Raw genomic sequence first — 113,536 nt, forward strand, 5'->3', positions numbered from 1 at the left:
CCGGGCCGACAGATCAAACACAAGGCACAAGCAGCCAGCCAGAGTACGAGTCAGGCGCGGCCGGAGCGACACGACCATCATCACAGCCGGAGTAGAACGGCCGGTCCGCGGCGATGCGGTCGATGGGTAGCAGGGTGCCGTCCAGGATCAGGTACGCCTTGGCCGAAGCGGTCCGCACCACGTCGGTCAGGACCGGGGCGAGAGCGGCCAGGAGCTCGACCGCCTCGGTGACGTAGCGGTAGGCCGTCGTGGTGCCGATGTCGAATCCGGCGGCGAGCTGGGCGTAGGTGTGGCCCATCCGCAGGTGGGCGAGGGTGAGCAGGGCCTGGCGGCCGGCGCTGAGGCGCCGCCACCGGGAGCCGATCGTGCGGCGGTGGCGTCGCAGTTGCTGTGCGAGGAAGCGGAGGGCGGAGCTGGACACGTCGACGCCCGACGGGTAGACAAGCACGTGAAGCCTCTGGTGGAGCTGGTTTTCTTGGTCGAAAACCCATCTACCAGGGGCTTCACCATGTTGTCAGCCCAACAGCCGCACTTCAGAACCAGGTTGGAAAAGGCTCATTGGCTGCGTTTCCCGGTGCAGTCGGCAAACGATTGAGCCGCGGCCCTCCGGGAGGGGCGCGGCTCAATCGTGGAGGTGTGGGGTGACTACACGGTCTCGGGAAGCTCTTCCAGTCCCTCGGCCACCAGCTTCGCGAGGCGGTCGAGCGCGACCTCGGCGCCTTCGGCGTCGGAGGCGAGCACGATCTCCTCGCCGCCCTGTGCCCCGAGGCCGAGCACGGCCAGCATGGACCCGGCGTTGACCGGGGTGCCGGCGGCCTTGGCGATGGTCACCGGGATTCCGGAAGCCGTGGCGGCACGGACAAAGATCGAGGCGGGACGAGCGTGCAGGCCCTCGGCCCAGCCTACGTTGACGCGGCGCTCTGCCATGGTGATGCCCTTCAGGTTCTTACCGGTTGTCTAGACCAGTCTCCCATATGCTGCGGAATGCTCGGACCGGCCTCCGGTTGCCGTCCACCCGCCGCTCGACCGTGTCCAGCTTGCACCGGTATATGGCTCGTTGCCTATCCCGCCTCGCGGGCGTGCCCCGTACTCTTGGCCCATGCGGAGCGCGTCGGACATCTCGTACCCGGCCCACTGGGAAGCGGACATCGTGCTGCGTGACGGCGGCACTGCCCGGATCAGGCCGATCACCACCGAAGACGCCGGCCGGTTGGTCAGCTTCTACGAACAGGTCTCGGACGAATCGAAGTACTACCGCTTCTTCGCCCCCTATCCCCGACTCTCCGACCGTGACGTCCGACGCTTCACCCACCACGACTACGTGGACCGAGTGGGGTTGGCCGCGACCATCGCAGGGGACTTCATCGCCACCGTCCGCTTCGACCGCACCGGACCCGATGGTCGCCCTGCTTCCCTGCCGGCCGATGTCGCCGAGGTCGCCTTCCTCGTGCAGGACTCTCACCAGGGGAGGGGTGTGGCCTCCGCACTTCTCGAACACATCGGGGCTGTCGCCCGCGAGCGCGGCATCCGCCGGTTCACCGCGGAAGTGCTCCCGGCCAACACCAAGATGATCAAGGTGTTCACGGATGCGGGCTACACCCAGGAGCGCTCCTTCGAGGACGGGTCGGTCCACCTCACCCTCGACCTCGAACCCACGGCCAGGTCCCTGGCCGTCCAGCGGGCCCGCGAACAACGTGCCGAAGCCCGTTCCGTCCAACGGCTGCTCTCTCCCCGCTCGGTCGCCGTCATCGGGGTCAGCCGCTCCGGTGGCGGGGTGGGCGCCGCCGTGCTGCGCAACCTCGCTGGCTCCGGCTTCACCGGCCACACCTACGCGATCAACCACAAGCTGCCCCCAGGACCCGACCAGATCCGACTGGAGGGCGTCCCCGCCCATCGCTCGCTGTCCGACCTCGGCGAGGCCACCGGAGAAACCGTCGACCTCGCCGTACTGGCCGTGCCGGCCGACCGGGTACCCGAAGCGGTCGCCGACTGCGGCGAGCACGGAGCGCAGGGACTGGTGGTCCTGTCCGCCGGCTACGCCGAAAGCGGCCCTGCCGGCGCCGAGCGCCAGCGTGAACTCGTACGCCAAGCCCGCAGCTACGGCATGCGGATCATCGGACCCAACGCCTTCGGGGTCATCAACACCGCCGCCGACGTCCGGCTCAACGCCTCCTTGGCGCCCGCGCCCCCCACCCCCGGCCGGATCGGGCTGTTCACCCAGTCCGGGGCGATCGGCATCGCCCTGCTGTCCGGACTGCTGCACCGCGGGGCGGGACTCTCCTCGTTCATCTCCTCCGGCAACCGGGCGGACGTCTCGGGCAATGACTTCCTCCAGTACTGGTACGAGGACCCGGCAACCGACGTCGCCCTCCTCTACCTCGAAACCCTCGGCAACCCGAGGAAGTTCACCCGCCTCGCCCGTCGCACGGCCGCGGTCAAGCCGGTCGTGGTCGTCAAAGGAGGCCGGCACAGCGGTGCCACCCCGGCCGGGCACACCGTGCCCGCCACCCGCATCCCCGACGCCACCGTTTCGGCGCTGCTGCGCGAGGCCGGCGTGATCAGGGTCGACACGGTCACCGAACTCGTCGATGCCGGCCTGCTGCTGGCCGGACAGCCGCTGCCCGAAGGCCCCCGCATCGCGATCCTGGGCAACTCCGAATCCCTGGGGCTGCTCACCTACGACGCTTGCCTGACCGAAGGACTGCGCCCGCTGCCCCCGCTGGACCTGACCACCGCGGCCACCCCTGCGGACTTCCGTAGCGCGCTCACCCGAGCCCTGGCCGACGAGCGCAGCGACGCCGTGGTGGTCACCGCCATCCCCTGGGTCGGGGAGAGCGGCATCGAGGGGAGCGAGGGGACGGACGTCCTGGCCGCCGCACTGCGCGAGGCAACCGCGGCCGGCCCCGTCAAACCGGTCGCCGTGGTCCACGTGGAGATGGACGGGCTCGCGGCGGCCCTCTTCGGCGCCGCACCCGCCACCGAGCCGCTACCGCCAGCGCCCGCAAACCGCCGGATCCCCGCCTACCCCGCCGCGGAACGCGCGGCACGGGCCCTCGCCGAAGCCGTGCGCTACGGCGCATGGCGCCGCTCGGCCGCCGAGCCGGGGCGGGTGCCCCAGTACCAGGACCTGGACGAGGCCGGGGCCGCCGCTCAACTGGAGCGGCTGACCAAAACGCTCACCGGGACGCAGAGTGCGGCTCTCACCGATGACGACGCGCGGGAACTGCTCGCCCGCTACGGGATCTCGGTCTACCCCACCTTGCCCGCCTCCACCCCCGCCGCAGCGGCCGAAGCCGCCCGCCGGCTCGGATATCCCGTGGCGCTGAAAACCACCGCCCCCCACCTGCGCCACCGCGCCGACCTCGGCGGCGTCCGCCTCGACCTCACGACCGAGGCCGAACTGCTCCGCTCCTACGAGGAGCTCACCGAGACTCTGGGCGCGCCCGGCGAACTGCTTCCCGTGGTTCAGGCGATGGCCCGCCGGGGTGTGGACACCGTGGTGCGCGCCACCGTCGACCCCGCCGTCGGCGCTGTGCTCTCCTTTGGCCTGGCCGGGGTCGCCTCGGAGCTCCTCGGCGACACCGGACACCGTCTCGTCCCGGTCACCGACCGGGATGCCGCCGAGCTGGTCCGCTCGATCAGGGCGGCACCGCTCCTCTTCGGCTGGCGCGGCAGCGACCCCGTGGACACCGCCGCCTTGGAGGACCTGCTGCTCCGGGTCTCGCGGATGGTGGACGAGCATGCCGAGATCACCGGGGTGTCCCTGGAACCGGTGGTGGTCGCAGCCGGGGGCCTGTCCGTGTTGAGCGCCACCGTCAGGGTCGCCCGTCCGCCGGCCCGCACCGACCTTGGGCCGAGAACCCTGCCGAGCTACTGACGCCAGCTCCCAGGCGGGGCTACCGCCCCCGTCCGGGCCTTAGGATGGACCTCATGGCGAAATCCGGTACGACGACCCAGGGGCTGCGCGCGGCGATCGAGCGCAGCGGCTACTACCCGGCCCTCGTGGCCGACGCGGTGGAGGCCGCTGTGGGCGGCGAGCCGGTCTCGTCGTACCTCGTGCACCAGGAGACCACCTTCGACTCCAACGAGGTGCGCCGCCATGTCACCGTGCTCGTCCTGACCGGCAACCGGTTCATCGTCAGCCACACCGACGAGCAGGCCCCGGACGCAGGCTCCACCACCCCTTACGCCACCACCTCCACGGAATCCGTGAAGATCGGTGCGATCTCCTCCGTGGTGGTCAGTCGGGTGGTCTCCAATCCCGAGTCGTACACCCCCGGCACCCTGCCCCGAGAAGTCGTCCTCACCATCGGCTGGGGCGCCGTGTCCCGTCTGGACCTGGAGCCCGCCGCCTGCGGCGACCCCAATTGCGACGCCGATCACGGCTACACCGGCAACTCCACGGCCGACGACCTGAGCCTCAGGGTCAGCGAGGCCGGCGACGGTCCCGACACCGTCCGGCAGACCCTGGTCTTCGCCCAGGCGCTGTCCGAGGCCACCGCCGCGTCCGCAGTGCCCGGCCGCTGAGGCCGACCCGATGACGCACTCCGCCTGGCCCGAGCCCGAACCGGCCCTCCTCGATCTCGGGACCGCACCCGTGCCTGCCTATGGCACCGGCTCGCTCGCCGACCTGCTGCCCACCCTCGCGGCCGGGCAGGGCGTTCCTGACCTCACGGCCTCCCTGCCCGAACTCACTCCGGCCGACCGCAACTGCGTGTTCTTGGTGGACGGGCTCGGTTGGGAGCAGCTCAAGGACCACCCCGCGGAAGCCCCCTTCCTCACCTCGCTGCTGGCCAGCTCCCGCGGCGACACCGGCCGTCCACTCACCGCGGGCTTTCCGGCCACCACCGCCACATCCCTGGCCTCGGTGGGAACCGGTCTGGCGCCGGCCCGCCACGGTCTGCCCGGCTACACCGTGCGGGACCCGGAAACCGGGGCGTTGATGAACCAGCTCCGGTGGCGGCCGTGGACCGACCCGCACGCCTGGCAGCCGTATCCGACCGTCTTCCAGCTGGCTGACGCGGCAGGCATCGCCACCTCCCAGGTGTCCTCCCCGGACTTCCAGCACACGCCGCTCACCAAGATCGCCCTGAGCGGCGGGACCTTCCACGGACGGTTGACCGGAGAGGACCGGATGGACCTCGCCGCGGCGCAACTGGCCTGCGCTGACCGGGCCTTGGTGTACACCTACTACAGCGAGCTGGACGGCGCCGGTCACCGTTTCGGGGTCCGTTCCGACGACTGGCGCGGACAGCTGATGAGGGTGGACCGGCTCGCACAGCGGCTGGCCGAACAGCTCCCCGCCCGCACCGCCCTGTACATCACCGCTGACCACGGCATGGTGGACATCGCCTTCGACGAGGAGTCTCGGATCGACTTCGACGAGGACTGGGAGCTGCGCGCCGGAGTCGCCCTTCTGGGCGGGGAGGGACGGGCCCGCCACGTGTACGCGGTTCCCGGCGCCGAGGCCGACGTGCTCGCCTGCTGGCGCGAGGTGCTCGGGGACCGCTTCTGGGTCGCCAGCCGTGAGGAAGCTCTCGCGGCGGGCTGGTTCGGGGCGCCGGGCGAGTGTGATGAGCGGGTGACCGGGCGGATCGGGGACGTGCTCGCCGCCGCGCACGCGGACGTGGCGATCACGGCGTCGATCCGGGAGCCCAACGAATCGGCCATGACCGGCATGCACGGTTCGATGGTTCCCGCCGAGCAGCTCGTGCCGCTGCTCCAGGTACGCTCCTGACCCTCCTCCTTCACCCGCCCCTTTCCCCTGGCCCGAAAGCTTCTCGACTCCCCATGCCCGAGCTGGTGTTCTTCTGCGCGGAGAAGGACAGTGTGCGGATGTGTGCCCGCCGGGGCGCGGGCCCATCCCAAGGCGCCTGGCGCCGGCGGGGCCCGTTCCACCCGACCCGAAAGGTCTCCTTCCACTGATGTCCGAATTGGTATTTTTCTCCGGCACCATGGATTGCGGGAAGAGTACTTTGGCTCTCCAGATCGGGCACAACCGTTCGGCCCGGGGGCTTCAGGGTGTGATCTTCACGCGGGATGACCGGGCTGGTGAGGGGAAGCTGTCCTCGCGTCTCGGCCTGGTCACGGAGGCGGTGGAGGCTGCGGAGGGCATGGACCTGTACGGGTACCTCGTGCGGCAGCTCTCACAGGGCGGCAAGGTCGACTACGTGATCGTGGACGAGGCCCAGTTTCTCGCGCCGGAGCAGATCGACCAATTGGCCCGGGTCGTGGACGAGTTGGGTTTGGACGTTTTCGCCTTCGGTATCACCACGGACTTCCGTACCAAGCTCTTCCCCGGTTCACAGCGGTTGATCGAGTTGGCCGATCGGATCGAGCAACTTCAGGTCGAGGCCCTGTGCTGGTGTGGTGCCCGTGCCACGCACAACGCCCGGACGGTGGGTGGGGAGATGGTGGTCGAGGGCGCTCAGGTGGTGGTCGGTGATGTGAACCGCGCGGCGGGCGAGGTCGGATACGAGGTGCTGTGCCGACGCCATCACCGCCGCCGCGTGACGAGCGCCGCGGCCCACGCCGGGGCCCTTTCCCCGGACGTCCTGCCTGTCAACCACGCCTGATCGGGCACCCATCGGGCCGCCCTGGGCCCTGCGGGGAAGAGCCCAGTCGAGGTTCAGCGTGCCGAACGCAGGATCGTGAACACCGCGCCTTCCGGGTCCGCGACGACGGCCATCCGGCCGGCCGGCCCCTCCTGGGGGGCCTGGAGCACCCGGCCGCCCAGGGTGGTGATCTGCTGGGCTGCCGCGTCGGGGTCCGCCACCTCGAAGTACGTCATCCAGTGAGCCCCCCGGTCCCGCGGCAGGGCCCTGCCGACCCCGTGGGCGGAGGCGACCGGCCGACCGGCCAGACGTAGCGTCAGGTAGTCGAGGTCCGCTGAGACCTCCTGCTCCACCTCATGGCCGAAGACGGATGCGTAGAACTTTCCGACCGTCGAAGTCTCCTGCGTGAGCAGCTCGTTCCAGACCGGCGTGCCGGCGGCGCCGGACAGCTGGGTCCCGGTGTGGCCGGCGGCCTGCCAGATTCCGAAGATCGCGCCCCCGGGATCGGAGCAGATCGCCACCCGTGCGGCGTCCCCGGCCTCCAGGGGGCCGACGGCCACGGTCCCGCCGCAACTACGGATCGCCTCGGCCGTCCGTCCGGCGTCGTCGGTGGCCAAGTACGTGGTCCAGGCGGTCGGCAGGTACCGGTCGCGCGGGAGCTCACCGATGCCGGCCACCTCCTTGCCGTCGAGGACGGCCCGGACGTAGGGCCCGAGTTGCTGCGGGCCGGGTACGTACTCCCAGCCGAACAGCGCCGCGTAGAACTGTTCGGTGGCGGCGAGGCCGTGCACCATCAGGCTCACCCAGCAGGGAGTGCCGGGCGTACGCCGAGTCAAAGGCTCGGTCATTGTCATAGTCTCCTCGGACCGTCGGGCGGCCGTGCAGGGAAGGGACGCCCCGCGGTCCGTTCGGTGCGCGGGGCATCCGTCGCAGATGCTTCCACCACCTGGCCGTCTGCGCGCCCTGACCGGGCCGTTTTCTGGACACCGGCGGGTGAGGTTGGCTGATTCCACCTGGTCGTTCTCGTCCTGGACGGTTAGTCACCGGTACGGGGTTGCGCGAGGATGGGGCCATGAACCCGATCATCTCCGTATCCGAGCTGGCCGCTGCCGTGGCCAGTCCCAGGCCGCCGGTGCTCCTGGACATCCGATACCAGCTGGGCGTGAAGGGCCTGCACGCCGAGTACGAGGCCGGCCACGTCCCCGGAGCCGTGTTCGTAGACCTGGACCGGGAGCTCGCCGGCCCGCCGGGCGTCGGTGGACGCCATCCGCTGCCCGAGGTCGAAGCCTTCGGTGCCGCGATGCGCCGGGCAGGCGTCACGGCCCAAGCGCCGGTCGTCGTCTACGACGGCTGGGTGGGGTGGGGTGCGGCTCGGGCCTGGTGGCTGCTGCGTTGGGCGGGACACCCGGACGTGCGGGTGCTGGACGGTGGGCTTGGCGCCTGGAAGGCTGCCGGCCACCCGCTGTCCGCGGAGGAACCCAGGCCGGCGCCCGGGGACTTCAAACCGGTACCGGGTGGAGCCCGGTTGCTGGATGCGGACGGCGCCGCATCGATGGCCCGATCGGGGCTGTTGATGGATGCCAGGGCGGGGGAGCGGTACCGCGGGGAGACCGAGCCGATCGATCCGGTAGCCGGCCACATCCCCGGCGCGGTGAGCGCCCCCACCACCGAGAACCTGGACGCGGAGGGACGTTTCCTGCCGGCGGAGGTCCTCAAGGCACGCTTCGCCGGGCTCGGGGTGACCGAGGACCTTCAGGTGGGTGTCTACTGCGGCTCGGGGGTGTCCGCTGCCCAGCAGGTGATCGCCCTGGAGCTGGCCGGGGTCCGGGCGGCGCTTTACGCGGGTAGTTGGTCTGACTGGTGCGCCGACGGCACGCGTCCCGTGGCCACCGGGGCCGACGCCTCCTGACAGCGCCGGTGCCGGCCGTGTCGCGGGGCGTGGGTGCTGGTGGTGCCGTTCCCGGCACCACCAGTGGACCACTACTCCTGCTTCTTGCGGCGGGTGCCGAAGACGATCTCGTCCCAGCTGGGCACCGCGGCGCGCCTGCCGGGGCGCACCCCGTCGGCTTCCGCCTGCCGGTCGGTGGTGCCGGTCAGCCTGTCCCGGTGTCCTGCTACGGCGCGGGGCATCAGGACGTCGGCGTAGGCCGCGCCGGCGCCCGCCGAGGCGGCTGGAGCGGGCGGCTCCTCGGCCTCGGCTTCGGACTCCTCCGGGTCGGGTAGGGCCGCCGGACGCTCCGGCACCACGAGGTCGCCGCGGAAGCTGGGTACCGCCTCCAGGAGGCTGGTGAGGGAGTCGCGTTCCTCCTCGGCTTCCGGGGCGGCGGAGGGCGCGCGCTCCAACTGGCGGTCGAGGGATCGGTCCAGAGGTCGGTCGCGGGGTAGCCGCGCGATCCTGGGCACGAACGGGAAGCTCGGTTCCGGGGCGCTCAGATCGTCGGTCTCGCCGATGAGGCTCCGGGCTTCGTCGTCGACTGCCTGCACGAGTCGCCGGGGCGGGTCGTACGTCCAGCTGGCCGCGTGTGGTTCAGCGGCAACCCGGTAGACCAGCAGTACTTCCCAGGTGCCGTCGTCCCTGCGCCAGGAGTCCCACTGCACCGAGTCCTTGTCGGCCCCGCGCATGAGGAGGCGCTCCTGCACGGCTTCGCCGAGCTGCGGTCCGGTGTTCTCACCGGGGCGGCGCACGGGGGTCTTACGGGCACGCTCGGCCATGAACGCGCGCTCCGCGAGTACCGGGCCCTCGAATCGACGGACCCTGTCCACCGGGATGCCGGCGAGTTGTGCGACCTCCTCGGCGGAGGCGCCGGCTCGTATCCGGGCTTGGATGTCGCGGGGGCGGAGGTGGCTCTCCACCTCGATCTCGATCTGACCCAGCCGGGCGCGGTCGTTGCGCACGGCGGCCCGGAGCCGCTCATCGATCGGAAGCGTGTACTCCGTGCTGTCGGCAGCCTTGAGCACCAGTCGTGTGCCGTCATTCGAGACGGCCACGACACGCAGTTCGGGCATGGGGACCTCCCGGGTGGTGCCTGCCGACGTCACCTGCGTCGCTGCTTCCGCTAGTCGAGTGTGGCCTGCCCGGGTGCAGCCTGCCACAACCTTGCCGAGTTCAACCGGCGTGTCGGGCATGCACCCATGATCGCCGCTGTGGCACGGTTGCTCTTTGCAACGCAAAGTGACGAACGGTCACTCTGCGCAGCGGCTTCCGTGCGGTTGCGGCGCCACCGCCGGTACGAGTGCCGTTTTCGGCCCCCTCCCGTAGCCGGGCATCCCGCAGGGAGTCCGGCCTCAGGGTTGGCCACAGTACTCCATTCGGGCCACCTGGGTGGACCGCCGCGCCGCCGAACTTGTCCCGCGGTAGGCGAGTTGACACGCGGAAGTGCGTACGGGAGCGGGCGCGTGGGTGGTGTGCTTCACAGAATCCACCCAACCGGAACCAAAGCTGCCGCCCGATAGTCACTCAGGAGTGAATGGGGCGGATGTCCGAAAAGAAGGCGTACCGCTGGACGGTAGGGCAGGGATGGCTGAGGGAACCGACAGGAGGCTGGACCTGAGCGTTGCTCAGGTGGCCGGTAGCGCGCTGGCAGCGGTCACCGCTGCGGTCCTCGCGTCCAGACTCGGTGTGTACGGGACGATCATCGGGGCGGGTGTGGTGAGTGTCGTGGCCACCGCCGGTGGCTCCGTCTTCCAACACTTCTTCACCCGTACCGGGCAGCAGTTGAAGGGCGCGGCCAGCCGCGCCGGCCGGTCGGGGGCCGGACGTGAGGAGAAGAGCCCCGGAGCGCCGATACCTGGTGGCGGCGGCGCCGCCGGTTCGTCCGTGACGGCCGCCTTGAGGGGGCCCGGTCCGTCGGAGTTCGGGCGGCCCTCGGTGCATGGCACCCGGATGCGCGGCTGGAAGCGCACGGCGCTCGCGGCGACTGTGGTGTTCGGCGTGGCCATGGGCGGGTTGACCGCCTACGAATGGGTGGCCGGCGGCGCCGTGGGGTCAAGCGGAGCCAGCACCACGGTCGGTGGGCTCGTCGGCTCCAAGAAGGGATCGGGAGAGGGGAGGCAGGAGTCTCCCTCGAAGGAGCCGACCCACCCACCCGGCCCGAGCAGTTCGCGGGGTGCCGGTGGGTCCGGGTCGGGCGGGAGCCAGAGCCCCGTCGAGCCCGCACCGACACCCACGGGGACCGGTGGTCAAGACGGGGGCCGGCAGTCCGCCACTCCTGCGCCCTCGGCCTCTTCGGAGTCCGCGGGCGCGGACTCCACGCCTTCTTCGCCCTCTACGTCCACTTCGTCCTCGCCGAGCGACCCCGTTCCTCGCGCGGAACAGCCCACCGAGCCCGACTCCGCGCCGACCGGATGAGCCGGCCGGCGCGGAGTCGCAGCGATCATTCGCCCAGCACGCGCCGCAGGTAGTCGTTGCCGAAGACCCGGTCGGGGTCGAGCCGGTCACGCAGCGCGGTGAACTCCTGGAAACGCGGGTAGACACCGGCGAGGTACTCGGCGTCGCGGGTGTGCACCTTGCCCCAGTGCGGCCGTCCGCCGTGGGCGGTGAAGATGCGTTCGGCGGCGGTGAAGTAGGCCTGGTACGGCGTACCCCGGTACTGGTGCACGGCGATGTAGGCGGTGTCACGTCCCGAGGCGGTGGACAGCGCGATGTCGTCGGCGGGGGCGGTGCGCACCTCCACCGGGAAGCTGATCCGCAGCCCGGTGCGCTCGATCATCGCCTTCAGTTCCCGCAGGGCCTCGACCGCCGCCGTTCTGGGCAGTGCGTACTCCATCTCCACGAAGCGCACCCGCCGGGGTGAGGTGAACACCTTGTAGGGGATGTCGGTGTAGGTACGCGCGGACAGCGCTCTGCTCGCCACCCGGGCGATGGTCGGGATGGTGGCCGGGAGGAACTGGCCCACGGTGCAGGCGGCCTGGAAGACGCCGTTCGAAAGCAGTTCGTCCTCGATCCAGCCACTGACCGCGCCGGGCGGGGCCGCCGGGCCGGCGCTGCGGTTGTTGCGCTTGGTGTTGCAGTTGCCGGTGTGCGGGAACCAGTAGAACTCGAAGTGCTCGTTCTCGGCGACGAACCGGTCGAACTCAGTGAGCACACGGTCGAAGGGCATGGGCTCTTCGCGGGCTGTCAACAGGAACACCGGCTCCACTGCCAGTGTGAGGGTGGTGAGGACGCCCAGTGCGCCCAGCCCCACCCTGGCCGCCGCGTACGCGGTGCGTTCTTCCTCGGTGCCTTGTTCCGAGCAGTGCAGCACCCTGCCGTCGGCAGTGACGAGGTCGAAGGCACGGACCTGCGCCGCGAGGGAGGCCGAATCCCGTCCCGTGCCGTGGGTGCCGGTGCTGATGGCGCCGGAGACGGTCTGCTCCATGATGTCGCCCATATTGGTGAGCGACAGCCCTTCCTGCGCCAGTGCCACGTTCAGCGCCTTCAACGTGGTGCCCGCGCCCACGGTCACCGTGCCGGCCCGCCGGTCGATCTCCAGTACGCCGCAAAGGCGTTGGGGGCGCAGCAGCACCCCGTCGGTGGCGGCTGCCGCGGTGAAGGAGTGGCCGGTCCCCACCGCCTTCACCCTGAGCCCTTCGGCGGCAGCCCGGCGGACTGCTTCGCGTACTTCCTCGACCGTTGTCGGGGAAGTGGTGCGGGCGGGTAGGGCGGTGACGTTCCCCGCCCAGTTACGCCACGTGCTGTGCTTCTTCAGTGTCGTCGTGCTCATCGGGCCCCTCCCGTCGCGCCGGCCTGGTCAGCCGGCGGTAACCCGCGAACGCCACCGCCGCCGCGGTCGCCCCGGCCGCCACCGACACGACGTACCCGCTCTTCGCCCCGGCGGCGTCGATGACCCAGCCGGCGGCCGAGGAGCCGAGCGCGACGCCGACCGCGAGCCCGGTGCTCGTCCAGGTCATGCCCTCGGTCAGCTGCTCGCGCGGTACGTGCGCTTCGATCAGGGCCATCGTGGTGATCATCGTGGGTGCGACGGCGAGGCCCGCGGCGAAGAGCGCCACGGCCAGAAACGGAAGGTTCCCGGCCAGTAGGAGGGGGATCATACTCATGGCCATCGCACATACGCCCAGTACCCAACGGCGCTCCGGTGCACCCTTCAGGTGCAGCAGGCCGAAGACCACGCCGGAGAGGCAGGAACCGAGCGCCCAGACGGCCAACACCAGGCTTGCCGCGGTCTTGTTGCCCTGCTCCTCCGCGAATGCCACGGTCACCACGTCGACCGAGCCGAAGACGGCGCCGGCGGCGGTGAACGTACCCACCAGTACCTGGAGTCCCCGGGAGCGGAGGGCGGAGCGTTTGGAAGCGCCCGCCCTGCGGGGGTGCGGCGCGGGTTCGGTTGCGCGTTGCGCGGTCAGCCACCACACGCCTACCAGGAGGAACAGCGCGGCGATCAGCGGTCCGGCCTCCGGGAACCAGATGGTGGACAGTCCGATCGCCGCGATCGGCCCGAAGATGAAGCAGATCTCGTCGACGACCGATTCGAAGGAGTAGGCGGTGTGCAGTTCCCTCGGTGCCTCGCGGTAGATGTTCGTCCAGCGTGCGCGGACCATCGAACCCACGCTCGGGACGCAGCCCGCGCAGGCCGAGAAGAGGAACAGCGTCCAGTCGGGGGCGCCTTGTTGGGCGCACATCAGCAAGCCGCCCACGGCGGCCACGGCGATGAGGGTGGCCGGCCGAAGTATCCGGCGCTGTCCGTGCTCGTCGACGAGGCGGGAGATCTGCGGGCCGAGGATCGCCGCGGACAGGGCCAGGGTGGCGGTCAGGGCGCCGGCCAGCCCGTAGCGTCCGGTGAGTTCGGAGATCATCGTGACGATGCCGATGCCCACCATGGACAGTGGCATGCGACCCAGGAGTCCGGCTGCGGTGAAACGTGCGGAACCGGGAGCGGCGAAGATCGCCCGGTAGGGACTGGCCAAGAGGGGCTCCGTAAGGAATGTAATAGGCCCACACAGATTACGGGCGGCGGGTGCCGATCTGCACGGGGTTTCCCATGTGCAACTTAGGTAAACCTTACTTGTTGGCTCGTGGCCGGGTCGCCCGCGGGCCGTCCGGCACGGGTGGCAGGATTTCAGGCATGTCAGACCTCCACACCCCCGACTCCGCAAGCCCCTACGACGCCCTGTTGCTGCTCTCCTTCGGCGGCCCCGAGGGCCCGGACGACGTTGTTCCGTTCTTGGAGAACGTGACGCGCGGCCGGGGGATCCCCCGAGAGCGGCTCCGCGAGGTCGGGCAGCACTACTTCCTGTTCGACGGGGTCAGCCCCATCAACGACCAGAACCGCATGCTCCTCGACGCCCTGCGCAAGGACTTCGCCGAGCACGGGCTAGACCTGCCCGTGTACTGGGGCAACCGGAACTGGGCTCCCTACCTGACCGACGTGCTCCGCGAGATGGTCACCGACGGCCACCGCCGCATCGCCGTCCTGACCACCAGCGCCTACGCCTCGTACTCCGGCTGCCGGCAGTACCGCGAGAACCTCGCCGACTCCCTGGCCGCACTCGCCGCCGAAGGCCTGGCGCTGCCCCGGGTGGACAAGCTCCGGCTGTACTTCAACCATCCCGGATTCATCGACCCCATGATCGACGGGGTGCTCGCGGCCCTTCAGTCGTTGCCCCGAGGGGTGCGGGACGGCGCCCAGCTGGCGTTCACCACCCATTCCATCCCCACGGCCGCCGCAGATGCCTCCGGCCCGCCGCAGGGGCACACCCGAGACGGCGAGGGCGGCGCCTACGTCCGCCAGCACCTGGACGTCGCCCGGGTGATCGCAGAAGCCGTGGCTGTCCGCACCCAGGTGGCCGAGCGGCCCTGGCGGCTCGTCTACCAGTCGCGCAGCGGCGCCCCGCACGTTCCGTGGCTGGAGCCGGACATCTGCGATCACCTGGAGGAGCGACACGAAGCCGGCGCCCCCGCCGTCGTGATGGTCCCGATCGGTTTCGTCTCGGACCACATGGAGGTCAAGTACGACCTCGACACCGAGGCCACCGCCAAGGCCGCTGAGCTCGGGCTGCCGCTCGCCCGGTCGGCCACCGTGGGTGCGGACCCCCGGTTCGCCGCCGCGGTGCGCGAGCTACTGCTGGAGCGGGCCGCGGCTGAACGCGGCCTGCGGCCCGAGCGCTGCGCCCTCGGCGCCCTCGGCCCAAGCCACGACCTGTGCGCGGTGGGCTGCTGCCCGGCTCGTGCACCCCGCCCGGCCGCCGCCGGGGCGGACAGCCCTTACGCGTGAGGAGAGCCGTGGACGCCAAGGAAGGTTCCGCAGGACCCGTGGACGAGCAGCTGACCGGGGAACTGCTCCGGCTGGCCCTGGAGGCCGCCCGTCGGGCGGGCGAACTGTTGCGTGACGGCCGGCCGGCGGATCTGGGCGTCGCCGCGGTCAAGTCCAGCCCGGTCGACGTCGTCACCGAGATGGACCTGGCCGCCGAGAAGCTGATCGCCGGATTCCTGTCCGAGCGCCGACCCGAGGACGCCCTGCTCGGCGAGGAGGGTGCCAGCAGCGAGGGGGCCAGTGGGGTCCGCTGGATCGTCGACCCGTTGGACGGCACGGTGAACTACCTCTACGGCCGGCCCGACTGGGCGGTATCCATCGGCGTGGAGTACCAGGGGCGGACGGTGGTCGGTGTGGTGGAGGCGCCGATGCGCGCCGAGACCTACAGCGCCGTCCTCGGGGGTGGGGCGCAGTCGAACGGCAAGCCGCTGCGCTGCCGGCCCGCGGCGCCGATGGACCAGGCGCTGATCGGCACCGGCTTCGGCTATCTCCAAGGCCGCCGCGCCCATCAGGCCGACGTGGTCCAGCAGATCATCCCGAGGGTGCGCGACATCCGGCGTTGTGGCTCCGCCGCCATCGACCTCTGTGATGTCGCCGCGGGACGGCTCGACGGGTACTACGAGCGCGGGCTCGCACCCTGGGACCTTACCGCCGGCGTCCTGATCGCCCGTGAGGCCGGCGCGCTGACCGGAGGTCGCCCTGGCCAACCCGCTTCGGGAGAACTGGTACTGGCGGCCACGGAAGCCGTCTTCGACCCGCTTCAGCAGCTCCTGGAGGCGCTCGGCGCCTGGCACGACTGACGTCCGCGGCGCCGACCCGGGTGGGCACAGGACTTGGGCCCCGCACCGACCGGTGCGGGGCCCAAGTCCCCCCGCGCCGCGCGATTCGGCGTGCGGGGGAAGGGGGTCGATGGGAGGAAGGGTTCGGTGGGCGGGCCGGACAGCTGGCTGCCGTCCGGGGCGGTCAGTGCCCGGGGTCCTTGGTCCGGATCGTGTCAGGCGGATCCGAACGGGGATCCCTAGACGCTGCTGACCTCCACGCCGTGCTCGGCTGCGAGGCGGTGCAGATCGTCCAGCTCTGCCTGCTCGACTTCGACCAGGAAGTCGTCGCCCGTCTCGCGTGCCCTGCGGAGGTCGGACTCCGTGGTGGTGATGCGCTGCAGAAGGCCTGCGGTGAATGCGTCCATGGTGCGCCCCCTCGTCGTGGGTCGTGGCACGGGTGTGCCGAGTGGTGATCACCCTGGCGAGGGCGTGGCGCGCCGCATACGAGGGGTGATCGAGATGTGCAGTCGTCCTCCCCTGCACCCGCGAGCCAGAAACCTCGTCGATGCCGGGAATCCTCGCCCGAGGATCGGACCGGAGGCGTCGGCTGTCCTCGACCGAGGCCGCCTTACAGCCGGTTTACAGCGAAACCGGGCAGGATGGAGGCGCAGATGCACGTGATCGCTGCTGCGTGTCCGTATGCGGACGCATTCGTAGAGTGACGAAGAACACCCGCCCGGGCGGGGTCAGAGGAGGGAATGCGCCGTGCGCGTACTCGTCGTCGAGGACGAGCAACTGCTCGCCGATGCGGTGGCCACTGGACTGCGCCGGGAGGCCATGGCCGTCGACGTCGTGTACGACGGCGCCGCGGCTCTGGAACGGGTCGGTGTCAACGACTACGACGTGGTCGTGCTCGACCGGGACCTGCCCCTGGTCCACGGGGACGACGTCTGTCGCAGGATCGTCGAGCTGGGCATGCCCACCCGGGTGCTGATGCTGACCGCCTCCGGGGACGTCAGCGATCGAGTGGAGGGGCTGGAGCTCGGGGCGGACGACTACCTTCCCAAGCCGTTCGCCTTCAGCGAGCTGACCGCCCGGGTGCGCGCCCTGGGGCGACGCACCACCGTCGCGCTACCCCCCGTGCTGGAGCGAGCCGGCATCAAGCTGGACCCCAACCGCCGCGAGGTGTTCAGGGACGGCCGGGAGGTGCAGCTCGCACCCAAGGAATTCGCCGTTCTGGAGGTCCTCATGCGCAGCGAGGGCACCGTGGTGTCGGCCGAGCAACTGCTGGAGAAGGCCTGGGACGAGAACACCGACCCCTTCACCAACGTGGTCCGGGTCACCGTGATGACCCTGCGCCGCAAGCTCGGCGAGCCACCGGTCATCGTCACCGTGCCCGGCTCCGGCTATCGGATCTGACGCCGCATGGCAGCCAATCCCACGCCCCCCGCGGCGCCTCCGAAACCGACCTGGCCCCCGGCGCCCGCCGAGGGTCCCTTCCCCTGGCTCAGGCCCACCATCCGGATACGCCTCACGCTGCTCTACGGCGGCATGTTCCTGATCGCCGGGATCCTGTTGCTGTCGATCATCTACCTGCTGGCCGCCCAGGCCCTGCACGTGGGCAATGCGGCTCCGTTCCAGATCGACGGCGGGGACAACGTCCGGGTATCCAGCAGCAGCTGTGCCGGAGTGACCGGCATCCTGGACGTCAACGAGTTCAACCAGGCCGTGGCGCAGTGCATCAACGAGCGGCGCAAGGAGGCCCTGGACGACCTCCTGAGCCGTTCCCTGATGGCCCTGCTCGGGCTCAGCGTGATCGCCTTCGCGTTCGGGTACGCCATAGCGGGACGGGTGCTGTCCCCGCTCGGTGAGATCACCAGGACGGCGCGGCAGGTGGCCGGGTCTGACCTGAGCCGCCGCATCCAGCTCGACGGCCCGGACGACGAGCTCAAGGAGCTGGCCGACACCTTCGACGAGATGCTGGACCGTCTGGAGCGGGCCTTCACGGCGCAGCAACGCTTCGTGGGGAACGCCTCACACGAACTGCGGACCCCGCTAGCGATCAACCGCACCCTGCTGGAGGTGCACTTCTCGGACCCCAACGCGCCCGTGGAGTTCCAGCAGCTCGGCAAGACGCTGTTGGCCACCAACGAGCGCAGCGAGCAGCTGGTGGAGGGCCTGCTGCTGCTGGCCCGCAGTGACAACCAGATCATCGAGCGCAAGCCCGTGGACCTTGCCGAGGTGGCCGCGCGCGCCATCGACCAGGCGCACGGCGAGGCGGACGCCAAGGGCGTGGAGATCCGCGGTGAGCGGGCACCGGTGGTGATCCAGGGCAACGGCGTGCTGCTGGAGCGGATCGCCCTGAACCTCGTCCAGAACGCCGTTCGGTACAACATCGCCGAAGGCGGCTGGGTCGAGGTCACCACGCAGACGCAGCACGGTCAGGCCGTGCTCACGGTCTCCAACACCGGGCCGGTGGTCCCCGCCTACGAGATCGACAACCTCTTCGAGCCCTTCCGGCGTCTACGGACCGAGCGTACGGGCAGCGACAAGGGAGTGGGTCTCGGGCTCTCCATCGCACGGTCGGTGGCGCGGGCCCACGGTGGCCGTATCATCGCCGAGCCCAGGGAGGGCGGTGGCCTGGTGATGCGGGTCACGCTCCCGCTCTGAGCCACCTTTCCGACTGTTGTTCGCTTTGGGCGGAATCTGCCTGGAATCGGCCGCGTGTGACTGGTTCGCCTCGGCCGAATTTCTGTGTGATCGATCACAGTGAAGTGTTATGGATCATGTACGGTCCGTGACCTCGGAAAGGGCAGGAAAACCGGGAAAAGTCCGGGTTTCCGGCCCCTATTCGGGCGGGAAGTACAGGGGGTGACACCTGAGCGGAGTGCCCCCGGGACCGTGTACGGTCCCGATCGCCATCCAAGCCGCAGGCCTCTTCGGGGGTCCGGCTGGGTGTCGATTGAGTAACAGACCTTGATGTGAGGCAAAATCTCCGCCTCAGGTCGGGCACAAGTCCGGCCTCTCGCGCGTTACGTGCGCTGAGACACCGCTAACACCCAGAGGGGGAGAGCGAATATGGCAACGGACTACGACACCCCACGCAAGACCGACGATGACGTCGATTCGGACAGCCTTGAGGAGCTGAAGGCCCGGCGCAACGACAAGTCGGCTTCCACCGTCGACGTAGACGACTTCGAGGCCGCCGAGGGCCTGGAACTTCCCGGCGCGGACCTTTCCAACGAGGAACTGTCCGTACGCGTCCTGCCTCGGCAGGCCGATGAGTTCACCTGCATGAGCTGCTTCCTCGTGCACCACCGGAGTCAGCTGGCCCGCGAGAAGAACGGCCAGCCGATCTGTCGCGACTGCGACTGAGGCCGGCCGGCCGTGGCAGGCTCGTCGCCGTTCCGCAAGCGCCGCTACCGGAAGCAGGGTTCACCGGAGGCGTACGAGGGCTTCCCAGGCCCCCCACAGGGCCTGGAAGCCCCCTTGGAGGGCACTGCGGGGCTCTCGTCGCTGCCGGAGGTCACGGGGACCGAACAGGAGCCCCGGCGGACGCCCGGGGCTCGACGGCAGCAGGCCGCACAGGCGGCCCACACCGTCAAGAACGGCGTCCGCAAGAGCGGTGAAGGCGCTCGGGTGGCCATCGCCTATCTGGCCGACCGCCTCATCGAGAACGCCCCACGCGTGCCCGTGCGTGACCTGGGGACACTGCGCAGGCAGTTCCCGGGCCTCGATCCCGATCAGCTAGCCGACAAGCTGATCGCGGGTGCGGTCATGGCCACGTCCACCGTTGGGGCCGGTGTGGGCGCGGCTGCCATGCTGCCGGTCCCGCCCGCGATGCCGGCGGAGCTGGCCGCCGAGATCACCGCCGTTGCTGCGATCGAGCTCAAGCTCATCGCCGAACTCCACGAGGTCTATGGTCAGCGCCCCCAGGGCAAGCTCATAGCGCGCAGCCACGCCTACCTCACCGCATGGACCGAGGAGCGCGGCATCGACGTGGCCAGACCCGCCACCGTCAACGCGGCGCTGGGCAGCCAGTTCAAGCGGGAGCTGCGCCAGCAGATCATGAAGCGGATGGTGCGCAACCTGCCGAACCTGACGCCCTTCATGATCGGAGCGGCCGTTGGCGCCGCACTCAACCGGCGCGACACCAAGAAGATCGCCGAGAAGGTGCGCGCAGACCTGCTCCGCGGCGCCGTTCCCTGGCACGCTCTGCCGCAGCTGCCCCCGCTGGAGCGTCCACGGGCGCCGTTGGACGCCCGTACCGTGGACCCCAGAGCCGTAGAGGGCCCCTGGCACCTCGGCTGAGGCTCCTTCGGCCGCGTTGTTCGTTCCGTGCCGCCGGTTCAGGCGTCGGGCCGGCCCGCCCGCAGCGCCTGGGACAGTTCCTGCGGCTTGCGCGTGGACAGATAGACGTACGGTGTCGGATCCGCCGGGTCGATGATCTCCACCCGCACCGCGGTCGGCACGTAGCTACGCATCAGCATGAAGGCGCGGGGGTCCGCCTTGTGGGTGCGCCAGGCCCGGGCCTCTTCCGCGTTCAGCACATGCGGCTCTCCCAGCGCGGCCAACGGGATCCGCGCGTCCCCGGCGGCGAGCGCCCCACCCACCACCCGCACCCTCGCCGCACCGTAGGAGCTCACCAGCAGCCCCGCGAACGCGCATCCGCCGACCAGGCCCACCAGCGTCGGCAGCAGTCCGAGCGGAAGGGCGATCAGGGCGCCGGCGACGCCGACGAGTACGACGATCGCCCACCATGAGCGGGGGGCGGTCAGGCGTTCGTCGTAGTGAGTGGCGGAGAGCTGCATGCCCCCAAGCTTGGCACGGCGCGACTCGCGGGTAGCTGCGCGGGTAAGGTCTGCGGCTGTGAGTGGACGAAACACAGCGTTGACACCCCCGGCCGACGCCGCCGCGCCGGTGCGGCATCCCGATGCCCCGGCGCCCGGCGAACTCCTCGGCGCGCACTACGAGCACTGTTTCGGCTGCGGCGGGGGGCAGCCGCACGGGCTGCACCTCGAAGCCCGTGCCGGGGACGGCGTGAGCGTCACCGCGGAGTTCACCGTCCGGACGGTCCACCAGGGCGCCCCCGGCCTCGCCCACGGAGGGGTGTTGGCCACCGCGCTGGACGAGACGCTGGGCTCGCTGAACTGGCTGCTGCGGGTCATCGCGGTGACTGGAAGGCTGGAGACGGACTTCCTACGCCCCGTCCCGGTCGACACGGTGCTCCACCTCCAGGCCGAGGTCACCGCCGTCGCCGGCCGGAAGATCTACTCCTCGGCGGTCGGCCGGATAGGCGGGCCGCAGGGCCCGGTCGCCGTGCGTGCCGACGCCCTGTTCATCGAGGTCAAGGTCGACCACTTCATCGACAACGGTCGGCCTGAGGAGATCCAGGCGGCCATGGCCGACCCCGACCAGGTCAGGCGTACCCGCGCTTTCGAGGTGAACCCGTGATGCGAGAAGCGCACCAACCAGTCGACGTCCTCATCAAGCTCGTGGACCCGCGGGTGCCGATTCCCGCGTACGGGCATCCCGGTGACGCCGGCTGCGATCTGGTGACCACCGAGGCCGCCGAGCTCGCCCCCGGCGAGCGGACGGTGTTGCCCACCGGTGTCTCGATCGCCCTGCCCGACGGCTACGCCGCCTTCGTGCACCCCCGCTCCGGGCTCGCGGCCCGATGCGGGCTTGCCCTGGTGAATGCCCCAGGGACGGTGGATGCCGGGTACCGTGGGGAGATCAAGGTGATCGTGGTCAACCTCGACCCGCGGGAGACCGTCCGGTTCGAGAGGTTCGACCGCATTGCCCAGCTGGTTGTCCAGCGTGTCGAGAAGGTGCGGTTCCACGAGGTCGCGGAACTTCCCGGCTCGGCAAGGGCTGAGGGGGGCTTCGGGTCCACCGGCGGGCACGCCGCTGTGGCCGGATCCGACGCTGGGCAGCAGGGTGGGAATGGCTACGCTTCGGTCGTATCCGACCGGGAAGGACAGTGACGTGTTCGGACGTCGCAAGAAGAGCAGTGCCGCCGAGAACGCTGTGGACGCGGCAGGCGAGGCCGAGCAGGTCGTCGACGGCGCCGAGGCTGACGAGGACGCCGCCGGTTTCGACACGAGCGCGCCGCGCCGGATGAACCTGCCGCCGGCCCCGCGACCGGACGGCCCCTGGGACCTCGAAGAGGTCACCTCCCCGGCCGAGGGCCGGGTCGACCTGGGCGGCGTCTTCGTGCCCGGAGTCGAGGGCATGGAGCTGCGGGTCGAGGTCGCCGGGGACGCGATCGTCGCCGCGACGGTGGTGCTGCGTGACAGCGCGGTCCAGCTCCAGGCATTCGCCGCGCCGAAGAAGGAAGGCATCTGGGGCGAGGTCCGTGAGGAGATCGCCTCGGGCATCACCCAGCAGGGCGGCATCGTCGACGAGGTCGAGGGTCCCTTGGGCTGGGAGCTCCGTGCCCAGGTTCCCGTGCAGCTGCCCGACGGAACCGGCGGTGTACAGCTGGTTCGATTCGTAGGCGTGGACGGTCCGCGCTGGTTCCTGCGCGGGGTGATCTCCGGGCAGGGCGCGGTCCAGCCCGAGGCCGCCGGCCTGCTGGAGCAGATCTTCCGTGACACCGTGGTGGTGCGCGGTGACGGCCCGATGGCCCCGCGGGACCCGATCGTCCTCAAGCTGCCGAACGACGCGCAGATGGTGCCGGACGGCGTGCAGACCGAGGACCAGGAGAGTTCCCGTTTCTCCGGCGGGATGGGGCAGCTCCAGCGCGGCCCCGAGATCACCGAGGTTCGCTGAACGGCGGGCTTTCGGCGCCCTAGGAGCGTGTAGAGGCTGACGACCGGTGGTCCGCACCCGTGGGGGTGCGGACCACCGGCGCTTTCTGCCGTGCTTGACGGAGCCCCTCCACGTGCAGCCGTGACCGACAATGTCTGCATGGGACGCGGCAAGCTTCGGATCTATCTCGGCGCGGCACCCGGCGTGGGCAAGACCTACGCGATGCTTGCCGAGGCGCAGCGTCGGATGGAGCGCGGCACCGATGTGGTGGCCGGCTTCGTCGAGGCCCACGGCCGTCCCAGGACCCAGGCCCAGTCGAGCGCCCTCGAACAGGTCCCGCGCCGACGGTACCCGGGCCCGAGGGGTGTCCAGGTCGAAATGGACGTGGACGCCGTCCTGGCGCGCCGCCCGGCGGTGGCCCTGGTGGACGAGCTCGCCCACACCAACGCCACCGGTTCGCGTAACGCCAAACGGTGGCAGGACGTCGAGGAGCTCCTCGACGCCGGCATCGAAGTGATCACCACCGTCAACATCCAGCACCTGGAGTCACTCGGCGATGTGGTGGAGTCGATCACCGGGGTTCGCCAGCAGGACACCGTCCCCGACGAGGTCGTGCGAAGGGCCGATCAGGTCGAGCTGGTGGACATGTCCCCGCAGGCCCTGCGGCGCAGGATGGCGCACGGAAACATCTACCGGCCCGAGGATGTCGACGCGGCCCTCTCCAACTACTTCCGTCCCGGCAATCTGACGGCCCTGCGGGAGCTGGCGTTGCTCTGGACCGCCGACCGGGTGGACGCCTACCTACGGGAGTACCGGGGCGAGCACGGGATCCGCTCGACCTGGCAGGCCCGGGAGCGGATCGTGGTCGGGCTGACCGGTGGGCCGGAGGGGCGCACCTTGATCCGCCGAGCTGCCCGCCTCGCCGAGAAGGGCGCCGGCGGGGAGGTGCTGGCCGTCCACATCGCGCGCAGCGACGTACTGGATGCGGCTTCGCCGAGGGAGCTCGCCGTCCAGCGCAGGCTGGTGGAGGACCTCGGCGGCACCTTCCACCACGTCATCGGTGACGCGGCACCGGCTGCGCTGCTGGAGTTCGCCCGCGGAGTCAACGCCACCCAGATCGTGCTGGGCTCCAGCCGCCGCCGGAGCTGGCAGTACGTCTTCGGCCCCGGGGTGGGCGCCACGGTCGCCCGTGACTCGGGGCCCGACCTCGACGTCCACATCGTCACCCACGAGGAAGCCGCCAAGGGCCGCGGGCTGCCGGTGGCCCGGGCCGGCGCCCGGCTGGGGCGATCCCGGACCATCTGGGCCTGGCTGGTCGGTGTGGCCGGGCCCGCACTGCTTGCTTGGGTCCTCACGCACGTGGACGGCGACCTGGGGCTCGCCAACCACATGCTGCTCTTCCTCGCCCTCACGGTCGGCTCGGCCCTGCTCGGCGGCCTGGCGCCCGCGCTGGCCTCCGCCGCCTTCGGTTCGCTGCTCCTGAACTACTACTTCTCCTCGCCCCTGCACCGGCTGACCATCGCTGACCCCAGGAACATCGTCGCCATCGCCGTGTTCTTCGCGGTGGCGGTGGCGGTGGCCTCGGTGGTCGACCTCGCCGCCCGGCGCACCCAACAGGCGGCCCGACTGCGCGCCGAGTCCGAGATCCTCTCGGTCCTCGCCGGAAGCGTGCTGCGCGGTGAGACCTCGCTGGACGCCCTCCTGGAGCGGGTGCGGGAGACGTTCGGGATGGACTCGGTCGCCCTCCTGGAGCGAGCCGGCGGCACCGAGCCCTGGACCCGGGCCGCACGTGTGGGGCCACGGCCCGCCGCGCGGCCGGAGGACGCCGATGTGGACATGCCGGTCGGCGATCACATGGCGCTGGCCCTGACCGGTCGTGTGCTGCCGGCCGAGGACCGCAGGGTCCTCGGGGCCTTCGCCGCGCAGGCCGTGGTCGTGCTCGACCGTCAGCGGCTGGTGGGCCAGGCCGAGGAAGCCAGGCGGCTGGCGGAGGGCAATCGGATCCGGACCGCGCTGCTCGCCGCCGTCAGTCACGACCTGCGCACCCCGCTGGCTGCCATCAAGGCAGCGGTCAGCTCCCTGCGCTCCACTGACATCGAGTGGTCCGAGCAGGACCGGGCCGCCCTGCTGGAGGGCATCGAGGACGGTGCCGACCGGCTGGCCGCGCTCATCGGGAACCTTCTGGACATGTCCCGGTTGCAGACCGGCACGGTCACCCCCCTGATCCGGGAGGTCGACCTGGACGAGGTGGTCCCGATGGCGCTGAGCGGGGTGCCGGAGGACAGCGTGGGACTGGACGTGCCGGAATCCCTTCCGATGGTGGCCGTGGATCCGGGTCTGCTGGAACGCGCGGTCGCCAATGTGGTGGAGAACGCCGTCAAGTACAGCCCCTCGGGTGCCCGGGTGCAGATCTCCGCCAGCGCCCTGGCGGACCGGGTGGAGGTCCGCGTCGTCGATCGCGGGCCCGGAGTTCCGGAGGAGGGTCGGGAGCGGATCTTCGCGCCCTTCCAGCGCTACGGGGACGCCCCCCGTGGTACGGGAGTGGGGCTCGGCCTCGCCGTCGCCCGTGGATTCACCGAGGCCATGGGCGGCACCCTCACCGCGGAGGACACCCCGGGCGGCGGCCTCACCATGGTGTTGACCCTGCGTGCAGCCGCAGCGGAGGACCGTGTACTAATACGACAGGTGTACCCCGGGGTGGAGCAGCAGCCGGGTGGCGGGAGCGTACGCCCCACCCGTGCCGACGGCGGTACCGGCACCCAGGGGCAATCGGATACGGAAGAGGGCAGGACCGGATGACCAGGGTCCTCGTGGTGGACGACGAGCCGCAGATCGTGAGGGCCCTCGTGATCAACCTGAAGGCCCGCGGCTACCAGGTGGACTCCGCGCAGGACGGCGCCACGGCCCTGGAGCTGGCCGGAGCGCACCGTCCGGACGTGGTCATCCTCGATCTCGGTCTCCCCGACGGCGACGGAGTAGAGGTGATCCGGGCGCTGCGCAGCTGGACCCGGGTGCCGGTCCTGGTCCTCTCCGCACGCCACAGCTCCGACGAGAAGGTCCAGGCCCTCGATGCGGGAGCGGACGACTACGTCACCAAACCCTTCGGCATGGACGAGCTGCTGGCCCGGCTGCGGGCCGCCGTCCGCCGGGCCGAACCCGTAGCCGGGACGGGGGAGGAGTCGATTGTGGAGGCCCCCGGATTCACCGTGGACCTAGGCGCCAAGAGGGTGCGGCGCAACGGCGCGGACGTGCGCCTGACCCCCACCGAATGGCACCTCCTGGAAGTCCTGGTCCGCCATGACGGCCGACTGGTCGGCCAGAAGCAGTTGCTCCAGGAGGTCTGGGGGCCCTCGTACGGCACCGAGACCAACTACCTGCGGGTGTACATGGCCCAGCTGCGCCGGAAACTGGAATCCGACCCCGCGCAGCCACGGCACTTCATCACCGAACCCGGCAGGGGGTACCGCTTCGAGCGCACCCCGACACGCCGGTAGGCTTCCTGTATGAGTGCTGTACCTCGTTCGGATAAGCCCGCGAGACCGGTCGGCCGGTTCCGACGGATGATCGAGCGGCTGTCGACGTCGCAGGAGGAGCTGCACTCCGCGGAGCTGCAGGAGGACGCAGAGGCCACGGGGTGCACCCGGATCTGTGACTGCACCGACCGCCAGATCGTTAAGGTGACTGGTACCTTGCGGACGGTCACCCTGCGACCGCGGGCCGGAGTACCGGCCCTGGAGGCGGAGCTCTTCGACGGCTCCGCCGCCCTGGACGTGGTCTGGCTCGGCCGGCGCTCCATCGTGGGCATCGAGCCGGGCCGCAAGCTCATCGCGTCCGGCCGGATCTCGATGAGCCACGGTCGTCGGGTGCTCTTCAATCCCAAGTACGAACTCCGACCGCTGGGACAGGAGTAGCCGGTGACGTCGTTCGACAAACCGCAGCCGCAGGCAGAACACAGCACCAAGGAGCCAGCAAGGCCCGAGGACGCAGGGCCCGTCGACTCCAAGGCGGTGACCCAGGCCGCGCTCTTCGACGCGTTTGGCGGCGTGCGGGGCACCTTGGAAACCATGTTGCCCGGACTGCTGTTCGTGGCGATCTACACGGCCACCAAGGACCTGCATGCCTCGGCCATCGCAGCCCTGGCGGTCGCCGTGGTCCTCGTGGTGGTGCGCCTGGTCCGACGGGACACCGTCAAGCATGCCTTCAGCGGGGTCTTCGGGGTGGCCTTCGGCGTCGCCTTCGCCATGTTCACGGGCAACGCGAAGGACTTCTACCTTCCGGGCATGATCTACGGCGCCTCGCTCGGCGCCGCGTTCACCCTCTCCGCGTTGCTCGGATTCCCACTGCTCGGCGTGATCCTCGGCCCGATCTTCCGGGAGAACCTCTCCTGGCGCACCCGCAATCCCGGGCGCAAGGCCGCCTACACCAAGGCCAGCTGGGCCTGGGGCCTGGTCTTCCTGGCCAAGTACGCCATCCTCTTCCCGCTGTACTGGTGGGGGAACACCGAGCAACTGGGGTGGGTGCTGATCGCCCTGAAGCTTCCCCCCATGGTGATCGCGGTGTACTTCACCTGGGTCTTCTTGGCCAAGGCGCCTCCGCCGATCGACGTCTTCGCCGAGATGGAGGCCGAGGAGAGGGCTGAGAAGGAGCGCAAGGCGGCTGCCGCAGCCGCCGCGGCTGCCCGGCGCAGCGAGGCCTGAGAGAGCAGACCGCGAGCATGGACGAGGGGCTCCTGGAACCGATGCGGTTCCAGGAGCCCCTCGCTCCGGGCCGGGTCTTCAGCCGGCGGTCTTCGCCGGTCGTGCGGAGAGCAACTCCTCCAGCTGTTCCTCGCGCGCCTGGGCGGCCACGAAGAGCAACTCGTCGCCTGCTTCGAGGGACTCCTCCGGGTTCGGCGTCAGGACGCGGTTGCCACGGATGATCGTGACCAGCGAGGTGTCCTGCGGCCAGTCGATGGAGCTGATCAGCACTCCGGCCATGGGGGATTCCGGCGGCAGCGTCAGCTCCACCAGGTTGGCGTCGCCGTGGCTGAAGCGCAGCAGCCGGACCAGGTCGCCGACGCTCACCGCCTCCTCGACCAGGGCCGACATCAGCCGCGGGGTGGAGACCGCGACGTCCACTCCCCAGGACTCGTTGAAGAGCCACTCGTTCTTCGGGTTGTTGACGCGCGCGACCACTCGCGGCACCCCGTACTCCGTCTTGGCCAACAGTGAGACCACCAGGTTGACCTTGTCGTCACCCGTTGCGGCGATCACCACGTTGCAGCGTTGCAGGGCCGCCTCGTCCAGTGAGGTGATCTCACAGGCATCCGCCAGCAGCCACTCGGCCTGCGGTACCCGCTCCACCGAAATGGCCGTCGGAGCCTTGTCGATGAGCAGCACCTCGTGCCCGTTCTCCAACAGCTCGCCCGCGATGGAGCGGCCCACCGCACCGGCCCCGGCGATAGCGACCCTCATGCCTGTGCCTCCTCGGGGCCTTCGGCGAAGGCCGCCTCGACCTTCTCGATCTCGTCGGTGCGCATCATGACGTGCACGAGGTCACCCTCCTGCAACACCGTCTGCGAGGTCGGGAGCATGGCCTCGCCCAGGCGGGTGAGGAAGGCCACCCGCACGCCGGTCTCCTCCTGAAGCTTGCTGATCTTGTGCCCGATCCAAGTGGCTGAGGTGTGCACCTCGGCCAGTTGCACCCCGCCGCTCGGATCGCGCCACAGTGGTTCGGCGCCCGAGGGCAGCAGCCTGCGCAGCATCTGGTCGGCGGTCCATCGGACCGTGGCGACGGTAGGGATGCCCAGCCTCTGGTAGACCTCCGCACGTCGGGGGTCGTAGATGCGGGCGGCGACGTTCTCCACGCCGAACATCTCGCGGGCCACCCGGGCGGCGATGATGTTGGAATTGTCGCCGCTGCTGACCGCGGCGAAGGCGCCCGCGTCCTCGATGCCGGCCTCACGCAGCGTGTCCTGGTCGAATCCGACCCCGGTGACCCGCCGACCACCGAACCCCGAGCCCAGCCGCCGGAAGGCGGTGGGGTCCTGGTCGATCACCGCGACGGTATGCCCCTGCTGCTCCAGGGTCTGCGCCAGAGCGGAACCCACTCTTCCGCAGCCCATAATGACGATGTGCACGGCCGTCCTTCCGGCTGTCCGTAGTTCCGACCCGAGTAGAGCCCAGGTGTAACAGGGTCGCAGACAGTGGCCCAAGCTACACACGCGCGGTCACCAGTGTGCCCCCGTCGGCGTCCTCAAACACGGGAATCGAGGGCAGCTGGGGGTGGCCGGTGGTCTTGGCTGTTTTCGAACGCTTACGATCCTCTCCGTGTCCAAACTGACCGACGTGCCCAAACGGATCCTGATCGGCCGGGCGCTGCGCAGCGACCGACTGGGGGAAACACTCCTCCCCAAACGGATCGCCCTTCCCGTCTTCGCGTCCGACCCGCTCTCCTCCGTGGCCTACGCGCCCGGAGAGGTCCTGCTGGTGCTCTCCATCGCGGGGGCCTCCGCGTACCGGTTCAGTCCCTGGATCGCAGCCGCCGTCGTCGTGCTGATGTTCACGGTCGTCGCCTCCTACCGTCAGAACGTCCACGCCTACCCCAGCGGCGGTGGCGACTACGAGGTGGCCAACACCAACCTGGGCCCGCGCGCTGGACTCACCGTCGCCAGCGCACTCCTCGTCGACTACGTCCTCACCGTCGCCGTGTCGATCACCTCCGGCGTCGAGAACCTGGGCTCCGCCGTCCACATCGTCATCGAGCACAAGGTGCTCAGCGCGATCATCATGATCCTGCTGCTGACCCTGATGAACCTGCGGGGCGTCAAGGAGTCCGGGAAGCTCTTCGCCATCCCCACGTACGTCTTCGTCGGCGCCGTCTTCATCATGATCGCCTGGGGCGCCTACCGGGGCCTGGTCCTCGACGACAGCATGCACGCCCCCACCGCCGACTTCGAGATCGAACCCGAACAGCAGGGTCTCGCCGGCTTCGCGCTGGTCTTCCTCCTCCTGCGCGCCTTCTCCTCCGGGTGCGCCGCACTCACCGGCGTCGAGGCGATCAGCAACGGAGTGCCGGCCTTCCGCAAGCCCAAGAGCCGCAACGCCGCCACCACGCTGCTCCTGATGGGCGCGCTCGCCGTCACCATGTTCTGCGGCATCATCGGTCTGGCCATGGCCTCCGGCGTCAAGATGGCCGAGAACCCGGCCGTGGACCTGCTCTCCAACGGCAGCCCGGTCGGTCCCGGCTACGTCCAGGACCCCGTGATCTCCCAGGTCGGCGCAGCCGTGTTCGGTGACGGGACGTTCTTCTTCTTCGTCCTGGCCGCCGCTACCGCCCTGGTGCTCTTCCTCGCCGCCAACACCGCCTACAACGGGTTCCCCCTCCTCGGCTCGATCCTCGCCCAGGACCGCTACCTGCCCCGCCAACTCCACACCCGCGGCGACCGCCTCGCCTTCTCCAACGGCATCGTGCTCCTCGCCGGCGCCGCCATACTTCTGGTCTGGGTGTACGGTGCCGACTCCACGAAGCTGATCCAGCTCTACATCGTCGGCGTGTTCGTCTCCTTCACCCTGAGCCAGATCGGCATGGTCCGTCACTGGAACCGCCACCTGCGCACCGAACGCAACAAGGCCGCACGTCGGCGGATGCTGCGCTCCCGCGCGATCAACACCTTCGGCGCCTTCTTCACCGGTCTGGTCCTCATCGTGGTCCTGGCCACCAAGTTCACCCACGGTGCCTGGGTCGCCCTGCTCGGCATGGTGATCTTCTACGGGGTGATGAGTGCCATCCGTAGGCACTACGACCGGGTCGCCGAGGAGATCGCCGCCGCCGAGGGCCCCTCGGAGGACAGCGTCCGGCCCTCCCGGGTGCACTCCATTGTGCTGGTCTCAAGGGTTCACAAGCCCACCCTGCGCGCCCTCGCCTTCGCCAAACTGACCCGCTCCGACACGCTCGAAGCGCTCAGCATCAGCGTGGACCAGGAGGAGACCAAGGCGCTTCGCGCCGAATGGGAACGGCGCGGCATCAACGTCCCTCTGAAGATCCTCGACTCCCCCTACCGCGAGATCACCAGGCCCGTCGTCGAGTACGTCAAGGGCCTGCGCAGCGAGAACCCGCGCGACGCCGTCAGCATCTACATCCCCGAGTACGTCGTGGGCCGCTGGTACGAACACCTGCTCCACAACCAGAGTGCCCTGCGCCTCAAGGGCCGCCTGCTCTTCACCCCCGGCGTGATGGTCACCTCCGTGCCGTACCAGCTCCAGTCCTCCGAACTCGCCAAGAAGCGGGCCAAGAAGCGCCAGGACTGGAACGCGCCCGGAGCCGTCCGCCGCGGCCCGGTGGACACCCGCTCGAAGGAACCCACCAACAAGGGCTGACCCGCAGGGACGCCAGCTGGCGTGCACACCGTCGCAACCCACGTAGACTGACCGGTCGCGCCCGGCCCTCCTGGTCGGCTCACCCTCAGATCCCATGGAGTGACCCCGTATGACCACACCCACCGAGAAGCAGTCACTGGTTGGGGAGGAGTACGAGGTAGAGGTCGGACCGGTCGCGCACGGTGGCCACTGCATCGCCCGTACCGCCGACGGCCGGGTGCTCTTCGTCCGGCACACGCTGCCCGGCGAGAAGATCATCGCCCGGGTCACCGAGGGCGAGGAGGACTCCCGCTACCTGCGCGCCGACGCGGTCCGGGTGATCGAAGCCTCAAAGGACCGGGTCGAGGCACCTTGTCGTTTCGCGGGCCCGGGCAAGTGCGGTGGTTGTGACTGGCAGCACGCCAAGCCCGGCGCCCAACGCCGGCTCAAGGGCGAGGTCATCGCCGAGCAACTGCAAAGGCTCGCCGGTCTCACCCCCGAAGAGGCAGGCTGGGACGGCACCGTGATGCCCGCCGAGGGCGACAAGCTTCCCGCCGGTCAGGTGCCGGCCTGGCGCACCCGCGTCCAGTACGCGATCGACGAGGAAGGACGCGTCGGGCTACGCAAGCACCGCTCCCACGACGTCGAGCCCGTCGACCACTGCATGATCGCCGCCCAGGGCGTCAGCGAACTCGGCATCGAGAAGCGTGAATGGCCACAGATGGCGAGCGTGGAAGCCATCGCCGCCACCGGCTCCAGTGACCGTCAGGTGGTCCTCACCCCCCGCCCCGGCGGACGGCTCCCGCTCGTCGAACTCGACAAGCCGGTCTCGGTGCTGCGGGTGGAGGAGAAGGACGGCGGGGTCCACCGCGTCCACGGGCGGGCCTTCGTTCGCGAACGCGCCGACGGCCGCACCTACCGCGTCGGCATGGGCGGTTTCTGGCAGGTCCACCCGCAGGCCGCCGACACCCTCATCAAGGCCGTCATGCAGGGGCTGATGCCACGCAAGGGCGAGATGGCCCTCGACCTGTACTGCGGGGTCGGCATCTTCGCCGGCGCCATCGCCGAGCGAGTGGGCGAGGACGGAGCGGTCCTCGGCATCGAGTCCAGCAAGCGGGCCGTCGAAGACGCCCGACACAACCTCCAGGACATGCCGCGGGTCCGCGTCGAGCAGGGCAAGGTCGAGCAGATCCTGCCCCGGACCCGGATCACCGAGTGCGACCTCATCGTCCTCGACCCACCCCGCGCGGGCGCAGGCAAGCAGACGGTCAAGCACCTGTCCTCCCTCGGCGCCCGCCGCATCGCCTACGTCGCCTGCGACCCGGCGGCCCTGGCCCGCGACCTCGGGTACTTCCGCGAGAACGGGTACAAGGTGCGTACCCTTAGGGCCTTCGACCTGTTCCCGATGACCCATCATGTGGAGTGCGTCGCGATCCTGGAGCCGGTGCGGGAAGAGGCCTGACCGGCGCACGCTGGAAGGCACGTCCGCACCGGATGCGCCGCAGCTCTCCGCGCGCCCTGACGCCCTCACCGAGCTGAGGGTGGGCGGGCAGGGTGCGCGGCCAGGCCGCCGGTGTCGACCATCAGCCGCATCACCGTTGGTCTGAAGCGAACCGTGTGGACTCGGCCAGCGTCCGGCGCGCCCCGTCGAAGTCGGCGAGCCTGGCGGCCAGTGCGGCCGTAGCCAGGCGGGTGGGCAACGCCGTGGAGAACTTGAGGCCGTGTACGGCCCGCTGGTCGACGTCCGGCAGGACCAGGGAGGAGGCACAGCGCGCAGCGTCTTTGGCGGCCCGCCACGCATGCGGTGTCAGGTCCTCCCGCAGGCGCACGTAGCAGTCGGTCGGTTGCTGGACCGGGTCGGTTGCGGCGGACAGTGTGGCGGCGAGAGTCGCGTTGGTGCGGTAGCCGGCCCAGGTCCACCAGCGGACGTCCTTCCCGCGCCGGTTGATCAGGGTCCCGCCCGGGTGGACGGTATGGGGTGCTTCCTCATCACGCCACTCCTGCAGGGCCACGGCAGCCCTGCGGGTCAGGGAGACGGGTGGGTCGGCGCCGAGCAGCACCTCCCGCATGGCACGGGTGAGCGCGTACGAGAGGCCGGTGGGCGTGCCGCTCGACCACTTGGCGAGGCCTCCGCCCTCCACGGGTTCGACGAACACGCGCCTGCGCCCCCAGTCGATGTACGTCACCTGCCAGCTGTGCCCAGCCAGGAGCAGTCGGCGGGGCCCGGGCCGTTCCTCGGTTAGTACGGCCGGATCCGCCTGGCCGATTTCAGTGCGCCCGGAAAGTACGGTGAACTGCGGGGGCGCCGTGAACGAGGCGGTCAGTTCGATGAAATGACGTCGCCCGAAGCGGTGTTCCGCTTCCGGACCGATGAACAGCAGGCCCCCGTCGGAGTCGAGGAACCCCTCGCTCACCAGATGGCGCAGGATGGGAGCCGCGGAAGCGTCGAAGGGCGCCAGTCCGTTCCACTCCTCCGCCCACAGCCGGTCCCCCAGCGTGTGCTTCTGGAGGGTGAGGGCGAGTAGCTGCTGAGCGACTAGGTGGCGGGGTTCGGGTGGCGGAACCACGGGTTCCACCCAGCCCCGGCTCCACAGCAACAACAGGCCGGCGGCCTGGAGCAGGGAGTCCTTGCGGGTGGTGAGGAAGAGGCAGTTGCGGCCCGATCCCGGCCGGCGTCCGGTACGTCCGATGCGCTGTAGGAACGAGGCGACGGCGGCAGGGGAGTCGATCTGGACGACCCGGTCCAGATCACCCACGTCGATGCCCAGCTCAAGGGTGGAGGTGGCCACGATCACACAGTCACGGGCCTCGGCGAACGCCTGCTCCGATCGCGCTCGTTCTTCGGCGGAGAGGGAGGCGTGGGAGAGGAACACGGAGACCTCACGCGCGCGCAGTGCGGCGCCGGCGGCCCCCAGACCAGGTGGACACCCTCGCCGAGGCAGGCCCGGTACGCGTCCGCCTGGGCGGGATGGAATCCCGGCGGGTCGACGGCGTGGGCCGAAGGGCCGCCGATCGTGCCGGCCGCGAGAGCAGTGGCGAGGGGATGCTCGCCCAGTCCCGCGATGCCGTCACGCAGAGCCTCGACCAGGAAGGTGGGCGGTTGCTTGAGCATCCACAGGTAGGGGTCGGCGATCTCGGTGAACTCCGGTACCCGCAACGTGAGAAGGGAGCCGTTCTGCGCGGTCTCGGAGACGGCGAAACCCTTGGTCTCGACGTCATCATCGTCCGGTCCGGCCAGCCTCAGGGAGTCCAGCTGTTCCGGTCCGATGTCGGAGCCCCGTAGGTCGACCACGTAACGACCGGGATCACCGCCGGGTGCCGCCCGCCCGACGCGCTGCCAGCGCGCCTGCCTTCCGGCGCCCCCCTCGACGGCGATCCACTCGCCGAGAGCCGAGGCGATCTCCTCGCGCCATCCCACCTACCGTCCCCCGATCCGCCCGGTCCGGTCGCGCCCCGTTGCTGCGCTGCACCCTACCCACCTGGTCGTTGTGACGTACAGTGAACGCCCCTTGACCAGCGAGCTCACCATGGTCGGCAGGCCGACCGACCGACGAGAACCAGCCAGGAGTCGCTGGGGGCGGCTGTGCACGATGCGTGAGGGCAACGTGCTGGGTGCCGCGGGAGCGGCCGTCGAACGGGCACCGGGCAGCTACGGCGGGGCGCTCAGGCGGCACCCTGCGCGCTGGCCGGCCAGTTCGGCGCCTTCGCCGACAAAACCCGCTCGCCGTAGGGCGATTGCTTGCATCCGCCCGTTGGGGCACCGGTAGCTGAGAGGCGCCGGCTCGGACGCTGCTGCCTGCCTGCGGTGGCGGGACAGGGCCGCGGCGAGTCCGCCGCGGCGGCAGCGGACCGGGTCTGGCGAAGGGGCTCAGACGCGTGTGCCAGCGAAGAGTTCGAGATGGGCGCAGTTGGGGCAGCGGAAGGCGTCGATCTGCCAGTGGGGTCTCCCCAGACGCTTGGCGCCCCCGAAGGGGCCGCGTTCGAGGGCGCCCTGTATCCATCGTGCGTAGCCGCGGGAGTGCTCCCCGCTGTCCTCGACGAATCCCGGTTCGAGGCCGACGGTGCCGCAGTGGGTGCAACGGAAGGTGTTGTTCACATGGGGAGTCTATGAACGGGCCCGCCACCGTCGGCAGCCGCCCTGCCCATCCCGCGCCGGGGTGGCGTGCTGCGGTCCGACCCGGCTCGACGTATGCGAGCAGGTCTCGGTGGTCCACCACAGCGTCAGCAGCCGAGGTCGGGGCGGGTGATGTGTGCCGTTCCGCGTCAAGCGGGAGGCCGGTTCGTGCGGAGCGGCACCAACCGACCTCCCCCGCCGGCCCGTTCAGATCAGGCGATCAGGACGGGGCCGGGCGGTGCTCACGCGCTGCTTGCTGTTCCGGCGCTGGAGAAGGTGCCTGAGGGGGTGGAGATGGAACTTCCGGTGCCGGCGGTGCCGGCGGTGCTGCCCGGTGCGTGCGCCGACGGCAGCACCTCCAGCTCCGGCAGTTCCTGGGCCAGGCTCAGGTCGAGTGCGAGGATCGGGGTCAGCCGACCGTCGTTGATGTTCTCGGACATGGTTACCTCCTGCTTGGTGTGATGTGAGGGGACTCCTGTCCCACCTGTGGACGTGTTCCGGGTCGGGCGGACCCACCGGGCCGTGGCCTCAGTGGCTGCCGGCGGTACCGACGCTGCTCATGGAACCCGCCGGGCAGGACGCGCAGCTGATGGAGCTGGCGCTGCCGAGCGTGCTGCCGGGCGCCTGGGCGGTCGGCAACGGCTCCAGTTCCGGGAGTTCCTGTTCGAGGATGAGTTCGAGATCGTGTACGTGCGACATGGGGCTCTCCTTGTGGCCGTGGGCGGTTGGGGGAGCGGGGCCCCTCACCCAGATCGGGGCCGCCGCTCTGCTCGTGGGTCTACTTCGAGCTCAGCGTGCTCGCGGTGCCCCAGGTCATGGCGGGGCAGGAGCCGGAGCCCACGGTGGCGGCGCAGGAGACGTTGCCCGCGGAGTACTCCTCGGGGAGCACTTCGAGTTCGGGCAGTTCCTGCTCCAGGCGCAGATCGAGATCGTTCATGACAGCTCTCCTGTTGTGTACTGGGCGACCGTGGTCGCGGTGGTCGGGGCCGGCATGTGCTGGCCGGATGTCAGGTGGTCCCGTGTGCGGTGCGGTTTGTCAGCCGGAGCTGCTGGCGGAACCGGCGCTGCCGATGGACCCTGCGGGGCAGGAGAAGGAGCCCGCGGTGCTCATGCAGCCCGCGCAAGACCCCGCGGAGTGGCTGTCCGGCAGGACTTCGATCTCGGGTGCTTCCTGCTCCAGGCGCAGGTCCAGGTCGTTCATGTGGTTCTTCCCTTCTTGGTTGACGGGTTCCGGTCGTGGCGGACCGGTTCGGCGCACTGGGTGTGCGTCGGTTCTGGGCCCGGGTGCTCACCGGCTCCTGTAGGTGGCGGCGGTGCGTTCCCGGGGGCTTGGAGGTGGGCTGCTGCGCTCCGGTCCGCTGCGTGGGCGGCCCGACCGAGTACTGCTTCCTCCAGGGGGAGGAATCCGAGTCGGTTGAGCGTCATGTGCATGTGCATCAGCAGCAGCCGTGAGGCCACCGCTTCGGGGTCCACGGCCAGTGCCCGGTGGACCCCCTCGACCACCTGGCCGGCCAGGCGGATGAGGGGTTCGGCCGGGCCGGTGGTACGTGAAGGCGAGGTGCGGGACAGGTGTGTGGCGCATTCCCGGGTCCGCTCCAACGCCTCGGGGTCTTCGCCCAGGGCGGCCGTCCAGTGCTGCCAGTGCAGCCGCCAGATGCGGTCGCGCTGGTGCGGGCCGAGGGAGCTGGTGCAGGCGCGGAGGAACCCAATCGCGTGCAGGGCCCTTGTGATGCGGTCCGCGCCGGTGGCCGCCACGGTGTCGAGCGCCACCTGACTGCTGGCCTGGAACACCTCCTCGGCGATCCGGGTGGCCGCGGGGGAACCGTAGTAGTGGTGTTCCCTGCTGTAGACGCCCAGGGAGAGGTGCCGGGAACCGCGTCGGGCGGTGAAGTCCTCGGCGAGGGGGTGGATCCGGTGAACCTCGCCCGGTGCGCCCCGCTCGTCGTCGGCCCGGCGCCACAGCTCCCGTCCGGCGCTCCAGCAGGCGTCCAGCGCGGCCGGGGGCCCGTAGAAGCGCAGGCGTAGGTGGGGGCCGGCCGTGTCGGCGTAGCGGATGAAGAACCAGCCTGTGGCGCCGAGCTGTTCGGCCGCCGCCACCCAGTCCGGGACGAGGGTGCCCGCGAGGATTTCCCCGTGCTGGTGGCTGGTGTGGTGTAGGCGCGCGTACAGCCATTCCGACGTGGTCATATCAGCCCCTCCCGGATTCGGCCGTGGTGGAGGGGTGGGTGATGTGCAGGCAGTGTTCCGCGACCCTGTCTCCTGAACCGGCGCGGCCCGTCGGGTCTTGTCGATCGGGCAGGCACTCGGTGAAGACCACCGGTACGTCTGGTCGCTCGGTCAGCCGGTGGAGGGACTCAAGGCCCACCGGGGAGGCGAAGGCGATCCAGAGCGGCTTGCGCAGCGCGTCGCGTCGGGGAAAACCGGGCTCGCAACGTACGTAGACCTCGGCGGGCATGCCGTGGGACCGGCGCCAGCCGTCCATGCGTTCGAGGAACTCGGGCCAGTCCTCGCCGGTGCCCCGCCGCGGAACCTGCGAACTCCCCAGCCGCCAGTGGGCTCGGCGCACCACCACGGGCCCGACGCTGCGTCGAGGGAAGGCCCCGAACCCCTGGCTGGTCGCACCGTCCGTACGGGTGCCGTCGGCATGCCCCGGTGGCAGCCACCAGGGGTCCGCCAGGGTCAGCAGCACCCGGGCGGCGCCGCCCACCAAATGACGCGGGACGGTGCCCAGATAGACGGGGGCGACCACCGAGGCTCCAGGGCGGCGCAGTTCCAGGGCGTGGCGTTCGGCGTCGTGGACGAGCTCAAGCTCCGTCACCGCGATGCCGGAACCGAAGGGCCGCGCCGTACCGGGCCATTGCAGCGCGGGCAGCAGACCGCTGCTGTCGGCTTGGAGCGGGTTGGCCTCCCGAGCGGGTACGAACTCAAGACATTCGGCCCGCGGGTACAAGGTGGTGATCCAGTCCCGTAGCCGGTCGGCGTACCCCGTGCGGTCGGGCCCGTCGAGTAGCCGGTGGAAACGAGCGGCCAGGGCTCCGCAGCCGGAGGAGATCTGGTTGACCACGATCAGGGGGCCGTCCTGCGCACCGCGGGCCGTCTGCCACAGGATCGACAGGGAGGGGAGGCAACTTGATCGACCGGCTTGGGCGCCCCGCACTCCTGCCGGCCCGGGCTGCCGTACTGCTGGCTCGGCGACCTCACAGCAGAAGCGGAAGACGTCCCGGCAGACACCGCCGGCGCCGAAGCGGGCGACGAAGGCGTCCGTCAGGGCCTGGTACTCCGGGGAGACCTGTAGGGACGCGCAGGCGGACTCGGCGTGGCGCAGCAAGGTCCCGCGGGCGTCGGCGTCGAGTTGGGGGACCGGGGTCGAGCCGGCGTGGTCCTCGTAGACCAGCGTGACGTCGTTCAAGGGCCACTCGTCCGGCGCGCCCAGCTCCCGCAGGGCGTCGGCGAGGGCGGCGCGCAGCGCACGCAGTGCGGCGGACCGTTGGTGGGGGGTGCCGTCGGTGATCCGCGCGAGGTGGGCGGTCGCCTCGGTCAGTCGGCCGGCGGCTGTCCTGCCGGGGTGGTCGGACGCGGTGCTCAGTACGCCTGCGAGCCAGGGCAGCAGGTCCTCCGTCGGGCAGGGGTCGTCGAGGTCGACCACACCGGCCGCCAGGTAACGCTCCAACCGGCGCGCGGGCAGTTGGGCGATCGCCGTGGAGCCGATGGGGCCACCGAAGAGATCCAGGAGGTCCGGCCGATGGCGGGCGTCCACCATCTCCTGGTGGGACCAGGCCCAGCCGTCGCTGACCGACAGCAGGGGCACGCTGATCCGGGCGTCCTCCTCCGATCCCCTCAAGGAGTCGTTGAGCCGCCAGATCAGCAGGTCCCTCACGTCTGCCCGCGGAGCCGCCGCGTGGAGCAGCATCCGGCCGGCCAGGGGGTGCAGGCTGACGCGCACCCGGTCGCCGTGGTGAAGACCGGGGACGACCACCTCGGTGAGTGAGGAGAGGGGGCTGGCCTTCAGCGCACTGCGCACGGCGTATCCGTATGCGGTGACCCGTTCGCCCCGGTCCAGCGCTCGGGTCTTGGTCGTCCTGGTGTAGAACACCGGGGAGACCACCGAGAGGGCGTGGGTCACCGCCGGTTCCGCCATGAGGGCGCGCAGGCAGCGTTCTTGCGCTGTGCGGGTGTGGGTCACGGCCTGTTCCAGGTCCGCACGGTGCTTGCGCAGCTGCTCGGCCCGGTCGACCCAACGGCTCAGTGCTGACAGTCGTGTTCGTTCCTCGTGGAGGGCGGTGGTCACCGTGGTGAGCAGGGCGGGGGGTACGGGTATCGCGGTGCCGGCGTGCGCGGCCCGGCGCCAGCGCAGGACGGCCCGACGGTCGGCCGCCGAGTCCATCAGGGGTACGGCCGTGTACAGCAGTTGGGAGACCTCGGGGCCAAGGGAGTGGAGGCCGGTGCGAGCAGCCGCCGTGCCGTCGAGGAGACGCGCCAGCGACTCGGCCGCCAGGGGCGAGACCGATCGGGCCGGTAGCCCTGCCACCCGTGCCAGGGCGGGGCCCTCGACCAGGGTGCGGCTGGCGGTGTCCACGGCGCTGTTCCTGAGCAGGGTCCACGTCATGTCAACCACCCCGCGAGCAGGACCAGCGATCGGAGGCAGAAGGCAGCGATGACCAGGCCGTAGACCAGGCAGACCAGTCCGAAGACCTGGTAGCGGACCCGCTGGGAGCGGCTACGGGCGGCCAGCCAACTCGGGGGTGTCTGGCGCAGGAAGCGGCAGCGCAGCGCTGTCAGGGCCCGCGAGCGGAGGTTGACCGCACCGAACCCGGCCTCCAATGCGTGGTAGCCGTCGGTGGGGAGTAGCGGGTTCAAGTTGGCCAGCAGCATGCCTAGTTGAAGCCAGACCACCACCACTGCCAGATGCGCGGCCCAGCCTTGCGCGGTCAGGGCGAGCAGGGACCAGCCGCCGAGCCACAGCACGTCCAGCGCCACGCCCGCCAGCGCGATGACCACGCGGGGGCCACGGGTGCGCAGCCGATAGGCGTCGGTGCGATCCACATAGGCCGCCGGCACCACGTAGAACAGCAGGCCGATGCCGATTTCCCGGACCCGTACGTCATAGAGCCGACAGGCCACCGCATGGCTCAGCTCGTGGAGCACCGTCTGCACCACCATGAGGCAGACGATCAGGGCCCATCCCCACCCCAGGGTGGACAGGCTCGGTCCGTCGGACGCCGCGGGTGAGGCGAGCACCGCCCCAGCGGCCGTCAGGCTGCCGATGGCCGCCGCGGCCCACAAGGCGCCGAACACGCGCGGTGCACGACGGAGCAACGTGACCACGGGATCGAGTGCGCTGTTCACGGCCGGACCCACCAAGGGCCGACGTGGCATGTGGCTGTTCCGGGCGAACTTGACGGACACCTCCTCCCGTCCGTGCGCCGGCGGAACGGTGAGGAGCCCCGCGGCCCTCAACTCCCCCAGGAAGTCCAGCACCACCTGTTCGGCGTTTCCGCCGGCACCGGGTCCGTCGGCTCGAACAGCGCGGAAGGCGAACTCCCTTCCCGTCATGCTGCCGTCGATCGCCTTGAGGATGGCTGCCCCGCTGCGGGAGAGCCGGGTGTAGTGGCCGTTGGCGGGGTCGTAGGCAAGGGGTTCGTCGTTGAGCCCTTCGGTGATCTCGATGTCGGCCCGGACCGCGAGCCGTTCGGTGTCGAGCCAGGAGCGCGATGGGGTTCCGGCAGCCTCGCCGGCCGTCTGCGTGGTCACCGCCGGTCGCCCTCACCGGGTGAGGTCGCCCGCCTGGGGTGGCCCAGGGCAAGGCCCAGGAGTTGGGCCCGGGCGGCACCGTCGAGGTCGAGATGGGTGCGACCGGCGGCGCTCAACACGCCCGCGAAGACCGAGCCGACGGCGTCACCGCACAGCGCGGCCAGCCAAATAGAGTGAGCGAAGGCGGCTCCACGGCACAGGAGTTGTCGATGCCCTGCCACCCCGTGTCGTGCCACGGCCGTGGCGAGGTCGCCGTGCACAACGATCACGACGGGAGCCTGCGCGAACTCCAGTTGCAGTACCAGGCTCTCCAGCGGCGGCAGTTCGCGGGGCTCCGGCTTCAGTTGCCGCTCCGCGGTGTCGTACTGGTAGACGCCTCTGGGGAGGTCATGGACGTCATGAGCGAGAACGGACGCGACCGGAGCGGGCAGCGCGGGATGGGCTGGCTGCCAAAGACGCCCGTCCTGCTCGCAGGCGTAGTCGAGGGCACGCGCCAGGGACGCCTCGTCCAAGGGCTCGCGGGACCAGGCACGTACCGCCCCCCTGCGGCGCAGGGCGCGCACGGGGCTGCCCGGGGTCCTGGCCGCCACCTGGGGCGAGAGCCCCGGCGCGGGGAGCGCCGTGGGCGTCGCGGGCGCGGTCAAGAGGTCCTCGGTGAGACGGCCGATGTCGATCAACGGCATGAGCTGCTCCCTTCCAGGTGAAGCCGCACTGCGGCGGTCAGAAGCGCGGGACCACTGGCACCGGTCACCAACTCCCGCTGGGATGACAGTCCGTGGGCGTCCAGCAGGCTGACCGCGAATCCGGCGATCGAGGAGACCAGGGCCAACTGGGCCAGGGCGCAACCGGTGTCGAGATTCCCGACCCGATAGGAGAAGGGCCCGTACTTGCGGGCCACCCGTGCGATGTCCGAAGAGAAGAGCAGGTACGCCTGGGGTTCCTCGTCGGCTTGAGGCGGTGGGGCTCCCAGCGTGGTCAGCAGGGTGCGGGCGTGGTCGGGGTGGGGGTGCATAGCGGTCAGCGCGTGCGCGGCGGCGTCGTAGTAGTGGATGCCGTCAGCCAGGCCCGGCACGCCTCGGAGCACGGTGTAGAGGTGGCAGGAGCCGAGGTTTCCGCCGCTGGGCGACCAGCGGTTGACCCGGCTGGGGTCGGTGGATTCGCCGGCGTCGACGGGCGCTCGTAGCCCGACGGTGAAGCGGAGCGCCGCTGCGAGCGCGGTGGGCCAGTCCACCGGCCGTTCGGCGGTGGCAAGGGCCTCCAGTTCGGCCAGGTTCACCTCGGGCAGTTGGTGCTGCGGATTACTCGGATACCGCAGGTGTTCGAACTGCAATCCGACGTTCTCGGGCCGGAAGTGGTGCTGGTGGGCCTTGGGGTTCACCAGGTGTCGCGGCGGGAAGCCGACGGCGTGTTCGTAGTGCAGCGGCGCCGCCGACGGGTGTTCGGTGCGCTCGCGGGAGGTGGGGTAGCAGGTCGGGCAGTCCGCTTCGGGCGTGAGCTTGTACGTCGTGGTCGTCGCGTCCACTATGTCCACCACCACCTGCCCGCCGAGGGACTGGGCCGGCTCGTTGCGTAGCAGCAGCGCCCTGATCTCCTCGGCGATCAGCCCGGCGCCGACCAGGGAGCCCGGCGTGGGAGTCGCTGACCAAAGCTCGGGGTCGCTCTGAGGGCTGACCGCGGCGCGGGCGTCGCGCGCGCAGGCCGTCGCTGTGGGGTCGACCAGGGGACCCACGAGGACGCGACCATCGCGTTCGTCCACCAGCAGCAGGCGCAGCCCGCGGGTCGCTGCGACTCCCACCAGCTGTTCGACCGTCTGGGTGGGAGCGGCGAGATCAACTACCAGCAGGGCGTCCTTCGCCAGGGTGTGCGCGGCGGTCGGCGTGGTGTGCGAGACGTCGGTGATGCCGAGGTCGGCGAGGGCGGTCTTCAACATCGAGCGCCAGGGCCGGCGGACCGCCAGCCTGACCTGAGCCGCCCTCGCGGCCTGCGCCATCAGGCTGGAGTGTGCGTGGACTCGGCTACAGTCCAGCGTTCGGGACATCCAGATCGCCGCGGACGCAGACGGACCGGCCCCCTCCGGCTGGGCGACCGCCTGTCCCGCGTCCTCCAAAACACCGCCGAAGTAGAGCGTGGCCACGGCCTGACCGACGGCTTGCGGGCTCCATCCGGTGGCCTCGGCCAGAGCCGCGTGGTCCCGGGTGCCGTCAAGCAGGGGGAACAGGGTCTGCCGCAGTACGGCAGCCGACCCTCCGCGCAGATGCTGACGTTCGGCGCCACCGTCGATGACCACCCCGTCGGGGGTGGACACGATGTGCAGGCCGCGGCAGAGCTGCGGGAGCTCGGGGACCCGGAACTGGGGGTCGCCCTGTACCGCGGCGGCCAGGACGGCGGCGGGGGTGCCGCGCCTGGGGCTGTCGCTGGCTACCGCGTTCACCGGGCGCCTCCCAGTCCCGCGGTCACGGGTCCGGCCAGTTCTTCGGCGAGGCCGCGCCAGCCGTCATCGGGGTCGAGGGGTGGTCCGCACTCCCGGCAGCCGTGGACACCGATGACCGTGTCGGCGAAGAGCGAACGGGTCAGTACGTTGTAGAACACCACACGGCCGGGTTCGACTTGCTGGCCCGCTCGGTAGCGGGCCACCAGGTCGGCGGTCACGCCAGCGGCGATCATCGCCTGGGCGTCGGCGTAGCCGCCGACTCCGTTCTGCGGCGAGGTCTCGAACGAGGCCTCCAGCGCCTGCGAGACGACGCGTCCCTGCTCGTGTTGCTCCCTGCGCCTGAGATAGCAGGAGTAGCAGGGGCCCTCGCCGGGGACCACGAGGGGTCCCACTCGGATCACCGGGAATTCCTGCACCACGGGGAGCCAGACCGTACCCCAGGAGGCGTGCAGCCGGGCGACCCGGGCCAGGAGGGCGGTCTCGTGACGCCAGGTGGCGACGATGCGGAGCCCGGCGTGGGGCCACTCCGCGGATCTACGCCCCAGGGCGTCCGTGGCAGACGCTTGCCAACCGAGCGTGCTGGACAGGTGGTCGGCCACGCTCCGGCCGAAGGCACCGGTCCACAGGATGTGGGTGGGCTCTGTGTTGGACGGCACGGACGTTCTCCTTGGGTTTGTCCTGTTGCTGGTGGTCGCACAAGGGAGGTTCGCGATGCGGTGGGTGCGGTCGCGGCCCCCGGAGCCGCTGTGGGGCGCCCTGTTCATCTGGCTCGGTCCGCGCCGCTTGCGCCGGGACCGGGGCGCGGCCATGAGGTGCACCCGCGGTCCGCATCGGCGCGGGGGGTGCGGACCGCCCTGGAGGAGTGGCGCTGCTGCTCACAGGTGACCGGTGACATGAAGTGACGCATGGTCAACTAGCCTGTTCTGAGTGCGTTCGAAGTATCGAGAGGGCACATCTGCGTAGATCCGGACTCCGGCACCCGGAACCGGACGGGTTGTGCCACGAGGGCGCCACGGTCGGCATCGACACCGACTCGACTGCCTCCCGGTCGCTGACGGAAAACCGCAACGGCCCTAAGGGCGCAGAGGAGAGACGGGCCAGAGGTCGTTTGCGGGGCCGCCGTCAGGCGAACGGCTGGGGGTGACGGTTGAGTTCATGCTCGGGGTGGCTTTGGAAGCCCATGGCCCGCGGCGCGCGGTAGAGCCTGGGGTGCGCGAGGTACCGGTTGCGGTGGACGAAGGACAGCGGCATCAGCTGGGGAACGATGACCCGTACCGACCGCAGGCCCGCGAGGCGTGCCTCCGAGGTGGTGAGCTCCACGGCGATCACCTCGGCATCCACCTTGTCCAGCTGAGCCACCAGCCAGCTGAGTTGCTCGTCGGGATCGGTGCCAGACGCCCGGGGCAACTCGGCCAGGGCCCGCGTGGGGCGGGGCCGCCGTAGGAGGAAGTCGAAGGCCTCGCGGCGTTCGGGACGCCCCATGTGGATGGCGCCGTGCAGCACGCTGGTGAAGTCCTGGGGGTCCTCGGGCACCGGGTGTGAGGCCTGGAGCGCGATTCTTGACGACGCGGCCTCGCGGTAGATCTTGCGGACCACGTCGACGGGATCCGGGCCCGACGCGCACATCACCAGTTGTCCCAGGGAGCGGTGGTGGTCGCTGAGCACGACCGCGTAGACCGTGGGCACACCGACGTCGGTCGTGGCATCGAAGAATCGGTACTCCACGAATCCGTCGCGCACCAGGGCGCGTTGTGCGCGGAAAGCGGGATCGTCCGCGAGGTCGATTTCGGGTAGCTCCAGCTGTTGGAGCCACACCAGTGAGATGGCATCACGCTCGATCGCTTCGCAGATTCCGTTGACCAGGGCCCGTTGTACGTCACCGTGCACGGCGCAGCCGGTGGAGATCGGGTTGGCGATCCGCTCACCGATCGCCTCGTGCGCCGTGAACAACCAGACGTAGCTGGCCGGGACCCACACCGGGCGCTGCCTGGTGAGGGACCAGCCGCGTACCCAGCGTTGGGGGAGCGAGGGGTCCGGATCGATCAGCCAGTTCGCCTCGTCGGCCAGTTCGGTGGCCGAGCAGCGCGGAAGTGCCTCCAAGGAGACAGCTTCGTCGCCGAGCTCGTCGGCGGACGCCCACCGCACCATGTGCGGCTGGTAGAAGGCGTTGGTGTACCGCTCCACCGCCTCCGCGATGCTGATCAGCCGTGCCCGCTCCGCGTCGACGCCGCCGCCCGCGCCGTCCAGCCCCCGAGGCTGCGCGGGAGTATCGGACCACAGGACGGTCGGGTCGCCGATCGAGGAGACGAAGACCGAGTAGGGGGGTTCCCCCGGAAGTGGTGGTAGTCGGGAGGAGCCGCGCACCGGTCGGACAGCCGGTCCACTCACTGCTTCCAACCGCCTGAGCCCGTCGAGCTCGTTGCTGCTGCCCCTGCGCTGGCCGTCGTCCCGCACCGCCCGCCTCCTTCGCGTGGACTGTGGTGATGGCTCTAGACAACCGCCCGGTCTCTGGCGGGACATCACACGTCGGAGGTGAAATGCGTGGGGTTAGTGACATCACGTGTCAGCGGCGACCCCGCGGCCAGAACGCCCTCGTGCCGACACGCTCCGAAAGGTGGCTCGACACCCGCTGGGGTGCGACGCAACAGCTGGTGCGGTAGTGCCTCAGCGGCGGAACCGGAGGCAACCGGGCCCGGCAGGAAGACGGTCAGAGCATGCCGCGCGCGGCGGCGACGACAAGGGCGTCACGCCGCCTGCTCACCCCGAGTTTGCGGTAGATCGCCCTCACCTGCGTCTTGATCGTGTTGAGGGAGACGTGGCGTTGCACGGCGATCTCATCCAGGGTCCAACCCAGGGGAAGTAGCCGCAGGACGTCCAGCTCGGTCGGCGTCAGCGGCTCCTCTGCCCCCGGGGCGTACCCGGCGAGGACGGAGGAGGAGGGACGGGCGGGGACCGTCCCCACGGGAACGGGTGACGGCGCCAGCGCGGGAACGGGTGATGCCGTCACCAGGGGAGCGGGTGACGACGTCACCACGGCCTCCTCCTCTTCTCGGGAGGGCCGCCCCTGCGCCTGGTCCGCCGCCAGGAAGGGCGGGAAGACAATCCCGGGTTCGGAATCCGATCGTGCGGCATGCCGCTTCGCCGCTTGCGCGTGCTCCCTCGCCCTGGAGTGGTGCCCCGCCTCCTCGTACCAGTCGGAGGCCGTCCGCAGCAGGCGGACCACCTCGTCCTCACCGCACCGCTCGACCAGCTCCCGGCAGAGCACTCCCCGGATCAACGGGTTGGGCAGCCGGTAGGTCCACTCGTCGTCGCGGTCCAGCAAGTCGTACACGGTAGCCAGCATCCGCAGGGTGCGGTGCACATCGGTCCGTCCCGTCAGCGCTCGCACCAGTGAGGCGCTGAACTCGGTGAGCACACTGGTACGCAGCAACACGTCCTGGTGCTCCACGGGCAGCGGCTCCAGCAGTTCCGAGATCAAGAAGTCGGAACAGGACCGGATGGCTTGGGACCACCCTTCCAGGCATGACTTGTGGCTGGTGTCACGCATCGGTTGGGCGGCGGCATAGCGAACGGCGAGGGACCAGCCACCGGAGCACTCGATGACCCGGGCCATCCGCTGCTCCTGGGCCTGCGTACCGTGCGCATGGAACAGGGCGGTGGCCTCTTCCTGGGTGAAGGCGAGGTCGGTGCCCCTGATCTCCGTCAGGTCGCCCAAGGCCCGCAACTTGTGCAGCGGCAACTCCGGCTCCCTGCGCGAGGCCATCACGACGCGCAGGCACGCGGGAGCGTAGCGGGTGAACTGCAGCAGGGAGTTCAAGGCGGGCCCGGTGTGGAGTTCGTGGACCCCGTCCAGTACCAGGACGACGGGTCGCTGGAACGCGGTGACCGCGTTCAGCAGCGCCGGGACGCTTGCCTCGCCTTCCGAGCGCTCGAAGCCGTCCGGCGTGGCGGGGGTGGCCACGCCGATCCGGCCCAGCGCTGCCTCCAGGTGTGCGAACAGGTGTGCGGAGTCATTGTCCTCGGCGTCCAGGGTGAGCCAGGCGGTGTGTCTGGGCCCGCCCACATGGGAGCGCGCCCAGGACGCCAGGAGCGCTGTCTTGCCCGCGCCGGGAGGCCCCACGACCACCGTGAGGTGGCCCGCCACGCCGGCGTCGAGCCGGCGGTAGAGCCGGGGCCGGTCCACCAGCGGACCCAGAGGGGGAGGGGACAGCCTGGCGGACACTATCGGTTGACAGGGCCTCGCCGTGATACCGCCGCTTTGCCCGACCATCCTTGCCTCTCCAGCACATCGCGTAGTGAAAGCGGTGAATCAGTGCCGCGCATCCTGACCACCGCTCAAGTAGTTGGCGTATGGAATGCTACTCCCGCCGGCACTCTTACTGCCAAGCAACGCAATGTGCCCGCGGGTACTCCGAGACGGCCCTGGGCTCAGTTTTTCGTAAAGAGGGTGGAGCGGGCAGCGGAGCAAACTCACCACTCTGTTCAAATTTCACCAAAGTTCTCACAGGAAACTCTTAGGTAGGTTCGTTTCCCGGTGCTCGACTCATGGTTCTCGGCGTTCAGCTCTTCGTTCTCGACAGGTGGGTGGAGTCTTGGTGCGCACGCCGGAACTGGATGGTGCGCAGAGGGTGCGGCGACAGCCGCGACGCCTCGCCGCGGCGTCGTTGCGCCCCAGTGGGCCCAGCGTAAGGGCGCTCCCTCGTGCCTGGTGGGGCGCCGTCTCCGGCGCTGCGCGCCGCCCCGTCGAGGAGGGGGTGCCTTGGTTGTGATCGATCTGTCCGGGCAGGGTGTGGCTCCGCAGTGGCGGCGCGCTCGCGAGGGGTCTTTCCATCAAATCCCCCACAGTCACATGCCGCCCATCACTCAGCACAATCGTGCGTGCGGCCAGGGTTGCCGTGGGTGGGCGTCGAATTCTTCGCGGATGGGAAGCGGATGCGCCGCAGGCTTCGTGGAGCGGTTGAAGATTCACGGAATTCCTCGCATCTGCGAATGTTGCTCACCTGGATGGCTACCCACCCGAAGTTCCCCATGTGGCCGGCCGTGCGGTACCAATGACCACGCCGCCCCGCCGGGCGAATCGGTAGCGGTGAAGCTACTCGGCATTCACCTCTCGGTGTTTGGTGGACCGGGAATCCTTGAGCTTGATTTGAGGTAAGCGTCCCCTTGGTGTGCCAGCGCAGTGGTTCGAGGTCCTGCCGCGGGCACCGAGGTCCGACGTCGACCAGCGGGGGCCGCTATCGGCGTCCGGAGGACCTCCCGGTTCCTGGGGGAGTCGCCGACCGAGCGCGGCGCGTCCCCGAGTCCCGGTCACAGGAGCACGGGCAGCGACTTCAGCCCCCGCATCAGACGGGTACGGCGCCACTCCAGGTCCTCGCTCGGGACGGCCAGGCGGATGTCGGGGAAGCGGGTGAGGACGGCGCGCAGGGCGATCTCCGCCTCCGCGCGCGCCAGGGGGGCTCCCAGGCACCGGTGGATCCCGTGCCCGAAGGCGAGGTGGCCGCTGGCCCGGCGGCCGAGGTCGAGCTGCTGCGGCTCGACGAACGCGGCCGGATCGCGGTTGGCCGCGCCGGGGGCGATGAGCACCGGGGACCCTGCCGGAATCAAGGTGCCACCGAGCTGGAGCTCCTGCGTACTGAAACGGAAGGTCGCGATGCCCACCGGGGAGTCGAAGCGTAGGAGTTCGTCCAGCGAGCCGGCGATGAGATCCGGTTCCTGTTTCAACCTCGCCAGTGAGGAGGGGTGCTGGATCAGGGCCAGGACCGAGTTGGCGATGAGGTTGGTGGTGGTCTCGTGCCCGGCCACCAACAGGAGTGCGGCCAGCGAGACCACCTCCTCCTCGTGGAGGCGGCCATCCTCGCCGTGCTCGGCGAGCGTGTTGAGGAGGCCGCCCGTGGGCTCCTCGTAGGCCTTGCGCACCAGTTCGCCCATGTAGGCGCCGATGGCGTGGGAGGCGGCGTCGATCCGTTCTGGCTCACCGGCCGCGAACAGGTCGTTCGACCACTGTGAGACCTGCTGGCGGTCCGCCTCGGGCACTCCCAGGAGCTCACAGATGACGGTGACCGGGAGGGGGCCGGCGAGCCCCTGAACCAGGTCGACCCGGGTGCCCGACTCCCATCCCGCCAGCAGGCCCTCGACCACCTCGCTGATGTAGGGACGCAGCTTCGAGACGGGCCCGGCGGTGAACAGCCTTCCCGCCACGCTCCTTTGGCGGGTGTGCTCCGGGGGGTCGCTGGCGAGCAGGTTCCTGGAGAGGGCCGGGTGCAGGTCGCGGCGCGAGCGCTGACCGGCGAAGAAGCGAGCCGTGTCCTTGGATAGGCGGGGGTCGGTGAAGGCCTGTCGGGCCTCGGCGTGGCCGGTGACGAGGTACGAGTAGTGCCCCCCGGACCCGGTGGGAATCTTCTGGACGGGCGAGGCGCTGCGCAAGCGGTCGTAGGTGGAGTACGGGTCGCCGAAGAAGAGCGGATCGCGCAGGGGGTCGGTCATGATCCGGCCGCCGTACCTAGATCGATGGGCTCCGCTCGTTGCGGCGAGCGGTGGCGGAGGTAGGCGTGTGCGACGAGCAGCAGCCATGCGGTCTCCGCGTGCAGGTCGCCCTTGCGGGTGTGGGTGCCGGCGGCCGGCGGTGCCTCCTCGTCCTGGGGTGTGCTTCCGCTCCTCTTCGCGGTCACGGCCGCTGAGAGAACGGCTGCTTCCACCTCTGCGCCCCCTTCGGAGGTGTCGGCCTTGCCCCGGCGGGCGACCGTGCCGATCGCGCTCTTCTGCACCTGGAGGGAACGGTACGGGCGCAGGGCAAGCACCGCGTCATTGATCTCGATCACACGCCGGTGCAGGTGGAAGTCGAGGTCGGCCGCACGGGCGCCGGGCGTGGCGTCCGTGGGGTCGAGCACCACTTCGGGCACCACCGCGGTCAGATCGTTCCACAACGGTTCCAGCGCGGCGAAGGAACTGCGTTCCCAGCGTCGAGCGCGGAGTCGGCTGATCGGCCACAGCAGGGCGGGGACGGTGAGCCCGACGGTGATGAGGAGGACGGCGAGGGCCGGAGCGGTCACGCTGAAGGCGCAGCGGGCGGGCGTCAGCGCAGTCGAGCACCGGGCGTGGTCGGGTATGAGGCCCAGACCCAGTCCGATGGACACCAGGGCGAACACCTTGTACCCCGCGTAGACGAGGGCGAAGGCGCATCCCGCCGAGGTGACACGCAGGCCGATGCGCTGGCTCCGGCGGCGCGAGCGCTTGGACTGCGCCCAGGTCTGTTGGAGGAAGTCCTTGGCCGTGTAGCCCAGGTAGGTGATGTAGATCAGTACGTAGCACGCGTACAGAACGGGTGAACGGTGGGTGAGTTGTTCGGCGGTGAAGAAGACGCTCATCCCGGTGACGGCGAGGGCGAGCGCGATGACGCGGAGACGGATCTGCTGGCGGGCCCGGTCCGCTTCCAGGTTGAGTTGGAACATGAAGGCCAGGACCGAGGTGGCCGCGGCGAGCGTGAACGTGTTGCTGAGGAGTCGGGCGACGTGCGGGACGACGGACTCGACTGCCCGTTCCACGATCGGTGAGTAGGAGGCGAAGGCCAGGGCGAAGGAGGTCAGTAGCGCCGCCATCGCCCATGCGCCGGTGGGGCGGTGTCCGCCCCGCCCGCGGACCCAGTAGGCGGCGAAGGCCAACAGCACCAAGGCTGTGCCCGAGAAGAGAACATTGATCATTTCCGGCGGCGGACCTTTCTCGGCGGCTCGGCGAACAGCGCTTCCCAGCGCTCGGTGCCTCGTGCGGGCTGGCTCGGCGGCAGCTCGCGTCCGCGGTACATGAGTTGTCGGATCACGCTGGCCATCACTTCGGCTTCGCGTTCGTCCTCGGTGCTGTAGCTCGTGCGACCGGACATGCGTTGGACGAGGGTCGGGTTGAAACCGATGGCTCGTACCGCTTCCTGGTCCAGCTCCAGGCTGCCGGGGTGGTCACAGATGATGTGGCTGATCTCGTGGGCGAGGATGTGGTTCTGGTGCAGCGGTGACGTGGCTTCCTCGTAGAAGAGGAAGTCCGCGTCGGGAGTCTGCAGGCGTATGCCGCACGGAGCGTCCTTCACGCCGAGTGTGCTCAGGGGGCGGAGCAGGATGGGCCGGCCGATGGCCTCTGACGCGGCGTCACGGAGGTCGCGCGTGCTGAAGCGGTGCGGAAGACCTAGAGCCGCGACCCGCTCCTCACATGCGGCGCGGAGCTGCCCGAGATGCATGTACCTTCCTGAAACCGCTGCGGCGAACGCCGGTGGCCGATGAGGACCTCACCATGAGGTCCGGAACCCGGCCCATATGCTCACATGCGCAAGGCGGCGGCCGGTAAGCAGGGGTGCGCGAAGGTGCCGGTAGCCGACCGCAGTGTCCGGTTGCGGTGGGTCCGCCGCTGGCGCCTGGTCGGATCAGGTTGTGCTGCCTTGGCCGGATGGTCGCCCTGGAGCGGCGGCCGGTGCTCTCGTCAGGGCAGCCGCCATGCTCCCGGCGCTGTCGTCACCAGCGCCGCCGCGAAGTGCACGCACCGCCATGCCTCTCTCAGTCGTCGAGATTCAGCCCCTGGGATGACTCGTCGTTGGCCAGGCCTTCGAGCCTCCTGGCCTGCTCGATCACCGTGGAGAGCATGTTGAGGCTGTCCACGCTCAGCCCGTTGGCGCGCAGGGCCACCTTGCGGACGCCCTGGTCCCGCATGGCTGCGAGCAGGCCGATCTCCGCCTTGGTGCGTTCGGCTGCCGCTCCGTCCACGAAGTAGCCGGCCGGTACGCCGAAGAAGTCGGCGAGGGCCTTGATGGTGTGACGTGTCGGGTTGCGCTTCGCACCGGTACGTAGCTGCTGAATCGCGCTCGCCGTCACTCCACGCCCTTCCCCGACTGAGGCCTGCCGGATGCCTTCGGCGACTTCTGCGTAGGTGTACGGGCCTCTTGAGGGTGGGTGGACCTCCTGGAAGAGGTAGTCGAGGAGCTGAGCGAAGGTGGGTGACTGGTCATCGTCCATGTCCGTGACCTCCCTTTCGTGACGCCGGTCCCCCCCACCAGAGTGTTGGGCCAAGCCTACAGGGGTCGCTCGTGGAACACTCTGGTTGACGGAGTGTCGTTACTTTGGTGTACGTTGGCCAAGATTCATCGCCACTCTAGTGTTGCCGCGCCAGTCGTGGCGCGATCCGTGGGGATGGTCGGACTCCAGGGGAGTCGTGGTCGGCCGTGGCGGCTGCTCCGACCTGCTGAGCTGCACGGGGGTGAGCTCTGCTGGTGATGTGGAGGGCCGAAGGGGTCGGCGGTCCTTCGTGCGGGCGTGGTGTGTACCGCGCCGGCGAAGGGGGCGTACCTGACGCCGGGGCGGCTGCGCCGCCCCGGCGCGCTGGCCGCGCGGCTCTGGGGTGTTCCGTGTGTGCGGAACGTGTTGGGGTCTGCCGCCTGAGGCCCTGGCGGGGTGCGCGCGGCCGATTGTGCCGGGCGGCGTCACCGGCGGCGACGCGAGCCCTGTCGAACTGCCCATCACCGTCTCCCCGTGCAACCGTTGGGGCGGAAATCACCTCCACGGCCAAGGCGGCCCACGGCGCACCCGCGCTGGCGTTGGCGCCTACGGCGACGCCGACCGCCGGGTGAAGTCCTCGGTCACCGCAGGGTTGGGCGCCGCGCGCCACCCCGCAGACCACGCTCACCGTAGACGGGGGCGCCGGTCGCCCCCTCACCCAGTCCACCGGCGGGAAGGCTGTGGTCCACGCCTCCGACGCGCCGGGGTGGTTGAGCTCCCTGCAACCGGACGTGCAGCGAGAAGGCCGGCCGCAAGCGCTGGGACAAGCTGGGCGCCAACTTCTGGAAGGGGGTGAGCCGCCGGTGCGAGTCGGGTTCTGGGACCCGACGGCCTCGCTTCCACATTGAACGTGTTCAATGATGGAGTGGGGTAGGCCCGTGTCCTCGAACGGCGCGGGCCGCCCGTACCCCGTCACGTCCACGAACCCGTCACGTCCACGAAGAGGGAACCCGGCCGATGCCCCTGAAGCCTCCCGCCCGCCAGGATCGCCCCGTGCCCCTCGCGCGCAACCTGGCTCTCGGGTACCTCGCTCTGATCGCCGTGGCGGGCCTGGTTCGCGGTGTAGCCGGCGCATCCGCTGACGGCTACCTGGCCCTGCTGTACCTCCTGACCTTCCCTGGCTCCCTGCTCGTCACGGTCTTCGGCGTGATGCCGATCCAGGCGCTCCTCGACGGCGTCGGCAGTGTCACCGCGAACTCCTTCGGCCCGCTGGTCTACCTCGCCGGAGGTGCCGCCGTGAACGTCGCACTCCTGTGGACCCTGGCCAAGGGCGCCCGGAGGGTGCGCGGCTGAGGGGTCCTCCCGGACGCCGACTGGCCTCCGGACGAGTCGAGGCGGCCCGCCGGGTGCCCCTGCGGCCCCGCAGCGTGATTCGGGTGGGTGACTTCCACCACCCGAAGTTCGACGCCGGCCGGATGTCGGGCGGGGCGCTCGCATCCGCCGCCACGGTCCCTCGGCGGCTGGATCAGGGCTGCTGCGGGAGCCCGTGCTGTGCCGGAGGCGGGGTGACGGTCGCTCGCCAGCAGCGGTTGCCCCGTAGTTCTCGGCGCGAGCCGGCGCGAGCCGGTGCCAGCCGCGGCGCCCCGGTGGTCCTGGGTGGTCGTGCGTCACGCAGGGTGCCGCCTCGCAGATGTGTGCACTTCCATTGGTACAGGACGATGTGGCTGGTCCCGGGGTGGGTACGGGACCGGTGGAGGAGGGTTTCCCGAGGCAGTCCCCGACCGTCGGGAATACCCCCGGGGGTACCAGTGCTACGCTCGATGTATACCCCCGGGGGTAATCTCAAAGGAGAGGAGAAGCTACGTGTTCTTCATCGACACCATCGAGGTCGAGGGGCTCGGTAACCGCAGCTACCTGGCGGGCGGCGGGCGCACCGCGGTGGCCGTGGACCCGCCCCGCGACATCGAGCGGGTAGTCGCGGCTGCGGCCCGACGGGGAGTGCGCATCACACACGTCGTGGAAACCCACGTCCACAACGACTACGTCACCGGAGGCCTGGACCTGGCCCGGATCAGCGGAGCCGAATACCTGGTACCGGCCGCGGCCCGCGTCAGCTTCGCCCGCACCCCCGTTCGGGACGGTGACACCCGTGCCATCGACGAGGGTCTCGTACTGCGGGCGATGGCCACACCCGGCCACACCCCGCACCACACCTCCTACGTGTTGGAAGAGCAAGGTGAGGCAGTAGTCGCCTTCACCGGCGGCTCCCTCCTCATCGGCACCGTCGGGCGGCCCGACCTCGTCGAACCACGACTGACCGAGGCACTCGCCCGGGCTCAGCAGGCATCAGCCCACCGGCTGGCCGCAGAGCTCCCCGACGAGACCGAGGTCCTCCCCACGCACGGGTTCGGCAGCTTCTGCTCCTCGTCCCAGGCCGAGGGGGACGCCAGCACCATCGGCAAGGAGAAGGCCGCCAACGAGGCGCTCACGAGGGACGTCGACGCATTCGTCAGGGATCTACTGGCCTCACTGGAGGACGTGCCCGCCTACTACGCGCACATGGGCCCGACCAACGCTGCCGGCCCCCGTCCGGTGGACCTGACGGCGCCCCCGGTCGCTGATGCCGCCGAAATCGCCGCGCGCCTGGCCGCCGGGGAATGGGTGGTCGACCTGCGTAACCGCATCGCCTTCGCGCAGGGGCACGTGGCGGGGTCCTTCAACTTCGAGGGCGACGGCAAGATCGCCACGTACCTCGCGTGGATGATCCCGTGGGGCAAGCCCGTCACGCTCCTCGCGAACTCCCCCGAGCAGCTCGCCAAGGCGCAGCGGGAACTTGTCCAGGTCGGAATCGACCGTCCGGCCGCGGCGTCCGTGGGTGAGCTGACGTCCTGGCTACCGGACGGTCAGGCGGCACGAGCGTTCCCCCGTGCCACCTTCGCCGATCTCGCCGCAGGGTTCCCACGGGTGGACCGCGTCCTGCTCGACGTGCGCCGGGACTCCGAGCGGGCCACCGGCTGGATCGAGGGCTCCGTCCACATCCCCATCCACCAGTTGCACCAGCGCCTCGGTGAGGTTCCGGCAGGTGAGGTGTGGGTGCACTGCGCGGGCGGGATGCGCGCCGCGATCGCCGCCTCGCTGCTGGATGCGGTCGGGCGCGAGGTGGTCGCCGTGGACGACTCCTTCGACGCCGTACCCGAGGCGGGACTTCCCTTCGTCCGTGGCTGAACGGCCCCGCCCGATCCCCTCCCCGAGTTGGAAGGAAGCAGCATGTTCCTCTTCCGTCGCGGCACCGACCGCGTCACCCCCGCCGAGGCCCACCAGCGCAGCACAGACCGATCAGCCAGCCTGCTGGACGTGCGCGAGCAGGCCGAATGGGACGCCGGACACGCCCCCGGCGCCGTGCACGTTCCGCTCTCCCGGCTCGCCAGCGGTGCTGAGCTGCCGTCCGCGGTCCGGGGCCGGCCCCTGGTCCTGATCTGTCGCTCCGGCAGCCGTTCCCAACGCGCGGCGGGCCTGCTGGCCGACCGCGGAGTCAGTGCGGTGGACGTCAAGGGCGGCATGAACGCCTGGGCGGCAGCCGGCCTGCCGGTGGTGGACGCGCACGGAAGCAACGGCCGGGTGGCGTGAGCGTGCTCCTCCTGGCCCTGTCGGCAGGCGCTGTTGTGGGTCTGGCGCTCGGGGCGCTGGGTGGCGGCGGCAGCGTTCTGGCCGTTCCGGCGCTGATCTACTTGCTCGGCTTCACTCCGGCTGCCGCGACCACGGCCTCCCTGCTGATCGTGACGGCCACCTCCGCCACGGCGCTCTACCGTCATGCCACCTCCGGCAACGTCCGGTGGAAGACCGGGGCCCTGTTCGCGGCAGCCGGCATCCTGCCCGCCGTCGCCGCAGCGGCCCTCGCCACCCGACTGCCCGAACAGGCGCTGACGGCCGCCTTCGCTCTCATCGCCGCACTGGCCGCGGTGCGCATGTTCAAGGCTTCGACGGGTGATGGTCCGCCTCGCCCGGTGCGACCCGGTCGGGCTGCCGGAGCGGGCGCCGGCCTCGGTGCCGTCACCGGTTTCCTCGGGGTCGGTGGCGGATTCCTCGCCGTACCCGCGCTCGTCGGAGTGCTGGGCCTGCGGATGCAGGTGGCCGTCGGTACGAGCCTGCTGGTCATCACCGTCAACTCGATGGCCGCTCTGCTCGCCCGCGCGGGCAGCGGAGCACCCCTGCACTGGGCGGTGATCGCGCCCTTCACCGCCGCCGCCATCCTGGCGGCCTGGGACGGCAAGAGGCTGGCCTCAAAGGTCTCCGGACACACCCTCCAGCGGATTTTCGCCGTGGCGCTGTTGGCCGTCGCCGCCTTCATGCTCGCCGACGCCGTGCGCTGAGCTCCACCCCCAAACCCACCCCCGCGCCTTGGGCTCAGCCCGTCGAGCGCCCCCACCGGACAAGGAGTCCCCAGGATGACCACCCCCCACACACTCGACCCCCGCCAGGCCCGCTCCCGGTTGCACGAACTGGTCGTCCTCGACGTCCGAACCCCCGGCGAGTTCGCGGCGGGGCATCTGCCCGGCGCCCTGAACGTCCCCCTGGACCACCTCCAGCGCGCCCTGCCCGACATCCGCCACGCCGCCGAACGCGGGGACGTCCTCGTGGTCTGCGCCTCCGGCGCCCGCTCCGAGCGGGCCTGTAGGACCTTGGCGGACAGCGGCGTCAACACCGCTACGCTCGCCGGGGGCACCAGCGCCTGGGCCGCCGGAGGCCATGACCTCCACCGGCCCGACGGGGGCGCCGGTGCCGCCTGGAGCATGGAGCGTCAGGTCCGCCTCGCGGCCGGTACGGTCGTCCTGGCGGGCCTCGCTCTGGGGCGTGTGCACCCCGCCTTCCGGTTGCTGTCCGCCGGTGTCGCCGCTGGGTTGGCGTTCTCCGCCCTGACCAACACGTGTGGAATGGCCGCCGTCCTCGCCAAGCTTCCGCACAACCGCCCCCACGAGGGCGATCTGGAGGCCACTCTCGCGTCCCTGCGCAGCCGTTGACCGCGGGAGTCCGGCTGACCACCGCAGGTGACCCATACCCCCTGGGGTACCATGGGGGAGGACTCAGAGGAGCTGGAGGTACCGGTGAAGGTCGACGAAGACGCGGTGAGTGCGGTCTTGAACCGGCTGCGCCGCGCGCAGGGACAACTCGCTGGCGTCATCGCCATGATCGAGGCCGGCCGTGACTGCAAGGACGTGGTCACCCAGCTCGCAGCCGTCTCCAAGGCGTTGGACCGCGCTGGCTTCAAGATCGTCGCCAGCGGCATGCGCCAGTGCATGACGGCGGCTGACGAGAACCAACCCCCCATGAGCGAGGAAGAACTCGAAAAGCTCTTCCTGGCCCTGGCCTGATAGGGCACCCGCGGTGCGGCCCTGCTGCCAGGGCGCGCGCAATCGGCTCCGGCCGGGCGGAGGAGTCATCTCCTCCGCCCGGCCGGAGCCGTGCGTTTCGTTGTGCTGTCGGGGATGTCAGGGCGTGGACTTGTCCACTTCCAGATCGGCGGTGGGGTCCTTGACCGTGCCGCCGGGGGGACCGGCCGCGTCGCTGGTGTTGTTCTCCGGCTTCGGGTCGGCGGTGAGGGAGTCCACGGTGGCCGTGTTGCGGATGTCGGATCCGTCACCGGTGTAGCCGGCACTCAGCTTCACCTTGATCACCCAGGTGACGGAGGCGCCGGGCGCGAGGCGGGGGAGCGGGCCACAGGTGACGGTGCGGCCGGAAGTGCAGCTCTCGTCGCCGGACACGAAGCTGAGCGCGGTCGGAAGCGTGTCGCTCACCGTGACCTGCTCCGCCTGCGACGGCCCGTTGTTGGTGACGGTCAGCGCGTAGTCGAAGGTCTCACCCGGTGCTACGGGGTCCGTCTGGACGGGAGCCTTCGTGATGGCGAGGTCCGCGGCGGGCGCGGCCACGTTGCCGCCGGGCACGTTGGCGGTGCTCTGGTCGTTCTCGCTGGCCGGGTCGATGTTGTCCGCCGTGACCTGCGCGGTGTTCTTCAGGTCGCTGCCGTCGCCCGAGTAGGCGGGGTCCACCTTCACGGTGAGGAGGTACTCCACTCGCTCGCCGACCTTGAGCGGGCTGGTACGCCTACAGGAGACCAGCCGGCCGGAGACCGTGCAGCCCTCCGGGGAGGAGGCCACGTAGGACAGACCCTCGGGGAGGTCGTCGGTGAGCTTGAGGTTGAAGGCGTCGGCGGACGGGCCGTTGTTGGTGACCTCGATCCGGTAGTCGAAGGTCTCGCCAGGAACGGGCGGTTCGGTGCCCAGCGCCTCCTTGCGGACTGCGAGGTCGGCGGTGGGCTTGTTGACGGTGCTGCCCGGCAGGCCCGCCGGGCTGCTGGTGTTGTTCTCCGGCTTCGGGTCCTTGGTGGTCGAGCTTGCGGTGGCGGTGTTGCGGACGTCGGAGCCGTCGCCGGTGTAGTTGCTGTCCAGACGGACCTTGAAGCTCCAGCTCTTGGACTCTCCCGGAGCCAGCACGGCCACCGGCCCACAGGTGACGGTGGCGTCCTCGGTGGTGCAGTCGTCCGCGGAGGAGACGAAGGAGAGCTGCTCCGGAAGCAGGTCGGTGATCTTGGTGTTCAGGGCGCGGGAGGGCCCGTCGTTGGTCACCGTGACCGTGTAGTCGAAGGTCTCCCCGGGAGCGATGGGGGTGTCCGTGGCCGGTCGTTTGACCGTCCACACATCGGCTTGCGGCACGGTGACCCCGCCCGGGGGCAGTACCGGGCGTGAGGTGTTGTCCGCGGGCTCAGGGTCGGTGGAGGCGGAGGTCGAAGTGGCGGTGTTGCGCAGGTCGCTGCCGTCGCCCTCGTAGGCGGCGTCCAGCTTCACCTTGAAGGTCCACACCACTTCGCCGCCCGGTACCAACCGGGCCAGGGGGCCGCAGCTGACGCTCTGGCCGGAAGCCGCGCACGGATCCGCCGAGGAGACGTACGTCAGGCCGTCCGGCAGAGTGTCGGTGATGGTCACGTTGCGGGCGTCAGAGGGGCCCTTGTTGGTGGTGCGGACCTCGTACTCGTACTCCTGGCCGGGGATCGTCGGCCCCGACCCGAGCGGGGTCTTGACGGTGGCCAGGTCCGATACGGGGTCGAACGGGCCCGGTGGGAAGACGGGTCCGGCATCGTTGTTGTCAGGGGTGGGGTCGGTGGCTTCCGACTCGCCACGGGCGCTGTTGCCGAGGTCGGAGCCGTCTCCCTGGTAGGACGGGCTGAGTCTGGCCAGGAAGGTCCAGCTCCTGCTCTGACCGACGGTCAACTCGGGCTCCGGCCCGCAGGTGACGGTCTGCCCCACCGCGGTGCAGCCGTCGGAGGAGCTGACGAAGGTGATGCCGTTCGGCAGCTTGTCCGTTGCGGTGACGTTGCGGGCGAGAGAGGGACCGTGGTTCTTCGCGGTCAGGGTGTAGGTGATCAGATCACCGGGGGCCTTGGCCCGCACCACGCCCACTTCGACGGGTTGCCGAGGTGGCGCCGCGGCGGTGGCAGGGCTGGCGAAGAGGGCGGCTGCGCAGAGCACGGCGGCCGTTGTCCACACAGCCGGCCGCCGACCGGGCCTGGGTGTCCTCGTCATCGGGGCTCTCCTTCGTGGATGCCCCCGGCTTCGACCGGGGGAGGGAACGTAGCTCCTGCGGAGCAGGTCCGAGGGCGCGTGTGGGACGGCCGCACAAGGTCTGTACGGGAATCGGACAAGAGGGCGGTGCAGCTCGTGCGGCCCCGCCGTGGCACGCGGTGCTTCCCGGACGGTCAACCGGAACCGATCCGCTTGGTCAACTCCACGTCCGCGCTGGCCGGTCGGACCTTGCCGCCCGGGGGGCCGGCGGTACTGCTGTTGTTGCCCGGGTCGGGGTCGAAGGTGTCGGACCGTGCCGTCGCCGTGTTGCGTACGGTCGTACCGTCGCCCGTGTAGCCGGGATCGAGTCGGACGGTGAAGGTCCAGGTCCTGGCCTGCCCCGGGACGAGTTCCGCGGCAGGCCCGCAGCTGATCGTCCGGCCGGAGGCCGTGCACCCCTCGGGGGCCGAGACGAACTCCAGGGCGGGGATGAGCGTGTCGGTGATCGTCACCTGTTGGGCTACGGAGGGGCCGCGATTGGTGACCGTAACGGTGTACGGGTACGTCTCACCGGGCGCGACGGCATCAGAGGTCCCCGGCTCCTTGACCGTGACCAGATCGGCCCGGGGCGCCGTCACGCCCCCGGGTGGGGCAGTCGCCTGACTGGTGTCGTTCGCGGGACGGGGGTCGGTGACGGCGTGTCGGGTGGTGGCCGTGTTCAGCAGGTCGGTGCCGTCTGCGCGGTAGGCCGGATCCAGCCGCACCCGGAAGGTCCAGGAAGTCTGACCGCCGGCGGCGAGGGTGGCCCGCGCCGGGCAGGTGACCACCTGTCCGCTGGCGGTACAGCCGTCGGGGGAGGAACGGAACCGCAGGGGCGCCGGCAGGGTGTCGACCGCGTCGACGGCGGTGGTGTCGGAGGGCCCTAGGTTGCGGGCGGTGATCCGGTAGTCGAACTCCTCACCCGGGGCCACCGGGCCGGTGCCCAGGGCCTCCTTGACCGCCGCGACGTCCGCGAGGGCGGTCACGACGGTGGCCGGGGACGTCGCGGTGTTGTCCTCCGGACGGGAATCGGACCGGTCGCCCGGAGCCTGCACGGTCGCGGTGTTGCGCAAAGTGGTGGGCCCTGCCGGGGCGTTGCCGGTGATCGTGTAGGTGACGGATCCGCCCCTCTTGAGGTCGGCCGTGGTCCGTAGGGCGTTGCCGCTGCCCGAGGGCTGCCCACAGCTCCCGCCGGTGCCGGCACGGCAGGTCCACCTCACGTCGGTGAGCTCGGGGACGTCATCGCGGACCTGCGCGCCCACCACGTTGTTGGTCTGACTGTTGGAAACCGTGACGGTGTAGGTGACCGGCCCCCCACCGGCCGGCACGGTGGCGGTGTTCACCGTCTTGGTGACGCTCAGGTCCACTGGCACGCTGATCTTCAGGTCACCGATCTCGTGGACGTTCGTCGCCCCACCGGTGCCGCCGGAGAAACCCACCTTCAAGGTGGCCGGCAGTGACGGTTGGTTGGGGATGGTGCTGACGTCGAAGTCGTCGATGAGCTTGCTCATCGCGGTACCGGGCCCGCTGTCGGACCACAGGGAGAGCAACATCTTGCCGCCACTGGGCTGGAGGGCGACGCGGACCGTACGGAAGCTGCTCTGCTTGCCGGTCTCCACTGTCCCGCCCGGTCCGGATACGGCCGTGCCGTAGCGGTAGCCGGTGGAGCCGTTGCCGCCACCGCGGACCACGATCCTGTTCGGCTGGTTGCCGGGGCCGCCGTTGCCGATGTCGGAAGCCGAGAAGTTGCCGAACTCGTCCAGTCCGATGCCCAGGTAGGCCCCCGGGACGCCGTTCGGTGAGGAACAGGTGAAGCGGCTCGTGGCGCAGGCGTAACCCAGGCCGCCGCCCAAGGCCCCGACACCGTTCGCCGCCGCCCCGTCGGTCAGGTAGAAGGACAGCCCGTCGCCCCGTTTGCCGTCGAAGGCGCTGCCCCCGTAGGTGGCGTAGGTGAACTCGGCGACCATCCCGAGGTCGGAGGAGAAGGAGTCGTTCATCTTCCACGTTCCGGCCTGGCTGCGGCTGGCCGAGGTCAGCCGCATCCAGCCGTCACCGGTGACGGCCGCACTGCCCACGGTGGTACCGGAGTTCGAGGCGCTGTCGAAGGGCTCGTGCACGGGGAAGGCCAGCGCGCGGGGCCGGGCTGACGGCTCCGCCGCGGCGTCGGCTGCGGCGGGGATCCCGGGTGCGACCAGTGCCGCCGCGCTCAGCAAGGACAGCACGACACGTGCGGTCCGCCGCCGGCAGGTGCTCCACGGCGCTCTCATCAGGATGTGTTCCTCGTCTCTTTCCATGGAAGGGGTGGGGCCGGGCGGCGTTGCCCTTCGGTTCGCGCGAGGTGTCAGGTTCGGCGTCGGAGGGCCGTGCGCAGCCCCGCTCCGCCGGCCACCAGCAGGCCCGAGACCCACCACGACCACGCCGGCACGCCGGCACCGGAGTCCGCCAGCTGCCCGCGTCCGGCGCCGGACGCGTGATCGCGCCCCTGTTCGTGAGCGTCGGGGTGCTTGCCGTGGTGGTCGGGCCGGTGCCCGTCCGGCTCGGCGACCAGGCACAGCGGTCCTCCGCCGGGCCCGGTGGTGCCGGGGGCGTTGGCGTTGTCCGAGAGGTCGGGGTCGTCAGTCCGGGCCCTGACCTGCGCGATGTTGTCGATCGGAGTGCAGCTTCCACCGGCGGCGCGACTGCCCCCGTTGGCCTTGACCTTCACGACGATGCGGTATCGGACGGTCGCCTCGACATCCAGCTGTTCCCTGATCGGGCACAGCACGGTGTTGTCCTGGGCGGGGGTTGCGGCGCAGCCGTCCGGTGAGGAGACGAAGCTGAGCCGGGACGGCAGGTGGTCGCTCACCTGCACGGTGCGGGCCTGCGCCGGACCGTGGTTGACCACGGTGATCCGGTACTCGAACTCCTCGCCGGGCGTGACGCCCTTGCGCCCGCTGGTGAGTACGGCGGTCTTCGTCAAGGAGAGGTCCGCGGTGCGTACCTCGGGCGGAACCTCCAACCCCGTCAGAGTGGTCGTGTTGTTGTCGGGGTCGGGATCGGCGGTGTCCGCCTCGACGACTGCCTCGTTGACGATGTCCGATCCGTCGCCGCCGTAGCCCGCGGCCAGCCGAACGGTGATCAGCCAGGTGTGGGACCGCCCCGCGGCCAGGGTGGTCAGCGGTCCGCAGGTGACCGTACGGCCCGTCGCCCGGCAGCCGTCCGGTGAGGAGACGAACTCCAAGGCGGCGGGGAGCCTGTCGGTGGCCGTGACCTGCCGGGCGTCGGAGGGCCCGTGATTGGTGACGGTCACTGCGTAGTCGAAGGTCGGGCCCGGCGCCCTGCTGGTGGCGCCCCCGCTGTCACGCAGGAGACGGCCGTCCGTACGCAGGGCTCCGCTCGCGCTGAGATCCGCGGTGTCCGGTGTGGCCGCCGGATCCGTTTGCGTGCTCGGCCGTTCTCGGCCGGTAGTCCCGGCTGTGGCGTGCGACCCGGTGGCAGGTCCTCGTGCCGGGCCCTCGGCCACGGGGCTGGCGGGCGGTGGGGAACCGGGGGGTGCCACGGTTGCCCGCACGTGCTCGGGGGCCTGGGCGTTCACCCCTTCGAGGAGGGCGGCTCCCTCGGGGACGTGCTCTTCGGGGCCGGCGCCGGTCGTGGCGTCCTCGTCCGTCGAAGCCGCTGTGGCCGTACGTGGCTGCGCGTGCGCGCTCGGGGGCACCGTCGTGGCGGGTGCGCCTGCTGTCGCGCTCGGCGGTGCGATGAGGTCCCCCGGGGACAGGGCGGCTGCCGCGGGGGCCAGCAACCCGCTCGCGCAGCAGATGCCGAGCACCCCCAGCAGGCGCCGATGCGAACTCCAGCGAATCCCGCGCATGCCTCGCATGGTCACCCTTCACCCGTACGCCCGCGGCTGATGTGCCGTCATGCACCCTTACCCGGTCATTTCTTCACATTTATGCAGAAATGGACCACGGGGTGACCCGCATGATGCAGCTGACGGGGGAGCAGATTCCACCGTTCGGCCCCGAAGTGGCCGAGATTCGGCGAAGTCGGATGCCGTGTGGGCCGTGCTGGAGGAGGGTGGGTGGTGGGCCGGGAGGTGCGCTGCTGCTGCTTCGTGACGCTCAATCAGACCGGGTGCGGGGTGCTGCCCCGCCGCTCGTGGGTCGACTCCGGCCGCCGGATCCGTTCACTGGGCCCAGGGTGGGGTGATCGTGCTGCCGTCGGCGAGTCGGGCGCGCAGGCCGGTGCGGGTGGTGACCCACAGGTGCGCCGGCTGGTCGAACGAGTTGGTCACCCGTAGTTCGGAACCCGGCGGCGCCACGGCCGCATCGCCGACCGCGAGGTCGGCGCTCACTCCGCTGATCGTGAGCCGCAGGCGGCCGGAGAGCAGATAGAACACTTCCTCCTGGCTGATGGTGTGGGCGGGGGCCGCAGTCCCTGCCGGGACCTCGACCCGCCAGGCCGCGAGTTCCTGGCCGCCCGTGCCGGAGTGAACGTAGGAGACGAAGCGGGCGCCGTGCGTTTCGTGCGTGGTCGCCTCGTCGCGGTGGATGAAGGGCATGTCGGCCTCCTTTATAGACAAGCCACTTGCTGATAAAGACAAGCAGCTTGACGAGTTATAGTCAACCCATGGATGAAGCCCTCGCCTTCCCCACGCTCGTGCTGGCGCTCTCCGGGCAGTTGGTGCACAAGATCCACGCGCAGGTGTCCCAGCAGGGCTTCGACGACCTGAGGCCAGCGCACGGATTCGCCTTCGCCCGGATCTCCCGCGGGGACGCGACCACCGCCCACCTGGCCGAGCACATGGGGGTCACCAAGCAGGCAGCCGCGCAGCTGGTCGAGGAGCTGGTCCGCAAGGGGTACGTGGTGCGCCGGCCCCACCCCCAGGACGCTCGTGCGCGACTCCTGGGTCTGACCGAATCCGGTCGGGCCGCGACCCGCGCCGCCGATGAGGCGGCCCGGGCCGCGGTCGCACCGTGGCAGGAGGCGCTGGGCGAGGCCCGCTTCCGTGAACTCGTCGCCGACCTTTCCCGACTGGCGGCGTCAGGGCCGATCCGTCCCGCCTGGTAGTGCCGACCCTGGCTGGAAAGCAGCCCTGGAGAGCCGGCGAATACTGCCATCCACGGCGCTCGGCCAGCGCAGGTCCCCCGGGGTGGGCCCGTGCGCAAACGCCCTGTACAGCAGCAGGTTTCGAGCTTCGCTCGCTGGTTCACGCGGCCGGAACGAGGCGTTTCGCCGGGCGTGGTGCAGCCCTTAGGGTGAGTCGGACTGATCGACAGGGGGGTCGTGCCGCCGTCCGTCTCCGGGCGGCGAAGTGCGCGGCCGGAATCGGGGTGGCATGACCGGCGTACGGCGCCCACGGGTGGACGCTTGCGATCCGTGGTTCCAGCGGCACCTCGTGGACCGTCCACGCCTGCGTCTGGTGTGCTTCGCGCATGCCGGTGGCGGCGCGCAGAGCTACTTCGGGTGGCCGGCCGGGCTGTCGGACGAGGTCGAGGTGCTGTCGGTTCAGTACCCCGGAAGGCACAACCGACTCGCCGAGAGCCCCCTGCTCGCCATGACCGAGCTGGCGGACGCCATCACCGTGGCCCTCAAAGCCTACTCGGGGCTGCCCCTGGTGCTGTTCGGGCACAGCATGGGCTCCGCCGTCGCCTACGAGGTGGCGACCCGGCTCGAACGCGACGGCGGAGCCCATCTGCGCCGGCTGTTCGTCTCCGGTCGAGGCGCCCCCCACCGCGGGTACGGCAGCCATCGAGAGCTCGCAACGGACGACGCGTCACTGATCGAGTCGGTCCGTTGCCTCTCCGGACGGGACGCCGAACTCTACGAACACCCGGAGATGCGGGAGTTCCTGCTGCCGCCGCTGCGCGCGGACTACACGCTGTTGGACCGGTACCGGCCCGCCCGGCCGCCCGTGCGCATCGCCGCACCCATCACCTCCTACGGAGGCGACCGGGACCCCGTCTGCGCCGTGGCCGAACTGGACAGTTGGGCCGAGGTCACCGAGTCCGCCCACGAGGTGCGGATCTTCCCCGGGGACCACTTCTACCTGCGCGGCCAGGAGCCCGCACTCCTGGCGCACCTCTCCCAGGTGCTGCACACGGACGGCCTTCTGGACTGAACCGGTGCCATGACCGGATGGGCCATGGCCTCGCGGCGCCCGCCAGCGGCCCACGGCAGGAAGCGGGGAACGCCTCGCGCCACGTCCCGCTCCCATGAGGGGCGAGGCCATGCGCGGCGCATGAGCCCGACCGGTCACCGCGGTACCAGGCTCGCCTCCGTGGCTTTGACGCTGGTCCACACGGGCATCCCCTCGGCGAGGGCCAGTTCGGCCGCTGCCTGCGGGGTGATCTCGGCGACCAGGTCGGGAGCCTCCTTCGAGGTGATGAGCAGACGCAGACGGCTCCCGCTGGCGGTGATCTCCCGGACCGTGCCCGGCCAGATGTTGCGGGGGCTGCCGCTCGGTCGGGTCCGGTGTACGGCCACGGCCTCGGGCGCGATGACGGCCAGAGCCGCAGTGCCCGCCGAGAGCGGCTCGGCGGTGACCAGCGTGCCGCCGCCTTCGAGGGCCAGGCCGTCCCCGGTGGCGGTGCCAGGCCAGGCGTTGCGGCCGAGCATCCGGGCCACCCACGGGGAGCGGGGGTGGCGGGTGACCTCGGCCGGCGGGGCGTCCTGGAGGGTGCGCCCCTCGTCCAGGACGAGGACGCGATCGGCGAGGGAGACGGCCTCGACCGGATCATGGGTGACGATCAGCGCGACGCCGGCGAACCCGTCGAGGTGGCGCCGCAGGGTATGCCGCACGTGGGCGCGGGTGGCCTGGTCGAGGGCGGCCAACGGTTCGTCGAGGAGCAGCAGGCGGGGGCGGGCGGCGAGAGCGCGGGCCAAGGCAACCCGTTGGGCCTGGCCGCCGGAGAGCTGGGTGGGCCGGCGGTGGGCGAGGTGGCCGACCCCCAGGCGGTCCAGCCAGGCCTGCGCCTCACGGCGGGACTCGCTGCGCGGCACGCCCTGGGCGCGCAGCCCGTACGAGGTGTTGGCCAGGGCGCTCAGGTGAGGGAAGAGGGCGCCGTCCTGCGGGACCCAGGCGACGTGACGCCGGTGTGGCGGCAGATCGGTGACCTCGACCTCGCCGAGGCGGAGCACGGCGCGAGACCGTGGGGTGAGTCCCAGTAGGGCCCGCAGCAAGGTGGTCTTGCCGGCGCCATTGGGGCCGACGACGGCGATCGTGGTGCCGGGCGCCGCGTGAAGGGTCAGTTGGTTGAAGCCACAGACCTCTGCGTCCAGCGACCAGCTCCCCCCGGCCGCAGGTGCGGCGGTGTCGGCTGCCGAGCCCGCGGGGGTGCCCGCGTCTGTTTCACCGGGCGCCTTGGTCGCGCTGCGCCGAGGAGAGGGCGTACCGGTCCAGCGCCCTCTCAGTGCGACGAGGACGAGCATCGCGATGGCTAGGAGCAGCAAGGAGACGGAGGTCGCCGCCTCCGGCTCCTCCTGGAGCAGCAGGTACACCTGGAGGGGCAGCGTCTGGGTGGTGCCGGGAAGGTTGCCGGCGAAGGTGATGGTGGCGCCGAACTCCCCGAGCGCACGGGCCCAGGTCAGTGCGGCGCCGGCGGCCAGACCGGGCGCGACCATCGGAATCGTCACGGTGAAGAACACCCGTAGCGGGGAGGCGCCGAGGGAGGCGGCGGTCTCCTCGTAACGGGGCCGCAGCCCGCCGAGCGCTCCTTCCAAACTGATGATCAGGAAGGGCATCGCGACGAAGGTGGCGGCGAGCACGGCCCCCGAGGTGTGGAAGGGGAGGGTGATCCCGAAGGTGCCCTCCAGCCAGGGTCCGAGGAGCCCTCGGCGGCCGAAGGCGAGGAGCAGTGCGACGCCGCCCACCGTCGGCGGAAGCACCATGGGCAACAGGACCAGGGACCGCACGAGCGCCTTGCCGGGGAACGGCACCCGCGCCAGCATCCAGGCCAGCGGCACTCCGAACAGGAGCGAGAGCCCCAGGGCCCAACCGGAGACGAGGAGGGAGAGCCGCAGGGCCTGGACGGTGGCAGGGGCGGAAAGGTCGCCGAGGAGCTCCTCCCAGGAGGTACGGGCCAGGACGGCGAGAAGGGGGAGCAGCAGGAAGGCGACCGCGAGGAGCGCCGGGAGGGCCAGGGCGATCGGAGCGCGGGGGCCGTGCGGGGCGCGGCGGGGAGGTTTCATCGGTGGGTCCCGGTGGTCGGGGAGGGTCGGGGCGCCCGGCGGTCCGCTTCCGCTGGCATCGGGCTGTCGGCGCCGGGCCCTTCGGGTCAGGGGCTCTGGAAGCCGGCTTCGAGCATGATCCGTTGCGCTGGTGGCGTCGTGAGCCAGGACACGAAGGCGGTTGCCGCCCCCGGGTTCTTCGTTGTCTTCAAGGTGGCCGCCGGGTACTGGGCGACGACGTTGCTCGCATCGGGGATCTGAACTTCCGTCACCTTGCCCTTGGCCGCTGCGACATCGGTCCGGTACACCAGCCCCGCATCCGCCTCGCCCCACTCCACCTTGCTGAGGACCGCGCGCACGTTCGGCTCCAGGGACACCGGGTGCACGGTGAGGTTCTGGGCGTCCAGGACCTTCTTGCTGTAGCGGCCGACGGGTACCTCGGGCGCGGCCAGCACCACCTTCAGCCGGGCGTCGACGAGGTCCTTCACCTCATTGATCCGGTGCGGATTCCCCTTGGCGGTAGCTATCACGAGCCGGTTCTTCGCGATGACCGCCGTCGGGTTGGTCTCCTTCCGCAGCCCGTCCATCGTCTTGGTGTCGGCGGTGACCAGCACGTCGGCGGGGGCGCCCTGTTTGACCTGGGCGGCCAGCGCCTGGGAGCCGGCGAAGGAGAAGGTGACCTTGGTGCCGGGGTGGGAGTCCTCATAGGCAGCGCCGACCGCCTTGAACACCTCGGTCAGTGAGGCCGCAGCCAGGACCGTCAGGTCCGCCGGAGCGGCCGGCGGTGAGCCTTGGGTGTCCGCGCCGGTCCCGGTGCCTGCCGTGTCCTTGGCCCCGCACGCGGCGGCGAGGGGGACCAGGAGTGCCGTGGCCAGGGCGAGCGCGATGTGTCGCCGGGTCGGTGCGTCGGGCATGGGGCGGACTCCGGGTGGAAGTGATCGGTTCGTGGTCGTCGGCGCGGTGACGGCTCGCGCGGGCACGGGTTCAGGCGCGGTCGATGTGCACGCTGGTCGACTTCACGCGGGCGGTGGCCTGCACGCCGACTTCCAGTCCCAGTTCCTCGACGGCTTCTCTGGTCAGCAAGGACACCAGCCGGTGGGGCCCGGCCTGGATCTCGACCTGTGCCGCGATGTCGCCGAGTTTGACGGCGGTGACGATGCCGGCGAAGGCGTTGCGGGCGGAGGTGTACACGACTCCTTCCTCTGCGGTGGCGTCCTTGGCCACCTCGATGGAGAAGGCGGCCAGATCGCGGCCGTCGATGACGCGGCGCCCGCCGTCGTCGCGATGGGTCGCGATCCGGCCGGCGTCCGCCCAGCGGCGGGCGGTGTCGGGGCTGACGCCGAGCAGACGTGCCGCCTGCCCGATGGTGTAGGACTGCATGTGCGCCACGCTAGAGCTCTAATCCTTGCATGTACAACCCCTTTCGTTGGTTCGCCAGGGCAGCTGCGTGATGGTTCAGAGGAATCCCCAAAGCTACGTTGACGGGGCCCGGCGTGGAACACCGGGCGTCGCAGGGCACCTGATCGCCGCGCCCGCAGGGTGGCGGGCCTTCCGTGGGGCCGCGGCCAGGGCACTCGCCCGGGGCTGCGCCACCGCGGAGCGGCTCTCCGTCCGGGCCGCGCCGGCCCGCTACCGTCACGGGCATGACCGAGCGATCATCCGGGCGCCTGAGCGTGCTCGGCGACACCTGGCGCACACAGCTGTGGCCGATCCCGGCCCTGAGCGTGCTCCTGGCCGTCGTCCTCGGAATCGGCCTGCCCCGGCTGGATTCGAGGCTGGGAGGCAACCTGCCGCGCGCGGTGGCGGACTACCTCTTCAGCGGTGACCCGCAAGCGGCGCGCACCATGCTCTCCGTGGTCGCGGGATCGCTGATCACGGCGACCTCGCTCATCTTCTCCCTGACCGTGGTGGCCCTTCAGCTCGCCAGCAGCCAGTACTCGCCCAGGCTGTTGCGCACCTTTGCCGGTGACCGCGTCGTCCACGCCACCCTCGCCGTCCTGCTCGGGACCTTCACCTACACGCTCACCGTGTTGCGGACCATCCGTGATGCCGTCGACGGGCGTGGTGGGCAGGTGCCGCAGGTTTCGGTGACGTTGGTGTACCTCCTGGCCCTGGCCAGCGTGATGGCCCTGGTGGGGTTCCTGGCGCACGTCACCCGTCAGATCCGGGTGGAGACGATCCTGCGCGACGTCCACGCCGAGAGCAGCGGCACGCTGAGGCGCACCCTGGGCGCCGAGCCCAGCCCGGTCCCCGCCGACCTGCCGGTGCCGCCCGGGTACGGGACGACGCTGGTGTGTGGGCACGGTTCGGGGTTCTTGACCTCGATCGACGAGGCGGAACTGCTGGCGGCGGCCGTGGACCTCGGTGCGGTGGTGGTCTTGGACTGTTCGCCGGGGGACTCCCTGATCGCAGGCACTCCCATCGCCACCGCCTGGCCGGCCTCGGGCAGGGTGCTTCTGGACGATCCGGAGGAACTGATCCGGCGCACTGCCGCCGCGGTGCACACCGGCATCGAGCGCACGGCAGCCCAGGACCCTTCGTTCGGCCTGCGTCAGATCGTGGATGTGGCCGTTCGGGCGCTCTCACCTGGCATCAACGATCCGACCACGGCCGTGCACGCCCTCGGCCACGCCTGCGCGCTGTTGGTCGAAGCGGCGGGCAGGAACACCAACTCCAAGCTGCTGCGCGACGACGAGGGCGTCGTCCGCGTGGTGCTGCCGCGTCCCGACTTCGCCGCACTCCTCGCGGTGGCCGTGGACCAGCCGCGCCGCTACGGGGCGCAGGAACCGCACGTACTGGTACGCCTGTACGCGCTGCTGCGCGAGGTGGCCTGGGTCGCCTCGCGGCCCGAGCAGCGGCAGGCGGTCGCGGACCAACTGCTGCGCCTGGACGCGACCGCGGACCGGCCCGACCGGGAGCCCACCGATCGGATGCGGCTGCGGGAACTCAGCCGGGCGGTGCGTGAGGCGCTCGACGGCCGGTGGGTGACGGCCGCCCGGTAGGCGGGCGCCCCGAATCCCGTTGGGTTCGTGGGAAGCCACCCGCCATGTCAGCGCGCGTCCGGCCCGTGCCGCAGCGCAGTTGAGGGCGCGGGCTGTTCCAGCAGGGGCGAGTGGGGTGTCGTCGAGCGGGGTGGCCCTTTGGCGGTGTGGGGCCGGTTACCGGGTGTTGCGCGCCAGCCAGGAGCTCATCGTGGTGTGCGTGATGAGTTCCTTGTACGTCTCGTCACCGGGCAGGGGCACGATCAGCCATAGTCCCGGCGGGAAGAAGCGGGACTTGACGTAGGCCAACCCGCCGTAGACGGACCGCAGGAAGGCCGGGATCGTGTCCCTGGGGATGTCGTGGAACTCCACCAAGTCGACGGTGATGAGCGCGTCCGCCTCGGGGAAGATCCGGATGCTCACCGTCGGACTGCCGGTCAGTTCGACCAGGGCTTCGTGCGGGAGCGAGCCGTCGGGGTCGAGGGCTTCGAAGGGGGCGGCTGACGTGCGGCGCGAGGTCTGGTCCGCGCCGATGTCGTGGGTGACGGTCATCGCGAGTCCGTGATCGGCGGCGATCGTGCGGATCGCGGTGACGGCCGCCTCGGTCGAGGGGAGGGCGGGGTGGTCCATGTCGTCGATCATGCCGCATCGGGGGTGGCTGCGGTCCGGTGGGTCATGGCGGGCAACCGCCGTTCGCGGCAGGAGCGCGCGTGGGGTGTTCAATGGCCGGAGAACGCTCTGGTTGGCCCCAACGGGGGTCCGTAGGATGCGGGCACGCCTTCCCGACCGGTCACCCCGTGGCCGTGGGCCAGAGAGTTGATTGGCATGGGCATGCCAATTTCTGCCCGGAGGCACCGGACCCGTCACGGGTCCTCGTGCGTCGCGGAAGGTGCATCCCCCGGTTCCGGCGGTGCAGCAGACGGACGCTGCCGGAACGCCAATGCGACGGATGGGACATGACCATGGCCAGCGGACTCCTACTAGGTGGTGCGGTTGCCACCTTGTTCGCCACCGCAATCCCGTTACAGAGCCCGGCTACCGGGTTCGAGGACCCGCCCGACGACAAGATCGTCATCAATGTCGCCACCGTGAACGGCTCCGGCTGCCCCCAGGGCACCACCGCCGTCGCCGTCTCCGAGGACAACACCGCGTTCACGGTGACCTACAGCGACTATCTGGCGTGGGTCGGCGCCAACGCCGACCCCACGGCCTTCCGGAAGAACTGCCAGCTCAATCTGGTGGTGCACGTGCCGCAGGGCTTCACCTACGCCATCGCCAGCGCGGACTACCGCGGCTTCGCCTCCCTCCAGGCCGGCGCCAGCGGTGTCGAGAAGGCCTCGTACTACTTCCAGGGTTCGCCGACCACCGCCACGGCGACCCATTCCTTCGGCGGCCCGTACAACGACAACTGGCAGGCCACGGACACCACCGACTGGTCCCAGCTGGTCTGGGCGCCCTGCGGTGTACTGCGCAACTTCAACATCAACACCGAGCTGCGCGTGAACGCCGGCACGTCCCCGCCCGGCAGTACCAGCTTCATGACCATGGACTCGACGGACGGCGACATCAGCACCATCTACCACCTGGCCTGGAAGAGGTGCCCCACGGCCTGAGCCGGAGCGCTCGCCGGGCGCCGTGTCCGGTGCCGTGACCACGGTCGGGCGCCGGCGACGCGGCACTCCGGTGGGCGCCGGCGCTCCTGCCGGGACGACCCGGGCCGTCCGGGCGGGAGCGCCGGCCGCGGGCGCGGCAGGGCGCCCACCGGGGCGCGGGCCCCCGGGAGGGCCTCGCGTCAGTCGTCGACCGGGAGGCCCTGCGGCTCCTTGATCCGTTTCATGATGATCTGGGAGTTGACCTCCGTGACCCCTGACAGCGCCGTCAGCTTCTCGATCCAGAGCCGTTCGTAGGACCGCAGGTCGGCCACCGCGATCCGCAGCAGGCAGCCGGGGCTACCGAAGAGGCGGTACGCCTCGATCACGTCGGGCAGTTCCTGTAGGGCGGCTTCGAAGGCCTCGACGGCGTCCCGGTCGCGACGGACCTCCACGGAGACGAGCACCTCGAAGCCGCGGTCCACGGCCACCGGGTCGATGACCGCCCGGTAGCCGCGGATGACCCCGTCCTGTTCCAGTTGGCGAACGCGGCGCATGCAGGGGGAGGGGGTCAGCCCCACGCGCTGGGCCAGTTCCTGGTTGCTCAGTCGGCCATCTCGTTGGAGCTCGCGCAAGATTTCTCTATCGATCGCGTCCATAGTGGAATTATCCACCGTGGATTCGCGTGGGTGGGCCGAAAAGGGCGATCACATTGCGTGATGATCCCCTTATCATTGCGCTGGGAGGCTGCAGTCGGCTGCGGCACTGGGCGAGGGAGGGCGCACCATGGGACGCATCGTCGTCATCAGCACCGGCGGGACCATAGCCAGCCGTTGGCAGGGTTCTGGATTCGCCGCGGATGCGGACGGCGGAGAGGTCATGGCAACCGCTCCACTGCCTGACGGGGTCACCGTCGAGGTCGTCGACCTGTTCAGCGTCAACAGCCCCCGACTGACCACCGCCCACCAGCTCACCCTCCTGCGCACGGTGCACGAGGTGCTCGCCGACCCCGGCGTGGCGGGCGTCGTCGTCACCCATGGGACCGACACCCTGGAGGAATCGGCGTTCCTGGTCGACCTCCATCACGATGACCCCCGCCCCGTCGTCTTCACCGGCGCCCAACTGCCGCTCGACGCCACCGACGGCGACGGCCCGGCCAACCTTCACGACGCCCTGCTGACCGCCGCCAGCGTGCGCGATCTGGGCGTGCTCCTCGCCTTCGACGGCAAGGTGCACGCCGCGCGCGGCACCGTGAAGACGCAGACCCTCGCGGCGGACGCCTTCGCCGACCCCTCCGGACCCAGGATCGGCAACATCGGCTTCGGCCGGGTTTCCGTGCTGCGTCATCCGCCGCGCCCCACCCCGCTGGGCCTGCCCGAGATGCCGGACGTGCCGCCGCGGGTCGACCTGGTCATGCACCACGCCGGGGCCGACGCACTCCTCTTCAACGCCGCCGTGGGGGCCGGCGCCAGGGGCATCGTCCTGGTGGCCACCGGTGCGGGCAACGCCACCCCGGAGTTCGTGGACGCGGTCGCCGCTGCGACCGCCCGCGGCGTGCTGGTAGCCCTCACCACCCGCGTTGCCGCAGGCCCGGTCACCGAGATCTACACCCACGGCGGAGCTGTCGACCTGGTGGCCGCCGGGGCCGTGCCCGCCGGCACGCTGCGCGCCGGCCAGACCCGTATCGCGGTCCTCGCGGCCCTCCTCGCCGCCGGCGGCCGGGTCGAGCGCGAGCGGGTGCTGCGCCGCGCCCTCGGCGTCAGCCCGGAGCGGGCGGAGCTCGTCAGCGCCTGAGGGCCTTCTCCCGGCATCCCTGGTGAAGCCGAGCCTTCGCCGGGGATGCCGCGAGCGCCCTCAGGCGAATCACTTTCCCGCCGATGGCGGAACAGCCCTTACCTCGGTCCCCGTTGCGCGGGGAGCACCTTCCGCCCGAGAACGGACAGACCCCCTAAGACGTCTAGTTCCGGCGTGAAGTTCCCTTGTCTCCCGCATGGAACCGTGGGTCGACTTCTGGGATTCCACTTATTAGGATTCCAACAGCCCCGAGACGCGGACGTCTTGAGTGCTACCGGATTTCGTTGACCTCTCATGTATTTTCCCGGACTCCCCTGGAGTCTCCCTGAGGTGCGGCGAGTTCGCCGCGCTTGAGTATCAGTGTCCGGAAGGCCGCATTACCGCCCGTTGTGGTGCCGGTCATTGCGTGAAAGTTTTGCGCTCAAGTTTTAGAGAAGGTTCACGAGGGTGAGTGGTGGAATTGGTCTGAACTTATTCCACGCTCTGTACGTGTCTAGCGTAGAAGCGGGGGCGCCGTCTTGCGATTCCAGCTATTAGGGCCGTTGAGCATCGCGCACGGCGGGGAAACGGTCGTCCTGACCCCTTCCAAGCCGAGCAGTCTGCTCGCCGCCCTGCTCCTCCATCCCGGTGCCGTGGTCTCCACCGACTACCTGCTGCGCGCCCTGTGGGACGAAGGGCCACCCGCCACCGCGCGGGGAGCCCTCCAGACCTGCGTCTTACGACTGCGCCGCCTGTTCGCCAAGTACGGGATCTCCGCCGCCGCCATCGAAGCGGTGCCCGGCGGCTACCGGATGAGCGTGGACGACGAAACCCTGGACCTGCTGAAGTTCCGGGACCTGGCGGCCGAGGCCGCCTCCGACCCCGATGCCGAGCTGTACCGCCTCAAGGAGGCGCTCGCCCTGTGGCGCGGTCCGCTCCTGGCCAACGTGGCCTCCCGGATGCTCCACCAAGACGTCGTACCCTGGCTCGAACAGCAGCGACTGCGGGCGCTGGAGCGTGTCTGCGACCTCGAACTCCGCGCGGGCCACTGCCACCAGGTCGTGCTGGACCTCCACGAGAGCGTACGGCGCCACCCCGAGCGTGAACGCTTCGCCGAACAACTCATCGAGGCCCTGTACCGCACCGGCCGACAGGCCGAGGCGCTCGCGGAGTACCGGAGCGTCAAAGAGCGACTGCGTGAGGACCTCGGTATCGACCCCGGGCAGCGACTCCAACGCCTGGAGCTGGCCATCTTGCGTTCCGAGGAGATCGCTCCGGAACGAGCGGGGGAGCCGGGCCCGACGCTGGTTTCCCCCGCTCCGCCGCTCCGGGCCCTGTCCAGCGGCTCGGCGGAGCCGACGAGCCGCGACCGCGACGCCCTCCCGCTCCCCAGGCTGCCGCCGGTTCCCGGATTCACCGGGCGGGGCGCGGACCGGGCGGCGCTCGCCGCCCGGTTGACCGGCCGGGGCGACGCGCGCGGGAACCTGGTGGTCATATCCGGTGCGCCCGGCATCGGGAAGACGGCGCTCGCCCTCCAAACCGCCTCGGACGTCCAAGGCGCCTTCCCGGGGGGTGTCCGAGTGGTGCCGCTCTGTCATCCCGACGGCACTGCGCTGAGCGCCGAGGAGGCGATGGAGCAGATTCCGTCGGTGCTTCCCGGCGCCGGGCGACGCCTGTTGATCCTGGACGGCGCGGCCGGTCTGTGGCAGCTGCGGCCGTTGTTGCAGCACGCCAAGGCACCACACGTCACCGGTGACGGTGCAGTGGTAGTCACCAGCCGCCGTGCGCTCGCGGCACTCGTCGCCACCGAGGGCGGGGCCGTCCACCGCCTCGGCGTCCTTCCCGCGGCTGAGGCCCACGCCCTGCTCGGTCAACTCGTGGGCGCGGAGCGGATCGAGGCCGAGCCGGAAGCCGCGCGGCAACTCGCCAGCAGCTGTGGGTACTTCCCGCTCGCCCTGCGGATCGCCGCAGGGCGCCTGCTGACCCGTCCCGCACTCTCCCTCGCCGACTGCGTCACCTGGCTCGGTGTGGAGCCGCCGGCCCGGCTCGTCCTGCCCGAAGACCCGCTGTTGTCGGTGCCCGAAGTCTTCGGTCGGGCACTGGCCGCGCTCGACCCCGAGCTGCGCGAGGCCTACGTTCACGTGGGCCGCTCCACCGCGGGCGAGGAGGTGCACGCGGACGCTCTCGTCGACGAGGCGACCTTGGAGCGCCTCGTGGAATGCGGGCTCCTGGAGGACGGCCCCCCAGGCCCGTACCGCATCCACAACTTCCTCAAGGTCTACGCGCGTTGGTGCAGTCCGTGCGTCGAACCGGCACCCGCGTCGCCTTGTTGACCTCCCTCGCCACACCCCGGCCGGCTCACTGACCTCGCGCCCCGCACACCGACCACCCTTGCGACACCAGCCCGTTCCCACCCGCCCACGAAGCACTCAGGGGTACCCCCATGGCCGCAGCCAGCTACGCCGCCGTCGCCTCTACCAGGCCCCGCATCCGTCGGGACGTGCTCTACACCGAGACGCCGGACGGCGTGCTCTTCCACAACGCCGACGGCGGGTTCCGCCTCACCGCCAAAGCCGCCTACCGGTTCGCCACACTGATCGTCCCGCACCTCAACGGTGACCACACCGTGGCCGAACTCTGCGAGGGGCTCGGCGACCCCCAGCGCACCATGGTTGGCGAACTCGTCAAGACCCTGTACGAAAGGGACTTCGCCCGGCCCGTACCCACCCCCGGGACCGCTGAGCCCGAACCCGCTCTGCCCGCCGAGGTGGCCCAACGCTACGCCCCTCAGATCGCCTACGCCGACCACTACGCGGACCGGCCCACCGCACGCTTCCACGCCTTTCGCACAACCCGGGTGGCCGTTCTCGGTGAAGATCCGGTGGCCCGCTGGTGTGCCATCAGCCTTATACGCAACGGCTGCGCCACCATTGCCGTCAGCGCCGACGCGGACTCCACCGCCCAGACCGACTCTTGGCCGAACCTCGCGGCCGTGGCGTCCGAAGCGGCCGAGGCGGCGGCCGAGGGCTGCCCCGTGGAACTCCGTCATCTGGCCCCGTCCTCGCACCCCTACTCCTGGGCGGACCTCGACGGCTACGAGATGGTCGTGGTGACGGGCGCCGATGCCCCGGCCCGACTGCTGCCGTTGCTGCGGGCCGGTGTCCCCGACGGGCGCACCCTGCTCCCCGCCTGGACCTTCGGGGCCGATCAGGTCGTCGGCCCCGCCATGAGGTCCGGCACACGAGGTTGTTGGGTCTGCGCCGCACTGCGGCTCGGCCCCCGGTCTGTTCCCGGTGCCGCCGCCGACCTGTGGAGTTCCCTGGTCGTCCCGCTTGCCGAAGCCGGCCCGGCCGTCCCCGGACGACCACAGGCGGCCATGATCGGCAACACGCTCGGATACGAGGTCTTCCGCCTCGCCTCCGGAGCGCTGCCCGCCGAAACCGAGGGCGCGGTACTCCTCCAGGACCTCCAGTCGCTGGACGTCACCGCCGAACCGCTGTTCACACACCCGCGCTGCCCCTACTGCCGGGATGAGGGCGGCGGGCACGACGAGGCCCTCGCCCCCGTGGACCTCCACGCCGCGGGCAACACCGGCGCGGTCGCGCTCCCCACCCTGGCGACCGCGCGTGAGGCCGACGAACTCGTCGCCGAACTGGATCGGCGCTCGGTGCTGGTGCGTCCCCGGGCCGGCGTGTTCACCCGGTACGCCGACGACCCGCTCACCCAGCTCCCCCTCAAACTCAGCGTCGTCGAACTCCCGCTCGGTCACGGCCGCTCGCGCTCCGTCGCCGCATTCGACATCCACCACGTCGCAGCAGCCCGGATGCGCGCCCTCGACGCCGCGGCTGCCGTGTACGCCGAACACGTGGTGCCGGCCACCACCGTATGGTCAGGGGAGGGGGCCAGGGGCTGCGGGCTCGACATGGTGCCGGCCGCGCGCCTAAGCACCGCCTCCGGCGCGGCGGACTCCAGTGCTCTGGGCCCCCGACTGCGCGCGGTCTCGCTGGTCACCAAGGAGTGCGCGTTGGTACCGGCGGGGGCGGTACGCCCCTTCGGTCCGCACAATGCGGACGGGCTCTTCGAACGCAGCAGCGCCGGCACGGGAGTCGGTTCGTCCCGCGTCGACGCCGCCGCCCGCGGGCTGCTGTCGGCCCTCGCCCACGACGCACTGTTGCGGACGGTGCGCGGGAGTGCCGGCGCCGTCGAGCTTCCGCGACCCGACGGGGCAGAACAGCTCGACGGCGCGGAAGGCGACGGTGAACTCACCTTCCTGTTCCGCTGCGCTGAGCGCCTTGGCCGAACGCTGGAACTGCTCGACCTCGGCGAGGCCGAGCGCACCGGCGTCCACGTGCTGCTCGCCCGAAGCGAGGACCGCTGGGCCGTCGGCAGCGACCTTGACCGTCGCGCCGCGGCCGTCACTGCGATGCGGGACCTCCTGGGCACACTGCAGTACGAAGGCGACGAGGCGGCGCCCGCGACCGAGTACGGGGCGGACACCGGTGACCCCCTGCTGCGCGACCTCGACGCACGCGCTCTGGCCGTGGCGGGCACCGCGCCCGGCCTCCAACAGACCGTCTCGTCGGTTGACTGGTCGCAGGTGTTGGATCGGCTGCGCGCCGCCGGACGGGACGCCTTCTTCGTGCCGACCGGTTCAGCCGATCTGGCCTCCGTCGGACTGCACGCCGTACGGGTGCTGCTCACCTCGACTCCGGAGGCCCGGCATGCCGGCTAGCGAGGCTCTGGTCGAGGCCAGTGGCCTGGACGCCGCGTTGGGGGCCGTCCCCGCCGCGCGTTTCACGGCGCTGCTGGGGCGCGCGCTGCACGCTCTGGACGGGCCCCGGGTGACGGTGCGCGCGCTGGGCCTCTCCGACGCTTTCGCACCCGGCGGCGCACCCGCCGGCGGGGCCCTTCCGGTGCACCTTTACGGGGACCACGCGGCCCTCGGTCCGGTGGCTTCTCCCGCAGCAGGTTGCCCCTGGTGCGTGGCCCGGCGCTGGCAGGCCGTGCGGTCCGTCGCGCTGCGCGACGCATTGGAACTCGGTGGGGACACCAGGCCCTGCGGCGACTGGCCCTACGCCACCGCCTTCGGTGCGGACGCGGTGGCCGCCCTGGCCGCTGCGGTGAGCGGGGCTGCGGCGGAGCAGGACCCCGGCCCCTTTCCCGACCTGTGGCTGCTGAACCTGCGCGAGGGAACCGTGCGGCGCTATCCGCTGGTGCCCGACCCGGAGTGCCCGGGATGTGGCTCACCCACCGAGGACACCGCGCAGGGGGCGGCTTTGAGGTTGCCGCACGCGCCCAAGTACCGCCCCGGCGCCTTTCGTAGCCGGCCGGTTGAGGAGTACCCGATCGAGATCGCGGCCTTCGCCAACCCCTTCTGCGGGGCGCTGGGCCCCTCCTTGGTCCAGGACGTGTCCTCCACCTCGACCTCCGCGACCATCGGCTGCTTCTCGATGCGGTCGGGGGAGTACCTGCGGGAGACCTTCTGGGGCGGGCACACGGGTTCCTTCGACCGCAGTGCCCGGGTCGGCGTACTGGAAGGCCTGGAGCGCTACGCCGGGATGCGCTCCCGTTCTCGTACCACCTCGGTCACCGGCGCGTTGGACGACCTGGATGCCGAACTCGCCGTGGACCCAAGGCTGGTGGGTCTCTACAGCTGCGCCTTCTACCGGGCGAACCCGAGGGTCAGGCCCTTCGCGACGGATCGCGTCATTCCCTGGGTGTGGGGGTGGTCGCTGCGAGACCGGGCTCCGCGGCTCGTCCCGGAGGTACTGACCTACTACCACGCGCCGGGCCTGGAGAACCGGTTCGTCCAGGAGAGCTCCAACGGCTGCGCCTCCGGCGGCAGTCTGACGGAGGCCGTCTACTTCGCGTTGATGGAGGTGATCGAACGAGACGCCTTCCTGCTCGCCTGGTACGGGCGCCAGGCGCTGTGCGAGATCGCCCCGGCCAGCAGCACGCGTCCCGCCACCCGGGCCATGGTGGACCGGTTGGCGATGTACGGCTACCGCGCCCGGTTCTTCGACACCAGGATCACCTTCCCGATCCCCGTGGTGACCGCGGTCGCCGAGCGGTTCGACGGCGGCCCGGGGCGCATGTGCTTCGGAGCGGGAGCTGGCCTCGATCCCGAGTCCGCCCTGGACTCGGCGCTGTGCGAGATCGCCACGGACGCCGTCAACCTGACCGACCGTACTCTGCGCGACGAGACGCGGCTGCGCTCCATGTCCCTGGACTTCGAGCAGGTCACCGCCCTGCATGACCACCCGCTGGTCTATGGGATCCCGGAAATGGGTCGCCACGCCGACTTCCTCCTGAGGGCCCCGCAACCCACCGCGAAACGCCGGCTGGCCGAACTGAGTTGGCTGGACGGGGCAGGGGCGGGCAGTTCGGGGGACCTGTTGGCGGACCTGGAGCGCTGCGTCGGGGCCGTCACGGCCGAGGGCTTCGACGTGGTGGTCGTCGACCAGACCCTGCCCGAACAGCGCGCGCTCGGCCTCCACACCGTCCACGTACTGGTTCCGGGACTCCTGCCGATCGACTTCGGTTGGTCCCGGCAACGGGCCCTGGAAATGCCGAGGATGCGTTCGGCACTACGCCTGGCCGGCCTGCGCCCCCAGGACCTGCAATCCGAAGACCTCAACCCCGCCCCGCATCCCTTTCCTTGACCTGGAGGAACCATGGGATACGCCCATGAGTACGCCGACGCGATCTTGCACCGAGGTCGGGTTCCGATGGAGCCCGTCGATTTCGAGCCCGACTGGGCGGACCGGCCGCGCAAGGCCAAGTTCTACCCCGGTGCCGAGACGGTCCCGCTGCCGGAGTGTCCGGTCGGGGCGGCCGGCGACCTCACTCGGGGCCTTCTGCGCCTCAGCGAACGGCAGGACCCGCAGGCCGCCGAGCAGGCGACGTTCACCCTGCCGCTGCTGTCCGGGATGCTGTTGGACTCCTACGGCTTCACCGGACGGCGTCTTGCCGTGCAGGCGAACACCGATCTGGCGGCCCTGCCGCACTACCCACACGCCAACTGGTCCCGGGGCACGGCCTCGGGAGGCGGCCTGTACCCGGTGAGCATCTACTGGGCGGCGGGTCCCAGTGGCCCGCTCACGCCCGGTGTGTACCACTACACCCCGCACCATCACGCCCTACGCAGACTGATGGCTGGCAATGTCACCGGTGACATCCACGCCGCCCTTGGCGCCGCAGTGAAGGACGGAAGCGGCACCCACACCGACCAGTTCCTGATCCTGAGCATCAAGTACTGGCAGAACGCCTTCAAGTACAACAGCTTCTCCTTCCACGCGGTGAGCATGGACCTGGGCGCTCTGCTCGCCACCTGGCGCATCTGGGCGGGTGCCCAAGGCCTCAGGACCAAGCCCGTGCTCTGGTTCGACGAGGAACGGCTCGGGAGGCTCCTCGGGATCGAAGCGGCCCAAGAAGGCGTCTTCGCCGTGGTTCCGCTGGACTGGGCGGGCACCTCGGCCACCAGCAGCCCTGCGGCGCCCTCCAGCGGCCCGGCCGTACGGCACCGGGACGCCGAGCGGTCCCGCAAGGTCCTCTCCTTCGAAACCCTGCTCCGCATCCAAGACGCAACCTCCGCACACGCCACCGAGCGGCCCGCCACGGGCACCCTCGACCAGGCCGGCGCCCGCCCACCGCACGGCGACGGCCAACCGCTCGCGCTACCCGCCCCCGAACTCCCACGAGGAACCGGCGCACGAGCCGTGCTACGCGCCCGGCGCAGCAGCTTCGGCCGCTTTGCCGCCGACCGCCCCCTCACCGCCGGCCAACTCGCCACCACCTTGGCCGCCTGCGCCGCCGCGACCTTGGACAGCGAGGCCGAACGGCCCGGGGGCCCGCGCCTGACCAACCTGTACGCCTTCGTCAACCATGTCGAAGGCCTCACCCCCGGGGCCTACGCCTACCACGCCGACACCCACACGCTGCGTCCGCTCCGGTCCGGGCCGCCGGGTAGTTTCCTCCAGCGCAACTACTTCCTGGCCAACTACAACCTGGAGCAGACCGGCGCGGTGCTCGTCCCCACCGTCCGCACCACCGCCGTGCTCCACGCACTGGGCGACCGCGGCTACCGCCTGGTCAACGGCACCGTGGGCGCCATCGCGCAGACCTTCTACACCGCGGCGAGCGCACTGGAGATCGGTGCGGGGGTCGCCCTCGGCTTCGACAACATCTCCTACGTCGAGGAACTCGGCCTGACCGGAACCGACGAGGCCCCCCTACTGGTGATGCTCCTCGGCAACGAACGCCCGCGCCCCGCCGACTTCCGACACGAGATAGCCGCCCCCGTGGACACGGCGAGCACCACCATCAAGGAGAAGGGGACACAGCCCGTATGAGCACCCAGGACGGCACACCCCCCGGCGACGGTTGGCACATCGGGCGGCGCTTCATGCTGAGGGTGGCGGGGCTCCCCATGGACACCGTCGCGAGCCTTCGGTGTGAGGACGCCTGTCGCTGGGCCGATGAGGTCCTCATCGTCGAAGAGGCGCTGCGGGATTCGGCCCGGACCCTGAGCGACCTCCTCCACGAAGCCGTGGGCGCCACCGACCCCGACCCCGGGTCCCCCGGCGCCGCACAACGTCGTGAGCTGTTGCGGCTGCGCCGGCAGATCCACAACAACCGCCTGCCTTCCGATCCCGAGACAGCGGTGCAAGCCGTCGCCCAGGTGACTGCGGCGGCAGCCGACCAGGTGGCCGGATGGCTCCGCCACCGCGACGATCTGGCCAAGCTCGGTGCCGAGGGCGCCCCTTTGCTGGCCGCCGAGTTGGACCGCAACCGTCAGGCGCTGCGGGCCGTGCTGGCCGATGAACGGTTGCGGCACGGACTCCTCCTGGCCTCCCCGGCCCTGGACGCTCAGCTGGACTCCTACCTGAGAACCTCCGGCGCGCCGACCGGCCGGGCCCGCAAGGTTGAACGCGCGGTGTTGTCCTACCTGTACCGCACCGCCTGCAAAACCAGCCCGTTCAGCACGTTCACCGCGGTCGCCACCGGTCAGTTCACCACCGGCGCACCGACCGAGGTCCCCGTCGAGCGGGAGTGGAGCAGCCATGTACGGCTCAACGTGGTGGTCCTCGCCCGCTTCGCCGAGCTGATCCTCGCCGACCCCGGACGCCGCCGCGACCTCCCCCTGCGTCTGGCCTCAGGATGGGGGCACGCGGACGAACGGATCCGGTACGTACGACGCTGGGTCACCGCCGGGGACGACACGGCCGCCGTCACCTTCGACGCGGTCAAGGACAAGCTGTTCTACCTGCGCCGCAGCGGAACCCTGGACCGACTCCTCGCACTCTTCGACGACCGACCCGAGCTGCGCCACCACGAGCTCGCCACCTGGCTCGCCGAGGCACACCAGGCCGACACCGCGGACTGTGAGGCCTACATCGCAGCCCTGCTCCAACTCGGCATGGTGCGCGTGCCCTGCCTGGACACCACCGTCCACAGCGGTGATCCCCTACGGGCCTTCCGGCGTTCGCTCCTCGAACTGCGGCGTCCCTGGGCCGACCGGCTCTGCCTACTCCTCGGTCCGGCCGCTGATGCCCTGGCCCGCTACCCCATGGCAGAGCGCTCTGAACGGCGCATGCTGCTCTCTGAGTTGCGCCGCGGCCTCGGCCGGGCGCAGCAGGAACTGTTGGTCCCCGAAGAGGTCTTCGAAGGTACGGCGCCTGAAGGTACGGTGGCGGCAGCGGGGGGTCAGCGGCCGGGTGAAGTCGCTGAGGCCGCCTTGCTGCCCCAGACGCTGGTCTACGAGGACACCAGCGCCGGCAGGGACCTGCCCTGCCCGCCGCTGCCGGCAGCGGGAGCGGCGCTGCGGGCAGTCGAAAGCGTCCTTCCCGCCTTTGATCTGACCCTGGCCCAACGCATCACCTTCGAAGGCTTCTTCACCGCCCGCTACGGGAGCGGCGGGCGCTGCACCGACCTGCTCGGTCTGGTCCACGACTTCCATGAGGACTTCTTCGACCAGTACCTGTCCTTCACTGCCCGGCGCAGTCCCTTTGACGAGCAGGGGGAGTACGTCCCGGAGGTGAACTGGCTCGGTCTGCCGGGCCTGCGTGCGCTGGACACAGCCCGACGCGCGTTCGTGGACCGGATGCGCGCCGCGTTCACGGAGCACCACAGCGCCCTCGTCGACCCGAGCGCGGAACTCCGGCTTGAGGAAGCCGACCTGTCGGCAGTTGCACGCGAACTCGCTTTGGTTCCAGCCGGTTTCACACCGCGATGCCATCACCTTCAGCTGGCCACAGACCCGGCCACCGGCCTCAGCCGGACCGTACTCAACCGCTCGTACGGCGGCCTGTCCTTCCCGTTCAGCCGATTCAGCCACGTCTACGACGACCAGCCGGTGCCGCTCGCCGAGGAACTACGGGCCACCGCTGCGGCGGTCACTCCCGAGGGGGCCGTCCTGGCAGAAGTGACGGGCGGTCCTGTGACCAGCAACCTCAATCTGCACGGCCGGTTGATGGACCATCAGATCATCTGTCCCGGCGAGAGTGCCACCGTGCCACCGGACCAGCAGATCGCACTGTCCGACCTGTATGCCGAGCACGATGCGGCCTCGGGGCGGGTCATGTTGCGCTCACACCGGTTGGGGCGCGAGGTGATCCCCGTCTACCTGGGCTATCTGGTACCGCTCGCGCTGGCTGCCATCCCGCGCACGTTGTTGCTGCTCTCGGCCACCTCGATGTCGCCGATCGACGTCTGGGCCGGTGTGCCCGAAGGCCCGGCCAGGGACGGTGTCACCCATCGCCCACGTGTGGTGCACGGTGATGTTGTTCTTGCGCGACGCAGCTGGTCCACCACCGCAGCCGTACTGACCTCCTTCCTGCCCGCCGAGCCCGGCGGGCCCGAGCAGGACGCCCGGCGCCTGCTGGCTTGGCGACGCTGGCGCCGACAGCATGACCTGCCCGAGCAGGTGTTCGCCACCGTGTTCGCCGGAGCGTCAGCGGTGGGAGCCAAGCCTCAGTTCGTCGACTTCCGCAGCAGACTCTCCCTGGCCACCTTCGAGACCATGCTGCGCGATCCGGGCCACCGGGTCACCCTGCGCGAACTGCTACCCGACGCGGGCGGGCTGTACGTGCGGTCTGATCGTGGCGCGCACGTGGCCGAACTCGCCGTCGAGACCTTCACCCACCACACACCCGCGGGCACCACGCCCCCCGAGACGAAAGGCGGGGCCACGTGTCCGAGCTGACCGCCACACCCGAGCGCGGTGCATGGCAGGCCATACACGTCTTCTATGCCGCCAACCCTCAGCCCCTGCTGGTCACCGCTGTGCGCCCACTGATCTCGAAGCTCACCGCAGAGGGGCTGATCTGTGGTCACTTCTTCATCAACTACTGGCTGGAAGGCCCCCACGTACGCCTGCGGCTCCGTCCGAGCAGCCAGGCCGCCGCACTCGAAGTCAGACGCCGAGTTGAGGAGGCCGTCACGGCCTTCCTCAAAGCGAGACCGGCTCTTTATCAAGTCGACTCCGGATTCCTCAACGACTTCTACAACACCCTCTTCGACATCGAGTTCCCCAAAGGCGATCGCACGGCCTTCACCGGCCCTGACGGACGGATGAACCTGCGGCCCAACAACTCCTTCTCCTGGGAGCCCTACGAGCCCGAGTACGGCAAGTACGGCGGTCCGGCAGGCATTGAGCTCGCCGAATGGCACTTCGCCCGCTCCAGCGAACTCGTCATGGATGCCCTCAGCAGCATGAACCTGCACCTGCGCACCGTCCTGCTCGGCACCTCGGCCCAGTTGATGATGGTCATGGCCGGAGCCTTCCTCCGGGACCGCACCGAGCTCGCCCAATACCTCGACAGTTACTACGAGTTCTGGCACAAGGCATTTCCGGGCACCGGATTCATCGGCTCCGAGGAGTACGACCGGACGTATGCCCAGACGGCACCCGGTCTGGCCCGTCGCTTCTCGGCCGTCAGGGAGAGCCTCTCCCAGGGCGAGACGGAGAAGCTCCCCGCTTTCCTCGCCGGGTGGGGCGAACACTGCCTGGAGCTGCGCGGCCGTGCCGAGGACCTCGCCGAGGCGGGGGAACTCGTCTTCCGGTCATGGGACGGCACCCGGGAGGAAGCTGTCACCGACCCCGCGGTAGCGCTTCCGCTGCTTCTCTCGCCCTACATGCATATGACCAACAACCGCCTCCACGTGACCATCCGCGACGAGGCCTACCTTTCCCACCTGCTCGCCCGGGTCCTGCGCGAACCCGCCGAGGCGCCGGCGGGACGACCATGACCGCCATCGGGCCCACTCCCGAAGACCTGCTCTCCCACCGGCCAGCACTGCGCCCCGACATCCTCCTCTCCGCCCCGCTGCTGAACGGACCGACCCTCGTCCATCTGGTCAAGGACCCTATCTCCGGGGCCTCCTTCGAGCTGGGACCCAAGGAGTTCTTCCTGGTCTCCCGGCTCGACGGTGCCCGCAGCCTCGCGGAGATCGGCACCGAGTACGGACGGGCCTTCGGTCGACGGCTCGGGCCCGTCCATTGGAAACAACTGCTCGGCCTGCTCGGGACCCGCCGGTTGTTGGCCGGCGGCCCCCCGCCCGAGGTTCCCGCAACGCCAACCACCCGCCGTACCAACACCGTGCTGCGCGGCACCATGCGCCTGGTGGCCGACGCGGACGCCACCACCGCGCGGCTCCACCGGGCCCTGCGCGCGCTACTCCACCCCGCCCCTCTTCTCCTGTTGCTCGCCTCCTGTCTCGCCATGGAGGGTTGGCTCGCCACGCAGGTGGCACAACTGGTGCGGGATGGATGGTGGTTGGTTCGAAATCCGGTGCCGATGCTCGCCGTCGCAACCTTGTTGTGGCTGAGCACCGCCCTGCACGAACTAGCGCACGGGGTGGCCGCACGACATTTCGGCGGGCGGGTGGGTGAGATCGGTCTGCGGTGGCGCCTGCCAGTAGCGATCATGTATTGCACGGTCGAGAACTACCGCTACCTCAAACGCCGTCGAGACCAACTCGCGGTGGCCGCGGCCGGCGCCTTCGCCAACCTCGTCTTCCTCCTGCCGTTCTTCCTCTGGTGGGCTGCCCTGCCCTCCGACGACGCCACGCACCGGGTGCTGAGCGGGTTGCTCCTACTCGGCAGTGCCCAAGCCCTGGTGAACCTGGTGCCGCTGCCACCGCTCGACGGCTACACGATGCTCTCCCACGCACTACGCGTCACACGGCTGGCTCCCGCAAGCCTCACGTACCTGCGCCTGCGCCTGGGAGATCGCGCCGCCGCAGGCGCCTACCCACCCCGAGCTCGGGTGCTCTACACGCTCTACGCACTGGTCGCGGCGTGCGTGCTCCTCCTGCTCGCCCTGGGGTTGTCGGCCGTCCTCTGGTACGCGGCGACCACTTCTTGATCCTCCCCTTGCGCTATCCGCACGACCACCGAGAGAAGGGCGCGACACCCATGACTACGGACCGCAACGAGATCGCCATCGAGGCGACCGAGGTGTGCAAACGCTACGGAGACCGGGAAGCTGTGGCCAGCGTTTCCCTTGAGGTTCGGCGCGGTGAGTTCTTCGGGCTGCTCGGGCCCAACGGTGCCGGGAAGAGCACCCTGATCGAGATCATGGAAGGCCTGCGGCAGGCGGACTCGGGCACCGTCCGCGTACTGGGAAACAGCACATGGCCGCGTGACATTGCGCTCCTGCCGCGCATCGGCGTACAGACCCAGTCCTCGGCCTTCTTCGTGCGCCAGACGGCGCACGAACACCTGGCCACCGTCGCCGCCCTCTACCGGGCTGACCGCATCGCCGCGGACCGCACGCTGCGGACCGTCGGTCTCACCGAACAACGAGACGTACTCGTGGAGAACCTCTCCGGCGGCCAACGGCAGCGCCTCGCCATCGCCTCCGCCCTCGTCCACGACCCCGAACTGATCTTCCTCGACGAACCGACCGCCGCCCTCGACCCCCAAGCCCGACGTGACCTGTGGCAACTCCTGCGCCAACTCAAGAAGGCCGGTCGCACCATCGTCTACACCACCCACCACCTCGACGAGGCCGAGGCCCTCTGTGACCGCGTCGCCATCCTCGTCGCCGGTCGCATCGCCGCACTCGACTCCCCCCACCAACTGATCGCCGCCGCCGGCGCCCCCACCCGACTGCTGTTGCCCGCGGGCCGTTTGAACCCCGACGAGGCCGCCGCCATCCCCGGCGTGGACCGGGCCGAAGAAGAAGGCGGCTCCCTCGTCCTGGAGACCACCGTCTCCGGCAAGGTCCTCCAAGCCGTCGACGCACTCATCGGGCTCGACGGACTACAGAGCCGCACCGCCACCCTGGAGGACGTCTACCTTCGCCTCACCGGCGCAGCCGCCTTGGATCTGGCCAACTCCGACAGTCACACCGAGCACCCCCCGTACTTCCCCGCAAAGGACCCGGCATGAGCTCCGCCTACACCGCCCTGACCGCCGCCGGCTACCGTGCCCAAGTACGTGACAAGGCCACCCTCTTCTTCACGTTCGCCTTTCCCCTTCTCTTCCTCGTCGTCTTCGGCCTGATCTTCAGTGGGCAGGAGGTCGCCGAAACCGGCCGCCCCTACATCTCGTACATCGCACCCGGAGTGATGTCCTGGGGCGTCGCCAACGCCGCAGTCTTCGGCATCGCCTTCACCCTCATGCAGTGGCGCCGTGACGACCTGCTGCGGCTCATCCGCCTCACCCCCACCCCCCTGACCACCGTGCTCGCCTCCCGATACGGGCTGGCGCTCGTGGTCGGCCTCGCCCAGGCCGTCGTGTTCATCGCCGTGGCCATGCTCCCCGGGTTCGGCCTGAGCCTCGACGGCCGCTGGCCGCTCGCCGTGCCCGTACTGCTCCTCGGCATCACCGCGTTCCTCGCCATCGGCGTTATCGTGGGCACCTACGCCAACACCCCCGAGGCCGTCGCCGCCATCGCGAACTGCCTGATGGTTCCCATGGCCTTCCTGTCCGGCTCCTTCCTGCCGCTCGACCTGATGCCCACCTGGCTGCGTACGGTCTCGCTCGCGCTTCCGCTGCGCTACCTCAACGACGCCGTCACCGGGACGCTCGCCGGCACCGGTTCCCTCGGCGACATCGCGGTGGACTGTGTCGTCCTACTCGGATTCGCCGCGGTCTTCGGCGCCCTGGCCCTGAAAGCCTTCCGCTGGAGCAACCGCACATGACGACCCATCAAGTACTTTTCCCAGAACTCCAGGAACCAGCGACCACAGCCCTGGAGTCGGCCCGCCGCACTCTGGCCCACGGCCTCAAGCAGCGATGCGCCTCCGCCGACGGGGCGCCCGCGGTGGTCACTCTGGGCGCCCGCGACGCGCTCGGGCCGCTCACCGACGATCCGTTCGCCGACGTGCGCCCCACCGCGACCGTGCACCTCACCGCCCGAGCCGTACTCGTCGGGCCCTGGGGCGGTGAGGACGAAGCACGGGCCTGCGGCCTTTGCCTGGCGATGCGTTGGCAGCGGCTGCGCAGCCGCTCCGAACGCGACGCGCTGGAGACCGGTCTTCGCCCACCCACCCCCGCCGACCGGACATGGCCGGACCTGCCCGGGTTCCTCATCGACGCCGTGGCGGCCCTGCACCGAGCGGTACTTGGTCCCTGGTCACCCGAACGCGTTCAGCCGCCCACCGCAGCCGAGGCCGCCGACCGGGCCCTACCCCAGGTCAGCCGAATCGACTTGGCCAGCCTGACCGTCCGCACCCATCCGGTGCTGGCGGACCCGCTGTGCCCGCACTGCGGCCCCCGGTCCGTTGACACCGCCGACCAGGCCCGCCTAGTGCCGGTCTCCCGGCCCAAACCCCACCCCGGCGCATCACGGCTGCGCCCCGCATCCTCCTACCCCATCCCCTACGAGGCGCTCGCCAACCCGGTCAGCGGCGTGCTCGGAGCGGGTACCTGGACCAACGTCACCTCGCCCACCACCGCCCCCGTGGCGGGCAGCGTATTCATGCGCGGCTACGCGGGGCTGACCGATGTGACCTGGAGCGGCCAGGCGAACAGCTTCCGCGCCAGCCGCGACCTCGCCCACCTCGAAGGCCTGGAGCGCTACGCGGGTACCCACCGCCGTACCGGCACCATGCCGTTGATCGCCACCTACCGGGAGTTGGGCGAACGGGCGCTTGACCCGGCGCGCTGCGGCTTCTACACGCCGAAGACATACCGCGAGGACCCGATGCTCTCGCCCTTCGACCCCGACCGGCCCATCCCTTGGGTGTTCGGACACTCGCTGCGCGATGACCGGCCCTTGCTCGTGCCCGCTCGCCTGGTGCACTACAGCGCGGGCCTCGCCGCCGACAACTTCGTCTTCGAGTGCTCCAACGGCTGCGCGATCGGCAGCTGCCCGGAGGAAGCGATGCTCGGCGCGCTCCTGGAGCTGATCGAGCGGGACGCCTTCCTGCTCGCCTGGTACGGCGGGCTCCCGCTGACGCCCATCGACCTCGACTCGGTCCCCGGCGCCGCGGTGCGCACCATGGCGGACCGCGCCGCGCTCCAGGGCTACGACGTGCACGCCTACGACAACCGGATCGACCTCGCGGTCCCCGTGGTCAGCGCCCTGGCCGTCCGGCGTGACGGCGGGCCCGGTACCTTCTCCTTCGGCGCCGGCGCGAGTCTGGACCCGACCGTGGCGGTCGAGGCGGCCCTCTCGGAAGTCCTCACCTACATTCCGCACCTGCCCGGGCAGGTCGCCGAACGCAGCGCGGAACTCAAGGCGATGGCCGCCGACTACGACAGGGTCCGGCACCTGAAGGATCACGCCCAGCTCTTCGGACTCCCCGAAATGGCCCGGCACGTGCGTCCCTACTATCTCAACGGCGCCCCGAGCCGGTCCTTTGACGACCTCTACCGGGACTGGGAGGCGACCGGCCGACCGGCGACCGGGGACCTCAGGGACGATCTGCGCCTGTGCGTGGAGGAGTTGGCCCGGGCCGGACTCGACGTGATCTGTGTCGACCAGACCACCCCCGAACAGCGGCGGATGGGCCTCAGCACGGTCTGCGCGGTGGTACCCGGGCTGTTGCCCATCGACTTCGGTTGGCCGCGTCAGAGAGCCCCGTTGATGCCGAGGCTGCGTACCGCCCCCCGGCGGGCGGGCCTGCGCGCCACCGATCTGAGCGAGTCGGAGATCCGTGGCGTTCCGCATCCCTTCCCCTGAGGGACCTCCGGCCACGGCCCTGCCGTGGTGTACCCGGCCCCGGAGGGGGACGGGTACACCGGGCAGCGGCCTGGTGTCAGGCGCTGCAGGAGGTGGTGCTGGTGGTGGAGGAGCAGGTGGAGGTGGAGCTGCAACTGGTCGAACCGGCGAGGACCACCTCGCTGGCGTCGGAGTAGTCCGAGATCTCGAAGGTCTCGGACTCCAGCTCCAGGATCTCGTCGGCGAGTGAGAGGAGCGGCGATTTCTCGGCCATGGGGGTCTCCTTCGGGTTGGGCACGACCATCCGGGCGGATCCCGGGTGGTTTGCCTCGGGCACCGGTCGCACCGGCGCGCGGGTCCATCAGAGCCCGCGCCGCCGACAGATCGCACCGTGTACCGCTGTCACCTCGCTGACACCTGGTGTCAGCGAGGTGAGGCGGAGCGGCTGGACCTCGCCCACGGGTGCCCGGTGGGCTCGCCGCGGCACTCCGGTGGCCGCAGGTCGTGCCCGACTCCTGGCCGTGGCCAAAGAACTCGAACCCCTCCGGCGTACACCGGAGGGCCTCTGGAAGTAGGACCGATGGCGAACCACCTCAGCGGCATCCTCAGGCCACTGACGGCCCTCTATCTGGATCTGCACCGCAACCCGGAGCTCTCCGGCGAGGAGCGGCGGACTGCTGGTGCACTGGCGCACTGGTTGGAGGCGGAGGGCTATACCGTCACACGTGACGTGGGCGGCCACGGTGTCATAGGTGAACTGTGCAATGGCGAGGGGCCAACCGTGATGGTCCGCACCGAACTGGACGCGCTGCCGGTCCATGAGCGCACCGGACTTCCCTACAGCGCCGAGGGGCCCGTCGCACACGCCTGCGGTCACGACCTCCACATCGCGGCGGCGGCCGGCGCCGCCACCGTCCTGGCCCGCAACCGCGACGCGTGGCGGGGGCGGCTCCTCGTGGTCGGACAGCCGGCCGAGGAAACCCTGGCGGGCGCGCGGGCGCTGCTCCGCGCAGGGCTGTACCAGCGCTTCGGCCGCCCCGACGTGGTCCTGGCCCAGCACGCGGCGCCCCTGCTCGGTGGGATGCTGGCTCACGGGTACGGGCCGATGACCGCCGGGAGCGTGACCTTCGACGTCCTGGTGCACGGGCGCGGCGGACATGCCGGGTCCCCGCAGCTGGCCGTTGACCCGGTGGTGACCGCTGCGGCGCTGGTCGGCAGGCTCCAGACGATCGTCTCCCGCGAGTGCGCCCCTGCCGAGCTCGTAGCCGTCACCGTCGGCTCCATTCACGCCGGGACGCGGGCCAGCGTCATCCCCGAGGAGGCGCGACTCGGCATCACCGTACGGGCAGTGGGTGAACCCACACTGTTGCGGGTCGCCGCGGCCGTCGAACGGATCGTCCGGGCCGAATGCCTGACTGCTGCCTGCCCGCGGGAACCAGAGGTCCACCAAGTCTCCTCGTCCCCGGCCACCCATCCCGACGCGGCGGCCACCGCGTCGGTGCGGGCCGCTCACGCTGCCGCGTTGGGTGCCGAAAGGATCGCTATGTGGCCACCGTCCTTGGCCACCGAGGACTTCGCGTACTACGGGGACGCCGGAGTGGAACTGCACGGCGAGAGCGGTGTGCCGCTCGTGTACTGGATGCTCGGCACCGTGGGGCCGGCGACCTGGGCGGCGGCACCGGGTGCGGGGGCTGCGGAGAAGCTCGCGGCACTGCCGGCCAACCACGCACCGGAGTTCGCACCGGACGTGCGCACCGCGCTCCCGACCGGAGTGCGCGCCATGGAGGTCGCGGTACTCGACTGGCTCGCCGTCCAGGAAGGGGGCCACGGAGATTCGGCCAACGTCGGGAACAACCGGCCAAGTTCCTCACTCACACGAGGGAGTTCAGGTGGATGCGGAGAGTAGCGGTGGCAACACTCTACGTGTGCGGGGTGTCCCGCCCCTCCCAACCATCCAGAGGAGTTCTCCCATGCGTAAGAGCCGCGTCCTGACCAGCGCGCTCAGTGTCACGGCCCTGGTCTTCGGGCTGTCCGTCTCGGCGACCGCTGCCGCTCCGGCCAGCGCGCTCAACCCCTGCGGCTTCTTCGAAACCGCCAGCGACGCCTACTACAACCACTGCACCAGTGACGGTTCGCACATCGTCATCGAGATCGATGACTGGGGCCCCAACACGCTGCGCTGTGTGGGTCCGGGCACGACGTGGATCGGTGCCGCGGGCGATGTCGACGGGGCCTGGTACGTCGGCCGGACCTGCTGAACCGAGCGGGTGCGGGGCGCGTCAACTCTGCACCCCGCACCCGCACCACAGCAGCGCGGGCCCCTCAGCCCGAGCGGGAACCGGGGCCCCTCAGCCCCCGTCGTCCACTGTCATGATCGCAGCCGCCCGGCCTGGCGCGGGGCCGGGGTGCACCCCCGGAGCTGCCCCGGCTGTCGCGGTCGACGGAGCCGCCCAGTAACGTCGTGTCAGAACCGGTCCGTGTCGTTGTTGGGCCGAAAGGGTGAAGCGCGCGAGGATAGTGGGATGCACATGAAGCGTGGGGCCGGAGCGGTCCGGTGAGCAGGTACGACGTCACCGACGAGCAGTGGGAGGGACTGGCTCAGGTCGTTCCGCTACGTAGTCGCAACGAATGGCCGTCCAGGGTGGACCATCGGGCCGTCTCGCAGGGTCCCGGTCGGGAGCAGCGCCGTTTCGTGGTGCTGCGCGTGCAGGTCTTCGCGGACGCGCGCGAGGTCGCCGAGTACCTGGTCGCCCAGGTGCCGGTGCTGTTGGACCTGACCAGTGCGGACACCGAAGTGGCCAAACGGATCTTGGACTTCAGTAGCGGGGTGGTCTTCGGATTGGGCAGCGGAATGCACCGGGTCGATCGCAACGTCTTCCTGCTCGCGCCAGTGGGCACCGAAGTGGAGGGCATCGCGGCAGCGGCGATCCCGCACGGGTAAACCCTCGTCATCGGGTCCCTCGTTCGTAGGAAGGCTCCCTGGAGGGAACGGTTCGGCGCGTACCGGGCTGAGTAGCGTCCCCGGCATGGACGTGATCCGTACCCGCCCCGCGGTCACCGAACTGCGGCTGTCCTCCTTCGCCTCGCACCGCGGGGCCGCCTTCCCGCTCGGTCCGGTGACGCTCTTCGCGGGCGCCAGCGGCAGTGGGAAGAGCACTGCGCTGCGGGCTTACCGGGCGCTCGCCCGACTGGGTTCCGGCGCCACCCTGGCCGAGGTGTTCCCGGACCCGGTGGCCTGCGTGCCGGAGCGGGCCGCCGCCGACGCCGAGGGCAGACGGGGCTTTCGTATCGGCTGCACCGTGGACGGGCCTGCCGGTCCCGTGCGGCTGGACCTCGCGGTGCAGGCCGAACCCGCTCTGAGGATCGTCGGCGAGCGGCTGACGGGTGCCCGTGGGCGGACCTTGCTGAGCACCGCGCTCGTCGATCCCGGGCGCAGTACCGTGCAGGCGGCGTGGCACACCGGAGGGAGCGTGCCGGTCACCAAGGCGCCGTTGCCCGACGACCGTTTGGGCACCGCACTGTTGCCGCTGCGGGTGGCGGGGAGCACCGAGGGGCAGCGGGAGGTGCTGGCGGCGGCGGAACAGGCCGTCGTGGCCCTACGGTCGGTCTTCTCCTGTGACCCGCAGCCCGCCAGGATGCGCACCCCGGTGGTGGTGGGCGAGGGCGGGCGCCTCCGCAGTAGTTGTGAGAACCTCGCCGAGGTGCTCCGGCGAACGCGTACCGAATGCGTGACCCGGCACGCCGCGCTGATCGCCGCGGTGAACGCCGGCTGCGCCGGGCAGGTGGACGAGTTGCGTACCGAGGAGCTGGCGGACGGCCGGGTGCGGGCGCTGATCGGCCGTGGGGGCTTCGGAGTCTCACCGGTGGAGCGGTTGGGGGAGGGTGAGCTTCGCTTCCTCGCCCTCGCGTTGGTGCTGTTGACCGGGCCGGGTGTGCTCGCGGTCGACCAGAGCACCGAGTTGCTGCCGGCTCGACAGGCGCTGACCGTGCTCGCCGACGGCTTCGACAGGTGCTTGGACGCCCGTCAGGCCGATGAGTTGCTCAGGCTGGCGGTCGGCTCGTGCGGGCGCGGTCACATCCGGCTGGTTGCGGCGGTGGGGGATGCCGGACCCGCGCGGGAGCTGGCCGGTGTGTCGGTGGTAGACCTGGTGGCCTGAGCGAGGAGAGGTGGGGGTCGACATGGGACCCGAGTCGGGGCCGGGGCGGATGCGGCCCACCGTGGAGGCGCTGCAGCGCAGGCTCGCGGAATTCGCCGCGGCGCGAGCCTGGGAGCCTTACCACACGCCGAAGAATCTGGCGGTGGCGTTGAGTGTGGAGGCCTCTGAACTCGTCGAGATCTTCCAGTGGTTGACGCCCGAGGAGTCGGCCCGGGTCATGGCCGATCCCGAGTCGGCGCATCGGGTGGCCGACGAAGTGGCCGACGTGTTGGCCTACCTCCTGCAGTTCTGTGAGGTGTTGGGCGTCGACCCGCTCGTGGCGCTCTCCGCCAAGATCGATCGGAACGAGGCGCGTTTCCCGGTGAAGCGAGAGGCGCATGGCGGCGCACGCTCCGGCGCGGATTGGGGCGCGAAAGGAGGGGCGCGAGAAGCGGAAGGTTGAGATCCAAAGGCGGATCGTCACTCTACGGAGTGATGGGGTGATCCACAATCGCGAATGTGTCCAGAGATTTCCGAATACCCCTAGCTTTTCGCGTCGCTTGCCTTCACTCTGGGTAGTGGATGGAACGACGGAGTGTCGTGCGGGACGGGGGGACGTCTCATGGATGCGGTTCGGCTTATCGCTGCCGGGCGCCACGCCCTGGCGCAGAGCCAGGCAGCGCTGGACATCGTGACGGAGGCCTGGCAGTGCCAGGCCCTGGCTCACGCAGTCGGTGGTTGGTTGGCCATTGCCGGGCCAGCCGAGCTCAGAGGTGAGGCCAGAGGCCTCAGTGAGGCAGGGGGAAGGGGGTGCGGGAGACTCGACCCGCTCGCCCTCGCCGGCAGCGGAAAATCCTGGGACTACGGGAGCCGGCTTCCCGAATACGCTGGGAAGCCCCCTGACTACGCCCCGCGCGCCGCCCAACTGACCGAGGTACGCGATCCTCGTCAGGCCCTGCTCGGGCTGGGCGCCCTGCTGGGGGAGTTGGGCATAGCGCTCGTCGCAGTGGCCTGCGCCACGGATGAAGAGGGCCTCTATTGGCAGTGCATGGAGGCCATTGATGCCGCGGACGAGTCCAACGACCGCGTGCGCTCCATGTTGCGCCGGCTCACGACACGGGAGCGGGGCGGCGCCTCGGGCGCGGCCCGGGACTCGACGGCAGGCGCCACCTGAAGGAGTCTCGATGTCAGGTGGTGCTAGGAGGCCGGGAGGTTGCCCACGAGTTCGCACCGTAGCAGGCGAGGCACGCCCGACGAGGAGCGAACGCGACGGGTGCGGGTGCCCCGAGGACGAGCCCGCGGCGTCGGATGAGGAGCACCGCACGGCGCCGGATCGCCTTGAGCGGGACGTACTCGGGAGGCAACACGGATTGCGTGCCTGGCCCCGAGCTTGCTCTGGGGCCAGCCGCGTGCGCCGGGGCCCAGCCTCTCGGCACGGGCCCATGGTGCTGTGTCGTGCACCAAGGGTGTGTGGACGTCCATCGGGATCCGGCGAGCACGGCGACTGGCAGTCGAGCCCAGGGGCGCTGGGGCTCAGGGACGCAACGAGCGCTCCGCAGTGGCGTTCAAAGAGGCGGGATCGGCAGCGGCGGTCGGGCGGTCTCCGCTGGACTGGAGATCGGCGTCAAGCTGGGAGAGGTCGGCGTTCAGGGCGGCCATCAGTTCCTCCATCTGCTGGAGCAGCCCTTTGGGCGCCCCGTTCTGCTCCGGCACGGCTTCCTGGGACATGGCGGCCTCCTCGGCCCGGGCCTTCCCTAGTGGGAAGGGATCGTGGAACGTGCGCCGGCAGGTATAGCCCGCGCGCGGGCCGGGTGGTCCGGCTCCGCACCGGCCAACGATCACGTGACCCCCTCAGTCACTCGTGAAGAAGGACAGCGGAGGCAAGCTTGATGCAGATTCACCCGGCTGGGGCGACTTGTTGAGGGACGCGATCTCTCGTTGACGACAGGTTCGAGCCAGATGCCCCGGACGCGCCCGGCTGACCTGCGCCGGTGCCATGCGGAGGTGGAGCGAGAGGAGAGGATGGACCCATGGATCTTCGTGTATTCACCGAGCCCCAGCAGGGCGCCAGTTACGACACCCTCCTGACCGTGGCCAAGGCGACCGAGGACCTCGGTTTCGACGCCTTCTTCCGCTCCGACCACTACCTCAGCATGGGCTCGGCCGACGGCCTGCCCGGACCCACCGACGCCTGGATCACCCTGGCCGGCCTCGCCCGGGAAACCAGCCGCATCCGGCTCGGCACCCTGATGACCGCCGCGACGTTCCGTCTCCCCGGTGTTCTGGCCATCCAGGCCGCACAGGTGGACCAGATGTCCGGTGGCCGCATCGAGCTGGGTCTGGGCGCAGGCTGGTTCGAACAGGAACACCAGGCCTACGGCATCCCCTTCCCGCCGGAGAAGTTCAGCCGCCTGGAAGAGCAGCTGGCCATCGTCACGGGCCTGTGGCGCACCCCACGGGGCAAGACCTTCGACTTCGAAGGGAAGCACTACCAGTTGAAGGGATCCCCCGCGCTACCCAAGCCGGCGCAGTCCCGGGTGCCGGTGCTGATCGGGGGCCACGGCGCCGTCCGCACACCCCGGCTGGCGGCCCAGTACGCGGACGAGTTCAACATGCCCTTCTCCTCCGTCGAGGACAGCAGGAAGCAGTTCGCCAGGGTAGCCACGGCCGCCCAGGCAGCTGGCAGGGCCCCGAGTGACCTCGTCTACTCCAATGCCCTGGTGTTCTGCGTGGGCACGGACGAGGCGCAGATGGCCCGCCGGGCCGCTGCCATCGGACGACAGGTCGATGAACTGCGCGTCAACGGCTTGGCCGGCACTCCCGATGAGGTGGTCGACAAGATCGGCCGGTACTCCGAGGCAGGTTCCGCGCGGATCTACCTCCAGATGCTCGACCTCCACGACCTCGACCACCTGGAGCTCATCGCCTCCCGGGTGATGCCCCAGCTCGGCTGATCGCGGCCGTGGCGCGAGCGAGGAGCCTGCTGGCCCAGATGCTGGCCGTTCGGCCGGTGGTGCTCGACGGCGGTCTCAGCAACCAGTTGGCCGACCAGGGCTGCGACCTGTCCGGCGGGCTCTGGTCCGCCCGGGTGTTGATGGAGCATCCGGAACAGATCGAGGCCGCGCATCGAGCCTATGTACAGGCCGGAGCCGAGGTGCTGATCACCGCCAGCTACCAGGCCACCCACCAGGAGTTCACTCGGCTAGGCCTGAGCACCGCCGAGGCCAGCAGCCTGTTGGCCACCAGTGTGGAGCGTGCCGCCGCGGCGGCTGCGACAGCGGGGGACCGAGAGGTGTGGGTGGCCGCCTCCATCGGTCCTTACGGGGCGATGCTCGCCGATGGTTCGGAGTACCGCGGCCGGTACGGGCTGAGCTCGCGCCAACTCCTCGCATTCCATCGGCCACGCATGGAAGCACTGCTTCAGGCCGGACCGGACGTCCTGGCCCTGGAGACGGTTCCGGACGTCGACGAGGCCGAAGCCCTCCTCACCCTCGTCGCCGAGTACGGCGTGCCGGCCTGGCTCTCCTACACGGTCCACGGGCGCCGTACCCGCGCAGGGCAGCCGCTCGACGCTGCCTTCGAGGTCGCCGCCGGGGCGGATACGGTGATCGCGGTGGGCGTCAACTGTTGTGACCCCAAGGACGTGGGCCCGGCGGTCGAGATCGCCCGCGCCAGCACCGGCAAACCGGTGGTGGCTTACCCCAACGACGGGTCCGTATGGGACGGGGCCGCGAACCTCTGGCGCCGCCCGCCGGTGCCGGCAACATGGGCGGTGGAGTCCTGGCTTCAGGCCGGTGCCCGGCTGGTGGGCGGGTGTTGCCGCGTGGGACCCGACCGGATCGCCGCCCTCAGCGCCCGCTGGGGCCCACCCCACTGACCGAGGGCCCGGCCGGCGATGGCCGGGCCCCGAAAACATTTCGTCCAAGGCGGTGGGCTGCGGACATACTCGGCTCTGTGTTCTTGACGATCAGTGCCTTCGGCGTTCCCGAGCGACCCGCGACCGACCTCGGCTACCTGCTGCACAAGCATCCCGAGCGGGTGCAACGGTTTTCGACGGCGCACGGTACGGCGCATGTCTTCTACCCGCAGGCCACTTCGGAGCAGTGCACGGCCGCCCTGCTCCTCGAAGTCGATCCGGTGGCACTGGTCCGACGGGGAAAGGGCAAAGGGCGTGGCGGGGCACCGGATACGTCGCTGGCCCAGTACGTCAACGACCGCCCCTACGCCGGGTCCTCGCTACTTGCCGTGGCGCTGAGCTCGGTGTTCTCCAGCGCTCTGAACGGGCAGTGCAAAGCACGCCCGGAGCTGCCGGCCCAGTCCCTTTTCCTGCGCATCGAGATCCCGGCCCTACCTGCCCGCGGCGGCGGCGAGGCCCTGGTGCGGCGCCTGTTCGGCCCCCTTGGTTGGAGTCGCGTCGAAGCGACGGCGATCGCTTGGGACGCCGAGTTCCCGGCCTGGGGCGATTCCCACTACGTGGCGCTGGTCCTGGAGGGGGAGCTGACCCTCGCCGATGCGCTGCGTCAGCTGTACGTGCTCCTCCCGGTCCTCGACGACGCCAAGCACTACTGGGTCGCGCCGGACGAGGTCGACAAGCTCCTGCGGGCGGGCGAGGGCTGGCTACCGGGGCACCCTGAACATCGCCTCATCACCAGCCGCTACCTCGCACGCCGTCGGAGCCTGACCCAGCAGGCCATGGACCGGCTGGAACTCGCCCGCCTCGCCGAGGCCGACGGCGTCGCCGCTGCGGAAATCGACAATGCGGTCGACGAGTCGGTGGACAGCGAGGAGAGTCCGCTGCCTCTGGCCGTGCAGCGACGCGAGGCGATCTTGGCCGCGCTGCGCAACGCGGGGGCGCAGCGGGTCCTGGACCTCGGCTGCGGGCAGGGACAGCTGGTGCAGGAAATGCTGAAGGACGCATCCTTCAGGGAAGTCGTGGGAGTCGACGTCTCGATGCGGGCTTTGTCCCTCGCGGCAAGGCGCCTGCGGCTGGACCGGCTCGGCGAGCAGCAGGCGCAGCGGGTACAACTGGTGCAGGGCTCCCTCGCCTACCGGGACCGACGACTGTCGGGTTATGACGCCGCGGTGCTCAGCGAGGTGATCGAACACCTCGACCTGCCGAGATTGCCGGCCCTGGAGTACTCGGTCTTCGGCGCCGCGCGCCCCCGTACGGTGCTGGTGACCACTCCCAACGTGGAGTACAACGTGCGCTGGGAGGGTCTGCCGGCCGGGCAGGTGCGCCACGGCGACCACCGCTTCGAATGGAACCGCGCGGAGTTCGGTCGATGGGCGCAAGGGGTGGCCTCGACCTATGGATACACCGTGCGTTTCTCCGCCGTGGGGCCCGAAGACCCCGACGTGGGCCCGCCCACCCAGATGGCCGAGTTCACCCGGGCTGATTCCAGCCCGACCTCACACCCCAACCAGCGCAAGGAGACGGCGGCATGACGGTTCACCACCCGCCGGTCGAGGCATCCACTTCGCAGCCCGCCGGTCCGCTCCGGCTGGCCGTCACCGACCTCTGCCTGGTGGTGCTGGTCGGCGCCACCGGCTCAGGCAAGTCCACCTTCGCAGCACGTCACTTCAAGCCCACCGAAGTCCTCTCCTCCGACTACTGCCGGGGTCTGGTCGCGGACGACGAGAACGATCAGGGGGCGAGCAAGGACGCATTCGACGTCCTGCACTACATCGCGGGCAAGCGTCTGGCCGCTGGTCGGCTGACCGTGGTCGACGCCACCAACGTCCAGCCCGAATCCCGTCGCCAACTGGTCCAGTTGGCTCGCGAGCACGATGTATTGCCCATCGCCATCGTGCTCGACCTGCCCGAGGACGTGTGTGCGGCCCGCAACGCCGGCCGACCGGACCGGGCCGGACTGCCCCGGCACGTCATCGTCCGACACCGGCGGGACCTTCGGCGTTCGCTGCGCGGTCTGGAGCGTGAGGGCTTCCGCAAGGTGCACGTGCTGCGGAGCACCGAGGAAGTCGACCGGGCCCAGGTGGTGCGGGAACGGCGCTTCAACGACCTGCGCCACCTCACCGGCCCGTTCGACATCATCGGTGACGTCCACGGCTGCAGCTTCGAACTGGAGTCGCTGTTGACGAAGTTGGGGTATGTGGACGGTGCCCATCCGGCCGGACGTACCGCGGTGTTCGTCGGCGACCTCGTCGACCGCGGCCCGGACAGCCCCGGGGTGCTACGCCGCGTGATGGACATGGTCGACTCGGGCCACGCCCTTTGCGTTCCGGGGAATCACGAGAACAAGCTCGGCCGTTGGCTGAGTGGGCGCCAGGTGTCCGTCACTCATGGCTTGGCCGAAACGATCGAGCAACTGGCCTGCCAGGACGATGCGTTCACGGCACGGGTGCGTACCTTCATCGACGGTCTGGTCAGCCACTACGTCCTCGACGGGGGCAAGCTGGTGGTGTGCCACGCTGGGCTGCCGGAGAAGTACCACGGCCGGACATCTGGCCGGGTGCGTTCGCACGCACTGTACGGAGACACCACTGGCGAGACCGACGAGTTCGGTCTGCCGGTGCGCTATCCGTGGGCGGAGGAGTACCGGGGTCGAGCGGTGGTGGTCTACGGTCACACCCCCGTGCCTCGCACGTCCTGGGTCAACAACACGATCTGCCTGGACACCGGGGCCGTCTTCGGCGGTCGGATGACGGCGCTGCGCTGGCCCGAGCGCGAGCTCGTCGACGTACCGGCCGAGCGGGTCTGGTACGAGCCGGCCCGTCCACTGGTCACCGACGCACCCGGGGGGCACGAAGGACGTCCACTGGACCTCACCGACGTCCAGGGCCGTCGATCGGTCGACACGCGTCACCTGGGTGTCGTCGCCGTACGTGAGGAGAACGCGGCAGCAGCGCTGGAGGTCATGAGCCGCTTCGCCGTCGACCCCCAGCGGATGCCGTACCTGCCACCGACCATGGCGCCCACCGCGCCCTCCGGTGCGCAGGGGTTCTTGGAGCATCCGGCGGAGGCGTTCGCCCAGTACCGTGCTGATGGTGTCGACCGGGTGGTGTGCGAGGAGAAGCACATGGGCTCTCGCGCGGTGGTGCTGGTCTGCCGGGACGCGCAGGGTGCCCGTCGCCGCTTCGGGATCACCGACGGGGCAACCGGATCGCTGTACACCCGCACGGGTCGCTCCTTCTTCGAGGACCCGGCGATGACGGAGGGCGTACTGGCGGGTGTGCGCTCGGCGATCACGGGCGCCGGCCTGTGGGAGGAACTGCACACCGACTGGCTCCTGTTGGACGGTGAGCTGATGCCCTGGTCGCTGAAGGCATCCGGTCTGCTGCGCGGACAGTACGCCGCCGTGGGCGCGTCTTCGGGTGCGGTCCTCCCCGCGGCCATGGCGGCGTTGGAGCAGGCCGCGGCTCGTGGTCTGGACACCGGGGAGCTGTTGGAGCGCCAGCGTGGCCGGTCCGCCGATGCGCGGGCCTTCACCGCCGCGTACCGACGCTACTGCTGGACGACGCAAGGATTGGACGGGGTGCGCCTGGCTCCGTTCCAGTTGCTCGCTTCCGAGGGTCGTTCGTTGGCCGCGGTACCCCACGACGAACAACTCGGCTGGCTGGACCGCATGGTGGCCGCGGACGCCGGCGGCGACCCCCTCTTGCAGCGCACCGAGAGGCTGCTGGTGGACACCCGTGACGAGGACTCCCTCGCGGAGGGAAACGCCTGGTGGCTTCGGCTGACCGAGTCCGGTGGCGAGGGCATGGTGGTCAAACCGCTCGGTGCCTGTGTGCGGGACGGCAAGGGGCGTCTGGTGCAGCCGGGCATCAAGGTGCGGGGGCGGGAGTACTTGCGCATCATCTACGGCCCGGAGTACACGCGCCCGGAGAACCTGCGGCGGCTGCGGGAGCGTTCGCTGGGGCGCAAGCGGTCCCTCGCCCTGCGCGAGTACGCGCTCGGTCTGGAAGCCTTGGACCGACTGGCCGGTGGGGAACCGCTCTGGCGCGTCCACGAGGCCGTCTTCGCGGTGCTGGCCCTGGAATCCGAGCCCGTCGACCCGCGACTGTGAGGGGGTGCGCCCGCTCGCCGGTTCCCTGGCCCTTCCGCCGAACGGGGGAACTTTCGGGGTAATGGGCGGGCGGGCTCGTTCATCCAGGGAAGCGGAGTGTCCGCTCTCCCTGGAAGGACGGAACGCAGTATGAACATCACCGCGCGTGCAGGTCTTGCGGCGCTCATGACGTGTATGGCGGCTGCTGTGGCGGCCACCCCCGCCGTGGCCGGGGAGTCCGTCCCCGTCGGGGTGCCGCTCGACGGGCTGGAGATCCCGCTCGGTACCGAACTGCCCGAGGTCGGCACCGGTGTGCCCGTGCTCATGCCCGGAGTGCCTGACGGGCCGACGTACCACACCGGCGAGCTGGTTCCCAACCCCGTACTGCCGGCGGTGCCGCTGACCGCCGGCCTCCCGCCGCTGCTGGCCCAGGGCGCGTTGCCGGACGTGCTGGCGCATGGCCCCGAGGGGGACGCCGAGCTCACTGCCCCGGCTTCCGACCTGGTGACGCGTAGCCCGGGGGTGGTGTTGGGAGCCCCGCTCAGCGCGCCGAGGCCGCAGAACATGGGTCTGCCGGACCTGGTCATGCCGAAGCTGGGCGTGCTCACCCCGGCGCTCCAGGGCGCCCCCGACGCGTTCCTCGGCCTGAGTTGAGCCATCCGTGCGGCAACGCGGGTGACAGCGTGCCTGTGCTTTCTGTCACCTGAGTTACCTGATCCCGCCCGGTCTGCGAACGTGTTCCCATGGGATTCCACGTCGACTCCGAGACCGGGCGGCTGCGCCGCGTCATACTCCACCGGCCCGATCTGGAGCTGAAGCGGCTCACCCCGAGCAACAAGGACGCCTTGCTCTTCGACGATGTGCTCTGGGTGCGGCGGGCTCGCCAGGAGCACGACGGTTTCGCCGACGTGCTGCGAGACCGGGGGGTCGAGGTCCACCTCTTCGGAGACCTGCTCGGCGAGGCCCTCCAGGTGCCCGAGGCCCGGCATCTGGTGCTGGACCGGGTGTTCAACGAGAAGGAGTACGGGCCGCTCGCCACGGACCACCTGCGTGCCGCCTTCGATGAACTCCCGGCCGCCGAACTCGCCGAGGTCCTCGTGGGCGGCATGACCAAGCGCGAGTTCCTGGAACGCCATCCGGAGCCGACCTCCGTCCGTTTCCACTGCATGGACCTGGACGGCTTCCTGCTCGGTCCGCTGCCCAACCACCTGTTCACCCGTGATACTTCGGCGTGGATCTATGACGGCGTGTCCATCAACGCGATGCGCTGGCCGGCTCGGCAGCGGGAGACCGTGCACTTCGAGGCGATCTACCGGCACCATCCGCTGTTCACCGGCTCGGGGGCGTTCCACTTCTGGTCACAGGGGCAGACCGACTATCCGTCCACCATCGAGGGCGGCGACGTGCTGGTCATCGGCAACGGCGCGGTGCTGATCGGCATGAGTGAGCGCACCACACCGCAGGCGGTGGAAATGCTCGCGCGCGGGCTGTTCGCCGCCGGGTCCGCCACCACCATCGTGGCGCTGGACATGCCGAAGCGCCGTGCTTTCATGCATTTGGACACGGTCATGACGATGGTGGACGGGGACACCTTCACCCAGTACGCCGGGCTCGGCATGCTCCGCTCGTACACCATCGAGCCGGGTGCGGTGGAGCGGGAACTGAAGGTGACCGACCATCCGCCCGAGCAGATGCACCGGGCGATCGCCGCGGCCCTGGGGCTCGATTCGATCCGTGTGCTGACCGCCACCCAGGACGTGCACGCGGCGGAGCGCGAGCAGTGGGACGACGGCTGCAACGTGCTGGCCGTGGAGCCCGGTGTCGTGGTCGCGTACGAGCGCAACTCGACCACCAACACGCACTTGCGCAAGCAGGGCATCGAGGTGATCGAGATTCCCGGTAGTGAGCTCGGGCGTGGTCGGGGAGGTCCGCGCTGTATGAGCTGTCCCGTGGAGCGCGACGCGGTGTAGACACACAAGGTGGGCGGTGCGGATCCGATCTGCACATCCTGGGTCTGTATATCAATGCAAAAGTTCGTATACACTTCCAGGGTAACCGTACACGTGACCTAGGAGCGCCCCCATGGCGACCGACCTCGTTGGCCGCAGCTTTCTCAAGGAGCTCGACTTCACCGCCGCCGAGTTCCGCAGCCTGATCGACCTGTCCGCCGAGTTGAAGGCGGCCAAGCGCACGGGCGTCGAGGTGCAGCGGCTGCGGGGCAGGAACATCGCCCTGATCTTCGAGAAGACCTCCACTCGCACCCGTTGCGCCTTCGAGGTCGCCGCCGCCGACCAGGGTGCGTCCACCACCTACCTGGACCCCTCGGGATCCCAGATGGGCCACAAGGAGTCGGTGAAGGACACCGCGCGCGTGCTCGGGCGCATGTTCGACGCCATCGAGTACCGCGGTGACAGTCAGGACGCGGTGGAGGAACTCGCGGCGCACGCCGGGGTGCCGGTCCTCAACGGCCTGACCGACGACTGGCACCCCACCCAGATGCTGGCCGACGTGCTCACCATGACCGAGCACTGCGCCAAGCCGTTGGAGCGGATCGCGTACGCCTACCTCGGTGACGCACGCTTCAACATGGGCAACTCCTACCTGGTCACCGGCGCCCTCCTGGGCATGGACGTACGCGTGGCGGCTCCGCGCGCCTTCTGGCCGGCCGAGCGGATCGTGGCGCTGGCCCACGAGGCTGCCGAACTCAGCGGGGCCCGCATCACCCTGACCGAGGACGTGGGTGAAGCGGTTACCGGTGCGGACTTCGTCGCGACGGACGTGTGGGTGTCCATGGGTGAGCCCGCCGAGGTCTGGGACGAACGGATCAAGGCGCTGCATCCCTATGCCGTCACCATGGAGGTGCTGCGGGCGAGCGGGAACCCCGATGTGAAGTTCCTGCACTGCCTTCCCGCCTTTCACGACCTGGGTACCGAGGTCGGGCGTGGAATCTACGAGCGCCACGGTCTGGACTCCCTGGAGGTGACGGACGAGGTCTTCGAGTCCGCGCACTCCGTGGTCTTCGACGAGGCCGAGAACAGGTTGCACACCATCAAGGCCGTCCTGGTGGCGTTGCTGGCGGGCTCCTCTGCATAGTCATACGGGGTTGGGGTCGGGGTTCCCTGCCCCGATGTCCTGTTGCGCTCTCCTGACGACAGTCACAACACGGTGATACGGTCAGGAGGTGAGCCCATTCACCGGATCGGCAGGCAGCACACCCCACTGGCACCACCTCCGGCTGGCCCGAGGCGAGGACGGCGTCGCCACCGTCACACTGCCTCGCCCCGACAAGCTCAACGCGTTGACCTTCGGCGCCTACGCCGATCTGCGCGATCTGCTCGCAGAACTCTCCCGCGAACGCTCCGTACGGGCGCTCGTCCTGGCCGGCGAAGGCCGGGGCTTTTGCTCCGGCGGAGACGTGGACGAGATCATCGGCGCCACACTCGCCATGGACACCGCACAACTCCTCGACTTCAACCGAATGACGGGACAGGTCGTGCGCGCCGTCCGAGAGTGCCCGTTTCCCGTGATCGCAGCAGTGCACGGGGTCGCCGCCGGGGCTGGCGCGGTTCTCGCCCTCGCCGCGGACTTCAGAATCGCCGACCCGACCGCCCGCTTCGCCTTCCTCTTCACCCGGGTCGGACTCTCCGGCGGGGACATGGGCGCGGCCTACCTGCTGCCGCGGATCGTGGGGCTCGGACACGCCACGCGACTGCTGATGCTGGGGGAGCCAGTGGGTGCGGCCGAGGCGGAGCGCGTCGGACTGCTCAGCGAGCTGGTCGACGAGGGCAAGGCAGGCGCGCGGGCGGTGGAGCTGGCCGCCCGACTGGCCGCCGGTCCGGCGCTGGCTCATGCCCAGACCAAGGCGCTCCTTACCGCCGAGCTTGACATGCCACTGGCCGCCGCAGTCGAAATGGACGCAGCCACCCAGGCGTTGCTGATGAACGGCGAAGACTACAAGGAGTTCCACGCGGCCTTCACGCAGAAGCGGTCGCCCAACTGGCGGGGTAGGTAGCCATGGAGGGACGCGGGTGATGAGGGTCGCGGTGATCGGCGGTGGGCCTGGCGGGCTCTATGCCGCGGCGCTGTTGAAGAGCTTGGGCCCTGAGCGTGACATTGTCGTGTGGGAGCGCAATGCCACAGATGAGACCTTCGGGTTTGGCGTGGTGCTTTCCGACGAGACCCTGGGCGGTATCGAGCATGCCGATCCCGTGGTCTACGGTGCACTTCAACGCGAGTTCGTTCGCTGGGACGACATCGACATCGCCCACCGGGGGCAGTTGCTGACCTCGGGCGGACACGGCTTCGCGGCGATCGGCCGACGCCGACTGCTCCAGATCCTTCGCGAACGCTGTACCGAGTTGGGCGTTGCCCTGCGTTTCGACGAAGAGGCGCCCCCTGCTGCGGAACTCGCCGCATCGCACGATCTTGTGATCGCAGCGGACGGGGTGCACAGCCCCACCCGGCAGGCACACGCCGAGGTCTTCCAGCCCCAGATCACCACCCACCGCTGCCGGTACATCTGGCTCGCTGCCGACTTCGCCTTCGACGCCTTCCGCTTCGAGATCGCCGAGACAGAACACGGGGTGATGCAACTTCACGGATACCCCTACTCCGCGGACTCCTCCACCGTCATCATCGAAATGCGCGAGGAGGTCTGGCGGGCCGCCGGCCTGGACCTGTGTGAGGAGAACGAATCGGCGACGCGGTGCGCGAAGATTTTCAGTGAGGCATTGCGAGGACGCCCACTGCGCGGCAACAAGTCCTCCTGGACGGCCTTCCGCACGGTCGTCAACGCCCGTTGGTCGTACCGCAACACCGTGCTGCTTGGTGACGCCGCGCACACGGCACACTTCTCCATTGGTTCCGGCACCAAGCTCGCCGTGGAGGACGCACTGGCCCTGGCCGCCTGCATGGAGGAGGAGCCCTCCCTTTCAGGGGCACTGGAGGCCTACGAGTCAGAGCGCCGTCCGGTGGTGGAATCCACCCAGCGGGCTGCCGCTGCCAGTCTGCGGTGGTTCGAGGAACTGGGTGACCACCTCGACCAACCTCCCCGGCAGTTCGCCTTCAACCTGCTCACCCGCTCCCGCCGGGTCACCCACGACAACCTACGCGTGCGAGACGCCCGATTCGTCGCCGGTGTGGAACGCGAGTTCGGCTGCCCGGACGGCACGCCGCCCATGTTCACTCCCTTCACCCTGCGCAATGTCACCCTGCGGAACCGTGTTGTGGTGTCACCCATGGACCTCTACAGCGCGCAGGACGGTGTACCGGGGGATCTGCACCTGGTGCACCTCGGGGCCAGGGCGCTCGGTGGTGCGGGCCTGGTCATGACCGAAATGGTCTGTGTGAGCCCCGAAGGTCGCATCACCCCCGGCTGCGCCGGTCTCTACACCCCCCAACAGGCCGAGGCCTGGACCCGTATCACCTCCTTCGTGCACGAACAGGCCCCCGGGACCGCGCTCGGCATCCAGCTCGGACACTCCGGGCGCAAGGGATCGACGCGTCGCATGTGGGAAGGTATGGACCAGCCGCTCGAAGCCGGCAACTGGCCCCTCGTCGCTGCATCGGCGCTCCCCTACCTCCCCGACGTGGGCCAGATCCCGCAGGCTCTGGACGGTGCCGGGATGACAGCGGTCCGCGAACAGTTCTCGGCGGCAGCCTGGCGCGCCGCGCGCTGCGGCTTCGACCTCCTCGAACTGCACTGCGCCCACGGGTACCTGCTCTCCGGGTTCCTCTCGCCCCTCACCAACCGGCGTACCGACGGCTATGGCGGGAGCTTGGAGAACCGCCTGCGCTTCCCGTTGGAGGTCTTCGACGCGGTCCGCGGTGTCTGGCCCGAAGACCGGCCGATGACGGTCCGGATCTCGGCCACCGACTGGGCGCAGGGCGGTACCACGGGGGCAGAGGCGGTCGAGATCGCGCGGGCCTTCGTCGCGCACGGAGCAGATGCCATCGACGTGTCGACCGGCCAGGTCGTCTCTGAGGAGCGGCCTGAGTTCGGCCGTTCCTACCAGACTCCCTACGCCGACCGGATCCGCAGTGCGCTGGGAGTACCGGTGATCGCAGTAGGAGCGATCTCCTCGTGGGACGACGTCAACTCCCTCCTCCTCGCTGGCCGAGCTGACCTGTGCGCGCTGGCCCGGCCGCACTTGTACGACCCTCACTGGACCCTGCACGCAGCCGCCGAACAGGACTACACCGGAATGGCGGCGCCTTGGCCCGCGCCCTACCGGGCCGGCAGCCGCAAGCCGCCCACCGGACGCACCGATGCCCCCAAGCCTCGTCTCACATTGAAGCGTTGACCGTGCAGGGTGACCCATCATCCTGTGCTCTTGATGGAATACCCGCGACCGTGTGATGACCTTCGAGAAACCAACGCCGAAGACCCGCGCGAACCACCAGACAGCCGCCGCGACAGGGCCGGCCGCCCCTGACCTGGCAGCGCTGTTTCCCGTTGCGCGCTGGCCTTGGGCGCCGGACGTCAGAGCCCTGGCGAGTGCTCCGCCACGAAACCCGCCCCCACCAGGTACAGGCGGTCGTGCAGTTCCTTGAAGATCTTCGTGGAGCGATCACCCGGCCAGTTCGCCGGGAGCAGTTCCGAAGGGAGGCCGGGGTCGGCGTAGGGGAGGCGCCGCCAGGAGTCGAGGGCGAGGAGGTAGTCGCGGTACGCGTCCTCAGGGTCCGGGGGGCCTGCGCCGCGTTGGTAGGAGAGCAACACCGGCTCGTGCAGGGCGAGGAACTCCTCGTGTTCCCGGGCGAGAGCGGCCAAGTCCCACCAACGTCCCACCGCATCTGCCGTGGCGGCAAACCCGAGGTGCTCAGCACGGAAGAGGTCGACGTAGGAGTCGAGTTGAAGCCGTTCCAGGGTGTGCCGGGTCTCCTCGTAGAGTCGGGCCGGCGCGATCCACACACCCGGGGCGGCCGTACCGAAGCCCAACCGGGCGAGTCGCGAGCGCAGCAGATGCCGCTTGTGGCGCTCCTGCTCGGGCACGGAGAAGACGGCCAGCACCCAGCCGTCGGCGGCACACGGAGGGTCTGATTCGTAGATCCGCCGATCGCCGTCCGCGAGGAGTTGTTCGGCCTCGTCGGAGAGTGCGTATCCGGCGGCGCCTTCCGTGGTACGGGTCGGGACCAGGAATCCGCGCCGCTTCAGACGGGACACCGAGGAGCGCACGGACGGCGGATCGACGCCAGCCGCTCCGAGGAGCCGGACCAACGCAGCCACCCGAACGGGTGACCGCGTTGATCTGCCGTAGGCGCCGTAGAAGGTAACGATCAAGGAGCGCGGTGTGTGTTGCTCGGCCACGTGATCACTCTAGATCGCGGAGCCGGAACCGTTGTAGTTTCCCGGTGGCCGTGCGGGGCAGCGCCGGCAGGAAGACGAATGACCGCGGACACTTGTGCGGCGACAGCTGTGACTTCATGAAGCGCACCAGGGCCGCCTCGTCCAGGCAGGAGGAATCCCGCAGCACGGTGTACGCCACGACGATCTGACCGCGCCTCTCGTCGGCTCGCCCGACCACCGCGGCCTCTACCACGTCGGGGTGGCGTAGCAGGGCTTCTTCGACCTCGGGGCCGGCAATGTTGTACCCAGCAGAGACGATCATGTCGTCGGCGCGGGCCAAGTACCGGAAGTAGCCCTCGGAGTCCCTCACGTAGGTGTCGCCGGTGACGTTCCACCCCTCCCGCACGTACTCCTGCTGACGCCGGTCGGCCAGGTAGCGGCAGCCCACGGGGCCGCGTACGGCAAGGAGCCCCGGTTCCCCGTCGGCCACCGGCCGGCCGGCGGGGTCCACCACCTTGGCCTGCCAGCCGGGCACCGGGCGCCCTGTGGTGCCGGGGCGGATGGCGTCATCCGCTGCTGAGATGAAGATGTGCAGCAGTTCGGTGGCACCGATTCCGTTGATGATGCGTAGGCCCGTGCGCTCGTACCAGTCCCGCCAGGTGGCGGCGGGAAGGTTCTCGCCGGCCGAGACGCAGCGGCGTAGGGAGCTCAGGTCGTGGCGGCCTAGGTCGTCCAGCATCGTGCGGTACGCCGTGGGGGCAGTGAACAGCACGGACACTCGGTGCGCCGCGAGTGCAGGCAGGAGCTGTCGCGGCCCGGCCTGTTCCAGCAGTAGCGCTGAGGCGCCGACGCGCATCGGGAAGACCACCAGGCCGCCGAGGCCGAAGGTGAAGCCGAGGGGCGGTGAACCGGCGAAGACGTCCCTTGGTTCGGGTCGCAGCACGTGCCGGGCGAAGGTGTCCGCGATCGCCAGGACGTCACGATGGAAGTGCATGCACCCTTTCGGGTGGCCCGTGGTGCCGGAGGTGAAGGCAATCAGTGCGACATCGTCGGCGGCCGTGTCCACGGCCCGGTAGCCGTCGAAGTCGAGCGGGCGTCTGGTGGCACGCTGCAACAGGTCCTCTGAGGAGTCCGAGCCGTAGGTGGTGATGCGGAGGTTCGGCACCTCGGCCTTTGCCAGGTCATCCACCACATCGCAATGGCACAGCGCATGGCTTACCTTCGCGATCTCGCAGATGGTGGCCAGTTCCCTGGACCGCTGCTGCGCCAGCACGGTCACGGCCACCCCGCCGGCCTTCATCACAGCCAGCCAGCAGGCCACGAGCCACGGGCCCGTCGGGCCCCGCAACAAGACGCGGTTGCCGGGGACGAGTCCCAGATCGAAGGTGAGTACGTGGGCCAACCGGTCCACCCGGGCGCGCAACTCGCCGTACGACCAGACCTCCCCCGCTCCGGTGCGGAACACCGGCCGATCCGCACCGAAGCGCTCGATCGTGGTGTCCAGTAGTTCCGTCCCGCAGTTCAGCCGTTCCGGGTAGGCGAGCTCGGGCAACTCGAAGAGCAGCTCCGGCCACTGTTCGGCTGGCGGCAGATGGTCACGGCAGAACGTGTCGACATGGGCGGATGGCTTCAGCTCCAAGGCGGGCTCACCCCAAGCGAGCAGAGTCCGGAACGTGCATGGGTCCTGCTGTGCGGTAGCCCAACGAGCGTATCGTGGCCGTGACGACAGTCAACTGGACGCGATAGAAAAGGAGCGACTGATGCCGGGATTCACGCTAGAGGCGCAGCAGCGCCAGTGGTGTGACCAGTTGCGCGCCCTTGCCGCCGAACGGCTGAGTCCGTTGGCCGAGAAGGGTGAGGCAGGCCGTGTCAACCGGGGCCTGCTCGCCGCCCTCGGTGAATTGGAGCTGCTGCAACCGCTTTTCACCGCGGGCGCGCTGGAGCTGTGTCTGCTGCGCGAATCCCTGGCCTATGCGTGCACGGAGGCGGAGACAGCCCTGGCCCTCCAGGGCCTGGGGGCGTACCCGGTTCACCGCTACGGGAGTCCGGCACTGCGCGGGCGATGGCTGCCCGAAGTCATCGCGGGGAGCGCCGTGGCGGCATTCGCTCTCAGCGAGCCCGGTGCCGGATCGGACGCGGCTGCCCTCGCACTGCGCGCCGAACCCACACGAACGGGCTGGCGGCTCTGCGGTCAGAAGTGCTGGATCTCCAACGCTCCACAGGCCGACTTCTACACGGTCTTCGCCCGCACCACCCAGGGCGCCGGCGCTCGCGGGGTGACCGCGTTCCTCGTGCCCGCTGACCGGGCCGGGCTCAGCGGGGAGCCCCTCGACATGCTCTCGCCGCACCCGATCGGCTCGCTCCTCTTCGACTCCGTACCGGTGGGTGCCGAAGACGTTCTGGGTGAGCTTGACCACGGCTTCGCCGTCGCCATGGACACCCTCAACCGATTCCGGCCGAGCGTGGGCGCGTTCGCCCTGGGCATGGCACAGGCCGCGCTCGATGCGACCATCGCCCACACCAAGAGGCGCACCGCGTTCGGCGGACCGCTCAGTGCGCAGCAATCGGTTTCCCACCAGGTGGCCGAGATGGCGACCCGGATCGAAGCCAGCCGCCTGTTGGTCTACGCGGCGGCCAGCGCGTACGACGCCCACGAGGCGAAAGCGGCGTCGGGCGGCCAGGGGGAGCGGGAGCGCTCTGGTGGCCGCGGCCAGGTGAAGGCCGCGGCCATGGCCAAGCTGATGGCCACCGAGACCGCCCAGTACGTGGTGGACCGGGCGGTGCAACTGCACGGCGCGCGCGCACTCCAGCGCGGCCACCTCCTGGAACACCTGTATCGGGAGGTCAGGGCACCGCGAATCTACGAGGGTGCCACCGAAGTCCAGCGCACCATCATCGCCAAGGAGCTATACGCATGAGCCTGGAGCGGATCAACCCGTCCGAACTCTCGCCACCCACCGGCTTCAGCCACGCCGTCTCCGTCACCGGCGGCCGGCTGGT

Annotated in this window: 99 protein-coding genes and 2 pseudogenes (1 of these 101 cut by a window edge); 59 read left to right on the forward strand and 42 right to left on the reverse strand. The window is 70.2% G+C overall.

Annotation, left to right across the window (positions count from 1 at the left end; genetic code table 11):
• Positions 1–85: 85 nt before the first annotated feature.
• Both ACFYMC_RS03220 and ACFYMC_RS03225 read right to left on the reverse strand, forming a co-directional pair.
• Positions 86–448 (reverse strand): annotated as a pseudogene (locus tag ACFYMC_RS03220) (transposase family protein); the annotation flags it as partial.
• A 197-nt stretch (positions 449–645) separates the two neighbouring features.
• On the reverse strand, positions 646–927 hold the full coding sequence (locus ACFYMC_RS03225) for an HPr family phosphocarrier protein (RefSeq protein WP_388517979.1): 282 nt from the start codon (positions 925–927) through the stop codon (positions 646–648).
• A 172-nt stretch (positions 928–1,099) separates the two neighbouring features.
• On the opposite strand from ACFYMC_RS03225, the gene ACFYMC_RS03230 reads away from it, so the two are divergent.
• From ACFYMC_RS03230 to ACFYMC_RS03245, 4 genes are all read left to right on the forward strand, one after another.
• Entirely contained in the window at positions 1,100–3,877 is a 2,778-nt protein-coding gene (locus ACFYMC_RS03230; protein ID WP_388517982.1) for a GNAT family N-acetyltransferase, read from the forward strand.
• A gap of 53 nt (positions 3,878–3,930) precedes the next feature.
• Positions 3,931–4,527: a DUF5998 family protein gene (locus tag ACFYMC_RS03235; RefSeq protein ID WP_388517985.1), complete on the forward strand. Its 597-nt coding sequence runs from the start codon at positions 3,931–3,933 to the stop codon at positions 4,525–4,527.
• A gap of 10 nt (positions 4,528–4,537) precedes the next feature.
• On the forward strand, positions 4,538–5,737 hold the full coding sequence (locus ACFYMC_RS03240) for an alkaline phosphatase family protein (protein ID WP_388517988.1): 1,200 nt from the start codon (positions 4,538–4,540) through the stop codon (positions 5,735–5,737).
• Positions 5,738–5,924: 187 nt separating this feature from the next.
• Positions 5,925–6,575, forward strand: a complete 651-nt coding sequence (locus ACFYMC_RS03245) for a thymidine kinase (protein ID WP_388517991.1) — start codon at positions 5,925–5,927, stop codon at positions 6,573–6,575.
• Positions 6,576–6,628: 53 nt separating this feature from the next.
• Here ACFYMC_RS03245 and ACFYMC_RS03250 read toward each other — a convergent pair whose 3' ends face one another.
• Entirely contained in the window at positions 6,629–7,402 is a 774-nt protein-coding gene (locus ACFYMC_RS03250; protein WP_388517994.1) for a VOC family protein, read from the reverse strand.
• A gap of 224 nt (positions 7,403–7,626) precedes the next feature.
• Here ACFYMC_RS03250 and ACFYMC_RS03255 point away from each other — a divergent pair, with 224 nt between their 5' ends.
• The gene (locus ACFYMC_RS03255) at positions 7,627–8,463 is read left to right on the forward strand and encodes a sulfurtransferase (RefSeq protein ID WP_388517997.1); all 837 of its coding nucleotides are present in this window, start codon (positions 7,627–7,629) and stop codon (positions 8,461–8,463) included.
• 71 nt (positions 8,464–8,534) lie between these two features.
• Here ACFYMC_RS03255 and sepH read toward each other — a convergent pair whose 3' ends face one another.
• Complete coding sequence (gene sepH / locus ACFYMC_RS03260; RefSeq protein ID WP_388518000.1) at positions 8,535–9,593, reverse strand: septation protein SepH; 1,059 nt, start codon at positions 9,591–9,593, stop codon at positions 8,535–8,537.
• Between the two features lie 478 nt (positions 9,594–10,071).
• Here sepH and ACFYMC_RS03265 point away from each other — a divergent pair, with 478 nt between their 5' ends.
• Positions 10,072–10,902, forward strand: a complete 831-nt coding sequence (locus ACFYMC_RS03265) for a hypothetical protein (protein ID WP_388518003.1) — start codon at positions 10,072–10,074, stop codon at positions 10,900–10,902.
• A 25-nt stretch (positions 10,903–10,927) separates the two neighbouring features.
• Here ACFYMC_RS03265 and ACFYMC_RS03270 read toward each other — a convergent pair whose 3' ends face one another.
• Together ACFYMC_RS03270 and ACFYMC_RS03275 are read right to left on the reverse strand one after the other, a co-directional pair.
• A complete protein-coding gene (locus tag ACFYMC_RS03270; protein ID WP_388518006.1) occupies positions 10,928–12,256 on the reverse strand; it encodes a D-arabinono-1,4-lactone oxidase in 1,329 nt (442 codons plus the stop codon).
• On the reverse strand, positions 12,216–13,457 hold the full coding sequence (locus ACFYMC_RS03275) for an MFS transporter (RefSeq protein WP_388518009.1): 1,242 nt from the start codon (positions 13,455–13,457) through the stop codon (positions 12,216–12,218). Before ACFYMC_RS03275 ends, ACFYMC_RS03270 begins: the two co-directional genes overlap by 41 nt.
• A gap of 158 nt (positions 13,458–13,615) precedes the next feature.
• Between ACFYMC_RS03275 and ACFYMC_RS03280 the strand changes: the two genes are divergently transcribed.
• Positions 13,616–14,764, forward strand: coding sequence for a ferrochelatase (locus ACFYMC_RS03280; RefSeq protein WP_388518012.1), 1,149 nt, complete (start codon positions 13,616–13,618; stop codon positions 14,762–14,764).
• An 8-nt stretch (positions 14,765–14,772) separates the two neighbouring features.
• Positions 14,773–15,603, forward strand: coding sequence for an inositol monophosphatase family protein (locus tag ACFYMC_RS03285; protein ID WP_388518015.1), 831 nt, complete (start codon positions 14,773–14,775; stop codon positions 15,601–15,603).
• A 218-nt stretch (positions 15,604–15,821) separates the two neighbouring features.
• Here ACFYMC_RS03285 and ACFYMC_RS03290 read toward each other — a convergent pair whose 3' ends face one another.
• Complete coding sequence (locus tag ACFYMC_RS03290; RefSeq protein WP_388518018.1) at positions 15,822–15,989, reverse strand: hypothetical protein; 168 nt, start codon at positions 15,987–15,989, stop codon at positions 15,822–15,824.
• A gap of 340 nt (positions 15,990–16,329) precedes the next feature.
• Between ACFYMC_RS03290 and ACFYMC_RS03295 the strand changes: the two genes are divergently transcribed.
• The 4 genes from ACFYMC_RS03295 to ACFYMC_RS03310 all read left to right on the forward strand — a co-directional run bounded on the left by ACFYMC_RS03295 (position 16,330) and on the right by ACFYMC_RS03310 (position 19,875).
• Entirely contained in the window at positions 16,330–16,983 is a 654-nt protein-coding gene (locus tag ACFYMC_RS03295) for a response regulator transcription factor (RefSeq protein ID WP_388518021.1), read from the forward strand.
• A gap of 6 nt (positions 16,984–16,989) precedes the next feature.
• Positions 16,990–18,234 (forward strand): sensor histidine kinase, encoded by a 1,245-nt coding sequence (locus ACFYMC_RS03300; protein WP_388518024.1) that lies wholly within the window; start codon positions 16,990–16,992, stop codon positions 18,232–18,234.
• 408 nt (positions 18,235–18,642) lie between these two features.
• Positions 18,643–18,939 (forward strand): DUF4193 domain-containing protein, encoded by a 297-nt coding sequence (locus ACFYMC_RS03305; protein ID WP_388518027.1) that lies wholly within the window; start codon positions 18,643–18,645, stop codon positions 18,937–18,939.
• Between the two features lie 12 nt (positions 18,940–18,951).
• Positions 18,952–19,875 (forward strand): hypothetical protein, encoded by a 924-nt coding sequence (locus ACFYMC_RS03310; protein ID WP_388518030.1) that lies wholly within the window; start codon positions 18,952–18,954, stop codon positions 19,873–19,875.
• Positions 19,876–19,913: 38 nt separating this feature from the next.
• Here the strand turns inward: ACFYMC_RS03310 and ACFYMC_RS03315 are convergent, their stop codons facing one another.
• Complete coding sequence (locus ACFYMC_RS03315) at positions 19,914–20,375, reverse strand: DUF3093 domain-containing protein (RefSeq protein WP_388518033.1); 462 nt, start codon at positions 20,373–20,375, stop codon at positions 19,914–19,916.
• A 58-nt stretch (positions 20,376–20,433) separates the two neighbouring features.
• Here ACFYMC_RS03315 and ACFYMC_RS03320 point away from each other — a divergent pair, with 58 nt between their 5' ends.
• The 7 genes from ACFYMC_RS03320 (at position 20,434) to ACFYMC_RS03350 (ending at position 27,014) form a co-directional block, all read left to right on the forward strand.
• Positions 20,434–21,018, forward strand: coding sequence for a PaaI family thioesterase (locus ACFYMC_RS03320; protein WP_388518036.1), 585 nt, complete (start codon positions 20,434–20,436; stop codon positions 21,016–21,018).
• On the forward strand, positions 21,018–21,551 hold the full coding sequence (dut, locus tag ACFYMC_RS03325; protein WP_388518039.1) for a dUTP diphosphatase: 534 nt from the start codon (positions 21,018–21,020) through the stop codon (positions 21,549–21,551). The genes ACFYMC_RS03320 and dut overlap by 1 nt, the downstream gene beginning before the upstream one ends.
• A gap of 1 nt (position 21,552) precedes the next feature.
• Positions 21,553–22,338, forward strand: coding sequence for a DUF3710 domain-containing protein (locus tag ACFYMC_RS03330; protein ID WP_388518042.1), 786 nt, complete (start codon positions 21,553–21,555; stop codon positions 22,336–22,338).
• Positions 22,339–22,476: 138 nt separating this feature from the next.
• On the forward strand, positions 22,477–25,116 hold the full coding sequence (locus tag ACFYMC_RS03335; protein WP_388518045.1) for an ATP-binding protein: 2,640 nt from the start codon (positions 22,477–22,479) through the stop codon (positions 25,114–25,116).
• Positions 25,113–25,811 carry a response regulator gene (locus ACFYMC_RS03340; RefSeq protein ID WP_388518048.1) on the forward strand — a complete coding sequence of 233 codons (699 nt, stop codon included), beginning with the start codon at positions 25,113–25,115 and terminating at the stop codon, positions 25,809–25,811. Before ACFYMC_RS03335 ends, ACFYMC_RS03340 begins: the two co-directional genes overlap by 4 nt.
• A gap of 9 nt (positions 25,812–25,820) precedes the next feature.
• Positions 25,821–26,228: an OB-fold nucleic acid binding domain-containing protein gene (locus ACFYMC_RS03345; protein WP_388518051.1), complete on the forward strand. Its 408-nt coding sequence runs from the start codon at positions 25,821–25,823 to the stop codon at positions 26,226–26,228.
• Positions 26,229–26,231: 3 nt separating this feature from the next.
• Positions 26,232–27,014, forward strand: a complete 783-nt coding sequence (locus tag ACFYMC_RS03350; protein ID WP_388518054.1) for a DUF3159 domain-containing protein — start codon at positions 26,232–26,234, stop codon at positions 27,012–27,014.
• 78 nt (positions 27,015–27,092) lie between these two features.
• On the opposite strand, the gene ACFYMC_RS03355 is transcribed toward ACFYMC_RS03350, so the two are convergent.
• The gene (locus tag ACFYMC_RS03355; RefSeq protein WP_388518057.1) at positions 27,093–27,770 is read right to left on the reverse strand and encodes a potassium channel family protein; all 678 of its coding nucleotides are present in this window, start codon (positions 27,768–27,770) and stop codon (positions 27,093–27,095) included.
• A complete protein-coding gene (locus tag ACFYMC_RS03360; RefSeq protein WP_388518060.1) occupies positions 27,767–28,435 on the reverse strand; it encodes a potassium channel family protein in 669 nt (222 codons plus the stop codon). The genes ACFYMC_RS03355 and ACFYMC_RS03360 overlap by 4 nt, the downstream gene beginning before the upstream one ends.
• Before the next feature lie 190 nt (positions 28,436–28,625).
• Here ACFYMC_RS03360 and ACFYMC_RS03365 point away from each other — a divergent pair, with 190 nt between their 5' ends.
• Positions 28,626–30,674 (forward strand): APC family permease, encoded by a 2,049-nt coding sequence (locus tag ACFYMC_RS03365; RefSeq protein ID WP_388518063.1) that lies wholly within the window; start codon positions 28,626–28,628, stop codon positions 30,672–30,674.
• A 109-nt stretch (positions 30,675–30,783) separates the two neighbouring features.
• The gene (locus tag ACFYMC_RS03370) at positions 30,784–32,115 is read left to right on the forward strand and encodes a class I SAM-dependent RNA methyltransferase (RefSeq protein WP_388518066.1); all 1,332 of its coding nucleotides are present in this window, start codon (positions 30,784–30,786) and stop codon (positions 32,113–32,115) included.
• 130 nt (positions 32,116–32,245) lie between these two features.
• On the opposite strand, the pseudogene ACFYMC_RS03375 reads toward ACFYMC_RS03370, so the two are convergent.
• The 19 genes and pseudogenes from ACFYMC_RS03375 to ACFYMC_RS03465 form a co-directional block, all read right to left on the reverse strand.
• A pseudogene (locus tag ACFYMC_RS03375) lies at positions 32,246–33,556 on the reverse strand (helicase-related protein); the annotation flags it as partial.
• Positions 33,445–34,071: a hypothetical protein gene (locus ACFYMC_RS03380; protein WP_388518069.1), complete on the reverse strand. Its 627-nt coding sequence runs from the start codon at positions 34,069–34,071 to the stop codon at positions 33,445–33,447. The gene ACFYMC_RS03380 and the pseudogene ACFYMC_RS03375, both read right to left, overlap by 112 nt.
• Before the next feature lie 450 nt (positions 34,072–34,521).
• Positions 34,522–34,749, reverse strand: coding sequence for a hypothetical protein (locus tag ACFYMC_RS03385; RefSeq protein WP_388518071.1), 228 nt, complete (start codon positions 34,747–34,749; stop codon positions 34,522–34,524).
• Between the two features lie 260 nt (positions 34,750–35,009).
• Positions 35,010–35,207 (reverse strand): thiocillin family RiPP, encoded by a 198-nt coding sequence (locus ACFYMC_RS03390; protein ID WP_388518074.1) that lies wholly within the window; start codon positions 35,205–35,207, stop codon positions 35,010–35,012.
• An 88-nt stretch (positions 35,208–35,295) separates the two neighbouring features.
• Complete coding sequence (locus ACFYMC_RS03395) at positions 35,296–35,466, reverse strand: thiocillin family RiPP (protein WP_388518077.1); 171 nt, start codon at positions 35,464–35,466, stop codon at positions 35,296–35,298.
• Positions 35,467–35,545: 79 nt separating this feature from the next.
• The gene (locus ACFYMC_RS03400) at positions 35,546–35,704 is read right to left on the reverse strand and encodes a thiocillin family RiPP (RefSeq protein WP_388518080.1); all 159 of its coding nucleotides are present in this window, start codon (positions 35,702–35,704) and stop codon (positions 35,546–35,548) included.
• Between the two features lie 99 nt (positions 35,705–35,803).
• Complete coding sequence (locus ACFYMC_RS03405) at positions 35,804–35,968, reverse strand: thiocillin family RiPP (protein WP_388518083.1); 165 nt, start codon at positions 35,966–35,968, stop codon at positions 35,804–35,806.
• Entirely contained in the window at positions 35,965–36,954 is a 990-nt protein-coding gene (locus ACFYMC_RS03410; RefSeq protein WP_388518086.1) for a thiopeptide-type bacteriocin biosynthesis protein, read from the reverse strand. Before ACFYMC_RS03410 ends, ACFYMC_RS03405 begins: the two co-directional genes overlap by 4 nt.
• A 1-nt stretch (position 36,955) precedes the next feature.
• Entirely contained in the window at positions 36,956–39,373 is a 2,418-nt protein-coding gene (locus tag ACFYMC_RS03415) for a hypothetical protein (RefSeq protein WP_388518089.1), read from the reverse strand.
• Positions 39,370–40,518, reverse strand: a complete 1,149-nt coding sequence (locus ACFYMC_RS03420; protein WP_388518092.1) for a site-2 protease family protein — start codon at positions 40,516–40,518, stop codon at positions 39,370–39,372. Before ACFYMC_RS03420 ends, ACFYMC_RS03415 begins: the two co-directional genes overlap by 4 nt.
• Positions 40,515–41,201 carry a hypothetical protein gene (locus ACFYMC_RS03425; protein ID WP_388518095.1) on the reverse strand — a complete coding sequence of 229 codons (687 nt, stop codon included), beginning with the start codon at positions 41,199–41,201 and terminating at the stop codon, positions 40,515–40,517. The genes ACFYMC_RS03420 and ACFYMC_RS03425 overlap by 4 nt, the downstream gene beginning before the upstream one ends.
• Entirely contained in the window at positions 41,192–42,949 is a 1,758-nt protein-coding gene (locus tag ACFYMC_RS03430) for a hypothetical protein (protein ID WP_388518098.1), read from the reverse strand. Before ACFYMC_RS03430 ends, ACFYMC_RS03425 begins: the two co-directional genes overlap by 10 nt.
• Entirely contained in the window at positions 42,946–43,605 is a 660-nt protein-coding gene (locus ACFYMC_RS03435; protein WP_388518101.1) for a TOMM precursor leader peptide-binding protein, read from the reverse strand. The genes ACFYMC_RS03430 and ACFYMC_RS03435 overlap by 4 nt, the downstream gene beginning before the upstream one ends.
• 466 nt (positions 43,606–44,071) lie before the next feature.
• Positions 44,072–45,403 carry a YcaO-like family protein gene (locus tag ACFYMC_RS03440; protein WP_388518104.1) on the reverse strand — a complete coding sequence of 444 codons (1,332 nt, stop codon included), beginning with the start codon at positions 45,401–45,403 and terminating at the stop codon, positions 44,072–44,074.
• Positions 45,404–45,656: 253 nt separating this feature from the next.
• Positions 45,657–47,132, reverse strand: coding sequence for an AAA family ATPase (locus ACFYMC_RS03445; protein WP_388518107.1), 1,476 nt, complete (start codon positions 47,130–47,132; stop codon positions 45,657–45,659).
• 1,124 nt (positions 47,133–48,256) lie between these two features.
• Entirely contained in the window at positions 48,257–49,432 is a 1,176-nt protein-coding gene (locus ACFYMC_RS03450; RefSeq protein WP_388518110.1) for a cytochrome P450, read from the reverse strand.
• Positions 49,429–50,646, reverse strand: coding sequence for an MAB_1171c family putative transporter (locus ACFYMC_RS03455; RefSeq protein WP_388518113.1), 1,218 nt, complete (start codon positions 50,644–50,646; stop codon positions 49,429–49,431). The genes ACFYMC_RS03450 and ACFYMC_RS03455 overlap by 4 nt, the downstream gene beginning before the upstream one ends.
• On the reverse strand, positions 50,643–51,170 hold the full coding sequence (locus ACFYMC_RS03460; RefSeq protein WP_388518116.1) for a regulator component: 528 nt from the start codon (positions 51,168–51,170) through the stop codon (positions 50,643–50,645). Before ACFYMC_RS03460 ends, ACFYMC_RS03455 begins: the two co-directional genes overlap by 4 nt.
• A gap of 313 nt (positions 51,171–51,483) precedes the next feature.
• Positions 51,484–51,939: a helix-turn-helix domain-containing protein gene (locus ACFYMC_RS03465; protein WP_388518118.1), complete on the reverse strand. Its 456-nt coding sequence runs from the start codon at positions 51,937–51,939 to the stop codon at positions 51,484–51,486.
• 996 nt (positions 51,940–52,935) lie between these two features.
• Between ACFYMC_RS03465 and ACFYMC_RS03470 the strand changes: the two genes are divergently transcribed.
• The 6 genes from ACFYMC_RS03470 (at position 52,936) to ACFYMC_RS03495 (ending at position 57,287) form a co-directional block, all read left to right on the forward strand.
• Complete coding sequence (locus tag ACFYMC_RS03470) at positions 52,936–53,271, forward strand: hypothetical protein (protein ID WP_388518121.1); 336 nt, start codon at positions 52,936–52,938, stop codon at positions 53,269–53,271.
• A 510-nt stretch (positions 53,272–53,781) separates the two neighbouring features.
• Complete coding sequence (locus ACFYMC_RS03475) at positions 53,782–55,143, forward strand: rhodanese-like domain-containing protein (RefSeq protein WP_388518124.1); 1,362 nt, start codon at positions 53,782–53,784, stop codon at positions 55,141–55,143.
• 42 nt (positions 55,144–55,185) lie between these two features.
• Positions 55,186–55,545, forward strand: coding sequence for a rhodanese-like domain-containing protein (locus ACFYMC_RS03480; RefSeq protein ID WP_388518127.1), 360 nt, complete (start codon positions 55,186–55,188; stop codon positions 55,543–55,545).
• Positions 55,542–56,288, forward strand: coding sequence for a sulfite exporter TauE/SafE family protein (locus ACFYMC_RS03485; RefSeq protein ID WP_388518130.1), 747 nt, complete (start codon positions 55,542–55,544; stop codon positions 56,286–56,288). Before ACFYMC_RS03480 ends, ACFYMC_RS03485 begins: the two co-directional genes overlap by 4 nt.
• Positions 56,289–56,363: 75 nt before the next feature.
• A complete protein-coding gene (locus tag ACFYMC_RS03490; RefSeq protein ID WP_388518133.1) occupies positions 56,364–56,936 on the forward strand; it encodes a rhodanese-like domain-containing protein in 573 nt (190 codons plus the stop codon).
• A gap of 51 nt (positions 56,937–56,987) precedes the next feature.
• The gene (locus ACFYMC_RS03495; protein WP_388518136.1) at positions 56,988–57,287 is read left to right on the forward strand and encodes a metal-sensitive transcriptional regulator; all 300 of its coding nucleotides are present in this window, start codon (positions 56,988–56,990) and stop codon (positions 57,285–57,287) included.
• A gap of 117 nt (positions 57,288–57,404) precedes the next feature.
• Here the strand turns inward: ACFYMC_RS03495 and ACFYMC_RS03500 are convergent, their stop codons facing one another.
• The 4 genes from ACFYMC_RS03500 to ACFYMC_RS03515 all read right to left on the reverse strand — a co-directional run bounded on the left by ACFYMC_RS03500 (position 57,405) and on the right by ACFYMC_RS03515 (position 64,047).
• Positions 57,405–59,492, reverse strand: coding sequence for a hypothetical protein (locus tag ACFYMC_RS03500; RefSeq protein WP_388518139.1), 2,088 nt, complete (start codon positions 59,490–59,492; stop codon positions 57,405–57,407).
• Between the two features lie 173 nt (positions 59,493–59,665).
• Positions 59,666–61,777: a hypothetical protein gene (locus tag ACFYMC_RS03505; RefSeq protein WP_388518142.1), complete on the reverse strand. Its 2,112-nt coding sequence runs from the start codon at positions 61,775–61,777 to the stop codon at positions 59,666–59,668.
• 74 nt (positions 61,778–61,851) lie between these two features.
• Positions 61,852–63,357, reverse strand: coding sequence for a hypothetical protein (locus tag ACFYMC_RS03510; RefSeq protein WP_388518145.1), 1,506 nt, complete (start codon positions 63,355–63,357; stop codon positions 61,852–61,854).
• 315 nt (positions 63,358–63,672) lie between these two features.
• On the reverse strand, positions 63,673–64,047 hold the full coding sequence (locus ACFYMC_RS03515) for a cupin domain-containing protein (RefSeq protein ID WP_388518148.1): 375 nt from the start codon (positions 64,045–64,047) through the stop codon (positions 63,673–63,675).
• A 68-nt stretch (positions 64,048–64,115) separates the two neighbouring features.
• Between ACFYMC_RS03515 and ACFYMC_RS03520 the strand changes: the two genes are divergently transcribed.
• Both ACFYMC_RS03520 and ACFYMC_RS03525 read left to right on the forward strand, forming a co-directional pair.
• Positions 64,116–64,556 carry a MarR family winged helix-turn-helix transcriptional regulator gene (locus tag ACFYMC_RS03520; RefSeq protein ID WP_388518151.1) on the forward strand — a complete coding sequence of 147 codons (441 nt, stop codon included), beginning with the start codon at positions 64,116–64,118 and terminating at the stop codon, positions 64,554–64,556.
• A 268-nt stretch (positions 64,557–64,824) separates the two neighbouring features.
• Positions 64,825–65,607 (forward strand): thioesterase II family protein, encoded by a 783-nt coding sequence (locus tag ACFYMC_RS03525; RefSeq protein ID WP_388518154.1) that lies wholly within the window; start codon positions 64,825–64,827, stop codon positions 65,605–65,607.
• A gap of 134 nt (positions 65,608–65,741) precedes the next feature.
• Here ACFYMC_RS03525 and ACFYMC_RS03530 read toward each other — a convergent pair whose 3' ends face one another.
• The 3 genes from ACFYMC_RS03530 to ACFYMC_RS03540 all read right to left on the reverse strand — a co-directional run bounded on the left by ACFYMC_RS03530 (position 65,742) and on the right by ACFYMC_RS03540 (position 69,035).
• Positions 65,742–67,676, reverse strand: a complete 1,935-nt coding sequence (locus ACFYMC_RS03530) for an ABC transporter permease (protein ID WP_388518157.1) — start codon at positions 67,674–67,676, stop codon at positions 65,742–65,744.
• Between the two features lie 86 nt (positions 67,677–67,762).
• The gene (gene modA, locus ACFYMC_RS03535) at positions 67,763–68,569 is read right to left on the reverse strand and encodes a molybdate ABC transporter substrate-binding protein (RefSeq protein ID WP_388518160.1); all 807 of its coding nucleotides are present in this window, start codon (positions 68,567–68,569) and stop codon (positions 67,763–67,765) included.
• Between the two features lie 70 nt (positions 68,570–68,639).
• Positions 68,640–69,035: a molybdopterin-binding protein gene (locus ACFYMC_RS03540; protein ID WP_388518164.1), complete on the reverse strand. Its 396-nt coding sequence runs from the start codon at positions 69,033–69,035 to the stop codon at positions 68,640–68,642.
• Positions 69,036–69,298: 263 nt separating this feature from the next.
• On the opposite strand from ACFYMC_RS03540, the gene ACFYMC_RS03545 reads away from it, so the two are divergent.
• Entirely contained in the window at positions 69,299–70,657 is a 1,359-nt protein-coding gene (locus ACFYMC_RS03545; RefSeq protein ID WP_388518167.1) for a DUF2254 domain-containing protein, read from the forward strand.
• 156 nt (positions 70,658–70,813) lie between these two features.
• Here the strand turns inward: ACFYMC_RS03545 and ACFYMC_RS03550 are convergent, their stop codons facing one another.
• Positions 70,814–71,266 (reverse strand): hypothetical protein, encoded by a 453-nt coding sequence (locus tag ACFYMC_RS03550; protein ID WP_388518170.1) that lies wholly within the window; start codon positions 71,264–71,266, stop codon positions 70,814–70,816.
• 332 nt (positions 71,267–71,598) lie between these two features.
• Here ACFYMC_RS03550 and ACFYMC_RS03555 point away from each other — a divergent pair, with 332 nt between their 5' ends.
• Complete coding sequence (locus ACFYMC_RS03555; protein WP_388518623.1) at positions 71,599–72,249, forward strand: DUF4360 domain-containing protein; 651 nt, start codon at positions 71,599–71,601, stop codon at positions 72,247–72,249.
• Positions 72,250–72,428: 179 nt separating this feature from the next.
• Here ACFYMC_RS03555 and ACFYMC_RS03560 read toward each other — a convergent pair whose 3' ends face one another.
• Positions 72,429–72,884, reverse strand: a complete 456-nt coding sequence (locus tag ACFYMC_RS03560; protein ID WP_388518173.1) for an Lrp/AsnC family transcriptional regulator — start codon at positions 72,882–72,884, stop codon at positions 72,429–72,431.
• A gap of 127 nt (positions 72,885–73,011) precedes the next feature.
• On the opposite strand from ACFYMC_RS03560, the gene ACFYMC_RS03565 reads away from it, so the two are divergent.
• From ACFYMC_RS03565 to ACFYMC_RS03615, 11 genes are all read left to right on the forward strand, one after another.
• On the forward strand, positions 73,012–74,019 hold the full coding sequence (locus ACFYMC_RS03565; protein WP_388518176.1) for an asparaginase: 1,008 nt from the start codon (positions 73,012–73,014) through the stop codon (positions 74,017–74,019).
• Between the two features lie 542 nt (positions 74,020–74,561).
• Positions 74,562–76,331: a BTAD domain-containing putative transcriptional regulator gene (locus ACFYMC_RS03570; protein ID WP_388518179.1), complete on the forward strand. Its 1,770-nt coding sequence runs from the start codon at positions 74,562–74,564 to the stop codon at positions 76,329–76,331.
• A gap of 110 nt (positions 76,332–76,441) precedes the next feature.
• The gene (locus tag ACFYMC_RS03575) at positions 76,442–78,730 is read left to right on the forward strand and encodes a TOMM precursor leader peptide-binding protein (RefSeq protein WP_388518181.1); all 2,289 of its coding nucleotides are present in this window, start codon (positions 76,442–76,444) and stop codon (positions 78,728–78,730) included.
• The gene (locus ACFYMC_RS03580) at positions 78,720–80,660 is read left to right on the forward strand and encodes a TOMM precursor leader peptide-binding protein (protein ID WP_388518184.1); all 1,941 of its coding nucleotides are present in this window, start codon (positions 78,720–78,722) and stop codon (positions 80,658–80,660) included. Before ACFYMC_RS03575 ends, ACFYMC_RS03580 begins: the two co-directional genes overlap by 11 nt.
• A gap of 12 nt (positions 80,661–80,672) precedes the next feature.
• On the forward strand, positions 80,673–82,349 hold the full coding sequence (locus tag ACFYMC_RS03585; protein WP_388518186.1) for a SagB family peptide dehydrogenase: 1,677 nt from the start codon (positions 80,673–80,675) through the stop codon (positions 82,347–82,349).
• Positions 82,346–85,201 carry a lantibiotic dehydratase gene (locus ACFYMC_RS03590; RefSeq protein WP_388518189.1) on the forward strand — a complete coding sequence of 952 codons (2,856 nt, stop codon included), beginning with the start codon at positions 82,346–82,348 and terminating at the stop codon, positions 85,199–85,201. Before ACFYMC_RS03585 ends, ACFYMC_RS03590 begins: the two co-directional genes overlap by 4 nt.
• Positions 85,189–86,247 (forward strand): lantibiotic dehydratase C-terminal domain-containing protein, encoded by a 1,059-nt coding sequence (locus tag ACFYMC_RS03595; RefSeq protein WP_388518192.1) that lies wholly within the window; start codon positions 85,189–85,191, stop codon positions 86,245–86,247. Before ACFYMC_RS03590 ends, ACFYMC_RS03595 begins: the two co-directional genes overlap by 13 nt.
• Positions 86,244–87,365, forward strand: a complete 1,122-nt coding sequence (locus tag ACFYMC_RS03600) for a site-2 protease family protein (RefSeq protein WP_388518195.1) — start codon at positions 86,244–86,246, stop codon at positions 87,363–87,365. Before ACFYMC_RS03595 ends, ACFYMC_RS03600 begins: the two co-directional genes overlap by 4 nt.
• A gap of 50 nt (positions 87,366–87,415) precedes the next feature.
• The gene (locus ACFYMC_RS03605) at positions 87,416–88,393 is read left to right on the forward strand and encodes an ATP-binding cassette domain-containing protein (protein ID WP_388518198.1); all 978 of its coding nucleotides are present in this window, start codon (positions 87,416–87,418) and stop codon (positions 88,391–88,393) included.
• The gene (locus tag ACFYMC_RS03610) at positions 88,390–89,148 is read left to right on the forward strand and encodes an ABC transporter permease (protein ID WP_388518201.1); all 759 of its coding nucleotides are present in this window, start codon (positions 88,390–88,392) and stop codon (positions 89,146–89,148) included. Before ACFYMC_RS03605 ends, ACFYMC_RS03610 begins: the two co-directional genes overlap by 4 nt.
• Positions 89,145–91,133 carry a TOMM precursor leader peptide-binding protein gene (locus ACFYMC_RS03615; protein WP_388518204.1) on the forward strand — a complete coding sequence of 663 codons (1,989 nt, stop codon included), beginning with the start codon at positions 89,145–89,147 and terminating at the stop codon, positions 91,131–91,133. Before ACFYMC_RS03610 ends, ACFYMC_RS03615 begins: the two co-directional genes overlap by 4 nt.
• 76 nt (positions 91,134–91,209) lie before the next feature.
• Here the strand turns inward: ACFYMC_RS03615 and ACFYMC_RS03620 are convergent, their stop codons facing one another.
• The gene (locus ACFYMC_RS03620; RefSeq protein WP_388518207.1) at positions 91,210–91,386 is read right to left on the reverse strand and encodes a thiazolylpeptide-type bacteriocin; all 177 of its coding nucleotides are present in this window, start codon (positions 91,384–91,386) and stop codon (positions 91,210–91,212) included.
• A 306-nt stretch (positions 91,387–91,692) separates the two neighbouring features.
• Between ACFYMC_RS03620 and ACFYMC_RS03625 the strand changes: the two genes are divergently transcribed.
• The 6 genes from ACFYMC_RS03625 (at position 91,693) to ACFYMC_RS03650 (ending at position 96,422) form a co-directional block, all read left to right on the forward strand.
• Positions 91,693–93,018 (forward strand): amidohydrolase, encoded by a 1,326-nt coding sequence (locus ACFYMC_RS03625; protein ID WP_388518210.1) that lies wholly within the window; start codon positions 91,693–91,695, stop codon positions 93,016–93,018.
• A gap of 64 nt (positions 93,019–93,082) precedes the next feature.
• The gene (locus ACFYMC_RS03630) at positions 93,083–93,370 is read left to right on the forward strand and encodes a DUF6355 family natural product biosynthesis protein (RefSeq protein ID WP_388518213.1); all 288 of its coding nucleotides are present in this window, start codon (positions 93,083–93,085) and stop codon (positions 93,368–93,370) included.
• A 296-nt stretch (positions 93,371–93,666) separates the two neighbouring features.
• On the forward strand, positions 93,667–94,053 hold the full coding sequence (locus ACFYMC_RS03635; protein ID WP_388518216.1) for a cell division protein SepF: 387 nt from the start codon (positions 93,667–93,669) through the stop codon (positions 94,051–94,053).
• Between the two features lie 85 nt (positions 94,054–94,138).
• A complete protein-coding gene (locus ACFYMC_RS03640; RefSeq protein WP_388518219.1) occupies positions 94,139–95,269 on the forward strand; it encodes an AAA family ATPase in 1,131 nt (376 codons plus the stop codon).
• Positions 95,270–95,318: 49 nt separating this feature from the next.
• Positions 95,319–95,711 carry a nucleotide pyrophosphohydrolase gene (locus tag ACFYMC_RS03645; RefSeq protein WP_388518625.1) on the forward strand — a complete coding sequence of 131 codons (393 nt, stop codon included), beginning with the start codon at positions 95,319–95,321 and terminating at the stop codon, positions 95,709–95,711.
• A 159-nt stretch (positions 95,712–95,870) separates the two neighbouring features.
• The gene (locus tag ACFYMC_RS03650) at positions 95,871–96,422 is read left to right on the forward strand and encodes a DUF6099 family protein (RefSeq protein ID WP_388518223.1); all 552 of its coding nucleotides are present in this window, start codon (positions 95,871–95,873) and stop codon (positions 96,420–96,422) included.
• 359 nt (positions 96,423–96,781) lie between these two features.
• Here ACFYMC_RS03650 and ACFYMC_RS03655 read toward each other — a convergent pair whose 3' ends face one another.
• Positions 96,782–96,976, reverse strand: coding sequence for a hypothetical protein (locus ACFYMC_RS03655; RefSeq protein WP_388518226.1), 195 nt, complete (start codon positions 96,974–96,976; stop codon positions 96,782–96,784).
• 302 nt (positions 96,977–97,278) lie between these two features.
• On the opposite strand from ACFYMC_RS03655, the gene ACFYMC_RS03660 reads away from it, so the two are divergent.
• The 9 genes from ACFYMC_RS03660 to ACFYMC_RS03700 all read left to right on the forward strand — a co-directional run bounded on the left by ACFYMC_RS03660 (position 97,279) and on the right by ACFYMC_RS03700 (position 109,553).
• Positions 97,279–98,202, forward strand: coding sequence for an LLM class F420-dependent oxidoreductase (locus tag ACFYMC_RS03660; RefSeq protein ID WP_388518228.1), 924 nt, complete (start codon positions 97,279–97,281; stop codon positions 98,200–98,202).
• Positions 98,203–98,210: 8 nt separating this feature from the next.
• On the forward strand, positions 98,211–99,125 hold the full coding sequence (mmuM, locus tag ACFYMC_RS03665) for a homocysteine S-methyltransferase (RefSeq protein ID WP_388518231.1): 915 nt from the start codon (positions 98,211–98,213) through the stop codon (positions 99,123–99,125).
• Positions 99,126–99,202: 77 nt separating this feature from the next.
• Positions 99,203–100,693, forward strand: a complete 1,491-nt coding sequence (locus tag ACFYMC_RS03670; protein WP_388518234.1) for a 3' terminal RNA ribose 2'-O-methyltransferase Hen1 — start codon at positions 99,203–99,205, stop codon at positions 100,691–100,693.
• Positions 100,690–103,272 (forward strand): polynucleotide kinase-phosphatase, encoded by a 2,583-nt coding sequence (locus ACFYMC_RS03675; protein ID WP_388518237.1) that lies wholly within the window; start codon positions 100,690–100,692, stop codon positions 103,270–103,272. Before ACFYMC_RS03670 ends, ACFYMC_RS03675 begins: the two co-directional genes overlap by 4 nt.
• Positions 103,273–103,401: 129 nt before the next feature.
• Complete coding sequence (locus ACFYMC_RS03680; protein WP_388518240.1) at positions 103,402–103,905, forward strand: hypothetical protein; 504 nt, start codon at positions 103,402–103,404, stop codon at positions 103,903–103,905.
• Positions 103,906–103,994: 89 nt separating this feature from the next.
• Positions 103,995–105,221 carry an arginine deiminase gene (locus ACFYMC_RS03685; RefSeq protein ID WP_388518242.1) on the forward strand — a complete coding sequence of 409 codons (1,227 nt, stop codon included), beginning with the start codon at positions 103,995–103,997 and terminating at the stop codon, positions 105,219–105,221.
• A gap of 112 nt (positions 105,222–105,333) precedes the next feature.
• Positions 105,334–106,344, forward strand: coding sequence for an ornithine carbamoyltransferase (gene argF / locus ACFYMC_RS03690; RefSeq protein ID WP_388518245.1), 1,011 nt, complete (start codon positions 105,334–105,336; stop codon positions 106,342–106,344).
• A gap of 88 nt (positions 106,345–106,432) precedes the next feature.
• A complete protein-coding gene (locus ACFYMC_RS03695; RefSeq protein ID WP_388518247.1) occupies positions 106,433–107,263 on the forward strand; it encodes an enoyl-CoA hydratase family protein in 831 nt (276 codons plus the stop codon).
• Positions 107,264–107,282: 19 nt separating this feature from the next.
• Positions 107,283–109,553, forward strand: coding sequence for a bifunctional salicylyl-CoA 5-hydroxylase/oxidoreductase (locus tag ACFYMC_RS03700; RefSeq protein WP_388518250.1), 2,271 nt, complete (start codon positions 107,283–107,285; stop codon positions 109,551–109,553).
• Between the two features lie 179 nt (positions 109,554–109,732).
• Here ACFYMC_RS03700 and ACFYMC_RS03705 read toward each other — a convergent pair whose 3' ends face one another.
• Positions 109,733–110,557 (reverse strand): PaaX family transcriptional regulator C-terminal domain-containing protein, encoded by an 825-nt coding sequence (locus ACFYMC_RS03705; protein ID WP_388518253.1) that lies wholly within the window; start codon positions 110,555–110,557, stop codon positions 109,733–109,735.
• Positions 110,558–110,561: 4 nt separating this feature from the next.
• Positions 110,562–112,175 carry an AMP-binding protein gene (locus ACFYMC_RS03710; protein ID WP_388518256.1) on the reverse strand — a complete coding sequence of 538 codons (1,614 nt, stop codon included), beginning with the start codon at positions 112,173–112,175 and terminating at the stop codon, positions 110,562–110,564.
• A 121-nt stretch (positions 112,176–112,296) separates the two neighbouring features.
• On the opposite strand from ACFYMC_RS03710, the gene ACFYMC_RS03715 reads away from it, so the two are divergent.
• Complete coding sequence (locus tag ACFYMC_RS03715; protein WP_388518259.1) at positions 112,297–113,454, forward strand: acyl-CoA dehydrogenase family protein; 1,158 nt, start codon at positions 112,297–112,299, stop codon at positions 113,452–113,454.
• On the forward strand, positions 113,451–113,536 hold the 5' end (the start) of the coding sequence (locus ACFYMC_RS03720) for a RidA family protein (protein WP_388518262.1). Its footprint extends 313 nt past the window's final position; 86 of the gene's 399 nt are visible here — the first part of the coding sequence; its start codon is at positions 113,451–113,453; its stop codon lies off the right edge, out of view. The genes ACFYMC_RS03715 and ACFYMC_RS03720 overlap by 4 nt, the downstream gene beginning before the upstream one ends.

The sequence above is a fragment of the Streptomyces sp. NPDC006879 genome (assembly GCF_042869595.1).
In the GTDB taxonomy this organism is placed as follows: Bacteria; Actinomycetota; Actinomycetes; order Streptomycetales; family Streptomycetaceae; genus Streptomyces.

Excerpts from the sequence above, each read along its gene's own strand:
- ACFYMC_RS03225 (WP_388517979.1), bottom strand. The coding sequence starts at position 927 with ATGGCAGAGCGCCGCGTCAACGTAGGCTGGGCCGAGGGCCTGCACGCT.
- ACFYMC_RS03230 (WP_388517982.1), top strand. The coding sequence starts at position 1,100 with ATGCGGAGCGCGTCGGACATCTCGTACCCGGCCCACTGGGAAGCGGAC.
- ACFYMC_RS03235 (WP_388517985.1), top strand. The coding sequence starts at position 3,931 with ATGGCGAAATCCGGTACGACGACCCAGGGGCTGCGCGCGGCGATCGAG.
- ACFYMC_RS03240 (WP_388517988.1), top strand. The coding sequence starts at position 4,538 with ATGACGCACTCCGCCTGGCCCGAGCCCGAACCGGCCCTCCTCGATCTC.
- ACFYMC_RS03245 (WP_388517991.1), top strand. The coding sequence starts at position 5,925 with ATGTCCGAATTGGTATTTTTCTCCGGCACCATGGATTGCGGGAAGAGT.
- ACFYMC_RS03250 (WP_388517994.1), bottom strand. The coding sequence starts at position 7,402 with ATGACCGAGCCTTTGACTCGGCGTACGCCCGGCACTCCCTGCTGGGTG.
- ACFYMC_RS03255 (WP_388517997.1), top strand. The coding sequence starts at position 7,627 with ATGAACCCGATCATCTCCGTATCCGAGCTGGCCGCTGCCGTGGCCAGT.
- ACFYMC_RS03265 (WP_388518003.1), top strand. The coding sequence starts at position 10,072 with ATGGCTGAGGGAACCGACAGGAGGCTGGACCTGAGCGTTGCTCAGGTG.
- ACFYMC_RS03270 (WP_388518006.1), bottom strand. The coding sequence starts at position 12,256 with ATGAGCACGACGACACTGAAGAAGCACAGCACGTGGCGTAACTGGGCG.
- ACFYMC_RS03280 (WP_388518012.1), top strand. The coding sequence starts at position 13,616 with ATGTCAGACCTCCACACCCCCGACTCCGCAAGCCCCTACGACGCCCTG.
- ACFYMC_RS03290 (WP_388518018.1), bottom strand. The coding sequence starts at position 15,989 with ATGGACGCATTCACCGCAGGCCTTCTGCAGCGCATCACCACCACGGAG.
- ACFYMC_RS03300 (WP_388518024.1), top strand. The coding sequence starts at position 16,990 with ATGGCAGCCAATCCCACGCCCCCCGCGGCGCCTCCGAAACCGACCTGG.
- ACFYMC_RS03305 (WP_388518027.1), top strand. The coding sequence starts at position 18,643 with ATGGCAACGGACTACGACACCCCACGCAAGACCGACGATGACGTCGAT.
- ACFYMC_RS03315 (WP_388518033.1), bottom strand. The coding sequence starts at position 20,375 with ATGCAGCTCTCCGCCACTCACTACGACGAACGCCTGACCGCCCCCCGC.
- dut (WP_388518039.1), top strand. The coding sequence starts at position 21,018 with ATGCGAGAAGCGCACCAACCAGTCGACGTCCTCATCAAGCTCGTGGAC.
- ACFYMC_RS03335 (WP_388518045.1), top strand. The coding sequence starts at position 22,477 with ATGGGACGCGGCAAGCTTCGGATCTATCTCGGCGCGGCACCCGGCGTG.
- ACFYMC_RS03340 (WP_388518048.1), top strand. The coding sequence starts at position 25,113 with ATGACCAGGGTCCTCGTGGTGGACGACGAGCCGCAGATCGTGAGGGCC.
- ACFYMC_RS03345 (WP_388518051.1), top strand. The coding sequence starts at position 25,821 with ATGAGTGCTGTACCTCGTTCGGATAAGCCCGCGAGACCGGTCGGCCGG.
- ACFYMC_RS03355 (WP_388518057.1), bottom strand. The coding sequence starts at position 27,770 with ATGAGGGTCGCTATCGCCGGGGCCGGTGCGGTGGGCCGCTCCATCGCG.
- ACFYMC_RS03370 (WP_388518066.1), top strand. The coding sequence starts at position 30,784 with ATGACCACACCCACCGAGAAGCAGTCACTGGTTGGGGAGGAGTACGAG.
- ACFYMC_RS03390 (WP_388518074.1), bottom strand. The coding sequence starts at position 35,207 with ATGTCCGAGAACATCAACGACGGTCGGCTGACCCCGATCCTCGCACTC.
- ACFYMC_RS03395 (WP_388518077.1), bottom strand. The coding sequence starts at position 35,466 with ATGTCGCACGTACACGATCTCGAACTCATCCTCGAACAGGAACTCCCG.
- ACFYMC_RS03400 (WP_388518080.1), bottom strand. The coding sequence starts at position 35,704 with ATGAACGATCTCGATCTGCGCCTGGAGCAGGAACTGCCCGAACTCGAA.
- ACFYMC_RS03405 (WP_388518083.1), bottom strand. The coding sequence starts at position 35,968 with ATGAACGACCTGGACCTGCGCCTGGAGCAGGAAGCACCCGAGATCGAA.
- ACFYMC_RS03410 (WP_388518086.1), bottom strand. The coding sequence starts at position 36,954 with ATGACCACGTCGGAATGGCTGTACGCGCGCCTACACCACACCAGCCAC.
- ACFYMC_RS03415 (WP_388518089.1), bottom strand. The coding sequence starts at position 39,373 with ATGACGTGGACCCTGCTCAGGAACAGCGCCGTGGACACCGCCAGCCGC.
- ACFYMC_RS03425 (WP_388518095.1), bottom strand. The coding sequence starts at position 41,201 with ATGCCGTTGATCGACATCGGCCGTCTCACCGAGGACCTCTTGACCGCG.
- ACFYMC_RS03450 (WP_388518110.1), bottom strand. The coding sequence starts at position 49,432 with ATGACCGACCCCCTGCGCGATCCGCTCTTCTTCGGCGACCCGTACTCC.
- ACFYMC_RS03455 (WP_388518113.1), bottom strand. The coding sequence starts at position 50,646 with ATGATCAATGTTCTCTTCTCGGGCACAGCCTTGGTGCTGTTGGCCTTC.
- ACFYMC_RS03460 (WP_388518116.1), bottom strand. The coding sequence starts at position 51,170 with ATGCATCTCGGGCAGCTCCGCGCCGCATGTGAGGAGCGGGTCGCGGCT.
- ACFYMC_RS03465 (WP_388518118.1), bottom strand. The coding sequence starts at position 51,939 with ATGGACGATGACCAGTCACCCACCTTCGCTCAGCTCCTCGACTACCTC.
- ACFYMC_RS03470 (WP_388518121.1), top strand. The coding sequence starts at position 52,936 with ATGCCCCTGAAGCCTCCCGCCCGCCAGGATCGCCCCGTGCCCCTCGCG.
- ACFYMC_RS03480 (WP_388518127.1), top strand. The coding sequence starts at position 55,186 with ATGTTCCTCTTCCGTCGCGGCACCGACCGCGTCACCCCCGCCGAGGCC.
- ACFYMC_RS03490 (WP_388518133.1), top strand. The coding sequence starts at position 56,364 with ATGACCACCCCCCACACACTCGACCCCCGCCAGGCCCGCTCCCGGTTG.
- ACFYMC_RS03495 (WP_388518136.1), top strand. The coding sequence starts at position 56,988 with ATGGGGGAGGACTCAGAGGAGCTGGAGGTACCGGTGAAGGTCGACGAA.
- ACFYMC_RS03500 (WP_388518139.1), bottom strand. The coding sequence starts at position 59,492 with ATGACGAGGACACCCAGGCCCGGTCGGCGGCCGGCTGTGTGGACAACG.
- ACFYMC_RS03505 (WP_388518142.1), bottom strand. The coding sequence starts at position 61,777 with ATGAGAGCGCCGTGGAGCACCTGCCGGCGGCGGACCGCACGTGTCGTG.
- ACFYMC_RS03510 (WP_388518145.1), bottom strand. The coding sequence starts at position 63,357 with ATGCGCGGGATTCGCTGGAGTTCGCATCGGCGCCTGCTGGGGGTGCTC.
- ACFYMC_RS03515 (WP_388518148.1), bottom strand. The coding sequence starts at position 64,047 with ATGCCCTTCATCCACCGCGACGAGGCGACCACGCACGAAACGCACGGC.
- ACFYMC_RS03520 (WP_388518151.1), top strand. The coding sequence starts at position 64,116 with ATGGATGAAGCCCTCGCCTTCCCCACGCTCGTGCTGGCGCTCTCCGGG.
- ACFYMC_RS03525 (WP_388518154.1), top strand. The coding sequence starts at position 64,825 with ATGACCGGCGTACGGCGCCCACGGGTGGACGCTTGCGATCCGTGGTTC.
- ACFYMC_RS03530 (WP_388518157.1), bottom strand. The coding sequence starts at position 67,676 with ATGAAACCTCCCCGCCGCGCCCCGCACGGCCCCCGCGCTCCGATCGCC.
- modA (WP_388518160.1), bottom strand. The coding sequence starts at position 68,569 with ATGCCCGACGCACCGACCCGGCGACACATCGCGCTCGCCCTGGCCACG.
- ACFYMC_RS03540 (WP_388518164.1), bottom strand. The coding sequence starts at position 69,035 with ATGCAGTCCTACACCATCGGGCAGGCGGCACGTCTGCTCGGCGTCAGC.
- ACFYMC_RS03545 (WP_388518167.1), top strand. The coding sequence starts at position 69,299 with ATGACCGAGCGATCATCCGGGCGCCTGAGCGTGCTCGGCGACACCTGG.
- ACFYMC_RS03550 (WP_388518170.1), bottom strand. The coding sequence starts at position 71,266 with ATGGACCACCCCGCCCTCCCCTCGACCGAGGCGGCCGTCACCGCGATC.
- ACFYMC_RS03555 (WP_388518623.1), top strand. The coding sequence starts at position 71,599 with ATGGCCAGCGGACTCCTACTAGGTGGTGCGGTTGCCACCTTGTTCGCC.
- ACFYMC_RS03560 (WP_388518173.1), bottom strand. The coding sequence starts at position 72,884 with ATGGACGCGATCGATAGAGAAATCTTGCGCGAGCTCCAACGAGATGGC.
- ACFYMC_RS03565 (WP_388518176.1), top strand. The coding sequence starts at position 73,012 with ATGGGACGCATCGTCGTCATCAGCACCGGCGGGACCATAGCCAGCCGT.
- ACFYMC_RS03575 (WP_388518181.1), top strand. The coding sequence starts at position 76,442 with ATGGCCGCAGCCAGCTACGCCGCCGTCGCCTCTACCAGGCCCCGCATC.
- ACFYMC_RS03580 (WP_388518184.1), top strand. The coding sequence starts at position 78,720 with ATGCCGGCTAGCGAGGCTCTGGTCGAGGCCAGTGGCCTGGACGCCGCG.
- ACFYMC_RS03585 (WP_388518186.1), top strand. The coding sequence starts at position 80,673 with ATGGGATACGCCCATGAGTACGCCGACGCGATCTTGCACCGAGGTCGG.
- ACFYMC_RS03590 (WP_388518189.1), top strand. The coding sequence starts at position 82,346 with ATGAGCACCCAGGACGGCACACCCCCCGGCGACGGTTGGCACATCGGG.
- ACFYMC_RS03600 (WP_388518195.1), top strand. The coding sequence starts at position 86,244 with ATGACCGCCATCGGGCCCACTCCCGAAGACCTGCTCTCCCACCGGCCA.
- ACFYMC_RS03605 (WP_388518198.1), top strand. The coding sequence starts at position 87,416 with ATGACTACGGACCGCAACGAGATCGCCATCGAGGCGACCGAGGTGTGC.
- ACFYMC_RS03610 (WP_388518201.1), top strand. The coding sequence starts at position 88,390 with ATGAGCTCCGCCTACACCGCCCTGACCGCCGCCGGCTACCGTGCCCAA.
- ACFYMC_RS03615 (WP_388518204.1), top strand. The coding sequence starts at position 89,145 with ATGACGACCCATCAAGTACTTTTCCCAGAACTCCAGGAACCAGCGACC.
- ACFYMC_RS03620 (WP_388518207.1), bottom strand. The coding sequence starts at position 91,386 with ATGGCCGAGAAATCGCCGCTCCTCTCACTCGCCGACGAGATCCTGGAG.
- ACFYMC_RS03625 (WP_388518210.1), top strand. The coding sequence starts at position 91,693 with ATGGCGAACCACCTCAGCGGCATCCTCAGGCCACTGACGGCCCTCTAT.
- ACFYMC_RS03630 (WP_388518213.1), top strand. The coding sequence starts at position 93,083 with ATGCGTAAGAGCCGCGTCCTGACCAGCGCGCTCAGTGTCACGGCCCTG.
- ACFYMC_RS03640 (WP_388518219.1), top strand. The coding sequence starts at position 94,139 with ATGGACGTGATCCGTACCCGCCCCGCGGTCACCGAACTGCGGCTGTCC.
- ACFYMC_RS03645 (WP_388518625.1), top strand. The coding sequence starts at position 95,319 with ATGCGGCCCACCGTGGAGGCGCTGCAGCGCAGGCTCGCGGAATTCGCC.
- ACFYMC_RS03650 (WP_388518223.1), top strand. The coding sequence starts at position 95,871 with ATGGATGCGGTTCGGCTTATCGCTGCCGGGCGCCACGCCCTGGCGCAG.
- ACFYMC_RS03655 (WP_388518226.1), bottom strand. The coding sequence starts at position 96,976 with ATGTCCCAGGAAGCCGTGCCGGAGCAGAACGGGGCGCCCAAAGGGCTG.
- ACFYMC_RS03660 (WP_388518228.1), top strand. The coding sequence starts at position 97,279 with ATGGATCTTCGTGTATTCACCGAGCCCCAGCAGGGCGCCAGTTACGAC.
- ACFYMC_RS03675 (WP_388518237.1), top strand. The coding sequence starts at position 100,690 with ATGACGGTTCACCACCCGCCGGTCGAGGCATCCACTTCGCAGCCCGCC.
- ACFYMC_RS03680 (WP_388518240.1), top strand. The coding sequence starts at position 103,402 with ATGAACATCACCGCGCGTGCAGGTCTTGCGGCGCTCATGACGTGTATG.
- ACFYMC_RS03685 (WP_388518242.1), top strand. The coding sequence starts at position 103,995 with ATGGGATTCCACGTCGACTCCGAGACCGGGCGGCTGCGCCGCGTCATA.
- argF (WP_388518245.1), top strand. The coding sequence starts at position 105,334 with ATGGCGACCGACCTCGTTGGCCGCAGCTTTCTCAAGGAGCTCGACTTC.
- ACFYMC_RS03700 (WP_388518250.1), top strand. The coding sequence starts at position 107,283 with ATGAGGGTCGCGGTGATCGGCGGTGGGCCTGGCGGGCTCTATGCCGCG.
- ACFYMC_RS03715 (WP_388518259.1), top strand. The coding sequence starts at position 112,297 with ATGCCGGGATTCACGCTAGAGGCGCAGCAGCGCCAGTGGTGTGACCAG.